Raw genomic sequence first — 115,343 nt, 5'->3', positions numbered from 1 at the left:
TTGGGCCTGGCATGGGACAATCAGATTGGGGTAAAATGCTTTTTGATACACTTTTTTGTCATCAAGATAAAATTAAAGTGATCGATGCCGATGCGCTCACGATTTTAGCTGAAAAGGAGCTAGAGTTACTTAACTGTGTTTTAACTCCGCATGCAGGCGAGGCTGCACGATTGTTGCAATCTACTAACATTGAAATAGAATCAAACCGCTTTGATACAGTAAATAAAATAGCCAAAAAATACAAAACGACTACCGTACTTAAAGGTCCTGGAACCCTCGTTTGTCAGGGGGATAGATTAAATATCAATACTTCTGGTTCGCCATCTATGGCAAGTGCTGGGATGGGAGATGTTTTATCTGGTATAATCGGTGCGCTTATTGCGCAAAAAGTAAAAATGCTCAAAAGTGAAAATTCAGAAAATACTAAACAAGCCGTATTTGATATGACATGTTTATCAGTGTTTATTCATGGGAAAGCAGCGCAATTAGCTGAAAAAGATGGCATAAATGGTTTGTTAGCAAGTGATTTATTTCCATATATTAGACGTTTAGTTGGTTAACATAGGTGTAAAATGAGCAAGGTATTTAGCTGTTTATTAGAAGACGAGCAAGCAACGGTCGCTATGGGCGGTGTTTTAGCGCAAAATATTACACAAGGCGCAATTATATATTTACATGGTGATTTAGGTGCTGGAAAAACAACTTTCACACGAGGTGTTGTTCAAGGCTTTGGTCATACCGGTAAAGTTAAAAGTCCAACTTATACTTTAGTTGAACCGTATGAGCTAGAAAACCAAAGCATTTATCATTTTGATTTATATCGTTTAGCTGATCCTGAAGAGCTTGAATTTATGGGGATCCGAGACTATTTTAATGAAAAATCAATTTGCATGATCGAATGGCCTGAAAAAGGCGCTGAATTTTTAGCTGCAGCAGATTTAGAGCTGACGCTTGAGTATGTTGCACAAAAACGTAAAGTTAGTATTATGGCTAAAACTCAAAAAGGCGAAGAAATAGTCGATAGACTATCAAATACAAATAATGCATAGTCTTAAAAATATAATAATAAAGCTATTTATCAGTTTCATTTTTTTCAGCATATTTGCTGTTACAGATGCTTATGCGCAAAATAAAATAACCAGCGTACGTGTTTGGCCATCTCCAGAAAGCACGCGTGTTGTTTTTGATTTAAAAGAAAAGCCTGATTACAGTTATTTTGTGCTAAAAAAACCACTGCGTTTAGTAGTTGATTTAAAAAATACCAGTCAAAAAGTATCTTTACCAAAAGTAACAAAAGAACATCAATTAATAAAAAAGGTACGCTTTAGTAAGCCAAAGAAAAAAGGCTGGACAAGACTGGTGTTTGAAATTTTAGAGCCGGTTAAACCTGTTATTTTTTCACTGGCACCTACTGGGCCTAAAAAGGACCGATTAGTAGTTGATTTATTTGCCATAAATAAAAAACCTAAAAAAACAATTGTCGCTAAAAATAGAGATATGAGCGGTAACCGAGATATTGTTATTGCTGTTGATGCTGGGCATGGTGGTGAAGATCCTGGTTCTATTGGGCCTGCTGGCACTTATGAAAAAAATATTACATTACAAATATCAAAACGATTAACCAAACTTATTAATGCTGAAAAAGGCATGCGTGCTGTGATGCCTCGTACCGGTGATTACTATGTAAAAGTAGATACCCGAACGCTTAGAGCGAGAAATAAAAAAGTAGATTTTTTAGTTTCAATTCATGCTGATGCATTTTCTTCTCCTCAACCTAGAGGGGCGTCTGTTTGGGTATTATCATTACGAAGAGCTAACTCTGAAACGGGTAAATGGATTGAAGACAGTGAAAAACACTCTGATCTATTAGGTGGTGCGGCAAGCGTGCTTAAAGATACTCAAAATGAAAAATATTTAGTGCAAGCTGTTTTAGATATGAAGATGGATCATTCTATGAAAACAGGTTTGGCAGTTGCGTATACGATTCAGAAAGAACTAAAAAAAGTCACTAAAATGCATAAAAAAACACCTCAATATGCCAGTTTAGGTGTTTTGAAATCTCCCGATATTCCGTCTATTTTAGTTGAAACTGGTTTTATATCTAATCCAGCAGAAGAAAAGTTATTAAAAACTACTGCTCATCAAAATAAACTAGCTAAAGCTGTATTTACTTCTATTAAAGCGCATTTTAGAAATAACCCACCTGAGGATTCGTATTTTGCTAAAATAAAGCTGGCTACCCCAGAATCTCATAGAGTAAAATCAGGAGACTCTTTAAGTGTATTGGCACAGCGTTATGGCATAACAGTTTATAAGCTTAAGCAAGCGAATAAACTGAAATCAAATACCTTATTTATTGGTCAAAATTTAACAATCCCTCGCAGTTAACAAGTGAAATAACATGAGTATAGAAATCTTACCAGCTCGTTTAGCTAACCAAATCGCAGCTGGTGAGGTAGTTGAACGTCCGGCTTCAGTGGTTAAAGAATTAGTTGAAAACAGCTTAGATGCTGGCGCAACACGTATTCAAATTGATATTGACCGTGGCGGACATAAATTGATCCGAATTCGTGATAATGGCTTTGGTATTGAGAAAGATGAGTTGGCACTTGCTTTATCTCGTCATGCAACCAGTAAGTTAAAAACCTTAGATGATTTAGAGTGCATTAACTCCTTAGGGTTTCGTGGTGAAGCACTCGCATCTATTAGCTCAGTTTCTCGATTAACACTTAGCTCAAAACCAAAAGAACAAAATGAAGCGTGGCAAGCTTATGCTGAAGGTCGTGATATGGCAGTTAAAGTACAGCCAACAGCACATCCTGATGGTACAACAATTGAAGTTGTTGATTTATTTTTTAATACGCCAGCAAGACGTAAGTTTTTAAGAACTGAAAAAACTGAATTTAATCATATTGATGAGCTAATAAAACGCATTGCATTAAGTCGTTTTGATGTGGGGATTACATTAAAACACAATGGTAAAGTGGTACGTCAATATCGTGCACAATCTAGCACAGAGCAAAGAGTTAAACGTGTTGCTCAAGTGGCAGGGCGTAATTTTTTAGATCATGCTTTATATTTAGAGTCAGGTGAAGATAAACTTAAAATGTATGGTTGGGCGTTACCTTCAGGCTTAAATAAAGACCCGCAATATACTTATGTAAATGGTCGTATGATGCGAGATAAATTAATTTTGCATGCAATCCGCCAAGCTTTTGAGGAAATTCAGCCGGATTATGATGTACCTGCGTTTGTTTTATATTTAGAAATCGATCCACTTCAAGTTGATGTTAATGTGCATCCAGCTAAACACGAGGTGCGTTTTCATCAAGCACGTTTAATTCATGATTTTATTTTACAGGCAGTAAAACAGTTAGCAAAACAAACTGTTTTAATGAGTGAGCCTGCAATACCAATGCACCAAGATGAAGATGATGTACCTTTCTCTTTATCTGATTATTTACCTGCTGAACCAACTACAAACTCAAGTTATTCATCAGGTAGCGGCTCACAACAAGCACGTGCACCGCAAGCACCTAGAGAAAATGTAAGCTATCAGCAGCAACAAAAAGTAAATGCGTTTTATCAAGGCATTGGCGAGCAAGCTGCACAACACTTTGATAATGTGAGTGAACTATCAACTTCAGATCATGATGACTTTCAAAAAAATCACGTCGCGATAAAGCAAAAAGAAATCATCGGACTTAATGGTGGTGCTTGTATTATTAAACAAGGTGATGATATTTATTTAGGTCATTTAAAATCGATATTAGCTAATTTTTGGCAAGCAGAAATTGAAAAGTCAGGAGGGTTAACTGGGCGTCCGTTATTATTGCCTGTGCGGATAAATGTCACTGAAGCAGACTTAGCCATCATTAAAGAGAGTTTATCTTGGTTAAATATTTTAGGTTATGACCTTCAGCTTTCGACTAGTTTTATTATGATTAAAAAGTTACCAGCGTGTATTTATTCAGGAGACGTTAACTTAGTTGTTGATAAATTGATTGAAGTATCTAAAATGAATTGTTCCGATATTAGTTCTTGGTTGGATTGGCAATCGAATTGGACTGCAAAAAATTACTTTTCAACGGATGTTAATAATGGTTTGATTGATTTTATTCAAAGAAAACCAGAATTAATGCGCTTAATTTCACAAAATGCGGTTAAAATAGATTTAACCGAATATTTAAGCCAATTATAGCGGAAAATAAGCAATTGAGTTTACCAGTTATTTTTTTGATGGGCCCGACAGCTGCGGGTAAAACAGATTTAGCGATACAGCTATGTCAAACCTTAAACACTGAAGTGATTAGTGTTGATTCAGCTCTAGTATATCGAGATATGGATATTGGCACGGCTAAGCCGAGTGCTGATGAGCTTGCTCAGGCTCCGCATCATTTAATTGATATGTTAGATCCATCAGAGGTTTATTCAACGGCAAACTTTTGCACTGATGCTTTAAATAAAATAGAAGCATTACATGCACAAGGGAAAATTCCATTGCTTGTTGGCGGTACTATGATGTACTTCAAAAGTTTATTAGAGGGGATTTCACCCTTACCTGAAGCTGATGTTGAAATTCGTAAACACCTTGAAATAGAAGCAAATGAAAAAGGCTGGCCTGCACTACATGAAGAGTTAACCTCTGTAGACCCTGTGGCAGCTAGCAGAATTAGTGAAAATGACTCTCAGCGCATTAACCGCGCTTTGGAAGTATATCGCATTACAGGTAAACCTATGTCTGAACTGCAAAATGTGAAGACTGGGGCTTTACCTTATAAAGTATTGCAATTTGCAATAGCACCTGAAGATCGCAGCGTTTTACATCAGAGAATAGAACAACGATTTAAAATAATGTTAGACCAGGGGTTTGAAAAAGAAGTTAAGGCCTTATATAACAGAGAGGACCTTAATGTAAAGTTACCTTCTATCAGATGTGTTGGTTATCGCCAAATGTGGGATTATTTAGAGGGTGGTATTGATTACGACGAAATGGTTTTTCGTGGCATAGTTGCGACAAGACAATTAGCAAAAAGACAATTAACTTGGTTAAGAGGCTGGGAAAATGTAACTTGGCTTGAGTCAGGTGCAGAAGAAAACTTGCATCGTGTGATATCTTCGCTAAGCTAGTAACATTAACAAAAAAATTATGAAATCTTATACTTAAAGATTTTTTATTACTTAATAATAACACCTAAAGCTAAGGAAAATAATAATGGCAAAGGGGCAATCATTGCAAGACCCATTTTTGAATGCATTACGTCGTGAGCGCATTCCAGTATCAATTTATTTAGTTAATGGCATTAAATTACAAGGTAAGGTTCAATCTTTTGACCAATTTGTAATTCTTCTGGAAAATACAGTAAACCAAATGGTTTACAAACATGCTATTTCTACAGTTGTTCCTGCAAGAGCAATTAACTTCCAAGCGACTCCTACTGGTTCTGAAACACCTGAGAACACAGAGGAAGGCGATACATTTTAATTAGGAGTTTAATGTTTGTTTGACCGTTATGAAGCCGGTGAGCAGGCAGTCTTAGTTCATATAGAATTTCCAAAAGAGCATGATCGTGAAGATCTGAATGAATTGGAAATGTTAGTTTCTTCTGCGGGTGTTAATTCTTTGGCGGTAGTGCAAGGCTCCCGTCAAAAACCGCATGCCAAATTTTTTGTTGGTACTGGTAAAGCAGAAGAGATAGCTGAGATTGTTCAAATGCATCAAGCCGATGTGGTTATATTTAATCATGTATTAACCCCATCTCAAGAAAGAAACCTCGAAGTTGTTTGTCAATGTAGGGTGCTAGATCGTACTACCTTAATTTTAGATATTTTTGCGCAACGTGCACGAACCCATGAAGGTAAGTTACAAGTAGAACTAGCACAATTACGTCACATTTCTACTCGTTTGATCCGAGGCTGGACTCACCTAGAGAGACAAAAAGGGGGGATTGGTTTACGCGGACCAGGTGAAACGCAGTTAGAAACAGATAGACGTTTGATCCGTGGTAAAATTAAAAATATTCAAAAGCGTTTAGAAAAAGTAGCCAAGCAACGAGATCAAGGTCGCAGAGCGCGTAGTCGTAATGAAATTCCTACTTTATCTTTAGTGGGTTATACCAATGCAGGTAAGTCCTCATTGTTTAATCAGATGACTAATGCTGATGTATATGCTGCAGACCAATTGTTCGCAACACTCGATCCTACACTACGTAAAATAGAGATCGCAGATGTTGGCAGTACTATTTTAGCCGATACCGTAGGTTTTATTCGCCATTTACCGCATGATTTAGTTTCGGCTTTTAAAGCGACCTTAACTGAAACACGTGAAGCTGATTTACAGCTCCATGTAATTGATGTAGCGGATGAAAGGCGACAAGAAAATATTGAACAAGTAAATGCTGTTTTAAAAGAAATTGAGGCTGATGAAGTACCTCAATTATTAATTTATAACAAAATTGATTTGGTTGAAGAATTATCACCCCGTATAGATCGTGATGATGAAGGTAACCCTATTCGAGTATGGTTATCAGCTCAAACTGGTGCTGGCTGCGAGTTATTACTTGAAGCAATTAGTGAGAGATTATCGGATCAAGTTTTAGCTTGTACTCTTGAATTATCAGGGAAATATGGTGCTTTAAGAGGTGCTTTGTATCGTTTGAGTTGCATTACAGACGAGCAATTTGATGATTTAGGCAATTGGTTACTTGATATCAGATTACCTATGATTGATTGGAATCGATTAAAAAAAGAGTATGGTAACGAAATTGATGAATTAATCAAATTAGATCAGCTAAGCTGATTTATTATGAAAACGGTCAGAAATTTGTTAACTTATTCAAAGGTGTAAAAAAGCGTTGTATTATTTTTAGACTTTTAAAACGCAAATAGATCAATTCTATTAAGTTAATGATTATATATTTATCGGAATTGGTATTAACCTAACTTATTTATTTTATATAACATTGGAGTAGTGCTATGGCCTGGAATGAGCCGGGTAACAATGGTAATAAAAACAACGATCCTTGGAAAAATAAAGGCGGACGCGATCAAGGTCCACCTGATTTAGATGAGGTATTTCGTAAATATAGCGACAAACTAGGTGGTATGTTTGGCGGTAATGGTGGTGGCAATAATAAAGGCGGTAGCAACCTAAGTGGTATGGCTATTGGTTTTGTTTTAGTGATTGCACTTGTTGTTTGGGCTTTAAGTGGTATTTACACTATTAAAGAGGCTGAGCGCGGTATTATTTTACGATTTGGCCAATTCCATTCAATCGCAGATCCGGGTCTTCGTTGGAAAATGACTTTTATTGATAGAGTTATTCCAGTTGAAATCGAAGCTGTTCGTTCGTTATCTGCTTCAGGCTTTATGCTGACTGAAGATGAAAATGTTGTAAGTGTTGAATTTGTTGTGCAATATCGTGTAACAGATCCACGCGCTTATCTTTTCAGCGTGACAGATGCCGATCATAGTTTACAGCAAGCTTTAGATAGTGCGCTTCGCTATGTTGTTGGCCATTCATCAATGGATGATATTCTGACAAAAGGTCGTGAAGAAATACGCCAAAAAACTTGGGATGAACTAACAAAAATTATTGAACCTTATAACTTAGGTTTAATTTTAACTGACGTTAACTTTAAAGATGCACGTCCTCCTGGTGAAGTAAAAGATGCATTTGATGATGCAATTGCTGCACAAGAAGATGAAGTACGTTTTGTACGTGAAGCAGAAGCTTATGAGCGTGAAATTGAACCTCAAGCTCGTGGTCAAGTAACACGTATGACACAAGAAGCTGAAGGTTACAAAGAACGTGTAACGTTAGAAGCGGAAGGTGAAGTTGCACGTTTTAATAAGTTACTTCCTGAATATCAAATGGCTAAAGATGTAACACGTCAGCGTTTATATATTGAAGCGATGGAAGATGTTTTAGGTAGCACTTCAAAAGTATTAGTTGATGTCAAAGGTGGTAATAATATGATGTACTTACCACTGGATAAAATTATGCAAAATAGCCAAGGCGGTACAGTTACTTTACCTAAAGTAAGTGACCTACAAAACTTAAGACAAAAAATGGGTAACTCTCGAGGCAATAACAGCCAAGTAAATAGCTCATCTGATCGTTTTGCAACTGATAGATTTGGTAATGGGAGATAAGAATGAAGAACTTTATTTTAGCTAGTATTGTTGTTGTATTATTTTTATCTTTTTCTTCAGTGTTTGTTGTTTTTGAAGGACAGAACGCCATCGCTCTTCAATTTTCAAAAGTGAAAAAAGACACTGATGATCAAGCCGTTGTATACCCACCAGGTTTACATTTTAAAGTACCATTTATTACACAGGTACGTAAACTTGATGCACGTATTCAAACTTTAGATGGTGCACCAGACCGCTTTGTAACAAGTGAGAAAAAAGACTTAATTGTTGACTCATATGTTAAATGGCGAATTAAAGATTTCAGTGCATATTACCTGCGTGCACGTGGTGATAAACAATATGCTGAAACTTTATTGAAACAAAAAGTAAATAATGGTTTAAGAACTAATTTCGGTTCAAGAACGATTAAAGAAATTGTGTCAGGAAAGCGAAGTGAATTAATGCGTGATGCGCTAACTCAAGTTTCTGAAAGTGCCAATGAACTAGGAATAGAAGTACTTGATGTACGTGTTAAACAGATTAACTTACCTACTGAAGTAAGTAACTCTATTTTCCAACGTATGCGTGCTGAGCGTACTGCTGTTGCTAAAGAGCATAGATCGGAAGGTCGTGAAAAATCAGAAACAATTAGAGCGGGTGTTGATCGTCGTGTAACAGTGATGCTTGCAGAAGCAGAGCGTAACGCAAGAACAGTTCGTGGTGAAGGTGATGCAGATGCTGCTAAAATTTATGCTGAGTCATATTCTAAAGATGCTGAATTTTATACTTTCTTACGTAGCTTAGACGCATATAAGTCTACATTTAATTCTAAGAGTGATCTAATGGTGCTTGCACCTGATAGCGACTTCTTTAAATTTATGAAAGGTGTTGGAGGTAAGTAGCTTAAGCTAAGCAATTACTTTTAATATTTAGATTATAAAAAACCTCACTTAATAGTGAGGTTTTTTTGTTTTGAATAAATAGTGGAAATTTAGCTGTTTGCTTTTTTCGGCTCTAAGCTAATCAACCATTGAGTAAACTCAGTGTCGTACTGTGTGCCCCATTCTTTTACTAAAGCTTGATAGCGTGTATAAAAGCCTTTGCGTGTTAGTGTAAGCATTTTATCAATCTGATCTCTGTGATTTTCCATCATAAAACGTACTGCTAAATAGCCCCAATCATAAACACGCTCACTGCCGCCATTGGTTTCATAACTGGTATTAAAAAGCTCACTTAATTTATATGATTTTTTAATACCGTTCTCAATTGCACGTGAATTATCATTACCTTGGGCTATATATTCTGCAATACCTTCACTCCACCATACTAAGTGAGGTAACAAAGGGGCTGGTTTAGGGCAATACTCAGGTGCTGAATGTGAATCGTGTAATGATGAGCAAAAATCGCCATACATATTAAAGCGACCATCTAAATAATGAATATATTCATGACGTAAATTCCAAATTTGTCCTTTCTTTTGGTAAGCCACAAATTCGGCGTGATTACCTTTCACATGAGGTAGGCCTTCTAAATACATACCGCCATTATCAGATGGTACATCAAAGTGTTTGGTAACGTGTTTTACGTAAGAATCTCTATCTGCATATATATTAGCGCGCATACTATGATTGTTATCGTTTGCTACAGGTTTATTTTTACTATTAAAAGTTTTGTGAAAATCAGACTCTCTTTCACTAAGCATAATACACGCTTGTTTTATTAATTCAGGCGTTAATGCTTCAGATCGAATTGTGATAGTTGGGCTACAGTCATGTACTTGAGATAATACAGAGTCTAAAGACGGGGTGTTTTTTTGCATTGCATAGCAATTAGCGCTAGCTAAAACAGCAATAGATAAGGCTGTAAGAATTGTTTTCATAGTTATTGTATATTTTATATCATGTGACTTTATTTAATCATCATTAAAAAAAAATGCAAACTATAGTAATTATTGACTACTAAGATCTTATATGACTTTAGATACCGTTTTCTTAGCATTAGCGTTATTACTTATGATTGAAGGTTTAATGCCGGCTTTATTTCCAAATAAATGGAGGCAGTATTTAGCTGAGCTATCAAATCAATCAAGTAAAAGTATACGAATGATAGGTATTTCACTTATACTGATTGGCTGGCTTTTGTTTCTGTTTGTTAGACATTAGACCTGAATTTGATAAAATTGAGTAATTTATATTTGTCTTAAGAATCAGTCAATTAAAGATTTTTGTGTTTTTATTTTTACTTTTTGTTGTAAAAACATGCAAAATTAGGTGATCTTCACCTATATTTTTTGTTAAAATCCTCGCCTAATTTTTCAAAGTGAATCTACAATGGGTAAAAACGTTGTTGTATTGGGCACCCAATGGGGTGACGAAGGCAAAGGTAAGATAGTTGATCTACTTACTGATAAAGCATCTTTAGTTGTTCGTTATCAAGGTGGCCACAATGCTGGTCATACTTTAGTAATAGATGGCGAAAAAACTGTATTACATTTAATCCCTTCAGGCGTATTACGTGATAACGTAAAATGTGTGATTGGTAACGGTGTTGTACTAGCTCCTGATGCGTTAATGAAAGAAATGGGTATGCTTGAGAAGCGAGGCGTTCCAGTTCGTGATCGTTTGCTTATCAGTGAAGCTTGTCCACTAATTTTACCATACCATGTTGCATTAGATATAGCGCGCGAAGAAGCTCGTGGCTCTAAAGCAATCGGTACAACCGGTCGTGGTATCGGTCCAGCATATGAAGATAAAGTAGCTCGTCGCGGTTTACGTGTGGGTGATTTATTCAACCCAGAGTTATTTGCTGAGAAATTAAAAGAAATTCTTGAGTATCATAACTTTACATTGGTTAATTATTATAAAGTTGAAGCAGTAGACTTCCAAAAAACTTATGATGATGCAATGGCTGTTGCTGATATCCTTAAAGAGATGGTTGTTGATGTTACTGAGCTGCTTGATCAAACGCGTTTAGCGGGTGATAGCATCTTATTTGAAGGTGCTCAAGGCACACTTCTAGATATTGACCACGGTACTTACCCGTATGTTACATCTTCTAATACTACTGCTGGCGGCGTTGCTACTGGTGCTGGTTTTGGTCCATTAAACCTAGATTATGTACTTGGTATTGTTAAAGCCTACACAACACGTGTTGGCTCAGGTCCTTTCCCAACTGAATTATATGATGGTGAAGACAAGCAAGATCCAATTGGTAAGCATTTAGGTGATGTTGGTCATGAGTTTGGTGCAACTACTGGACGTTTACGTCGTACAGGTTGGTTTGATGCCGTAGCTATGCGTCGTGCAGTTCAAATCAATAGCATCACAGGTTTTTGTTTAACAAAACTTGACGTATTAGATGGTTTAGAAACTATCAGCATTTGTACTGGTTACAAGCAAGAAGATGGCTCGATTTCAAATATTACGCCTCTTGCAGCTGAAGGTTACGAGAAAGTGACACCAGTATACGAAACTATGCCTGGTTGGACTGAAAATACAGTAGGTGCTACTTCTGTTGATCAATTACCTAAAGCGGCAATTGATTACATTAAGCGCATTGAAGAAATCACAGGTGTTCCTGTTGATATTATTTCTACAGGTCCAGATCGTGTAGAAACGATGATCGTTCGCAGCCCATTTGGCGAATAAAGCTGCATAGCAGTTTTGTTTTAGCCAATATTTGGTGAATGATAAAGAAAAGCTACCTTAGGGTAGCTTTTTTTATAGCTAAACTTTAAGGTTCTTATAAAATTGGTTTGATTCTTGTATGTTTTTTAGGTGTCGCTCAAGTTTTGTCATCTGTAACTGGTGTTATTTACGACAGTCGCGTTATTATTAAGTTGAGTTAAAATTAACTATTATGATGAAAGTTATATCTATGAAAAAATTATCAGTATATTTGTTTATATTATGTATTAGCCCTTTTTTTGCTAAGGCCGCAGCACCGCTTGAGGCTGTGCAAATATATACTCAAGATGAATTATTAGATTTAATTAAAAAAAATAGTCATTTAACACGAGTCAAATTAGACAATTGCCAGCTTGTTCAAGATATTGAAGCACGCGCTATGAAAATGAAAATCCCAGCTTATCAGTTTTTATTTGGTGATATGCTCGCTTATGCTGTGTGTGTTGACCGTGATGTAGAGCAAGGCATGTATTATATGCGCTTGGCGGCAGAACAAGGTTTACCGGAGGCATTAGAGCAAATGGGGCGTTATTATCATTTAGCTAAGTTTGTGCAAAAAGATTTAGATCAGGCCGTTATATATTTACGTGAAGCTGCTTCTTTAGGTAACTTAAATGCACAAATGCGTTTGGTATCATTATTTAACCAAGGTGTTGGTAGTCCTAGAGATTATGAAGATGCTTATCGTTGGTTATTTAATTCAGTTACCGCAGATAAAAAAACACATAAAAAGATCACAAGTTTATTAAGCCAGCTGGCAGAAAAAATGCCGCCAAGTGTTATTAAACGCGCCAAGCGTGCTCTATAATAAAGTTTTAAATTACAAAATAAATTTTTAGTGTCTTATATTTTTCAATAAATTGACGCTAAATAGCGCTAATCTTAACTTCTCCTGTCTCATTGTTCGCTTTTGGTTTAAAATAACAACATATTCAATTCAAAAAGTCCTTTAATGTCTGATCAGGATCCATTTCTAACTCGAGAACAAGAAAAATACGATAACCCAGTTCCTAGCCGGGAGTTTATTTTAGCACACATGCAAAACCGTACTAAACCTGCGCGTTTTAATGAATTGTGTGAAGAACTCGCTGTGCAAGACGAAGAACGAGAAATCGGTTTAAAACGTCGTTTACGTGCGATGGAACGCGATGGGCAAATTTTCTTTAACAAACATAAATGTTATTGCATTATTGATGAATCAGAGCTGGTTAAAGGCAAAGTGATAGGCCATAGAGATGGTTTTGGCTTTTTGGAATTAGAAGCCGGTGGTAAAGACTGGTTTATTCCTAAACATCAAATGAAAACAGTGCTACATGGCGATGTTGTGCTTGCTAAACCGGCATCAAAAGGTCGTGGTGGTAAATGTGATGCGCGTATAGTACGTGTAATTGATGGTCAAAGAGCACCGATTGTAGGTCGTTATTTTGTTGATCATGGCATGGCATTAGTGATCCCAGAAGATCCTCGCATCACACAAAATATTATGATTTTGCCAGGTAGTGAAAAAGGCGCACGCCATAATCAAATGGTGCAAGTTGAGATAACACAAAGACCAAATCCACGTATGGATGCGGTAGCTAAAGTAATTGAAGTCATCGGCGATCATATGGCGCCAGGTATGGAAATTGAAGTGGCGCTTCGTAACCATGATATTCCTTATGTGTGGCCTAAAGAAGTTGAAGCACAAGTTGCACCTCTAGCTGATGAAGTCGAAGAGTCAGCAAAGCTAGGGCGTGTTGATTTACGCGACTTACCATTATTAACAATTGATGGTGAAGATGCGCGAGATTTTGATGATGCGGTTTATTGTGAACCTAAAAAGTCAGGTGGTTGGCGTTTATGGGTAGCCATTGCAGATGTATCGCATTATGTGCCTAAAGACTCCGCATTAGATGAGGAAGCGATTAATCGAGGAAACTCGGTTTATTTTCCTGAGCAAGTGGTACCTATGTTACCGCGTGTATTATCAAATGGCTTATGTTCACTAAATCCTAAAGTCGACCGCTTATGTTTAGTTGCGGAAATGACCATTTCAGAAGCGGGTCGTTTATCGGGTTATAAGTTTTATGAAGCCGTGATGAATTCACATGCACGTATGACTTATACTCAAGTATCTGTAATTTTGAAAGGCGATGAACAACAAATTTCAGCAAGTCAAAATGTTGTGCCGCATTTACAAAATCTATATCAAATGTATTTTGCGCTGAAATCAGCCCGCCAAAATCGGGGTGCAATTGAGTTTGAAACAGTAGAGCCTAAGTTCGTATTTAATGCCCATCGTAAAATTGAAGCTGTGACGACAATTGAGCGTAATGATGCTCATAAATTAATTGAAGAATGCATGATTTTAGCAAATGTGTCTGCGGCACGTTTACTTGAAAAACATGAAGCAAGTGCGTTATATCGTGTTCATGATGAACCAGATCCAGAAAAGCTATCTAACTTTAGAAAGTTCTTAGGTGAGTTAGGCATTGAAAATCCATTGCCTGAAGAGCCAAGCCCTAAAGAAATAACACAATGCATCGAAAAACTAGGTAAAAGACCAGAAGTTGAATTGATCCAAGTAATGTTATTACGTTCAATGAAGCAAGCTGTTTATCAATCAGGGAATATTGGTCACTTTGGTTTGTCATTACCTGCTTATGCCCATTTTACATCACCGATACGTCGTTACCCTGATTTAGTGGTGCATCGTGCAATTAAAGGTGTGATAAAAGCACAAGGTCAGCAAACTTCAGGTGATTATGTTTATAATCCAGATGAAGTCAATCAACTTGGTGAACTGTGTTCTAAAACAGAGCGCCGTGCTGATGATGCAACAAGAGAAGTCGCTGATTGGTTAAAATGTGAGTTTATGCAAGACCATGTTGGTGATGAGTTTACTGGCGTGATTTCGTCTGTCACTAGCTTTGGTTTATTTATTCGTTTAGATGAATTGTATATTGATGGTTTAATTCATATTACCTCGCTGACCAATGATTTTTTCCAGTTTGATGGTGCTAAGCACTTATTAGTGGGTGAAAACTCTAAAAAAGTATATCGCTTAGGCGATAAAGTGCGCGTGAGCGTTGTATCTGTTAGTTTAGAGCAAAGGCGAATTAATCTTATCTTAGCTGAAGATGCTGTTGTAGATAGATATGCACGTCGTCGTAAACAAAGTGGCAACGCTTCTCCTGTATCACCTCGTAGATATACACCGGCTAATAAAAGTGTCAGAGAGCAATTAAAATCTGGGAAAATCCCTAAAATTTCATCTCATAAAAATGATGAAGAAAATCCAGATGAGCAACAGAAAGATAATAGAGATCATAAAAAGTCGCCGAGTAAAAATAAAAAGCGCAAACCAAATAAACGCAAAACCGCTCATACTGATTCAAAGGCAGGCAATAAGCAGGCTAAAAAATCGAAAAACAAGTCTAAAGCAAAGAAAAAACGCCCAGGTAAAAATGCACGTAAGCGTACTAGTGAATAGGGTAGAGGAGAGAGAAGCAAGTGAGTAATGAATTAATTTTTGGTTTTCATTCAGTAGAAGCGATTTTAAATACTGAACCTGAGCGTTTTATTGAAATCTATGCACTTAAAGGTCGTGATGATAAGCGCTTAATGCCTGTTTTAGAAAATGCGGCGCAATTTGGTGTATCAATACAGTATATGCACCGAAAAACATTAGATGAAAAATCTAAAGGCGAGCAACACCAAGGCATAATCGCTAAGGTAAAAGCAGGTAAAAAATATAGCGAGAAAGACCTAGATGTCATTTTAGCTGATAAAGCTGCAAAAAATGAAGACGCATTTTTCTTGATTTTAGATGGTGTTACCGATCCGCATAATTTAGGTGCGTGTTTACGTAATGCAGATGCTGCGGGTGTTGATGCGATTATAGTACCAAAAGATAACTCAGCAAGGTTAAATGGTGTCGCACGTAAAGTGGCATGTGGTGCAGCTGAAACCATACCGCTTATTCAAGTAACAAACTTAGCGCGTACTTTAAGAGAAATTAAAGATCAGGGTGTTTGGGTTGTAGGGACTGCTGGCGAAACTGATACCCATGTATTTGATGCCAAATTAACAGGGGCAGTTGCTATTGTTATGGGTGCTGAAGGCACGGGTATGCGACGTTTAACCCGTGAGCATTGTGACTCATTGGTTAAAATTCCTATGGTTGGCACGGTTTCAAGCTTAAATGTATCAGTCGCAACAGGTATTTGTTTGTTTGAAGTCTTAAGACAAAGAGGTCTGTAGCCTTAAAATATAAACGGGACTTTGGTCCCGTTTATCTGTTCAGTAATAGCGCTATTAAGCAGAAACTAAACATAAAGTAGATCGTTTAATTATTTTATACTCTCATTAAATACAGTATTTACAAACTCTTCCTTTTTATAAAGTTGTGTGACGTCATCCATATTTTGCATCATGGTTTCAGTGATCACTTGAATAACCCTTGGCACATATCTTCCCTTTCTTTTTACCGTAAAACGAGACTGATAAAATGTCCATTGATCATTAACATCACTTAATGCGGTTATTATTTCAGCTGGATTTTCCTGAATATCAATTAAGTAACGTAGTGCATCTGAAAATTCGTTCGCAGTATCTCGCATTTGTTGATGGTAACTTTCTTCGTTAAAACCCGAAAAACCAGCTAAGTAAAACATTGCTAATCTTTGCGACAACATACGCTGTCTTCCTGAAATATTAATCAATACAGCACTTTTTTTTGCAGAACTAAGCTCTAGGGCTGTTACTAAGTCATTTGCTAAATTGAGTAAGTTGGTACTTCTATTGACAATTTGAGGGGTATTTTCTCGTTTAGGCTCCGTTAAAGCGTATTCTCTAAAATGCGTCCATTCGATATTTAGTCTTTTAAGAGCTATTTTTGATTGTTCGTTATTAGTGATAGCTTTTAATTGATGCAGGTTCATTTCAAATTGAGCTGCACTTTCATCAAGTTCGATAGTCGCTTTATCTTGATTAATTCGACTTGCAATAAGAATGTAGTTTTTAGCAATTCTTTGACTGAGCATCCGCTGTAAACCTGCTTTATCAATAGCTTGCTCAAGTGTCAGTTTAGAAGCATTAGCTTGAAAGCTTGTTATTGCAAAGCAGGAAATTAAAATAATTAAGAATTTTTTCATGTGTGAGTGGTTTTATAGTCCCTATAATGTGACACACCATAAAGTAAATTAACTTATTCACTTTGATATATATCAAGAGTTCTTATAACTTATTATTTCATAGAGGTAATTTCATAATTAAGAATAAAATATAAACATTGTTTGCAGTGTTTTTATAATCTGTGTAAAATACGCGCTCTTTCGACCAACTTAATATTAGTTCCTTGCCTTAAATCGACCGGTCGAACGATAAAAGGCTAATTAACCGTAAGGAATACCCATGCGTCATTACGAAATCGTATTCATGGTTCATCCAGATCAAAGTGAACAAGTTTCAGGTATGATCGAACGTTACACTGGTTCAATCACTGAAGCTGGCGGTACTATCCACCGTCTAGAAGATTGGGGTCGTCGTCAACTGGCTTACCCAATAAACAAACTTCATAAAGCACACTATGTTCTTATGAATGTTGAAACAACATCTGAAGTAGTAAGCGAGCTTGAAACTACTTTCCGTTACAACGATGCAGTTATTCGTAACTTAGTTATCCGTACTAAGAACGTAGTAACAGAAGCTTCTCCTCTTGCAAGAGAAGAGAAGAAAGAAGCAGCAGCTCCAGCAGCAGCAGTTTAATCGTTGTTGAGTAATGTATCTGTATGAATGAGCTGAATATATCAGGTGTTTTATGTAAAACGCCAAAATTTAGCCAAAGCCCGGCGGGTATTCCGCACTGTATATTAGTGTTGGAGCACAAGTCACAACAAGTCGAAGCTGGATTTAACCGTAATAGTTATGTTCGAATTCAAGTTGTTGCCAGTGGTCATTCAATAATGGAACATACTCAAAATTTAGAAGTTGGGCAAGAGTTGGCTATCACGGGATTTTTAAATCGCCATGAAGGTCGCAATGGACTAAGTCAATTAGTGCTACATGCTCAACAAATAAACAGAATTAGTTTAGGAGATTTATCTCATGGCACGTTATTTCAGACGTCGTAAGTTCTGCCGCTTTAAAGCGGAAGGCGTACAACAAATAGATTACAAAGATCTAGCTACTCTTAGAAACTATGTTACAGAAAGTGGCAAAATCGTACCAAGCCGTATCACTGGTACAAGCGCAAAATATCAGCGTCAACTAGCTACCGCTATCAAGCGCGCTCGTTACTTAGCCCTTCTTCCATACACTGACTTACATAAGTAAGCAGCGGATCAACATTTTTTAAGGTGTGGATAAATGCAAATTATTTTATTAGACAAGATCGCTAACCTAGGTACTCTAGGCGATCAAGTTGCAGTTAAATCGGGCTATGCTCGTAACTTCCTTTTCCCACAAGGTAAAGCAGTTCCTGCAACTAAAGCAAACATTGAAACTTTTGATGCACGTCGTGCAGAATTAGAAACTAAGATTGCTGAACAACACGCAGCTGCGGAAACGCGCGCTGAAACTCTTGCTGCATTAGCTGAAGTTACATTAGTATCTAAAGCTGGTGATGAAGGTAAGTTATTCGGTTCAATCGGTACTCGCGATATCGCTGATGCTATCTCTGCTGTTGGTGTTACAGTTGCTAAATCTGAAGTTCGTCTTCCTCTAGGTACTATCCGTGAGTTAGGTGAATTTGACGTAGCAATTCAAGTACACTCAGACGTAACTGCAACTATTAAAGTTGTTGTTATCGCTGAAGCTTAATTATTAGCTCACTTTGGTGAGATGATAATTTTGATAAAAGCCGTGTTCTTACACGGCTTTTTTATTGCCTGTATAAACCTAAACTCCAACCTATAAACTGTAATGTCATGCTCCTCGACTTTGTAGATGAGGCTTTAGCCTTATATTCAACCTAAAATTTCACAATCTCTATTTAATCAGTTGTTTAACTTATTGTGCATATTTGTTTACACTACCTTAAAGTGGATTCTATTTAAACTTCTTTAAAATCAATGGTTAATATAATATTAATACTTGACCAATGCTAATTATGAATTTTGTACCTGTTATTTTTACATATTATATAGCGATAAGTTTCAATTAGAATGCTAATTTTAATTGTAATGACATCGCTGTCATTGTATTTTACTTGCCCTTGCTTGATTGATAAATATACAGGTGGTGATTGAGTGAAAGCTAATAGTGATGGTTTTACATTAATTGAAATGATGATAGCTGTAGCGATTATGGGCATTTTATATTCAGTAGCTTTACCTGCTTATAGCCAATATGTGCAGGATGGTCGTCGTGCTGATATTCAACAAGAAATGCTACAACAGGTCGCACATCTAGAACGACAATATACGCGTTTGGGTGGCTACCCAGATGATAGAAATATACCTGGAACAGATTATTATAGTTTTAGTTATGCACCTTCTGCAGCTGCAGCTGCAACACCTGGTATTAAGAATGACTCTAGAACATTTTTATTAACAGCTATTCCTAAGACTAATAGTTCTCAGTCTAATGATATATGTGGTTCTATGAGTATTAATCATCAGGGGCTTACACTTCCCAATACAAGCCAGTGTTGGAAATAGTTGTGAGTATATTAACTAAAGGTTTTTCGTTGATTGAATTGCTTGTTGTGATCAGCATTGTTGGTATTTTAGCTGCCGTTGCTTTGCCTTCTTATAGTCAGCAAATAAAACAAGATAGATTGGTATCAAATACGAATCAACTACATAGCATTTATAAATTTGCACGCAGTGAAGCCGTTAAGCGTGAAAAGCAAATCACTTTGGTCGTTTCACGTAATAAATGGTTGGTAAAAGTAAATGCTGGCGCTGAGGATGAAGAAACATTATTAGAATTTAAACCAACCCATAATTCCATTAGCGTAACCGGTTTAGCTGATATGACTATTTCAGATACAGGCTCTATCGGAGCAGGACGTGAGTTCGATATAACAGATAATGATAATTCAACTCAAGATTACCGCTTATCTATTTATGTAAGTGGGCAAAGTTTTGCTGAGAAAAAGACGGGTTATTTATGAAGATTGTAGATTCTCAGAGTAAAGGTTTTACTTTAATTGAAGTATTAATTGCGCTAATTATATCAAGTATTGCTTTATTAGGCTTGGCTTCAGGGCAGTTAAAATCATTACAGTACGCTACAAATAGTTTTAATTATACAGTCTCTTTAATCCAAGCCAATAATGCAATAGAAAGAATGTGGGTGGATATATGTGCTTTGCAAAGAGGTGATATCGCATTTGATCAGGCATATATATCCAGCTTAGATCCTGAGTTTGATAGATATAATTTAGATCTAGAGGGTGTAGATGTAGCAGCAGGTACATTCGATAATGACTTTATTATTAAAGTTAACTGGGAGAATGACAGAATAAAAAATGAAGATAAAATAATGCAGGGAAATATAAACCTAGATAACCAGATAGCTATAAATGCCACTTTTCCTCAATTACCGGTAAACTGTAATGTTTAATCTCAAAAAACAAAAAGGTTACACCTTAGTTGAATTAATGATTGCTTTGTTAGTCGGTTGTATTTTGATTATGGGTGTTTCTCTTGCATATTCATCGATAAAAAGCCTCATTTTATCAAGTAAAAATATAGAAAATGCACAGGAAGTATTACGTTTCACAGCTCAAACATTTACCCGCAGCCTAAAGCAAACACCTGGTGGCATTACGGTCATTGCAGATCAAATTACAATCCCTCAAGAACCTAATTCAATTTCATGTAATGGCACAAGGCCGATAGCTGTTTATGACGAAATATATTCTTTGAATGGCAATAAACTCGAATGTGATATAGGTAATGGTGCAGAGCCTATATTAACAGGCGTAGAGAATATCGCGTTTGCAGTTAATGATAGATTAGTTTCAATTACTGTTACGCCAAAGGCACAGCAAGGAGAGCCGGGTGGCGTTGGTGCCGCGAGATCAATGACAATAAATGTCGCACTAACACGTGTTATTTTAGAAAGTACTGTAGGTGTGTAATGAGCTACTTTAAAAGTGCAGACCAAAAAGGTTTTACTTTAGTCACTGTGTTGATTTTAAGCATGATGGCTGGCGTTGTAGTATTAAATTCATTAAAAGATAACGTAGTGCAAGAGCGTTTGAGTGGTAATTTTCAAAAGAAAATAAATGCACGGTTGATCTCAGAAAAAGGTGTGTTTAACACTTATAATTTACTAAATGAAAAACTCAATGAACCAGGGAATGAAAACAAATCCTTAGAAGAGTTGATAAACCTGTTTTCTAATGAGGAAAAAAAAGGAGTTGCCAGAGGTATTTCAAATATGTCTTATGAAGTTGCGCTCAATAGTGTCAGTAATGAGCTGACTTTAACGAGTGATGGGACGCGTTTTAAAGGTGAAGCACAGCTTGAAGCTAAGTTTGAAATTATAGCGGGCACTTCTGCTTCTCCATCTCCTTTTGCCAAAGGTATTACCGGCTGTGAAGGTGTATTAGTACAAGGCAGTGGTGTAATTGATAGTTATGACTCTAACTTGAGTGACTATGATGAAGCACTTACAGCTTCTACTCGCAATAAAAGTGACAATGTAACAGTAAGAACCCTAAAAGACAGTGGTGAAATAAAACTAACAGGCGGGGCCGATATTGATGGTGATGTGATTGCAACGAACAGTATTGTGTTTAATGGCTCGGCTAATGTGTCTGGTGATGTGAAAAGTAATGGCTACTTAGAGTTGCCTGGTAATAGTGCTATTGGCGGTAATGCCTCAGCATTTAAATATTATAAACAATCAAGTGGTAGTGTTGGTGGCAATATTCATGCAAATGGCAAGGTGACGACATCTCAAACAGCAACATTAGGTAATATTATATCACGTGATCAAGTTTCGGTTACTGGTGGTAGTGTCCAGGGATACGTTTTAGCATTAAGTGATGTGACGTTGAAGAATACCACTATTAATTCAGGTGTAAAAACGCATGCAAATTACAAACAAACAGGCGATATAACTAAAGGAGGAGTGCGAGCAAAAGGCAATGTAACTTTAGCGCAGTGGGGAAGTGCTATTGATAGTGATGATTTAAGGTATGGAGGTCAAGGGAGCTTCACTGGAGAAACGCCTGAATTTAACAGAGCACCATATAAAGTAAATCCAGCGCCTACTATTGTTGCAGTACCAGAAGTTGAATTTATACCAATAGATGATGGCATTCTAGATCCGAATGAACCCGATGATATCACCTGCGACCCTCTGAATATTGAAAATGAAGTATTAACTGTAGATGCTGATGCCGCGGATGCCAAAGACTTATTAATTAGTGGCTCTGGTACCGGAGATGTTTATTTATTAAGTCAAAATAAAGCTGAGTTCACGACTAATAATGGTAGCGGTTCGAGTGCATCAAAAAACACTACAGCTGTTGTATCATCATTTTTAAATAAGTCATCTTATATTTTGATGTACGATAATGTCGAGATTAAAGGCCATTTAAATATAAAGTCGGGTGAGAACGTGACTATGTATGTAAAAGGTAATTTTAAAATGAGTGGGGCGAGTAGTTTAACAATACCCAATAATAGTAGCCTCACTTTAATAATTAAAGGTGCATTAGACATAGGTGCGGGCTCACAAGTGTACACGCCAGATAAAGGTTTAACTTCGCAGGGACTGCCTGTTTTTTCAATTTATAGTAGTTATAGTGGTACTGGCATTAACTTAACTGGCGGTACTGAAGAGATTTATGCTGCGATTTATGCGCCTTTAACTGATATTAAAATCGCTTCCGCAGTAGGATTTAAAGGCTCTTTATTAGGTAAGTCGGTAAGTGTGACAGGTGCGGGTGGTGTGCATTATGATGAGGCACTCGGTCAGGCTAATTCTGGTAATAATGGTGGTTCAGCAACAAAACCAAGATTGGTATTTAAAGGTTGGCAATATCTTTAAACATTATAAACATGAGCCTCTTCTGAGGCTCATATTGTTAAGTCTAAAATAGTTCTTCTTCTTCAATCACTTTGCCTTCACCATCATCTTCAAATATATCCTGTTCTTCAATTTGCGCATATTGTATCGGGGCTGTGCCTTTAACAAAGAATTCAAAGCGGCTTGTATGATCTGTTTTTTGGCTTAAAAGGCCTGTTTTTAAGTCAATTCTGACAGAAACTAGGTCTTCCGGTTGTTCAATTGGCGCTAAAGGCTGATCTTTTAAAGCGTATTGCATAAACTCAACCCAAGCTGGTTGCGCCGTTTTAGCACCAGATTCAGTGCCATAAATTTGATTTTTACCTAAGTTATTATTATAGCTGGCTTTACCTAAAGACTTCCCTGAGTTATCAAACCCAACCCAAGTTGTGGTTAACACCTTACTATTAAAGCCTGTAAACCAAGTGTCAACTTGATCATTTGTTGTGCCTGTTTTTCCAGATAAATCTTTTCGAGGGCGATTATCTAATTTTATTCTTTGTGCTCGCCAGCCTGTACCATTCCAACCTGTTTTGTACTTCCAGCTACCGCCGCCCATAATTGTACTTGTCATGGCGTTGGCTATTAAAAATGCATTTTGTTTATTGATGACTCTAGGTGCGTAATCAAAGCTATCTTTGATCTCTTGTTCGTTACAAGACACACACGCAATGAGTGGTTTCGCTTTATATAGCTCATTATCAAAAGCATCATCTATTTTACTAATAAAGTAAGGTTCAATTAAATGGCCGCCATTAGCAAAAGTCGCCATACCAGTTGCTAACTCTAAAGGTGTTAATGACGCACTGCCTAATGCAAGGGTTTCATTTCTATGGATATCTTGTGGTTTAAAACCAAAGTTTAATAAATAGTCTGCGGTTTTATTTAAACCCACGCCACGTAATAACCTAACAGAAATTACATTTTTAGATTGTGCTAAAGCGCGGCGAACACGGATAGGACCATCATATACATCGGGACTGTTTTTAGGTCGCCATGCAATACCTTGGCTTTTATCCCATTGATGAATAGCGGCATCATTCATAATGCTCGCTAATGTATAGTTGTTATTAATTGCCGCAGAATATATAAATGGTTTTATGTTTGAGCCAACTTGGCGTTTAGCTTGAACGGCACGATTATATTGACTTAGCTGAAAGCTATACCCTCCCATAATCGCTAAAATAGCACCATCTTGAGGGTTTAAAGAGACTAAAGCACCTGATGCTTCCGGTATCTGACTTAACATATATTGATTATTATCATTACTTTTAAGCCATATTTGGGCGCCAACGTTTAAAATATCTAAAGCGACTTTTGGTGGTTTTCCTTGTCTATTATTATTGATATAGGGTCTGGCCCACTTTAAACCATCCCACTCAACAGTAATAAATTGACCATCTTTAAGTAATACTTTAATACTAGTTTCAAAAACATTAGTAACAATACCTACTTTTAAATCGGCTATTTCTTTTACTGATTTTAAATGCAATAAAATATCAGAAGGGTGCCACGATTCTTCTTCATCAGAATTCCATAGGTGAATTTTTGGTCCTCTATAGCCATGTCTTAAATCATATCCTTCTAAATTCTTAGTGACAGCATTTTGCGCAGCTAGCTGCATATCTGACGTTATACTTGTATATACATGGTAACCGTTGTTGTAAGCTTCTTCTAAACCATAACGATTTACCATTTCAGCACGCACCATTTCAGAAATATAAGGTGCTGATACTTCAATTTCAGCTCCATGAAAACGTGCTGTAATAGGTTGTTTTACTGCTGTGTCATATTGGGTTTGAGTGATATAACTTTCTGTTAACAACCTGCCGAGTACTACATTTCTACGTGCTTTAGCGCGTTTAGGGTTTCTGATTGGGTTAAGGGCTGATGGTGCTTTAGGTAAACCTGCTAACATTGCCATTTGCGGTAATGTTAATTCACTTAATTCTTTACCGTAATAAACTTGTGCAGCGGCACCTATGCCAAATGCACGATTACCTAATTCAATTTTATTTAAATATAATGCCAATATCTCATCTTTGGATAATAATCGTTCTATATGCATTGCTATAAAGATTTCTTTTACCTTACGAATATATGCTTTTTCGCGGGTTAAAAAGAAGTTACGTGCTAATTGCATTGTTATTGTACTTGCACCTTGCTTTTTTTGTCCTGTGGTAATTAATACAATAGCCGAACGTACTATGCCTATAGGATCTATGCCAAAATGGTCATAAAAACGATTATCCTCGGTTGCTAAAAATGCATCAATAAGAGGTTGGGGGATTTGGTCAATTGATACGGGAATTCGACGCTTTTCACCAAATTGATTAATAAGCTTGCCATCTTTTGTGTATACAAGCATAGGTGTCTGTAATTGAACGTCTTTTAAAACTGAAACGCTCGGAATGTCGGACTTCACATAAAAATAGAGTCCAACTAGGGTTAAAAGACCTAATATGCTCGATATGATAATGAAACGTAAAATATTTTTTAACAAAGTCACTTAATTTTCCCTAAATAAACTCCCATTTTGGGGGTAAGGCTGCTAGTATATATTGATTAATAAATGAATAAAATTTTTTCGCTATATTTTATAAGCTTATTATAATTATAAAAAAAGGATTAGCGTTGGGTTATGTTAAGTCAACTTTTTAAAAAACCAGTTACCTGGATGGTCGGGATAGATATTGGTTCACATTCGGTTAAAGCCGTATTGCTCAGTAAAAAAGATGAGCTCTATAGACTTGAGGCATTTGCTGTTGAAGCTATGCCGAAGGGTGCTATGGTTGAACGTTCAATACAAGATATTGAATCTGTCGGACGAGTGATCCATAAAATAAGAAAAAAAATGCCTAAAGCAGTAACTCAGGCAGCAGTAGCTGTGTCTGGGCAAACTGTGATCACTAAAGTTATCTTTATGGACGTTTCCTTATCAGATACCGAGCTCGAATCACAAATTGAAATTGAAGCTGACAGTTTAATCCCATATCCACTTGATGAAGTAAGTCTTGATTTTGAAAAACTAGATATCAATGAAGCTGATCCTTCCAAAGTAAATGTATTATTATCAGCTGCAAGAACTGAAAGTGTTGAAGCAAGAGCTGGTGCACTCGATGCCGGTGGCTTTGAACCAAAAGTGGTTGATGTTGAATCTTATGCATTAAGTAGAACAATGACATTGTGTACCAATGCATTACCGGAAGATGCTGAAGATAAAATAGTGGCATTCATTGATGTCGGCGCATCCACAACTTTATTTAGTGTGGTTCAAAAAGGTAAAACAATTTATACCAGAGACCAAGTTTTTGGTGGTGAGCAATACACCAAAACAATTGTGTCTTATTATAACAAAAGTTTTGATGAAGCCGAGCAAGCTAAAATTACTGGTGATTTACCACCGAATTATACCTTTGAGGTATTAGCGCCATTTCAAACTACTTTCCTTCAGCAAGTTCGCAGAGCAGTGCAAATGTTTTTGACTACGAGTGGCAATGATCAACTCGATTATATTGTTTTATCAGGTGGTACATCATTAATTCAAGGCATTGATAGGCTTTTAATTGATGAGTTAGGCATTCACTCAATTATTATCGACCCTTTTGCTGATATGGAATTATCCCCAGAGATGGATCGCGAACTGCTAGATAAACATCGCGCTCAATTAGCTGTAGCGTCTGGTTTAGCATTAAGGAGCTTTTCTTCATGCCACATATAAATCTACTATCCTGGAGAGAGGCTTCAAGAAAAGAAGCGCAAAAACAATTCTTATCTATACTTTTTCTAGTAACTTTAATTTCATTTGGTTCGGTTTTTGCCATTAGTATGATTTACGGGGCAATGAAAGACGGTCAAGTAAAGAGAAATCAATTTTTGACATCAGAAATTTCAGTATTAGATAAAAGAATTGCTCAAATAAAAGAACTTGATAAAAAGAAAGAAAATTTACACCAAAGAATGCGTTTAATTGAAGAGTTACAAAGCAATCGTAACTTAGGTACGCAAATTATGGATGAAATAGCGACAGTTGTATCGTCTGGAGTGTATTTAACGAAATTAGAACGTCGTGATAATGCGATACAAATCATAGGTAAAAGTGAATCTAATAACCGCCTTTCTAGGATGTTACGCCAATTAGAGGGCTCTTATTTGTTTCAAGGGGCGACGCTGCAAGATATTATCGCCGGTGAGCAACAAGCAAGGTTATTAAGTGATTTTAATATGCAATTTACAGTGAAACCTTATGAACAAATTGGTGAGGTTAAGCAATGAACATTGATTTAAAAGCATTAAATGAAATTGATTTTAATGAATTAGACCTTGAAAATATTGGTGCTTGGCCTTTAGCTGTCAAAGTAATCGCTGGCGTTATTGTTGCTGCGGCTGTGAGTTTGCTTACATATAATTTATTTGTTGCTGATGAAGTCTCTGGTTATGAAAATGCGCTAAATAAAGAAACTGAGCTACGTAGTACATTTAAAGCTAAATATGCAGTGGCATCAAATTTAGAAATTTATAAACAGCAAATGATTGAAATGGAAGATAAGTTTTCCAAATTATTAAAAAGGCTTCCTACCTCAAGTGAAATACCAGGTACATTAGATGATTTATCTTACGTTGGTACAACAAGCGGTTTGATTTTTAATAAAATTGGTTGGTTACCTGAAATTGAAAATGAATTTTATACCGAGCTGCCTATAAAAATTGAAGTAGTAGGCCAATATCATGAGTTTGGTGAGTTTGTAAGTAAGGTTGCATTATTACCTAGAATCGTAAGTTTACATGATTTCAGTATCAAGCCTGATGGTACTGGGCGCTTAATGTTTAGTGTAATCGCAAAAACTTATCGTTATAAAGAGGTGCAATAATGAAAAAAATTGCTTATATTGCGCTTCCTTTAGTTTTAAGTGGCTGTTTTGACGACACAACGGAACAGCAAGAATTTATTAATAGAGTTCAAGCGAGTACTGTTGCAAAAATAGAACCGATCCCTGAAATTAAAAAGTTTGAACATTTTGCTTATAGTACAGCAGATTTAAGAAGTCCGTTTGTAGCACCTAAACCGGAAGTAATACAAGACAAGTTGTTGCAAATTCAAAATTGTCTTCATCCGGATCCTCGTCGTAAGAAGGAGCCTCTAGAAAGGTATCCTTTAGATAATATTATGATGAAAGGAACATTAGGCGCAGGAGAAGAAACTTGGGCCTTAATTACTGCGTCAGATGATACTTTACATCGTGTAACTCGTGAAAACTATATGGGTTTATATCATGGTAAAGTACTTCAGGTTCATAGCAGTTTTATCGAATTATTAGAATTAATACCAGATGGTGCAGGATGTTGGAAGGAACGCCTGACGAAAGTTGAGATCGTGGAGGCTACTGATGCATCTGAATAACAAAAAAGGGTCTTGTATGTACAAGAGAACAAGTATGTTCAATGGTAATTTACTGAATAAATTTACGTCAGTATTTTTTGCTATGGTAGCATTATTATTTATGACATCTGCTAATGCTGTGCCTTTGTTATACGATGTGCGCTATAACCCATTATTAGAAGGTGAAACTGAAATTGAATTTGTGTTTGATGAAGAGATTTACATCGAACCTAAGATTCAGGTTTTTAGTGAGCCCGCGCGAATTGAATTGTTTTTTGATGAAGCTGATTACGAAGAAAATTTAGGCGAAGTTTTAATTAACAAAGCCGGTGTAAAAAAAGTAGTGAGTGAATTTAAAAATGATGGCTTTAAAGTCACAGTATTTTTAGATTATTTAAAAATCTACCAAACACGTACAGATAAAAATTTATTTTATTTACACGTATCAGATAACCCTACCCAAGACGTTGCAGAAGCATCTATTGTAGATGATGCGCAAACTTACATAAATAAGATACAAGCAGTTGACTTTAGACGTGGTGAAAAAGGTGAAGCACGTGTTTTAATTTTCATGCAAGAAAATATGGCTGCAATTGATGTACGCGAAGAAGCAGGCAAGGTTGTTGTAGAATTTCATAATACCGATATTCTAGATGATTTATTGTATCAGTTAGATGTTTTAGATTACGGCACTATTGTAAGTACTATTGAAACCTTTAAAGATGGTGCTAATAGCCGAATTGTAATAGATACAACTAATGCGTTTGATTATAACTATCAACAACTTGATAATATTTTTACATTAACAGTAGAAAAAGATGAATCTAAAAAAAGCTTTTTAGGTGATGGTAAGGATTATCAAGGTAAACCTATGTCGCTTAACTTCCAAGATATTGCGATACGCTCAGTATTACAAATCATCGCGGATTATAATGGTTTTAACTTAGTAACTAGTGACTCAGTTGGCGGTAATATTACTTTACGATTAGATGGAGTCCCTTGGGATCAGGCTTTAGATATCGTATTAAAGGTTAAAGGCTTAGATAAACGTATGGATGGCAGCATTTTAATGGTGGCACCAACTGAAGAGCTTGCAGCACGTGAAGCCAAAGAATTAAAAGCGAAACAGCAAGTTGAAGACTTAGAACCACTATATAGTGAATATATTCAACTTAATTATGCAAAAGCGGAAGACTTTGTAGACTTACTTAAAACTGATAGCAATACCATATTATCTTCACGTGGTAGTGTCGCTGTAGATCAAAGAACCAATACTTTGTTGCTAAAAGATACAGCTAAAAGTATTGAAAGTGTGCGTCGTATGATAGAAGTACTCGATATTCCTGTTAAACAAGTATTAATAGAATCTCGTATGGTAACAGTGACAGATAACGTGCAAGAAGACTTAGGTATTCGCTGGGGTTTTAGTGATCAGCAAGGGTCTGATGGCGTTGCAGGAACAATTTCAGGGGCAGAGAAAATAGCTAACGGTACTATTCCATCATTAACAGAACGTTTGAATGTTAACTTACCGGTAGCAAATCCTGCCGGCAGTATTGGCATGCACGTTGCTAAACTTGCTGATGGTACTTTAATTGATTTAGAGCTTTCGGCATTAGAGCAAGAAAATAAAGCTGAAATTATCGCAAGTCCTCGCATAACAACCGCTAATCAAAAACAAGCGCGAATTGAGCAAGGTACTGAAATACCATATGTACAAGCAGCATCAAGTGGTGCCACAACAGTAACATTTAAAAAGGCAGTATTAAGCTTAGAAGTGACGCCGCATATTACGCCAGATAATAAAGTAATTTTAGACTTAGTTATCACGCAAGATACACGTGGTGATACGGTATCAACACCAACAGGTCCAGCGACGGCGATTAATACTCAACGTATTGAAACCCAAGTTTTAGTCAATAATGGTCAAACAGTTGTATTAGGCGGCATTTTTCAACAACAAATAGTAAACTCAGTTAAAAAAGTGCCTTTATTGGGAGATATTCCATATTTAGGTTATATGTTTAGAAGTACAAGTGAGTTTAATGAGAAAAAAGAGTTACTCATTTTTGTTACACCTAAAATTATAAATAGTTCTTTATAGTGATTTATCGATTAAAATCACAGTCTTAAAAGAAAAAAGACCTTAACGGGTCTTTTTTTTGTTTTTTTTCTTGATATACCTATTCAATTACTGAGATAATCACCCCCTTAATTTTGGGGCCATGTCGTAGGACGGGGTTATTTTTATTTAAATTAGAGTTCGTTTGTACAAACAATATGGCTGAAAAACGTAATATATTTCTAGTGGGCCCTATGGGCGCAGGTAAAAGCACAATTGGTCGTCATTTAGCTGACCAGTTACACCTTGAATTTTTCGATTCTGATCAAGAAATCGAACGTAGAACCGGTGCTGAAATAGCATGGGTATTCGACATCGAAGGTGAAGACGGCTTTAGAGTTCGTGAAGAAGGTGTTATTTCTGACTTAACAGAAATGCAGGGTATTGTTCTTGCTACTGGCGGTGGTTCAGTTATAAGCAAAGACGTACGTAATAAACTTTCTGCACGTGGCATTGTCGTTTACCTTGAAACGCCAATCGAGAAACAAGTAGCACGTACTCAGCGTGATAAAAAACGTCCTCTACTTCAAACTAAAGAAGATCCGAGAGAAGTTTTAGAGCGTTTAGCTGAAGAACGTAACCCGCTTTATGAAGAAGTGTCTGATTTTGTTGTTCGTACTGACGAACAAAGTGCAAAAGTTGTAGCAAATCAAATAATTGCAAAACTTGATTTTTAGCCTTAAAAATTAAGTAAAATAAAAATAGCAGGAGCTATGTTATGCTTGAGTTGAATGTTAATTTAGGTGAGCGTAGCTACCCTATTTTTATCGCATCTGGTGTTCTTAACGACAAAGTAAGACTTAAAAACTATATTGGTGATTGTCGACCAGTAATAGTAACCAATGAAACCATAGCTCCCCTATATTTAGAATCTTTTATATCTCAATTTGAAGATCTATCACCATTGACATACATTCTTCCTGATGGTGAACAATATAAAACCCTGACTTCATTTGAAAAAGTAAATGCCTTCTTACTGCAAAATAATTGTGGTAGAGATACCTGTCTAATTGCTTTAGGTGGTGGTGTGATAGGTGACTTAACCGGATTTGTTGCTGCTTGTTATCAGCGAGGTGTGCCATTTATTCAGGTACCTACAACTGTTTTATCTCAGGTAGATTCTTCAGTAGGAGGTAAAACAGCAGTAAATCATCCTTTAGGTAAAAATATGATAGGTGCTTTTTACCAACCTGAAGCTGTATTTATTGATACCTTGAGTTTATCTACACTAGATGCAAGAGAGTTCTCTGCTGGCATGGCTGAAGTCATAAAATATGGTTTGATTTATGATACTGAATTGTTTTCATATATCGAAAGCAATGTTGACCTGCTTAAATCATTAAACGAAAGCGCAATGCAGCATATAATCCAGCGTTGCTGTCAAATCAAGGCTGATATAGTGGCCCAAGATGAGAAAGAATCAGGCCTAAGAGCGTTGTTAAACTTAGGTCATACTTTTGGCCATGCTATTGAAGCTCAGATGGGTTATGGCGTATGGCTTCATGGAGAGGCTGTTTCTGCGGGTATGGTAATGGCATGTGAATTATCACAAGTGAGAGGTTCACTCAGTGATTCAGAAGTTAAACGCGTTATTAATTTATTGATAGCGTTTGATTTGCCTGTTAAAGCACCAAAAGAAATGACATGTGAAGACTTTATAGGTCATATGTCTAAAGACAAAAAGAACCTTAAAGGCACTATTCGGTTTATCTTACCAACAGAGTTTGGTCGTTGTGCGCTTGTATCAGATGTGACTGAACAGCAATTGAAGTCTTTATTTTAGGCTAACTGATGCAAGTCAAAATATTACCGAGCAGACAGAAATTAGTTGATCGTATTGAATTGCAATATGAATACGGTCAATCAACTGTGGCATTGCTTGGTGGTCCAGGGCTTGGTAAAAGTTATATTTTAGAATCATTTGTAACTGACAAATATCCTGAATTTAATAAAATTTATTTGCAGTTAACGGTTAAAACAACAGATCAACAAGTTATATCTCAACTGTTAGAGCAAACATTTAGCCAACCATTAATTGATTTTACCCAATCATTAAGTGAAAACTACTTAAACTTAAATCAACAACAAGCCAGTAAGAATACCGTAATTGTTATTGATAATGCACAATTTTTAAGTGAAGAAGTAATTCAAGAAATTGAGTATTTAACACAAATATCAGAATCAACTTTTTATGTTTTAACGGCATCAACCTCCAAAATACAATTTAAAAATTCAGCTAATATCTTCTTTGAAGCATTGTCATTTGATGAAAGCATTGAATTGATGTCTATGTACTTTTCTCAATTACCCAATAAACATGAACCTGTATTTAAGGCTTTTGTTCAAAGCGCACAGGGCAACCCATCATTATTATTAAGTTGGGATTCAAGTAACTTAGTTGTAGAAGCTAAGAAGAGTAAACATGGCTTTATGTTGCTTTGTTTAGCATTTGTTTTTTTTATGACGCTCGCATTAACATATTTATTTGAGCATTTATCGCAAACTAATCAAATTGAAAGTTTAAGGGAGTTGAGCGAGCAAAATAAAGATCAAAGCATTGTGGTAGACAAGCAAGAAAAAAATGGCGTTAAAGGTTCAGCCCTGAATATTGAAAATAGCAGGTTAGATAACCTGCCAACTCAAGTATTAGAGTCAAATAGGCAAATTGCTAAACAAGACAAAAATTATGTTAAAGGAGCAAACCAGGATATTGATGATATTAAGTTGGATAACCTAACTATTGAAGCGTTAGAGAAAAGTAATCAACCTGATAAGTTAAGTGCTATCACTAAAGAAGAAAAACAAAATACAGATGCTATAAAATTTGTAAAAGACAAAACGGCAGTGGTCTCAACTATCTCAAAGTCAGAGCAATTTGATGACTTAAAAGTAAATTCAAAAACTAATTTAAAAACCAGTTCGGCGACGCCAAATAAAATAGCGGAATCCTTAAATAATACACAACACACACCTTCTGCTGAAACAGTTAGAGTTGAAGAGGCTAAAGTAGAATCGCAGCCGTTAGCAAGTTCAATCATAAAAGAGACCGCATTAACACCTTTGGTTATCTATAAAGATTACGATAATACTTGGTTTATGCAACAAAGTGATTCTTTAGTGATGTTGCAGTTAATCGGCATTAGCCAAGAAAACCTAATCAATAACTTTATCGCTTCTCATGACTTAGATAATATTAAAGTGTATAAAAGCACGCGTTATGGCGGTGACTGGTGGGTTGTGACTGTAGGCCCGTTTAGAGATGTTGCACAAAGTCAGACTTATAAAAATGCATTGTCAGCTCAGTTAAAGCAACTACAACCATTCAGTAAAACAATCAAAGCGATTAAAACAGAGATTGCATTACTCAAATCCATTTGATTAGTGTAAAATCACTCGCTTGTTTGCAATTTAGTAATCACTCACTTAGCTATTTTAAAAGGCACATAAATAATAAATGAAAAAAACACGAGCTTTTTTAAAATGGGCAGGTGGTAAGTATGGTTTAGTTGAAGAGATCAATAGGCGATTACCTGATGCAGATACTTTAGTTGAACCATTTATGGGCGCAGGTTCTGTATTTTTAAATTCTGATTTTAAGCATTATGTATTAAATGATATTAATGCTGACTTAATTAATCTATATAAAGAACTCAAAGCATCACCAGATGAATTTATTCTAGATGCTAGAAAACTATTTGTAGAACTAAATAATGATGCTGATGCGTATTATGCTTACCGTAAGCAGTTTAATGAGTGTCAGGATATCTACGAAAGGGCGATATTATTTTTATATATGAATCGTCATGGTTATAATGGCTTATGTCGCTATAATTTAAAAGGCATTTTTAATGTGCCTTTTGGTAAGTATAAAAAACCATACTTTCCGGAGGCAGAATTAAACTTCTTTGCCGAAAAGTCACAAAAAGCCACGTTTACCTGTAAAAGCTATACAGATGTTTTTGCTAATTTACCGAAAAACTCAGTTGTTTATTGTGATCCGCCATATGTGCCATTAAGCAAAACGGCATCTTTTACCTCATACGCTAAAGGCGGCTTTAACTTTGATGATCAGGCTCAGCTTGCAAATCTGGCTGAATGCAGTGCTTTTGATAAAGGCATTCCTGTATTGATTTCAAATCACGATACTATCATTACTCGTAAAATTTATGAGCAAGCAACGCTAGATACCATTCAAGTGAAAAGAACGATTAGCCCTAAGGGTGGTTCAAGAAATAAAGTGGATGAGATTATGGCACTTTATAAAGCGAAGTAGGTAATATCAAAATTGCGGATTATAGAGAAGGTATTACTAAGCTTACAGTAAGTAATACTAAAGAGATAAAAATCACTAAAAACATAATGCCAACAATAATTAAATGTATTGGCGAGGCCTGTTGAAAGTCTAGCTTACGTTTACTCTCACTTTGCACGCCAAATGCAGCCGCGAGCACACTTTGAATTAAAGAGAAAAAATGGCTCATTTAAAATGATTAGTTATAGTTGCAGTTTCTTGTGTTTTCTTTTCTGAATCACTGAGTAATTCAAGTAAATCTAGATAATGAAATTGTGCACTTCTGCTGTTACCTGTTAACCAAGAAAACCAACTTTTATTAGATGCTTGGCACTGAGATAGTGATATTTGAGTTTTATATACGGAAGGACAGCACTCGTTATCAAGCTGCTGAGCGTATGCTACTAATGAAAATGTAGACGCAAAAAATATAGCACTTGTAGATGCTAAAAATATCCCTTTTGACTTATTGAACTTCATAACAATACCCTCTGTCTAAGCAATGGTTAAAGCTTAACCAAAGTTAAATCAGAATACAATGGTTATTAGTCCCATATTTATAGGTATTCATCTACAAATATACATCAGCTGTTAATCAATTGTAAAGTTTAAATGTATATTAAGTTTATTTTTGTGTTTTTGAGAAATTAACGTAATAAATCGCGTTTTTATACTCTCGCTATCAACTTGCTTTAAAGGTCCATTCCTGCAATGATCTGTTTGTCCTTTAGCTTCTTTTACCGTCATTTAAAGAGTGTAAATTTATTATGTCAAAATTTTTAATTGCCCCTTCAATTTTATCTGCAGATTTTGCGCGTTTAGGTGAAGATGTTGATGCTGTTTTACAAGCCGGCGCTGATGTTGTTCATTTTGATGTAATGGATAATCACTATGTACCAAATTTAACGATTGGTCCTATGGTATGTAAAGCATTAAGGGATTACGGTATTACGGCACCAATTGATGTGCATTTAATGGTAAAGCCGGTTGATACTATGATCACGCAATTTGCACAAGCAGGTGCAAGCATTATAACTTTTCATCCAGAAGCAAGTGAGCATATCGACCGTAGTTTGCAATTAATCAAAGAGCAAGGGTGTAAGGCGGGCTTAGTATTAAACCCTGCAACGCCATTAACATGTTTAGAATTTGTGATGGATAAGCTAGATGTTATTTTACTTATGTCTGTAAACCCTGGTTTTGGTGGTCAATCATTTATTCCTCAAACACTTGAAAAGCTAAAACAAGTGCGCAAACTCATCGATGAATCTGGTTTTGATATCCGTCTACAAGTAGATGGTGGTGTTAAAGTTGATAATATAAAAGAAATTGCACAAGCAGGCGCAGATATGTTTGTTGCTGGCTCTGCAATATTCAATCAGCCTGACTACAAAGCAGTAATAGATAATATGAGAACTGAATTAGCGCAATTGTCGTTATAAATATACGCCATGGTAAGTTTTCTAATAGATGTTAGTGTAATAGCTGAAAATTTACCTTGCTTCAAAATCTGAAACAATTAAAATTACCGATTAAATCCCGCCACAGTGTGGCTTCAATAGAGATGTTTTGGTTTTTGTTTATGACATTACCTGCCTAATTATAAATAGGTAAAACAACGCTATTAATCAAATAAGAGTGAAGAAATAACATGAGCAAGCCTGTAGTATTAAGTGGTATTCAGCCAACTGGTGGTATGACAATCGGTAACTATATTGGCGCTATAAACCAATGGCTTACGCTACAAGAAAGCAGTGAGTGTTATTTCATGTTGGTAGATTTACATGCCATTACCACTCGCCAAGATCCTGCGTTATTACAGCAACGTGTATTAGATGGCATCGCACTTTATACTGCATGTGGTATCGATCCTAAAAAATCATCTCTATTTGTACAATCTCAGGTTCCTGAGCATGCACAATTAAGTTGGGTATTAAACTGTTATGCGCAAATGGGCGAACTTAACCGCATGACACAGTTTAAAGATAAATCAGCTAAAAATACCAATAACATCAATGTGGGTCTTTACAGCTACCCAGTGCTACAAGCTGCTGATATTTTATTGTATCAAGCAACTCAAGTGCCAGTAGGTGAAGATCAAAAGCAACATTTAGAACTAACACGTGATATTGCGAATCGTTTTAACAACCTTTATGGCGATGTGTTTACAGTACCAGAACCTTATATTCCAGAGTTTGGTGCACGTGTAATGAGCTTGCAAGATCCAACAAAAAAGATGTCAAAATCGGATGAAAATCCAAATGGCTACATTATGTTATTAGATGAGCCTAAAAAGATTGAAAAGAAACTGAAAAAAGCAGTCACAGACTCTGATGAGCAAGCACGTATTTACTTTGATAATAAAGAAAAGCCAGGTGTTTCAAATTTACTAACTTTAATGTCGGTTGCGACTAAACGTTCAATTGAAGATTTAGTACCAGAATACGAAGATAAAATGTATGGTCATCTTAAAAAAGATACGGCAGCTGCTGTAGTATCAATGTTAGAGCCAATTCAAGCGCGTTTTAAAGAGATCCGCGAAGATCAAACTTTATTAAATGAAATAATGCGTGATGGTGCTGAAAAAGCAGGAGCACGTGCAGAGCAAACACTTAAAGATGTTTACAATGCTGTTGGTTTTATTCCACGCCCGTAATTGCACTTTTAAGTTAGAGAAATAACAATTAGCGAGTGAAGTAACCATACAAACTCGCTAATTCATTCCTAAACTCATATCTAATTTATTAATAACTTCTTTTAGGCAATTCGGTTTTAATATGCTATTGATGATCGATAACTATGATTCTTTCACTTATAACCTAGTCCAATATTTTCAAAGGTTAGACGTTGAAGTATTAGTTAAGCGCAATGATGAAATATCCTGTGCTCAAGTAAAAGCACTCAATCCTAAATATTTAGTTGTCTCTCCAGGTCCTTGCACGCCTAATGAAGCTGGCATATCTTTAGAACTTATTAATCAATTTAAAGGTCATACACCCATTTTAGGCGTTTGCTTAGGCCATCAAACAATCGCGCAATCGTTAGGTGCTAAAATTATACGCGCTAACAAGGTGATGCATGGCAAAACATCCAAGATCATGCATAATAATAAAGGTGTTTTTAAAGGGTTAGCATCACCTTTAACGGTATGTCGTTACCATTCGTTAGTTGTTGATCCTAAAACATTGCCTAAAGAATTAGAAGTAACATCATGGCTAAATAATGAGGCTAATGCATTATCAGAAATTATGGGGTTTAAACATCGCTCTTTAGCGCTAGAAGGTGTGCAATTTCATCCTGAAGCCATTTTAACTGAGTCAGGTTTAGAGCTGTTAGATAACTTTATAAAACAATATCGCTAGGTTAGAGTCTGTAGCGTCATTCCCGAGTTATTTTATCGGGAATCTACAGCGGTTTTAAGCAATTTAGAGTGAGTTTAAAGCAGTTAGGGTAAAGCTTAACCTACAAGAATACCTGTTAGGTTGGGAAACTTAAACTGTAACGCGATTTTGTAGGGCTTTAGCCTTACTAAGTATCTAAAGTAGTGTCATTCCCGAGTTATTTTATTGGGGATGACGGGTTTTAAGGTTATAGGCTGTAGGTTCGGAACTATAAAAGTGCGTTTATTCAGGTGAAATTAATACATATTGGTTTAAGATTAATTTGAAACTGTAAAAATAATTAAAGGAATAAAAAATTTTATGAGCGAGTCTTTACAAAAAAATGAAACAGCTGAAGTATTATATGAGCGGTTTCATGACTTATTGTTAGGACATAATTTTGCTCAGCAGCAGCTTGGTTATATTCATTCTTTAGACTTAGATTATGGCGAAAAAATGCCTTCTCGTACTTTATTAGAAGTAGAAGAAAAAGCACAAAAAAACAGAAGTAAAGAAGATAGCAAAAAGCTTAAGTACGTTGCACATGTGAATGCGTTATTACATCAAGATGTAGAAGCACAAATCCAAACTTATTTAACAGATATCGATTACATTTATACCGATATTATTCATATTCAAGATAATATTCCTGCAATCCTAGATATTTTATCAGTCAACTCAGCATCTGTTGGTCGAATCGATCCCTTAGTTAAAGATTTACTCTGGCTTGGTGATGACATTGTTAAGCTTATTAACTTACCTCAGTATCGAAATGATAAAGATCCTAAAAAAGCAGTGAAAGTAGATGATCCTTCCCTTGCGATCAGATATTTAGGTTTGGATAACTTAAAGCTCATCATACCAACTTTCTCTTTAAAGCATTGGGCACCTTTTAGCACTATGCCATTTCGCTTATTAAAGCGTAAGTTATGGGAGTCAGGTATGACAACTGCCATTGCAGCTAAAACATTAGCTGAACTCAATGATGTAGACCCTTATCAAGCATTTGTATTAGGTATGTTCCATGATGTCGGTAAAATTGCATTAGTGCGCTTATATTTGAGGACATTCGATACACTCTGGGAGCAGCAAACCAAAGATAGCCGCGATAATAAAGAAAAAGATTTACACGATGCATTATTAGTACTTAAACCGGACGCATTATGTTTACGCAACTTAATGGTAGAGCACTCAGCTGAACTCTCACATCAATTGATCACTAAAATGGGCTTTAAATATTTACCAATACAAAGCGCAATGGCGCAATTAGCCAATAATACTGAATTTTCAGAAATGGATGACTTGGCTAAAGTAGTTGCTAAAGCGCAATGTTATAGTCAGTATAAAAAATTAAAAGAACATAATTTAGTAGAAGCAGACGAAGTGAAAGCTTGGTTTAGTAGTTATCAATTTAAAATGATCGAACTTAAAACATTAGCGAGCACCAGTTTGCACAACCTGCAGTTAAGAATTGAGCATTAAGAATTACTTTTTTAATATAAGCAGGTAAAAACGGTGTAATCCTTCATTTTTTAGTTATTTATTTTCGACTATTCATTCAATCTCCCTTTTATTATTAAAATTAACCATTAATAGCGTTTACAAGCGTGATCCTCTTATTAAGTTAGATACTTATTCACTATCAATGAAATTATACCCGCTTTCCTTATAAACCAAGGCCTTGAGCTAAATTACAAAGGAGACAAAAGCGTTTTTTTTTGAAATAATACGTCTCCTTATCCAATAGTATTCAAAGTGAAACGCTATTATTTAGCGGTGTTTTACTTGTTAACAGAGGAAATAAAATGACTATAAATCGTGCACTTTTTGATGAAGTAATGGTACCAAACTACGCGCCTTCGGCTGTGATCCCAGTAAAGGGTGAAGGCTCTCGTGTATGGGATCAGGAAGGTCGTGAATATATCGATTTTGCTGGCGGCATTGCAGTAAACTGTTTAGGTCATTGTCATCCAGCATTAGTTAATGCATTAAAAGAGCAAGGTGAAAAAATTTGGCATTTATCAAATGTAATGGCAAATGAACCTGCATTACGTTTAGCTAAAAAATTAGTTGATGCTACTTTTGCTGATAAAGTTTATTTCGCTAACTCTGGCGCAGAAGCAAATGAAGCAGCATTAAAACTAGCACGTCGTTGGGCATTAGATACTGCAGGCGAGCAAAAATCACAAATCATCGCATTTAATAAAGGTTTCCACGGTCGTACATTCTTTACCGTAACTGTTGGTGGTCAAGCTGCTTATTCTGACGGTTTTGGTCCAAAACCTGCTGATATCGTGCATACAGACTACAATGATTTAGAAAGCTTTAAAGCACTTATCTCAGATGATACATGTGCAGTAATGATTGAACCATTACAAGGCGAAGGTGGTATCGTTTCTCCTACAGCTGATTTCATTAAAGGTGTGCGTGCTTTATGTGACCAACATAATGCACTATTAATTTTTGATGAAGTACAAACAGGTGTAGGCCGTACTGGTGATTTATACGCATATGAAGGTTTAGGTGTTACGCCAGATATCTTAACAACAGCTAAAGCATTAGGTGGCGGTTTCCCAATTGGTGCAATGATCACTAAAACTGAATTCGCAAAGCATTTAAAAGTAGGTACTCATGGTTCTACTTATGGTGGTAACCCACTAGCATGTGCTGTAGCAGAAGCAGCATTTGATACTGTAAATACTGAAGAAGTATTAAACGGTGTTAAACAAAAAGAAGTCTTATTCCGTGAGTTATTAACCGCAATAAACGATAAATACAATGTATTTTCAGAAGTTCGCGGTAAAGGTTTATTGATTGGTGCTGTAGTGACTGAGCAATACAAAGGTAAAGCTAAAGAGTTTTTAGTTGCATCAACTGCACATGGCTTAATGTCATTAGTTGCTGGCGCTGACGTAGTACGTTTCACACCGTCATTAGTAATTTCTGATGATGATATCCGTGAAGGTATGGCACGTTTTGAAAAAGCAGTAGCTGACGTAGTAAAAGCAAACGCTTAATTTAAAGCTTTGTAGAGTTACTTATTGAGTAACGTATTTAAAGGTGGTTTTTAACCACCTTTTATTTTCATTATAAACATAAGGGAGTAAGCGGCACTATGATGGTTATTCGCCCAATCCGAAAAAGTGATTTTGCTGAATTAGTTAAAATAGCAGACGAATCTGGTCATGGCTTTACTTCATTACCTAATAATGAAGAATTGTTAGCTGCTAAAATAGCACGCTCAGAAGCTTCATTTATAAAAACAGTTGATTGCCCACAAGATGAAGGCTATTTATTTGTTTTAGAAAATACTGAAACAGGTGAAGTTGTTGGTACATCAGCAATCGAAGCGGCTGTTGGTTTAGATGATGCTTTTTATCATTATCATTTGAGCAAGGTGATCCATTCATCTCGCACTTTAAATGTTTATAACCCAGTTGAAATTCTTACTTTATGTAATGATTACACTGGCGCAACCGAATTATGTACTTTATTTTTACGCGAACAAGCCCGTAAAAATGGCAATGGTAAATTATTATCAAAAGTACGCTTTATGTTTATTAAAGAACATGAAGACAGATTTGCAGATACATTATTAGCAGAAATGCGTGGTGTTTCTGATGAGAATGGTAAAAGTCCATTCTGGAAATGGTTAGAAGAGCACTTCTTTTCTATGGATTTCCCAACAGCCGATTATTTAACGGGCATAGGCCAGAAAGTATTTATCGCAGAGTTAATGCCTAAATACCCAATTTATGTCAACTTGCTAAGCAAAGAAGCACAAGAGGTTGTAGGTCAAGTGCACGAAAAAACTAAGCCAGCAATTCAATTGCTTAAAAATGAAGGTTTCACCTTTAATGGCTATGTAGATATTTTTGATGCCGGCCCAACCGTTGAAGCAAAATTAAATAATGTTCGTACAGTAAGATCATCAAGTCATAAAAAAGTCATTATTGGTGATAACGCTGGCGGTCAACAAGTTATGATTGCAAATACAGAGCTTGAAAACTTTAGAGCGACATTAGCTGATTTATCATTTGATAAAGACGGCGACGATATTGTGATCACAGCAAAAATGGCTGAAGCATTACAAATAAGCGAAGGCGATACAATTCGCATTGCAACTGTTTAATTAAGTAAGTTATTCCCGGTACTTGCTACCGGGGATCTAAATATATGTCATTCCCACAGCCTTATATCGGGGATCTAAGTTGCGTCATTCCCGAAGTATTTTATCGGGAATCTTAAAAGTAATAGAACTGTGACAAAAAAACTCACAGGTGACACTCCAAATAATAGCCAAACAAATATAAGAGAGATTGAAATGACTCATGCAGCTCAATTTATCAATGACCTATGGTCAGCAGGCGAAGGCGCCGAATTTAATTCAGTAAACCCAGCAAAAAATGAAGTTATCTGGACAGCGAATAGCGCGTCAGAACAACAAGTAGATACAGCTGTAAAATCAGCGCGTAATGCTTTTTTCTCTTGGAGTGATTTAAGCTTCGAAGAAAGACTAAACATAGTTAAAAAGTTTGGTGAAGTTTTAGGTGAAAATAAAGAACAAATGGCTGATGCAATCGCAAAAGAAACAGGCAAGCCAATTTGGGAAACACGTACTGAAGTCGGCGCTATGATGGGCAAAATTGCTATATCTGAAAAAGCATACCAAGAACGTACTGGTACAGTAGAAAACGCGATGCCAGTAGGTAAAGCGGTAATTCGTCATAAAGCACATGGTGTAGTGGCTGTATTTGGTCCTTATAATTTCCCTGGTCATTTACCAAACGGTCATATTGTTCCTGCATTATTAGCAGGTAATACCGTGGTATTTAAACCATCTGAATTAACCCCTATGGTAGCTGAGCTAACTCTTAAGTTATGGCAACAAGCAGGTTTACCAGCTGGCGTAATTAACTTAGTGCAAGGTGAGGTTGAAACAGGTAAAGCATTAGCATCACATCGTGGAATTGATGGTTTATTCTTTACTGGTTCTTCTCGTACTGGTCATTTTATACATGAGCAATTTGCAGGTCAGCCGGGCAAAATTTTAGCAATTGAAATGGGTGGTAATAACCCATTAATCGTAAAAGATGTTGCTGATACTAAAGCTGTGGTTCACGATATTATTCAATCTGCATTTATCTCAAGCGGTCAGCGTTGTACATGTGCACGTAAACTGTTTTTACCACAAGGTGAGCAGGGCGATTTAATATTAAGCCAATTAATCGCAGCAACTAAAGCGATTAAAGTCGGTTTTTATGATGATCAAGAACAACCATTTATGGGTTCTATGATTTCAATCGGTGCAGCTAAATCTATGGTTGCAGCACAAAGCCAGTTAATTGAATTAGGCGCTACGAGCTTAGTTGAATTAGTACATACAGAAAATACAGGTTTTGTATCACCAGGTATTTTAGAGTGTACTAACGTAAGTGACTTCCCTGATGATGAGCATTTTGGCCCATTATTAAAAGTATTCCGCTACACAGACTTCGATCAAGCAATTGAGCTAGGTAATGATACGGCTTACGGTTTATCTGCTGGCCTACTAAGTGATAACAGTGAAGATTATGATTACTTCTTACGTCGTGTACGCGCAGGTATCGTAAACTGGAACCGTCCAATTACAGGTGCATCAAGTGCAGCACCATTTGGTGGTATTGGCGCATCAGGCAACCACAGAGCAAGTGCATATTATGCTGCTGATTACTGTGCATACCCAGTAGCATCAGTTGAGCTAGATAAAGTAGTATTACCAGCGACATTAAGCCCAGGTTTAAGCTTGTAGAAAACTAATTCTAATAAAGAACAACAATGCAAAAGGCCTTAGATTGAAACATCAAAGGCCTTTTTTCTATTCTCTCTAGTATTTCCGATTTATATCTGCTTAAATCAAATTAATAAAAAATAAAAACGACAAAGGTATTTTATGGTTACCGACCAGCAAGGTTATGATGATCTCATCATGTATTTAACACAGCATTTATCTATCTTTGAAAAACCTGGTGAAGTAGCACCTAACGCACCTACCGTGATCACTTTAATCGAAGACGATATTGCTGAGCAGATCATTGCATTATGTCAACAACATACTGAACTAGATACAGATCAACGTGGTGAAATAGTCAGAGAAGTCGATGGCATCGTTTATGATTTACAAGAAGTATTATCTGGTGTGATCCATCAACCAGTAACCATTGAGCAGCATGCATTTATTGATGAGTTTTCGACTTTAGTTAAAAACTTATTTGACTCTGCAATTGCAAATCTTTAAATAACAAACAGATCTGACGATCCCAGGAAAGTTATTTGGGATCAATTTACATTTTCCTCAGTTTTAAATAAAAATTTATCTCATTTTGTTGCACTAAATCCTCATATAATTAATATGCATTAATATACTTATATATATCAAATAGGAATTAAAATGCAGGCAAATGTAAAGTGGGTTGAAGGTGATACATTTATAGGTAAATCTGACTCAGGTCATAACGTAGTATTTGATACAGGTTCTGACGGTGCGGCACCAAGCCCAATGGAAATGGTTTTAATGTCTGTAGGGTGTTGTTCATCAGTAGATGTTGTCAGCATATTAAAAAAATCACGTCAAGACGTAACAGCAGCACGTGTAGAGTTAAGTAGTGAAAGAGCAGAAACTGCACCACGCGTATTTAAAAAAATAAACCTACATTTTGTTGTTACAGGCAATGATGTTTCTGAAAAACACGTAGAACGCGCAGTAAAACTATCAGCTGAAAAGTACTGTTCAGTTGCTTTAATGCTAGAAGCATCAGTAGAAATTACCCATAGCTTTGAAGTATTAGCAGCATAAAGCTTTTTTGCAGAGCTTTTTTCGTATAAGATTTTAACAATTAAGCTCTGCAAGCGCAGATATACTCAACAAGGAATGTTTTTTTAGTGCACAGACCATTTGAAAAACTCAAACTGCACGGCTTCAATAATTTAACCAAAAGTTTAAGCTTTAGCATTTATGATATTCGCTACGCTAAAACACAGCTACAACGTAAAGAATACTTAGATTATATTAGTCAGCGTTATAGTGCAGAGCGCTTAACGAATATTCTAGAAGAAGTGGTTGATATTATTGGTGCAAATATACTTAATGTTGCACGCCAAGATTATGATCCACAAGGTGCCAGTGTCACCCTGCTTATTTCAGATGAATCACAATTAGAAAGTGAAGCGCAAAGCTCAGTTCAAAAAGCACAACCAGGACCTTTACCTGATTCAGTTGTGGCGCATTTAGATAAAAGCCATATTTGTGTTCATACTTATCCCGAAACGCATCCCGTAGAAGGCATTTGTACATTTCGCGTTGATATAGAAGTTTCGACCTGTGGTGTGATCTCGCCACTAAAAGCCGTTAATTATTTAATTCACACGTTGGAATCTGACATCGTCACTTTAGATTACCGGGTAAGAGGTTTTACCAGAGACGAATCAGGTAAAAAGCATTACATAGATCATGCTATCAATTCTATTCAAAACTTCATGACGCAAGATACCCTCTCAGCTTATCAAATGCTTGATGTAAACATTTATCAAGAAAACCTTTTCCATACCAAAATGATGCTCAAAGAATTTAATTTAAACCAATATTTATTTGGTATCACAAAGCGTGATTTATCAGAACAAGAACAAAAAGATATTACCCATAAATTACAAAGTGAAATGAAAGAGATATTTTACGGCAGAAACTTGTCAGAGTAGGGCTTTAAGCTAAGGTTTTTAGGTCTTACTTTGTAGATCTGATTGTGTAGTTGAGGCTTTGCCTACATGGATGTAGATACAAGAATAACGCAGGAGCAGTTATCGGTAGCTTTTCATTTAAAACCGTCAGCCTAAGGGCCAACCTACAAAATCCAAATGTGATATCACCTGTAAAAACTGAATCTGTAGGTAAGACTTTAGCCTTATGTTAATCCTAGAACCTAAAACTAAACCGGCAATCCTGAAGGTGCTAAATTCATCGAAGCGCGTTTTTTCACTATAATATCTTCAATTAAAGGTCTTAATATTAACTCCATTGCTAAACCCATTTTACCACCAGGTACCACCATAGTATTAATACGTGACATAAAGCTGCCTTCTATCATCTGTAAATAATAAGGGAAATTAACATCAGCAATATCTCTAAAACGAATTACAACAAAGCTTTCATCTAGTGATGGAATATCTTTGGCGCTAAATGGATTTGAAGTATCAACGGTTGGTACTCGTTGAAAGTTAATGTGCGTACGCGAAAACTGCGGTGTAATATGGTTTATATAATCATCCATACTACGAACAATAGAGTCTCTTACGGCTTCATGCGAGTGTCCACGTTCGCGCGTATCGCGAATAAGCTTTTGGATCCACTCTAAGTTAATAATAGGCACCATGCCAATCAATAGGTCGACATGTTTGGCAACATTGTGTTCGTCATCAACTACGCCACCATGTAAACCTTCATAAAACAGGACATCAGTTGTCGCCTCTAAATCTTGCCAAGGAGTAAAAGTGCCTGGTAATTGATTATATGGCACAGCAGCATCAAAGGTATGTAAATAGCGGCGGGTTTTACCTTGGCCTGATTCGGCATAACTAGTAAATAAATTTTCCAGTGCTGAAAAATCATTAGCCTCGGTACCAAAGTAGCTAATATGTTTACCATCTTGTTGGGCTTCACGGACACGTTTATCCATTTCAGGGCGGGTATAACGATGAAAACTATCGCCTTCAATGGTCGCTGCATTAATGTTTAAGCTACGAAAAATATGCTGAATAGCGTTAGTAGTTGTTGTAGTACCTGCGCCTGATGAACCTGTAATCGCAATTATAGGGTGCTTAACTGACATTTTTTATTCTTATTATTATTTAGATGACATATATAAAGTAAAGCGACAGTGCAAATTGGTCAAGTTTGTGATGAAAATATAATTTTCAGCTAAACTAAAATCAACGGAATTTTATTCAAGGAACTGAATATGCAGTTGACTGCTATGCCCAAAGAAAGTCGCCCAAGAGAAAAACTATTAGATAAAGGTGCTACGGCATTACTAGATAGTGAATTGCTGGCGATATTTTTACGAACCGGCACTCATGGCATGAATGCAATAGAGCTGGCGCAGCATTTATTAGATGAGTCGGGATCATTACAAAACTTCTTTAATGCGCCTTTATCTGAGTTTGTAAAGTTTAAGGGGCTAGGTAATGCTAAATATGTGCAGCTACAAGCCGTGTTAGAATTAAATAAGCGTTACTTAGCTGAGCAGTGCCAACAAGAAACCTTATTTGATTCACCAAAAGCAGTGCGCGACTTTTTATCGTTAAAATTAAAAGCACAGCAACAAGAAGTTTTTATGTTGCTTTATCTTGATAGCCAAAATCGCTTATTAACAGATGAAGTATTATTTTATGGCACAATTAATTCGGCAAGTGTTTATCCAAGAGAGGTGGTAAAGTCGGTTTTAAGACATAATGCAGCTTCTGTTATTTTGGCGCATAACCATCCATCAGGAATTGCAGAGCCAAGTGAAGCCGATCGACTTATTACCAATAAACTAAAAGATGCTTTGCAATTAATTGATGTTCAAATTTTAGACCATTTAATAGTGGCGAGTAATAAAACGGTCTCTTTTGCCGAGCAAGGCTGGCTTTAAATAAAAATAAATAGGTGGTTTGGACCCAAAATAGCCAAAAAATCGTTTTTTATGCAAATTAGTTTAAATTAACTGCACTTTTTACTTTCACTTAGTCGAGAGGATCTCTATAATTAGCCGCTATCAAATTTACACATGAGCTGAAGTGGTCAGATAGTCCACTTTACAAGATCTTTGCCTGTAGTTGCTGTACTTATGGCTTGGGGAAATTAGCTCGAGCAAGATATTGGAGATATATATAATGTCTAAAGTCTGTCAAGTTACAGGTAAGCGTCCAGCGGTAGGTAATCACCGTTCGCACGCAAGAAATGCAACTAAGCGTCGCTTTTTACCAAACCTACAAACTCACCGTTTTTGGGTTGAGAGCGAAAAACGCTTTGTTAAACTACGTACTACTGCTAAAGGTATGCGTATCATCGACAAAAATGGCATCGACGCGGTTCTTACAGATATCCGTGCTCGCGGCGAAAAAGTTTAAGGAGCTGAATAATGCGTGATAAAATCCGTTTAGTTTCATCTGCTGGTACTGGTTATTTCTACACTACCGACAAGAACAAGCGTAACATGCCTGAAAAAATGGAAATCAAAAAGTTCGATCCTAAGGTTCGTAAACATGTGATTTTCAAAGAAGCAAAAATCAAGTAATTTTGCTTTTTAAAGAAAAACCCGATTTATCGGGTTTTTTTATGTCTAAAATTCAACAATTTTGCTCTGACCTGCCATTTTTAGCGCTAATTAGTTACACTTCCTATAAATATAATAAAATTCAATTATTATGATCCGATTAAGTAAAAAAGGCTGGAATAACGTATTAATATTTTCCATGCTAATAATGATCTTTTTGTTCAATGGCCTACATCATAAATTAATAGATGCAGGAGTCGATGACGTAATACAACCACTGTTAAAAGAGCAGAGTTATATTTTAACAATTGAATACCCTTTGTTTAAAATTGAACGCATAGGCACAGGTTGGCGCAGTAATTCAACATTATCACAAATACAAATATCTGATCTGTTAACTAATTGGCAGCAAGCAACAGGTTTACAGCTTGCGGATATTAATACCATCAAGTCAGAGTTTAAAAATAAATCACCAGAAAATATAGTTACGATTTGGTTTGCAGGCGACGAGCTGCCCCAATTATTTGCATTCTTTAAATTGAGCGATGATTATTTTATTCATATGCCAAAATCTGCAAATATAAATTGGTTGAAATTAGACCGTGAACAATACCAGTTACTATTCCCACAAGTTAAGGATTAAAAGATCGCTATGCCTGAGTTACCAGAAGTTGAAGTAAGTCGTATGGGGATTTCACCTTATCTTGAAGGTGAGGTAATAAAGAAAATTCATGTTTATCAGTCAAGTTTACGTTGGGCAGTACCTGAGGAAGTTAAGCTTACTGAAGGCTTAGTCATAAATAAAGTGATCAGGCGTGCAAAATATCTATTGCTAGAAACAGTTATGGGCAGTTTAATTTTACATTTAGGCATGTCGGGTAAATTAAGAGTGATCGATAGTTCTGTACCTAGGATCAAACATGATCATATAGACATTGAAATGGAAACAGGTAAAACATTACGCTTTAACGATACAAGACGTTTTGGCTGTTTTTTATTTCAGCCTCCAGGACAAGTGCATAAACTATTAACTAAGTTAGGACCCGAACCACTGACCTTAGCTTTTAACCATAATGATTTATATAAAAAGTCTCGTGATAAAAAAACAGTCATTAAACAATTTATAATGAAAAATGAAGTGGTGGTAGGTGTTGGTAATATTTATGCTAATGAAGCTTTGTTTAAAGCAGGTATACACCCACAAACTCCTGCGGGAAAAATTAGCAAAAAACGCTACGAAAAACTCGTAGTATTAATTAAAGAAACCTTAAAGCAAGCAATCTTGCAAGGTGGTACAACCTTAAAAGATTTTGCCCAAACCGATGGCAGTCCAGGATATTTTGCGCAAGAGCTATTAGTGTATGGTCGAGCAGGATTACCTTGTAAAAAATGTACCAAGCCACTAACTGAAATAAAAATAGGCCAACGTAGTTCTGTATTTTGTGACGAGTGTCAAAAGTAAATAGTTTGTCATTCAACAAAAGCATTTAGAACATTCATCCCCGAGTTGTTTCATCGGAGATCTCATGTTCATAAATTAAACCCAAACAAGATTTCCGATAAAAGACTTCGGAAATGACGGGGTTGAGTTTGTAGTTAGATATTAATACAATTTATAAGACTTGAGCTAAATTTAAACTTTATTAATAAATAAAAGCAATTGTATTAAGAACAGTTATCCCCGAGTTGTTTTATCGAGGATCTCATGCTCATAAGTTTAAGTCTAAACAAGATTTCCGATAAAAGACTTCGGAAATGACTAGTTGATAGATTTCCGATAAAAGACTTCACAAATGACGTAGAGGTAAGTATCGAGTCGTTTAAAAAACTGAAATCAAAATATAAGGTATTAAGTTTGATGTAGCAGCTTACTCATCTAACATTTTAATATACGTATTTATCAAGGAAGATAATATGAAAGCACCTGCAATCTATATTTTGACCAATAAACCCAACGGTTCTCTTTATATAGGTGTTACTAGTAATTTAGTTAAGCGAGTTTGGCAGCACAGACAAGAAAGTTCGACTGGTTTCACTAGCAAGTACAATATTAAATTATTAGTTTACTATGAAGTATTTGATGATATGTATAATGCAATATCGAGAGAAAAGCAGTTAAAGAAATGGAATAGGCAGTGGAAAATACATTTAATTGAATCTAAGGATCCAAAGTGGCAAGATTTGTATTCTAGTATTATTTGAAGCTTAGTAACAAGATTTCCGATTAGACACTTCGGAAATGAAGGGTTGAGTTTATAGCTGGGTCTTTAATACAGCTTATAAGACTTGAGCTAAATTTAAACTTTATTAATAAATAAAAGCTATAGTATTCAGAGCTGTCACCCCCGAGCTCTTTTATCGGGTATCTTATACTCATGAATTAAAGCTAAAAGAAGACTTCCAATACAAAACTTCAAAATTGAAAGTGTTTTAGCATTATGTCAGCTTAATTAATATATTGAAAAATAAGGATGCTTGAAAAATTCAACTTATAAATCTTAAAGAGATATTTTAAGGAAAAAATATTTAAATTAATACGACATACTGAAATTTAAAGTAAATGGGATATTAAGATAAGTTAAAGAGTGGGGCGATTGACGGGGCTCGAACCCGCGACCACCGGAATCACAATCCAGGGCTCTACCAACTGAGCTACAACCGCCACTTCTTTAAACACCGTGTTGGTGTTGGCGCGCATAATACATAAAAATAAACGTCATGGGAAGAGCTATGTTACTATTTATTTCGAAAAATTTAAAAAAAAGGAAAATAGATGATAAAACGTACGTTTTGGCTGCTTTTTGGTTTGCTAAGTTTATTATTAGGAATAGTAGGTGTGTTTTTACCTTTGCTACCAACTACACCTTTTGTTTTGCTCAGTGCCTATTGTTTTTCTAAGTCGTCAAAACGATTACATTTGTGGTTATTAAATCATAAATTATTTGGTTCATTGATTTCTGATTGGGAAAAGCATGGGGTGATCCGCACTAAAACAAAATGCATTGCAACGGCAAGCATGCTGATTTTAGTATCTTACCCGCTTTTTTTCCTACCTATTATTATATGGGTGAAATTAACTGTAATAATTACTATATTAAGTGTGCTTATCTTCATATGGACTAGGCCCTCTAGCCCGATTGATGTGTAATTAAATGTAACCTTTTATAGAAACATCATATATAATACTTTCTAGTCACTTTTGCTAAATTATTGATAGAAGTAATAATAGGCATATATTTCTTAATTAATACAAAGGAACATAAAATGGATCAGGCAGTTGATTGGTTGAACAATAATTCAGATTTAATCATTCATTACGGTATAAATGCAATTTTAGCCATAGTGATATTTCTTGTTGGTAATAAAGTAGCCAAATTTTTTGCTAAAATTACCGAAAAAGCATTTACTAAAAAGAATGTAGATAAAGCCGTAGGTTCATTTGTTTCTAGTATTGTTTATGCATTAGTATTTGCAGTCGCTATTTTAATGGCGTTATCGCAAGTTGGTATCGAAACAACGTCTTTCATTGCAATTTTAGGTGCGGCTGGTTTAGCAATCGGTTTAGCATTACAAGGTTCTTTATCAAACTTTGCATCTGGCGTATTAATTATAATGCTTCGCCCGTTTAAATCAGGTGATTATATTGAAGCTGCTGGTAAATCGGGTTCAGTAGAAAAAATCGAAATATTCGCAACTGAATTACGTACGCCTGATAACAAAGTAGTTATCGTGCCTAACTCTTCAATTATGTCTGGTGCTATTACTAATTACTCAAGAGAAGCAACTCGCCGTATTGATTTAGTCATCGGTGTGGGTTATGACGCAGACTTAAAACAAGCAAAACAAGTTTTACAATCAGTATTAGATGCTGATGATCGCATATTAAAAGATCCTGCTTATACAGTTGCGGTATCTGAGTTAGCTGATTCAAGTGTTAACTTTGTAGTACGTCCGTGGGTTAAAACACCAGAGTATTGGGCTGTATACTTTGATTTGATGGAAAATATTAAACTTGCGCTAGATGAAGCAAATATTAATATCCCATATCCACAAATGGATGTGCACGTTCAAAAAGAAGCTTAACTCTAGACGACAATATTCCCGATAAAAGACTTCGGGAATGACGGAGTGAGGGTTTTGTTGTAGGTAGCCTAATTGAATTGTTTGAAGTTAACCTAAAGTGCATACTTACTAACGTCATCTCCGAGGTTTTTTTATCGGAGATCTGGTTTTGCTTTTGTCACAGACTTAAATCTAGATGACAAGGTTCCCGATAAAAAACTTAGGGAATGGCGAGCTAAACCCCAAATTATTAGTAAACAGCCTTAATGGCATACATAAAGTATTTATTAAATAGTTATAAAATAAAGGTTTTAATTGAAATGAAAAAAGCATACTTATCACTTGTAGTTGCCGCACTAGCTGCAACTAATGTTGTTGCACAAGAAGCAAAAAAAGATTGGGAAGTTACTAGTGAACTAGGCTTAATTTTAACAAGTGGTAATACAGAAACTACTACGCTTAAAGGTGCAATTAAAGCCAAGCATGAAATGGAAAACTGGACAAACGAATATAAGCTAGATGGTTTGTTCAAAGAAGATGAAATTGAAAAAGATGATGGTACAAAAGAAACACAACGTACTAATGAGAAGTATTTTGCTTCTGCGCAAGGTAACTATAAATTAAATGAAGAAAATTCTCATTTTTTCTTATTTGGTTCTCATACATCTGATTACTTTGGTTCATTTAGAAATGAAAGCGTATTTTCTGTTGGTTACGGTAAACGTTTTTTAGATAAACCAAATATGTATTTTGATGCGGAAATTGGTCCGGGTTATAAGTACTTTGAAGAGTCAAAAAAAGACGATGGTACCAAAGGTGATACTGATGGTGAAGCTATCGCATTAGGTAAAGTTAACTTTAACTGGGATATCACAGAATACGCTAAGTTCACACAAACTGTAGGCATGGAATACGGTTCAACGAATACTAAAACTAAGTCAGAGTCTGCATTGCAAACTAAAATTAACGGTTCAATGCAAATGAAGGTAGGTTTTAACGTAACGCATAATAGTGATGTGGATTCAGATAAAGAAAATACAGACACAGAAACAACGTTAACATTAGTCTACAATTTCTAACATTTTAAATGCACATTTCAGAAAAAAGGAAGCTTAGCTTCCTTTTTTTTTATTTAAACTAAGGTAGAATACTGCACTTTATTGCTCATTTTAGTTAGAAGGGATTTTTGTGAAGTTTTTAAATATTGTTTTATTAAGCATGATCATGCTGATGTCTACATCGGTAAATGCTGCTACACCCACTAAAAAGCAAATGGAACAATTCAAAAGCTTGCCAAAAGCACAGCAACAAGCCCTCGCAAAACAAATGGGTGTCGATATATCCGCTTTTACAAATAAAGGCTCTTCATCAGAGCTAACTGAATTAGAGCCAACAATCTTCCCTCGAGAAGAAAAAGAAGCGTTATTATCTGAGGAAGAAAAATACAAACCTGTTGAAAATGAAATAAAACCTTTTGGTTATGAGCTTTTTGCAGGCGACCCAACGTCATTTATGCCTAGTGAAATATCGGCAGTGCCAGAGTCATATACAGTAGGTCGTGGTGATGAATTTAAAATTAACTTATACGGTAAAGAAAATCTAACACATACAGTTGTTGTCGATCGTGAAGGGCGTTTATCTATTCCCGATTTAACACCTGTTTTTGTAGCCGGTCTAAGTTTCTTAGAAGTAAAAGAGTTAGTTAAAAGTAAAATATCTCAAGAAGTAATCGGTGTAAAAGCATTTGTTTCTTTAGGTCAGTTACGCTCAATGCGTATTATGGTATTAGGTGAATCATTTAAACCTGGTAGCTATACGGTTTCATCTTTAACAACAGTATCCCATGCATTATTTGTAAGTGGTGGCGTATCTGATATTGGATCATTACGTAATATTCAAGTTAAACGTGCTGGTAAAATGGTGCAGTCTTTTGATTTATATAACTTACTTATAAATGGTGATAGCTCAGACGATATCATGCTAAAACCAGGTGATGTTGTATTCATTCCTACGGTTAATAAACAAGTTACTATTTCTGGTTTAGTTAAGCGCCCAGCTATTTTTGAATTAAAAAATGATGAAACGGCTCAGCAATTAATTAGCATGGCGGGTGGTTTTAAAGCCGAAGCATTTCCTCAAAAAACTTTGGTTGAGCGTTATAGCACGAATAGCTTTAAAACAGTATTAACATTAGACTTTTCTCAAAAAAATATAAATTACCAGCCTAAAGATGGTGATGTAATTAAAGTTCAAGCGTCTTCTACTGAGCTTGAAAATGCAGTGACATTAATAGGTGCAGTAGCTCATCCGGGTAATTATCAATGGGTTAAAGGCGATACCGTTTCTGATTTAATTAGTTCATTAAAAACAGATGTATTACCTATTGCTGATTTTGACTATTCATTGATCGTACGTGAAAAAAATATAAAAGGTGATGTAGAAGTAATCCAGTTTTCACTACTTAATGCATTAAATAAACAGGCTCAAGACGATGTGAAGTTAGCACCAAGAGATATTGTTATGGTCTTTAGCCGTTTTGAAGTACAAGAAGATGAAAAGCGCACTTTATCAAATATGTTACTTACAGAAGATGAGTACCTCCAAAAACAAAAAATGCAACAATGGCAAGACTTTGAGAATCAAAAATATAAAGAATATATCGGTATGGAACTTGACCCTGAAATAACAGATAAAGTTGAAGATTCAAGTTTAACAGCACTATTAAAAGGTAAAGTTGAAGATATAAAAGAAGAAGAGTTATCTATTTTTGGTCGTACTTTATTTTTAAAGCCATTGATCCTTAAACTCCAAAAACAGTCATCGTACGGTAATGAAGCTGAATTAATCGCAGTTAATGGCAAGGTTAGGTATCCAGGAGTATATCCTTTAGTTAAAAATGCCAGTATGAATAAAGCTATGCAGGCAGCCGGTGGTTTATTAGAATCTGCTTATATCGAAAATGCTGAAGTAACACGAGTTACTAACGATAATGGTAGTGAAATAGAACATGTGACGCTTAATTTATCAACTGAACCAGGCAAGCAATACACACTAAAAAGTAAAGATACTATTAATATATTTACCATGCCTAACTGGCAAGAAGAGCGTTATATTCAACTGGTAGGTGAAGTAAAGTTCCCAGGTAAATATACAATTAAACGTGGTGAAAAACTAAGCTCTATTTTAGAGCGTGCAGGTGGTTTTACTGATTTAGCTGCAACAGAAGCCGCAATATTTACTCGTGAATCTATCCGTTTAAAAGAGCGTACGCAATTAGCTAAGTTAGCAAATGATTTACGTAGAGAAATAGCAACACGTAGTTTCCAAAGCTCAGTAACCGATTCAAGCCTCAATTATGATGATACTAATAAGCTACTAAATGACTTATCAAAAGTAGAAGCGTTAGGCCGTTTAGTTATTGACTTACCTAGTGTATATAAAGGTTCATTAGATGTTGAATTACAAAATAACGATACGTTATACGTACCTATCGCACAAAGCACAATTAATGTAATTGGTGAGGTTAACTTAGCTGTATCGCATTTGTATCAAGAAAACATTTCTTTAGAACAATATATTTCACGAAGTGGTGGCTTAAAACAAAGAGGTGATAGAGATCGTATTTATATCATAAAAGCCAATGGTTCAGTTCAGTTACCAAAAGCAAGCAGTTGGTTTGCTGTAACTGATGCAACTTATTTATCGCCAGGAGATACCATAGTGGTGCCACTTGATACTGAACACATGGATAAACTCACGTTATGGAGTACAGCTTCAAGAATGATTTTTGAAATCGGCTCTACGCTTGCTGTGATTAATAGCTTATAATAAAATTAATTGAAAATTATGACCGTTTTATTATAATGAACGGTCTGATTTTTTAAGTTTTGTTTATTTTATTCTTAAATTGTTGAAAAATTCTTTTATTTTAGTAAGTTAGATTGGTCGTGTTTAATGGATTTTAAAATTGGTGATGCGGAACTGTTAGATGGTTCTGAATTAAATATCAAAAAGGTAAGATATAATGTTAAGCGATTTAAATCTAAAAAACAGGTGTTAAAACAAAAGAAAATTTATGTTTATTGTCCTGAAGATAAAATTGATGATATCCATAAAATAAAACATGACTACTCATTTGATATGGTAATTAATGATTACTCTATTGAAGACTTTAGCTATAAAGTTGTTTGTCATTATGAAAGCTCTCGCTTAGATAAAGATAAAAGGCAATTCTTAGTAAGAGCGACAGAGTCTGGCGCTTGGGTAGAGCCGTTAGTCAGTTACTTAGACTCAAGACTAGGTTATACCGAAATAAAACTTCTACACAGTGGTTACTTCCTACATCAAAAGTCATTTTCTATTTTATCAACAAGACGTACTCAATTAGCCAAGCGTAGCATCGATATTTTCACTGCAATTTTATTATCATTATTTGCTCTACCGATCGGAATTTTAGCTGCATTAGCCATAAAAATCGAAAGTAAAGGACCAATATTTTATCGACAGCAACGAACTGGTCAATATAACGACGTATTTGAAGTAATTAAATTTCGCTCGATGAGTAATGATGCCGAAAAGTCAGGTGCACAATGGGCAAGTGAAAACGACTCAAGAATCACACGTGTTGGTAGTTTTATACGTAAAACGCGTATCGATGAATTACCTCAAGTGATAAATATCCTTAAAGGCGAAATGTCAATTATCGGACCGAGACCTGAGCGCGAAATTTTTATAACGGGTTTAGAAAAAGAAATACCATATTACCGCTTTAGACATGCTGTAAAACCTGGAGTTACAGGGTTAGCTCAGGTAAGTTACCCTTATGGCGCGTCAGTTGAAGATGCAGTATGGAAGCATAAGTATGATATTCATTACATAAAACATCATTCAACTTGGGCGGATATTAAGATCTTATTTAAAACAATTAAAGTTGTATTATTTGGCATGGGTCGATAATGAATAATTTAGTTTCGGTGATTATGCCTACATATAATTCATCTAAAACTTTATTTGCGAGCGTGCAAAGTGTTTTAAGTCAAATCTATACTGATTGGGAATTATTAATAGTTGATGATTGCTCGTCAGATAATACTTGGAATCTAATTCAAGAGCTAGCTGACTCAGATAGCCGAATTAAAGTATTTCAAAATGAATCTAACTTAGGTGCTGGAGGTTCCAGAAATAAAGCGATAGAGCAAGCAAAAGGTCGCTATATAGCTTTTTTAGATTCTGATGATAAATGGTGTGAGCATAAATTAGAAAAACAAATTACTTTTATGAAAGAAAACAAAGTTGCTTTTTCTTATACTGGCTATCAAAAATTTAATTCAGAAGGTTTACAAGGTAAAGTTATCCCACCTGAATTTGCGACATATAAAAAACTGCTCGTTTCTAACTATATCGGGTGTTTGACCGTAATATATGATAAATTTATATTAGGTAAGCACTACATGCCTTTGATCCGAAAGCGCCAAGACTTTGGTTTATGGCTTAAACTACTTAAGCAATGTGGAAACGCACAAGGTATTCCTGAAATACTAGCTTATTACTCAGTAGATACCGGAATGACACAAAATAAATTTAATATATTGAAATGGCAGTGGATATTTTATAGAAATGAATTAAATTTAAGTTTCATAAAAACAGCCTATATATTTCCTATCTACGCCTACAAAGGTATTTTCAAAAGCCTCAAATAGGAGGTTGTAGTAAACGTAGGCTAAAATTTGCTTACATCCATATAGGCAAGCATCTCCTACAGTTAAATCCTACATTCGGTTTTTGTAGGTTGGCCTTTAGGCTAACGATTTTAAATGAAAAGCTTAAGCTGATGTGGTCTAGTAGGCAGGGCTTCTGCCGCGAAAAAATTGAAATAAAACCAAAGCGCAGATAAATCTGCGCTTACATGTTCGGACAGAATATTTTAATATTAACTAACAATTTTAAAACTAAGCAATTAGGTTTATTTAATCGACACCTGTAATCATTATTGATAATATCTTTGCCACTGTTATTTCTTCTAAAAAAATTATGACTAAACAAAACATTAAAAAGCAAAATGGTTTTACAATGATTGAATTACTTATTGTAATTGTTATTTTAGGCTTGTTAGCATCATTAGTAGCTCCAAAATTTTTCAATCAATTAGGTACCGCCGAGCGTGGCATTGCAAGTGCTCAAATGAACGCATTTGAAACTGCATTAGATACATACAGATTAGATATGGGTAGCTACCCAGAAAAACTAGAAGATTTACGAAAAAGTGATAAACCTCGTTGGGATGGTCCGTATTTACCAAAAGATTTACCACTAGATCCTTGGGGAAACCCATATGTTTACACTATTCCTGGTGAAGATGGTAATCCATATAAAATAATGTCTTTTGGTGCTGATGGTCAGCCAGGTGGCGCAGACGCAAATGAAGATATAGTTCATAAATAATGCAATTAAATCAACTTCTAATTAAAGATTTTTCAGTTTCACCTGATGATGTAACAAAAGCTGAAAACTTTCAAAAAAAATACGGTGGTCGTTTAGAGCAAATTCTTGTAAATATGGGAAGTTTGCCAGACGATCAAATATCACAAGTATATGCTCAGCTATTTGATTTACCACTGGTAGATATAAGCGACTGGCTAGATACAGTAACACCTGAAGTTGATGAGAATGTAATTAGTTTTTTATCAGAAAACCAATGGGTACCATTATCAAAAGATGGTGATGATTGGTCTTTTGCTTGTCGGTTTCCGCTTGAGTTAGCCGTTAACGAGTGGTTAAGCCAAAATAATATAAATGCAAAAATATATTTGGCGAACGAATCAGATATAAATGCGCTTAGTGCCAAGTTTTCAATAGATAATAATATTGAAAATGAAAACGAGTTCTTAGGTGATGAAGAAGAAAAACTTAGAGAATTAGCAACAGAAGCACCAACAGTAAATCTACTCAACTCTTTGATTACCCGAGCTTTAAGGCAGGGCGCATCAGATATGCATTTAGAGCCATTTAATGGTCGTTATAGGGCGCGATTTAGGGTTGATGGTGTATTGCACGAAGCTGAAACGTTAGCGCCAAGAATGCAATTGCCTATAGTGACACGCCTAAAAATATTATCAGGCATGGATATTGCTGAAAAACGCCGTCCTCAAGATGGCAAAATTGAAATGAAAATAGCTAATCAAGAATTAGATATTCGTGTTTCAGCGCTGCCATTAAATGATGGCGAATCTATGGTTATGCGTTTCTTACGTAAAGATAATGTGCAATATGATATGTCGGTATTAGGGCTTTCTACCGATATTGAAACCATGATCCGCGAAGATATAAAAACAACTGCGGGTGTGGTATTGCTAACAGGGCCAACAGGCTCAGGTAAAACAACAACGCTATATACTTTTTTAAATGCACTGAATAATGATGATGTAAAAATAATTACACTCGAAGATCCAGTGGAATACCAATTGCCAGGCATAAACCAAGTTCAAGTAAACTCTGATATTGGATTTGATTTCTCTGCAGGTTTGAGAAGTATAGTTCGGCAAGATCCCGACATTATAATGTTAGGTGAAATACGAGATAAAGAAACTGCACAAATTGCATTACAATCGGCATTAACAGGGCATTTAGTATTTTCAACGGTACATACAAATGATGCTGCAAGTGCGTATACGCGTTTATTAGATCTAGGTGTAGAAGAGTTTTTACTTAATGCCGCATTAGTTTCAATAGTCGCGCAAAGGCTTGCACGTAAAATATGTTCTGGATGTTCAAAACCTCATCCTGAAGCAGCACAATTAATCGAAAAATATCAATTAAAAGCATTGGCCGATAAATTTAATCTTGCAGAAATTAACTTAATGCAAGGTCAAGGATGTGAGCAGTGTAGTGGTTCTGGCTATAAAGGTCGTATGGCAGTGACAGAGTACTTACGTTGTGATGATGAAATAAAAGCAATGCCAAAAGATTCAGACTTTATTCCAAAAGCCAAGCAACATAATGCTGACATGCAAAGGCGAACATTACTCGAAGATGGTTTTTATAAAGCGATATTAGGGTTAACAACCGTTGAAGAAGTCGTGCGAGTAGCGGGTTAATGGCATTATTTTCATATAAAGCATACGATAATTCAGGCGCTAAAGTAGAAGGTCAGATAGAGGCTAAAGATAAACTAGTTGCGCTTTCTGATTTGAAAAAACAAAACTTGTTGCCTTCAGAAGTAAAAGTATTGGCTGATGCAAAACAGTCAATTTTAAACTTTAATAATAAAGTTACCTTGTCTGATTTAGAGTTTTTAACATCTGAGCTGAGTCTATTACTGGAATCAGGCGTTAGAATTGATCGCGGCATAGATATTATTAAACGCACTAAAGCTAAGCCCGCTTTAGCTAAATTGTTAAATAGTATTAGTGCTAATCTTAAAAAAGGTAAAAGCCTATCTGAGTCAGTAAGAGAGCACAGTGATATTTTTGATCCTCTTTACTGTAACTTAATAGAATTAGGTGAAGCATCTGGTAATTTGAGTGAAATATTCGCAGGTTTAGCAACAGACTTAAAATTTAGACGTGATTTACAAAGAAAAATAATCAGCTCACTGGCTTATCCTCTTGTGATATTTTTTGTATGTTTGCTGAGTATCTTTTTTATATTTAACTTTATCATTCCTAAAATGTCGGCCATGTTTACCGATGTAGAAGCACTTCCTTGGTATACAAGCATGATGCTATCTACCAGTGAATGGATGATTAAATACCAAGGTTTTTTAGTCATAGGTACTATCGCCAGTGTATTTGGATTAATAGCAGCCACCAAACAACCTAAATTTATAAAATGGTGGCAAGGGCTAAGCCTTAAGCTACCAATAGTAAAAACAGCAGTAGTAACAGTAGAGCGAATTCGTTTTAATAGCGGTTTAGCCATGATGGTTAAAGCCGGAGTACAAATAGATAAAGCTATAGGGTTATCTGCAGGTAATATAAAAAATCAAATATTACAGCGTGAAATAGTAATCGCTAAAAATAAAATAAAAGGCGGCAGCGCATTAACGCCAGCCCTAAAGCAAACATCACTTTACCCCGACTTTTTTATATCTTTACTTGAAGTAGGTGAAGAATCAGGAAATCTAGCCCGCGTTTTTGAAGAAATAGCAAATAGATCCCGCCAAGAGTTCGAAAGTTGGACAGAAAGAATGACAACGCTGCTAGAGCCTCTAATGATATTATTTATGGGCGGCTTTGTAGGCGGCGTAGTAGTAGTTATGTTATTAAGCATGGTTTCAATAAACGAGTTAGGAATTTAAAAAGTAGTTTGTAGATTTAGTTTAAACCACATTTTTGTAGGCTCGAATTTATTCGCGCATGTTTTAAGAACAATGCAGGGAGTAATTGTCGATAAGTCGCGTTTAAGTATTTTGTGCTTTAGTAGGTTGGCCTTTAGGCTAACGGTTTTAAATGATTTAGCCCGAAGCCTTAGCTACAACTCAAAGCTATCGATAACTGCTCCTGCGTTACTCTTGTACCTACAGCCATGTAGGCAAGGGCTGAGATCCAGCGTAGGCTCGAATTTATTCGCGCTAATATTACACAAGTTTAGCCTCCGTCATTCCCTAAGTGTTTAATAGGGAATCTTGTTTTTTGGTTTAAGATGAAAACTAGATCTCCGATAAAACACCTCGGAGATGACGAAAAAAAAGGCTTATCTATCTTTGCAGGCTCGAATTTATTCGAGCATGCTTTAATCGTAATGATTTAAAAACCACTCAAAAATAACTCTTAAACCATAAACCTAATTGTTATTTACATCCATTAATGTAAAATACTTAGGTTGTTTTTTTAAGGGACTGTAAACAACGTCCCCATAAAGTGATTTATTTTGAATAATGTATTTCCAGTAATATTATCAGGTGGTTCAGGAACTAGGCTTTGGCCTCTTTCTCGTAAACATTACCCAAAGCAGTTTTTAAAACTAACTAGCAATTATACAATGCTACAAGAAACGGCATTACGCCTTTCAGGTTTTAATAACCCAATCGCTGTTTGTAATGAAAACCACCGTTTTATATTAGCAGAACAATTACACGAAATAGGTCAAGAGCCAACCTCTATAATATTAGAACCAGTCGCACGCAATACTGCGCCAGCAATTGCATTAGCAGCTTTTAGAGCATTAGAAGAAAACGAAAATTCAATTTTAGTAATTTTAGCTGCAGATCATGTAATAGAAGATACATCTGGATTTCAATCAGCTGTAGAGCAAGCTGTAGAAGCAGCACAAAATGATGCGCTAGTAACATTTGGTATTGTACCTACAGGCCCTGAAACAGGTTTCGGCTATATCCAAGGCGTAGGCGTGAATACTAAAGATTCAAATTCAAAAAATTCACTTGAAATTTGCCAAATTGAAAAATTCGTCGAAAAACCAGATCTAGAAACAGCAAAGTCGTACGTTGAAAGCGGAAACTACTATTGGAACAGCGGTATGTTTGTATTCAAAGCACAAGCATACTTGAATGAGCTAAAACAGCATAACCCTGAAATGTACAATTCATCTCAAGCGGCATATAACAATGCACAAATAGACTTAGACTTTGTACGTGTAAATAAAGCCGACTTTGAAAAATGCCCAGATGATTCCATTGATTATGCTGTAATGGAACAGACATCTAAAGGATTGCTATTACCGATAGATGTAAATTGGAATGACATAGGTTCATTTTCAGCATTATGGCAAGTTTTAGATAAAGACGATCAAGGCAATGTTAATTTAGGTGACATAAAAAATATCGACTCAAAAAATTGCTTAGTGCAATCCGAAAACCAATTTGTAGCAACAATAGGTGTTGAAGACTTAGTTGTAATTGGCACTAAAGATTCAATATTAGTAGCTCATAAAAATAAAGTGCAAAATGTAAAAAAAGTAGTCGCATACTTAAATAAAACCAACCGTACAGAGCATTTATTACATAGGGAAGTACATCGCCCTTGGGGTAAATATGATTCAGTTGATAATGGTCATAGATACCAAGTTAAGCGTATTACGGTAAAACCAGGTGCATCGCTTTCTAAGCAAATGCACTACCATAGGGCTGAGCATTGGGTTGTAGTTTCAGGTACGGCAGTTGTAGAAGTTAATGGAAAAAAATCAATTCTCAGCGAAAATCAGTCGATTTATATTTCAATAGGATCTAAACATCAGCTATTAAACCCTGGGAAGTTACCATTAGAAATAATTGAGGTTCAAAGTGGTTCATATTTAGGTGAAGATGATATTGTGCGTTTTGATGATAAATATAATAGATAGAGGAGTTATAATATTATGCTAGAGAGTTTTAATAAAAAAATGACTATTGGTATTATAGGGTTGGGGTATGTAGGTTTACCACTTGCAGTTGAATTCTCTAAGGAATATTCAGTAATTGGTTTTGATATCAATAAAAAAAGAGTTCAAGAATTAAGAGATGGATTAGATTTAACTAAAGAAGTTAATAATGAAGAGTTAACAAATAACGAAAAGTTAAATTTTTCTTACGAAGAAAAAGACTTAACTGTCTGTAATATTTATATAGTAACAGTACCCACACCTATAGATGACAATAATACTCCTGATTTAACTCCTTTAATCAAAGCCTCTGAGTTATTAGGAAAGTATATTACCAAGGGTGATATCGTAATTTATGAATCTACAGTATACCCAGGCGCCACCGAAGAAGTGTGCTTACCTATTATTGAAAAGGTATCAGGGTTGGTATTTAACCAGGACTTCTTTGCAGGTTATTCACCAGAGCGTATTAACCCAGGTGATAAAGTTAATACTTTAACAAAAATAATGAAAATTACATCTGGTTCGACTCCTGAAATCGCAACTTATGTAGATAACTTATACAACTCAATCATTACAGCTGGCACGCATAAAGCGAGCTCAATAAAAGTAGCTGAAGCCGCAAAAGTCATTGAAAATACGCAAAGAGATCTTAATATTGCGATCATTAATGAATTCGCAAAAATATTTAATCGCTTGGACATAGATACAGAAGAAGTATTGAATGCAGCTGGCACTAAATGGAATTTTTTGAAATTTAAACCAGGTTTAGTGGGTGGACACTGTATCAGTGTGGATCCATATTATTTAACCCATAAAGCGCAAGAAGTTGGGTATAGACCTGAAGTGATATTAGCTGGACGCCGCATAAATGACGGTATGGGTGAATATGTAGCAACCCAGTTAGTTAAAAAAATATCAAGCAACAAAATTCATATCGATGAAGCTAAAGTTCTAGTCTTAGGTTTCACTTTTAAAGGTGATTGTCCTGATGTTAGAAATACAAAAATTATTGATATTATAAAAGAATTAAAAGACTTTAATATGGATGTTGATGTATATGATTCATGGGCTAATCCTGATGAAGTAAAACATGAATACGGAATTTCATTAGTTAATCAACTAAACAAAGGGCATTATGATGGTATTGTATTAGCCGTAGATCATGATGAATTTAAAGCCATGGGCGTTGAAAAAATTAGAGCATTAGGTAAAGAAAAACACGTTCTTTACGATGTTAAACATGTTTTTGGTTCAACTGATTCAGATATTAGATTATAAAAGGAATTCCAATGAAAAATTTTGCATTAATTGGTGCCTCAGGGTACATCGCACCACGCCACATGAAAGCGATAAAAGAAACCGAAAATCATTTAAGTGTGTGTTATGACATAAATGACTCTGTTGGCATTATTGATAGCATCTCTCCACAAAGTGAGTTTTTCACTCAATTTGAACGCTTTTATGATCATGCTTATAAGCTAAAAAGAAACGACAATACACGACTAGACTACGTTTCTATCTGTTCACCTAATTACTTACATCATTCTCATATTACAGCTGGTTTACGTTTAGGTTGTGATGTTATATGTGAGAAGCCATTAGTGCCAACAATCGAAGAGCTAGATGATTTAGCGCTAGTTGAAAAAGAAACAGGCAAAAAAGTTTATAACATTCTTCAATTACGCCATCATCAAGCTATTTTAGATTTAAAAAAGAAAGTTGAATCTAGTACATCAGATGAAAAGCACGAAGTAGACCTAACCTATATCACTTCACGTGGTAAATGGTACATGGAAAGCTGGAAAGGCGACCCTCGTAAATCATTTGGTGTAGCTACAAACATTGGCGTTCACTTTTTTGATATGCTTCATTTTATATTTGGTAAATTACAGCGTAATGATCTTCATTTTATGAATGATGATAAAGCGTCTGGATATTTAGAATATGAGAATGCTAGAGTTAAATGGTTTCTGTCAATCGACGCAAATGACCTACCGCAAAGCGTAGTGGGTAAGCAGCCAACATTCAGATCTATCACGTGTGATAATGAAGAGTTAGAGTTTTCTGGTGGCTTTACAGACCTGCATACAATCAGTTATCAAGAGATCTTAGCTGGTCGAGGTTATGGAATTGAGGATGCGCGTCATTGTGTTGAAACTGTTCATAAAATTCGCCAAGGCAAAACGCATATCGAAACACAAGATGAAGTACACCCATTTGTAAAGAGCCAGCTATAATGGCTCTTTTTACACAACACGAAAGTGCAATTGTTGACGATGGTGCACAAATAGGCGATAACTCTCGCGTATGGCATTTTGTTCATATTTGCGGTGGTGCAGTAATTGGCCAAGAATGTTCGTTAGGTCAAAATGTTTTTATTGGTAACAAAGTAACAATCGGCAATAACGTAAAAATTCAAAATAACGTCTCTGTTTACGATAATGTACATATTGAAGATGATGTTTTTTGTGGCCCGAGTATGGTATTCACAAATGTTTATAACCCGCGCTCATTCATAGAGCGTAAAACAGAGTATCGTGATACTTTAGTAAAAAAAGGAGCGACACTTGGCGCTAATTGCACAATTGTTTGTGGAATTACTGTCGGTGAATATTCACTTGTTGGAGCCGGTGCAGTTATAAATAAAAATGTTCCAGCTTTTGCACTTATGGTTGGCGTACCTGCTAGACAAATTGCTTGGATCAGTAAGTATGGCGAGCAGCTTTCCCTACCTTTAACGGGTGAAGGCTTAGAAACGTGCGCTCATACAGGTGATACTTACCAACTTTCAGGTTCAGAGCTCACTTTGCTCATAAAGGAATAGAAATGCAATTTATTGATTTAGCGGCCCAATACAAACATTTACAAACCAAGATCGATGCTCGAATTAAAACGGTATTAGAACATGGTAAATATATCATGGGACCTGAAGTACAAGAGTTAGAGCAAAAACTAGCAGATTATGTAGGTGTAAAACATGCGATAACATGTGCTAATGGTACTGACGCATTACAACTCGCAATGATGGTCTTAGATATAAAACCCGGAGATGCTGTTTTTTGTCCAACATTTACTTTTTTCGCGACTGCAGAAGTAATTGCTTTAGCTGGAGCGACGCCTGTTTTTGTTGATTCCGATGAAGCAACTTTTAATATTTGTCCTAAAGATCTAGAAAGTAAAATTCAGCAAACAATTACTGAAGGTAAGCTAAAACCTAAAGCGATCATTTCAGTTGATTTATTTGGCCTTCCAGCTAATTATCCTGAGCTTGAACGCATAACGAAGCTGTTTGACCTTAAATTGGTCGAAGATGCTGCTCAAGGCTTTGGTGGTTCGATTACGGATAATCAAGGTAATCGTAAAAAATCAGGTAGCTTTGGTGATATCGCTACTACAAGTTTTTTCCCTGCTAAACCACTAGGTTGTTATGGTGATGGTGGTGCTATTTTTACGAATAATGATGATTATGCTGAACTCGTAAAATCATACCGTGTTCACGGTAAAGGTAAAGATAAGTACGATAATGTGCGAATAGGCATAAATAGCCGTTTAGATACTATTCAAGCAGCAATTTTGTTAGAAAAGTTAGCTGAATTTCCGCAAGAGCTAATTAATAGAAACAAATCTGCAGCTAAATATGAAAGTGAACTATGTAACAAATACAATACACCTAAAGTTCCAGTTGGTTATACTAGCTCATGGGCTCAATACACCTTATTAGATGCTAAGCGAGATGAGATTATGGCTGAGTATAAGGCAAAAGGTATTCCAACCATGATTTATTACGCTACTTGTATGCATCAACAAACAGCCTTCAAAGAGCTTGGTTATCAAGAAGGTGATTTCCCTGTTGCTGAGCGCTTAGCTAAACAAGTATTTAGCTTACCTATGCACCCTTATTTAAATCATATTGTTTAGCAAAAATGAATAGCACTTTATTTTTTTTAAAAAAGTCAATTTACTACAAAACAAAATTTTATGCATTGCTTTGTTATATAGTTTTATCTTTACTTTCTACTTTTTTATTGATTAGCACTATCACAGGTTACGATAGTGTTAATCAATGGTTAGGTGATAGTGAGGTGACAGAGGTTATGAAAAACGTGATCTGGGCGTGTGCTGTGATGTTGTTTTTTATATTACAAGAAATTATGCAGTTTCAAGGAAAGAAAACGATATTAAAATTTTCTGTCATGTATGAAGTTAAACTCTATAACATAATAATTGCCAAGAAGGATATGCTGAATGCGGAAACTAGCACTAGCCTTTTAAAGGCGTTGAAAACTGATGTACCTTGTATGTTAAGGGGTTTTAGAGCTCTGCTGACATGTTTATCACCCTTATTGATGATAATTGCAGTAATCATCTATTTATATATTCTGATACCGGTATTTGTTCTCATTTTATGTGTTGCTTTTATCGTTTTTATTAGTTTGCAAATTATCATGCTGAAAAAAGGTGAGGAATTAGGTCGAGAGTTTAATCGGGTAAATCTTAAGCGAGCACGAGTATTCACGTTCCATGTAAATAATACTGGTAATGATTTAAACTGTATTAATGATGCAATATCTGACTATAAATCGGGCTTCCTCAATAGAATGTTATCGATTGAGTTTAATCGGTTATTCTCAACCGCATCTGTGTTTTTTGTCATTATAGTGTTTTCTATTTTTTCAGTTGTGGTTATTGGCCCTAATGATTTCTTTCAAATTTTGAAAGAGAATATAATTATATTATTTTTATCTCTTATAACAGTTACACAAATATCAACTATCGGGAGCTCTCTTTCGACATACTTTTTAATGAGAGAGAATTTTGAAGATCTATATCAAGTATTTATTAGTCTGAAATTGACTGAAGGAATGAATAAAAGTGGATGAAAATTTCGTAAATAAATTAAAAAAACATCAAGAATGGTTGAAAACAGATCATAAATCAGGTGAACCTGCAGAATTTGTAAATGATGATCTTTCTGATATGACTTTTGAAAAAGTAGACTTTTCAGGGGTTGTTTTTAGAAATGTGACTCTTAGGAGAGCTTACTTTAAAGATTGTTTATTCGATTATGCAATGTTCAGTAATTCTTTTTTTCAATATGCGAAGATAATAAACTGCAGTTTTAAAAGCTCGAAGCTAATTAATTGTAGATTTGAAGGTGGAGTGTTAGAAAACATTGATTATTCTACTGCTTCCATTATAAAGTGTGAATATGATTTTTTTAATATGAAGCATATTAGTTTTGTTAGTACAGAGTTGAAAGATCTGGCATTCACTAAATGCAGACTGACTGATGTTACATTCTCAAATTCAAATATGCAGAGATTAACGTTTTTAGAGAGTATTTTTCGGAATGTAATACTAACTGATTGCAGTAGTGAAATGGTTTACAGTAATGAATGTGAATTTACTTTTATGGAAAATGAAACTCGCAAGATGTTTCCTGAAAAGGTTTGTAGTGAAGACACTGAGTTATTTATTAATCATAATAGAACTTTACTGTCTGAATTAACCCTGAAGGTCAGTATTTCCAATACATTAGATAAATTTATTCTGATGGTTAAAGGTGTGGGTGCTTGTGTTTTTCTGGGTTTAATAATTTCTTTATTTATCACTTTAGATCTTGCAGCAGTTAATGATTTTATGTCTCTTGTAGCATCAAAACCTTACCTTGTAGAAAATATCCCGTTAATAGTATTAGCATTGGTTTTATTAATGATAGTACTATTTATTTTGAGAATAATAAAAGCAAAAACAATAATTAAAATCGCAGGTTTGCAAATGGAAAAAGATAAAGCATTAACGGTGTTTGAAAATGAATAAGAAAATAGCTGTGTTAGTATCTAATCCTTGTAATTCAGATGCTAGAGTCCTTAAAATGGCGTATGCTGCCCGTGAACTAGGATATGAAGTTAGAGTGTTTGGTATTACGGGGCTAAATATTCCCGCATTTGAAGTTTTAAACGGTATTTCCTTTAAAAGAAATGAATGGAAACCAGTAGATCTGGCATTAAACTCATGGCCACTAAAGGGTTGTACTTTTTTTAGTATGTTTTTAGCCAAAGTTATTGCAGTTAAACTAATGCCTTTTATAAAATACAAATTATTTTCAAAAATTTTTATTGATGACTTAATCGCTTACGGACCGGATTTGATACATTCACATGACTTTTTATGTCTACCGACTGCAGTTAAAGTAAAAAAGGCATTGCCTGATGTTAAAGTTATTTATGATGCACATGAATTGGAAGTTCACCGAAACCCTCCTTTGCCCTTTATTAAGAAAAATTTTGTAAGATGGTTAGAAAAAAAATGTGCAAAACAGGCTGATGGTATTATTACTGTTGGCAATGAAATAGCAAACATACTTTCAAAATCGTTTAAAAAGAATGTCACGGTCTTATATAATAGCCCTGTCATTTCTTCCTACATACATAATATAAGAGAAGATTTAAACTTAGCGGCTGATGTGCGACTTATCATATACGTCGGCAAGGTAACTGTTGGACGTGGCGTTGAAGATATTATTCGACTCATGCCTCAGTTAGAAGATGTGTTCTTTGCAACAATCGGACCATGTTCAGAGAAAGACAGAAAAAATATGTACAAGGTCGCAGCTATGCATAATGTTCAGCATAAAATGCGAATACTGCCTCCGGTTCCATATGAAAAAGTTGTAGAGTATATTAAAGGGGCTGATCTTGGCATTATTTCTGTCGAGCCAGTCACTCTTTCTTATGAGCTTTGTATGCCTAATAAGTTATTTGAACTGAGTTTTGCCGATATACCAATACTGGCAAATGATTTACCGGAACTTAAGAAATATATCGAATCCATTGGAAATGGCAGGTTGATGGAGTTTGAAAATAAAGAGGTTATGGCTAGCACAATATGCGAAATGCTGTATGATAAAAAAGATTATCTGTTTGCCGGTAACGCTGAGAAAGCAAGTAGGCTTGTAGAGTATTCATGGACAGAACAAAAAGTTAAATTAGAAAAAATGTATTTAAATTTGCTAAATATTAACGCTAACAACTAAATTATTAACCAATAAATTGCAAAAGTATAATGTAAACGGGTATATTGACAGTAGATAATATTATGAATGAAAAAATGAAAAAAGGTGCAAGTGTGTTGGTAAATACTTGTGCTGAAGTGAAACAAGGCGAACAAGCATTAATTATTGTTTCACCGGCAACAATGAATGTGGGACTTGTGGTTTTAGACGAGCTAAAACATAAAACTAATAGCATCATATTCGAATGTATGCCTGAACCAAAAATTCATGGAGAAGAACCTCCTGAAACTGTTGCTAAGAATATGATGGCCGCAGACATAGTTTTTTGTTTGACACCTATGTCTCTTGCGCATACAAAAGCTAGGAAAGATGCAACATCAGCAAAAACCCGTTATTTAAGCCTGCCTGATTATTCATTAAATGTATTGAAATCGCCAGCTTTACACACTGATTTTACCGAAATAGAGCCAGTATGCTATGAGTTGGCTGATAAACTGGATATCGCAACTCGCGTCCGGGTCACCAATCCTGCCGGCACAGATATAACCTTTTCAATTGAAAAGCGTACGGCAAACAGATGCCCCGGTATTGTAAGAAAACCGGGTGATCTCGGTTCTCCTCCAGATGCTGAAGTGAATATTGCACCACTGGAAGGGTTTGGTGAAGGCATTATAGCCGTAGATGGTAGTGTACCCTGTCCCAATATAGGGGTGGTTGATAAACCAATCTTTCTGACTATTGAAAAAAGTACAGTTGTAAAAGTTAATTGCGAAAATAAAGAAGTTGAAGCCGAAGTTAATCGTTTATTTGAAGACGCTGGTCCTAAAAGCAGAATTATCGGTGAATTTGGCATAGGTCTAAATCCAAATGCTGTTTTGTGTGGTGTCATGCTGGAAGATGAAGGCTGCGCTGGTACAATCCATTTTGGAATTGGCTCGAATGCGACCATAGGTGGAACCAATGATGTTGCATTTCACCTGGACTTTATTTTAAGGGAACCGACCGTTTGGATTGGACAAGAAAAACTGTTAGAAGACGGTAGTATTAGGTTATAAAAATGAAAAATGCAGTAATTAGTAACGTAGCTGAAGAGTTACGCGGGATATTTAAACGCTTTGCAAACCGCACTTTAATGATTGACAGATATTCTGGTAGAGAATACAGCTATGCCGAATTTCAATCTATCAGTTTGAAAGGTGCTGTTTACCTGAAAAAATTACAACTTTGCAAAGGTGATACAATTGTTGTCATCTGTGAAAACTGTTTTGAGTTACCCTTGTTATTTGTTGCAGCCTGGACTGTTGGAGTTAAGGTTGTACCTATAAATGCAGACCTCAGTGCAGCTCAAATTACAGACATTATTGCTTCAGCAGATCCTAAAGCATGTTTTGTAAGCCAGAATGCTTTTGCATCACTCGATACCATCCATGATCTATTTCAAACTTTATCTACAATAGTTTTTTCTCCTGAGTATATGGAAGCTGATGAAAAATCATCTGTATCTTTAACGTCAATTTGGCATGAGCATCAAGAAAGTTTGGATCTGTTTGAGTATTTGGAAGATGATTTTTCGTTTCTACGTATATATACCTCAGGCTCTACTGCTGCCCCTAAAGGGATCGACGTATCTGCATCTAGGCTAATTGGCAATGAGCAGTTGTTTTGTAAGGCAATGAAAATAGATAAAGATAATCGCTTTTATAATTTATTGCCTATGTCCTATCTTGGAGGAGTCCATAACCTATTTTTGTTACCTATGTCAGTTGGCGGTTCATTTGTAATAGATCAGCCTTTGGGGCCGTCAAATGTATTCGGTTTTTGGGATTACGTTAAAAATTTCGATATTAATACGCTCTGGTTTTCCCCTACTATGTTGACCATGCTGATGGCATTGCGTGATGAAGATGATATCCTTGAAATTACCCAGAAGATTAAGTTAGCCCTGGTGGGTATGGCACCATTATCGCAAACAACAAAGTCTGAATTTGAGCAACGATTTCAATTCGAATTAAGAGAGAATTTTGCTTTATCTGAAACCACTTTTATCACCAGCCAGTTACCTGGGGTAATGTATGATGAAAATTGTAAAGGCGATGTATTAGCCGGGGTTCAAATTGAGATAATAGATCCAAATGGTCAATCTCTTGATGAAAAACAAGAGGGTGAAGTTTTTGTTAATACCCCTTTTTTGATGAAAGGCTACATAAACGCAAAACAAACAGATTTAGATGCTATCACGCCTACCGGTTTTAAAACGGGAGATCTGGGTTATTTAGATGGCGGTAAATTGTACATTGTTGGACGTGCAAAAGATTTAATCATTCGCGGTGGTTTGAATATTTCACCGGCACTGGTTGAATCTGAAGTTGCAAAGCTTCCTTATATACAGGCAGCCTCGGTTGTTGGAATTGAAAATAAATACTACGGAGAAGAAGTCGCAGCAGCGATAATCTTACGCCAGGGGCAGAACGTCACCGTTGAACAGATAGAAGATGATTTAGGCAAGATACTTCCTGTGTTCCAGGTACCTAAATCGATATTACTGGTTTCTGAATTTCCACAGGGTTTAACTGGAAAGATAGATAAAAAGCAAATACGCAAAATGTTCGATACCTGATAGTTCCTCTGAGCATTTTTTTAATTTAGCAAGCATAGATAATAGGAAATCCCATTGGAAAATTTAATGGTTGAACTCCAGGACATTTTTAGAGATGTATTGGAGAATAAAGAATTAGTATTAACTAATGAAATGAGCGCTAAAGATCACAATAAATGGGACTCTCTAGCACATATAAAATTGATCCTCGAAGTTGAAAATCATTTCAAAATCAGATTTAGAAATGCACAGATCGCATCACTCAATAATGTAGGTGATCTTGTTAACTTAATTGAGAAAAAGGTAGCTTAATGCTTGCAGATAGTAATGTGGCGCTAGTAGATCCGAACGCGCCGATTTTTTCAGCCTTTCGTGCTCGAAAATCAGCTGCTATAGCGTCATTTTTATTTTTAGCTATATTATTCTCTCCGGTCTGGCTCTGGTATTTTATTGAGCCAGAAGACGCATATAAATCAATTCAAGCTCGAATGGGGAATTATAATTATCAGGCAGAGGAAATCTTTGCTAAAAATGACCCGGTAGATATTCTTTTCCTGGGCTCATCGACTATGTGGACCAGTATTGACCATAAGGTATTTCAAAAGAGTTGGCTCGACGCTACCGGGAATAAAATTAACTCACTCACGCTCGGTGGAAATTGGCGCGGAGAAGATGCCCTTTATCTCCAGTTAAGAGATATGCTGAAAAACAGACCTGTTAAACAGGTTGTGTTTTCAATACCAAATAGTGCCAGTAAACGACCTCATCCAGCCGCCAAGTACATTTGGAATATTAAGGACGACTTTCATACCTTCTGGTCTCTCCCATTCAAAATGAAGTTGCAGGTTTATTCAGAGAATTTACTGATCGCACCGAGGTTATTATGGACCTTAGCGTCTAAACCCAAAGATAAAATGAATGATCGTAATCTTAATCAAAATAATGGTTCTTTAGTTTACAAACGTGGCTTTAAAGCGCCTGGAAAGAAAAAACATGAAAAATTTGAGTCGCTTATAAACTCTACAGCGAATATCAACATCAAAGCAGCAGTATTTTCAGGTGTTGATACCGATTATTTCAAGGTAATAAAGAGTCGTAAGTATAACGACTTTGAAGCTTATTTCATGAACAAAATAAAAATGCTGTGTGCAGAGTTTAATGTAGAACTTGTATATTTAAAATTACCACGGCCTGATAAAGAAAAGCAAATTCTATATGTAAGAAAGCCACTTTTCTCTCCCGCTATCGATGTGATTGGTATTCCAATCGAAGCGATGTTACCGAATAAAGAGCAGTCGTATATTAATGCGCACTTCTATAATGTCACACACCCAAATCAAAATGGTGCAAAGTTGATTTCACAAAGTTTAGCACCCGTGCTGGCAAATTATGTGGAAAAAAAGAAAAAGGTATAACCTATGAAAAAGGCATCAAAAATTTTGGCTGTGGTGATCTCAGTCATGCTAATTGTTTTATTCCAGTACATAGGACCTTTGTCACTGGATGTTAGCGCTGTGTATAAGGATTTTTAAGTGATTTCAGATAATTATCTATTAATTGGTTTAGCCTATATCATTATTGGTTGGGGAATAGTCTCTTTTTTACCCGAATTAGCCAAAAAACTATTATTTGCAGTATTAAATATTGTAGTCACTTATTTAATCTTTTTTGGGTATAGTATTGATTCACTGATCACCTATGGTGTTTATCTTGCTCTTGTAATTGCCTTTTGGGTCGCTCTATATTTTGCAAAAGATGAATCTAAACGTTGGTTGCATTGGCTTGCTTTTGCATTGCCTTTGATCTGGTTAGTGACTTTTAAAATAGAGCATTGGCTACCCCTGATCGGTGTATCATATATGGCCTTCCGACTGAGTTACCTTCTATATGAAATAGATTCAGGACGTGTAGATACACCGAATTTACAAAGTTATCTCGGGTTTGCTTTTTTTACGCCTACGTTTTTAGTTGGTCCGATCAATCCCTATAATTTTTATGAAACTTCTCTAAATGAGCCAAATAGAGACAGAACACCATTGTTTAGGTCATTTACCCGATTGATCATTGGTACATTGAAGCTGGTTGTCATCGGAAGTTTATTTAAGCAGCTTGGTTTCTTTGATCTGCTGTCAGACGGTGCATACCATAATTTACTAGATTTTTTTGCAGCTGCATTATTCTTCTTCTTTTATTTATATTTTAATTTTTCTGGTTTAAACGATATTGGTATTGGTGCCGCTGGGATCATGAAAATAAAAGTAAAAGAGAATTTTGATTCACCATTTACAGCGAGAAATTTGTCCGAGTTTTGGAATCGCTGGCACATTACCTTAGGTCATTACATGAGGGATGTTTTTTTCAACCCACTTTCAATGACTCTGGTACGAAACATTCGTTTCATTTCTCCTCGTCACTTATTACCTATAGCCACAATGATAACTTTTGCACTTATTGGGGTTTGGCATGGAAACGGGTGGGAATTTTTAGCTTTAGGTCTGTTACACGGTATTGGTATTGTCATTGTTCAATATTATGGTCTATTGGTAGGTAAAACGCCGGTTTCGATACAAAAAATTGTAGAAACTAATCTCATCTATAGGTGGATAGCGACAGGATTAACGATAACTTACGTTTCTTTGGTAAGCACTTTAATGGTGCTTAAGTTTGAAGATATTTCTCGAATATTTGAAAGGCAAATAAAATCTGAATCTAATGTTTTAATTTCAGCGGTTCCTGTAAATACCACATCAGTGCTAAAAAATACAAGTAAAACAACTAAATCAAACAAGGAAACAGTGGAAGCATTGTTTGATCCTATGGGCTTTGCTGAGGGCTTGCAGCGAGGTAGCGGGCTTTATTTCCCTAAGGGAGAAGTTCAAAAGGATAATGATATTGGAGTTACCAAGGAACTTTCAAAATCGTATAGCTCCTGGTCACGAAAGATTCATGGTTATCCAGTAAAAATATCAATTGGTCAGAAACAAGATGTGCAGTTTTTATTGTCCAGTAAAAAATCCAAAGCCAATCAATTTGATGGTTATGTGATATTTGACGCAACAACTGAAAACTTGGTCGCTGATGTGGATTTAAAGAAACCTTCAACTGTTGAATATAAAAAATGCTTATCGAATCGGGGTGATAAAGGCTGTGATTTTCAACACAGTTTGAGTCTTCCTGCCGATAAATTAAAAGATGGTGCTTATGTAGTTTTATTAAAATATAAAGGTGATTTTGTTTCTGATGAACTCTTTTTTATCAAACAACCAGATTTGGGGATGGTTAAAAAAGGTACGATTGCTGTAGTGCATCCTACCTATACATGGCAAGCCTATAACTCTATCGGTGGCGCGTCTTTTTATACATTAGGTGTAAAGCACGGACAACATGAAGTGAGTTTATTACGGCCTTTAAAAGCGACGATTCAGAATGATTATCACAGCTATCGGGGAACCGTTCCATTTGCACGAAAAATACAGGAATTGGGGATGACTCCCCTGCATTTGACTAATGCAGATTTACATAATCATCCTGAGCTTAAAAATAAACTTGATTTATTGATCTTAACATCTCATGACGAGTATATGTCATCAGAAATGCGGGACTTTATTGATGGTGTTTTATCTCGAGATAAAAGTATAGCTGTATTTTCAGGCAATGTATCCTGGTGGAAAATCAATGTGATCGGTGATCGTCTATTGGTTAAAAAAGGCAATGCGCCAGTTTCCAATAAAGAATTTAACAACTCAGGTTATTGGTTTAATAAAAAAATAGATCGCGAGTCCCAGAATGAATTAGGACTCACGTATTATGTGGGTGGTATGCCTGTTGGACGAGTACTGTCCATTGAAGAGGCTTTGTCTAGAGGATTAACTAAAACAGAGTATCGACAAAATAGGCAAATAAAAGTTGCTTCAGCACATCCTATTTTTGATGGCACAGGGCTGACTAAAGGAGATTGGTTTGGAAAAAATACTTTACTATTAGATATTGAAATGGATACTGCTCCTTTAAGGGGTGATGGTGAAGTCGATCGTACATGGTGGCACGGATTTCCTGAAGATATGAAAGTGCTTGGTACGGGGTTTGTTGTTGATAAGTACTTCCCTGCTTTTCGAGGGCGTAAAAAGTGGCGAATTCTGCACTCAGCGATGATCGCGGAAACTAAACCAGAAATAGGTGGTAAGGTTATCCACTTTGGTTCTATAGGATGGTTTGGTGCGATTGATGCCCAGGAACCGAGAGCGTCAAAAATTGTGGAAAATACGATTAAGTATTTAATTAAATAAATGTTTAACTTGGTTATTAAAATGTTTGATTTTTCTTTAAAATTATCAGTAAAGTATACGAGCGTTATATTATTTTTTTTTATGGGGTTGTGTTCAGCTAATATCCTTGCTGCCAGCAAATATGAAGCTCGTTTGCAGCGGTATGTAGATTTAGAAGCTAAGGTCTCTCAGGGCAATGTTGCTGCTATGACGGATTTAGCCCTTGGGCTTTATTATAATGAATTTCCTAATTCTGGATCCATTTCTAGAGTGCTATGGCTTTTAGAGCAGGCAGCTGAACAAGATGAAGTTCAGGCTATTATGTTTTTAGAAGATGTCTATAGGAAAGGAAATCGATTTGACAAGGATAAACTTAGAGCTCAAGAATTAAGGGAGAAACTGAGTACTTTAGATCTGAGTGGAAAAGAGCGATTTAAGTGGTTAGTTTTAGGTTGTTCTCAAATTGAGAAAGAATCAGTTCGGATCGGAACAAATGAGCTGATCTCATCGGCTTCTTCGGAATCGCAGTTAAAAATTGCTCACTGTTGGCTTAATTTTAAAGTAAGAGATCAGAAGTTATTCGATGCTTTATTACCCAGCCTGACAAGTTCCGCTGAGAAAGGGCACTGGTTAGCCAGTTATGTGATAGCTAAAGCACATGATGATAAACTATTAAATTCACCTGATGTAAACAAAGCGATATTACATTATAAGAATGCCTATGAAAGGACAAAAGATATTGATATTGGTTACCGCTACATTTATTTGCTTAGATCACAAAGATCGAATAAGAAAAGGTTTGATTCGGTCTTTTCTGTCGCTAAGCAATTAGCAGAGAAAGGTCATATTAAAAGCATGTTGATAGCAACACAATTAGCACTGTCAGGTATAAAGTACCATCTCCCGGTCGATAAGTTAAAGACTTGGTTGGATGTAGGTATAGAGAAAGGATTTGGTAATGCTATTTTGTATAAAGCAATTGCAATTGAGTTGGGTCGATTAGGTGAGCCTTCATTAGAAAAAGCACTGCCATATTATGAAAAGGCTGCAAAGCGTGGCCTTAGAAATGCCAGTGCTTATTTAGGGTATATTTATGAAAGTGGCAAACTGGGTTCGGTTAATATCACTAAAGCGATCAGTTACTATAAAATGGCAGCTAAAAAGTCTCATAAAAAGGCAAAGCAGAGACTTGAAGTATTGATGTAATATAATAACCGTTTGGTGTTCTAATATAGCATTATGTGTAGTAGCTCAGACTTGATCTGACAGTTACCCATTTTAATATGGTGTCTGTCAGATTAAATTTGAGCTAAGTTTTTTCAGCCAAAATCGATTTACCATCAAGTAAAGTTTCTAACGGAGTTCGTCCGCAGCACACTTTTCCTTGATGCGTTCTATCATTGTTGTAGTAATTCGTCCAGATCTTGCTGTAATTCCTCCATTGTTGAGTATAGTTTCTTTCTAAATGTGATTTGTGTAACGGTGCAATTTAACTAGAGACTTCGTTAGAGGTATTATTATCTAAAATATCGAGGTCAAAAATGCCAAAGAAAATATTATCAGCAGAATTTAAACGTGAATGTACGGAACTAGTAATTGTTCATGGTTATAAACATAAAGATGCCGCAGTAGCTATGGGCGTAGGATTATCATCCATTCAGCGTTGGATCAGTCAGTATAAAAAAGAACAACAAGGTATCACACCAAAAGCGAGTGCTTTATCTCCTGAACAAATACGTATTCAGGAATTAGAAAAGCAAGTTAAGCAGTTAAAAATTGATAATCAACTATTAAAAAAAGCGTCAGCCTTTTTCGCTATTCAAATGAACAACGGCAGCAAGTAGCAGTTATGTTGAAAAAGGCTGGAAATAAAGTTCAGCAAATTTGTCGGTGCTTATCGATTTCGGTAAGTACATTTTACTATCGCTCAAAACCTAAAGTTATAAACGCTGAACAAGTAAAACTTGAAGCGGCCATGAAGCAAGTTCATGTTGATATGGATGCAACTTATGGCAAACGCAGAATGCTAATAGAGCTTCAGGCTATGGGTTTTAGACTAGGTATTCATAAAGTTAGAACAGCAATGAAGCGATTAGACCTTGTAGCTAAACGACCTAAGAAACATCGTTATCCATCAGGTGGTAAAGCATCAGTTATCGCACCAAATCACTTGAATAGTCAATTTAACCCAGAGCAACTAAATACGCTTTGGTCAGGTGATATTACCTATATCCGAACTCAACAAGGCTGGCTGTATTTAGCTGTGATTATGGATTTATGCTCGCGTAAAGTAATTAGTTGGGCGTTTTCAGATAAACCAAATAGTGAGTTAACAACAAGAGCAATACGCTTAGCAGTAAATAAACGACAACCAGATGATGACGTTATATTCCATAGTGATCAAGGAGTTCAATATACGAGTGAAGCATTTCAAGAAACACTAAATGAATATGGTATCAAAGCGAGTATGAGCCGCCGAGGAAATTGTTTGGATAATGCTGTTACAGAAAGGTTTTTCCGCAGTTTAAAATCTGAGCGAGTTAAATATCGTCGTTATCAAACGAGGAGTGAAGCAATAGCTGATATTATTGATTATATAGAACCATTTTATAATCAAAAGCGCCGCCATTATAAGTTAGGAAATATCTCACCAGCAGAATATGAAATGAAATTACTAAAAAGTGCCTAAAGAAGTCTCCAAGTTGAGTTGACCATTACAAAAATATTTAGCTGGTGGTTTAATTGAAAACTAATAAACTCCTGAACAAGAAGTCAGGAGTATGCTAGTTTGCTTTATTGCTCAATCGTTTTTTTTGGTTCTGTGGCAAAGTTTGTTTGTAGTAGCTCCAATTTATCTTGATATTTTTGTGGTAAAAGTTCAGGGTGTTTTAGGTATTCTTTATTACAGATTGTTTGAACAGTATCCCACTTTAGTTCATCGAGGCAATAGTTCCAGACTTCTTCCTGAGCTTTCATAGCCGTTAACCGATATAACATTTCCTGGTTATGATATTCTTTAGGGATAGCCACAACGCCACAATCATCACAAACTAAAATACAGCCATCATATTTATGTAGTAAAGTATTTTTCTCTTCATAAGGGTAAGGCATGGTAGGTTTATTAATACAACCTATAGGAGTTTGTCCTATACTCCAAATTGGATATTTTCTGTCTCTAATTTCGTCTATATCCCGCATGGCTCCTTGGGTAACTATCCCCGCCGCTTTTTTTATTTCAAGGATGTATTTTGCAACTATATCACCAAAAATGGCCATGCCTTCACAATGTTTGGTAAAGACGAGTGCAATTTCACCTTCCTCTATGTTGGGAATTTGTTCATGTAAATAATAATTTGTTCCATTTGCAGTAAACAGGCAACGCGCCTTGCCAACTATATATTGATCACCTGTGATAGATAACAGACTAGGTATTTCTCCTGTTTTACCTAGACTATCAGCAATCTCTGTAGTTGAGAATTTGTGTTTTTGTAAATAAGAAATGAGTTTAGATGTATAGTCCATAAGTACTCTAAATGTTAATTTAATTTAATTAGTATGATAATACATAACAGCCGAACTCTCAAAAGTAATAAATTTATGTTTGATACTTGTCAAATAATGTAAATATTAAAGAGTTGTGTTTAAATAGGTTAGCTTAAAAATAATAGAGCATAAAATATATTAAGGGTTACGAATGTCAGATTTAGCAGCGTTAGTTAATAGAAATTTAAAGTCAGCTCCTTTTTCACCAATTAGAAGTATTTTTGAAGAGGTTTTAAAACTTGAAAACTCTGGTGAAAGTGTTATTAGACTTGATATCGGTAGCCCTAATTTTAAAGCACCTAAAGAAATTATTAAGAATGTAAATAAGTATCTTTCTGAAGGTAAATATAATTACTCTTCAAATTGGGGGGTAGCTAGGTTACGCAATGAATTAGTCGATTCTGTAAAAAGTAAATCTAATTTAGACTTTAACCCTTCAAATGAAATAATTATCACAAATGGGGCAAGTGAAGCTGTTGCAACGGCAATATACTCATTACTGAATGATGGAGAAGAATTTATTATTCCAACTCCAGCATGGCCTCATTATATCGCTTGTTTTAAGTTATTTGATAAGTCCTATGTAGAAGTTGAAACTACTAGTAATGAGAATTTTAAGCTTACACCAGAAAAGCTTAAAAAAAATATTACAGATAAAACTAAAATCCTTATTTTGAACTCTCCCTGTAACCCAACTGGTTCAGTATATAGTCATGAAGAGTTTGAGCTACTATATCAGATCTGTGTAGAAAATAATATTTTAATTATTTTAGATGAAATATATGAAAATTTAAATTTCAAACATAAAAAATCATTATTAAGTTCTTGTTATGATAAGGGCAGGGTTTTGTATATAAACGGTTTTTCTAAAAACTTTGGTATGACAGGCTTTCGTTTAGGGTATTTAATGGCTTCAAGTGAGCTGATGAAAGAAATGATTAAATACCATCAATATACTAATGTTTGTGGCCAGGAGTTTGCTCAAGAAGCATGTGCTGATTTTTTGAGTAACCCAGATGATGTTTTAAAGTTTAATATAGCAGTGAAGGATAATTTGGAGAAGCAAAGTCGATTATTGACTCAATTTAAAGGGCAATATGATATATGTATGACTGAACCTGAAGGTGCTTTTTATACATTTATTAAAATTCCTGAAGGGTATAGTTCAGCACAAGCCTTTTGTATGGATGTGTTAAAAAATGATAAAATTTCATTAATACCAGGAGATGCATTTGGTACTTATTACAGTAGTTTCTATAGGTTATCATACGGTTCAGTAACCGAATCAGAGCTCGGGTTAGCATTAGAGTTATTATCAAAATATTATATAAAGTAATTACTTCTATTTAAAAGTTTAGATAATCACCTTATGAGAATTGCTAATCTAATGTTATTATCATAAGGTGGGCTCATTCGTTTAATTAATACCTTTTACTGATCAAGTTAATAATGGATTCTAGTAATGTGTCCTTATATAAACTCACCCACCAAATATTATATTTAGATGTTTCTTTTTGTGTTGATAGCCCTAAAGGAACAATATCGGCGATAGCTGAATTTTTAATGTACCTCTTGGATACTGTTCCGAATATATAATCCATAAGAGAAAAAATATTGCCATAATTTTTATCAAAGTCTTTAGGATCACTAGAGTGGTGCAATCTGTGAAACCGAGGGCTTGCAATGATATAGCCTAACCAGCCATAATCCCAAGGTAAGTCTGAATGTTGTAATAAGTCAATAAACTGCCTGATAAATAGCACTGTAAATATGACTTTAGGGTTTGGTAATCCAAGTAATAAAGTGCTTATACCTATGGTAATTAAATAATAAAATGCACGCTCAGCTATTGAAAGACGAATCCCTGTGATAATGTTCATATTAACTGCGGAATGATGTACTTTGTGAAAGTGCCATAGTGCAGGTACTTTATGCATTAACCAATGATGAAGGTATGAATTAATATCAATTAATACTAGCCATACAATTACAGAAAGTGAGTAGTTGCTGATTACTAGCCCACCAAATATGCCATCAAAGTCGATGAGTTTATTCGCTTCCTTAATCGCTAAATAAGCAATGCCGGGTAAGGTAAATAATAAAGTTACATTTTTAATAACCCCTTTCCACAGAAAGTAATAAAAAATAAAATACACTAAATCAGTTTTTTCTGTATTAGTGGGTTTAGATAAAAATCGTTTCAATGAAGAGTCTTTTTTGTATACATTAGTAAGTAGTACGTGCTCTAGTAAGATGGCAATAATTAGTCCGCCCCAGAGCAACATAAATCTTCTATCAAAAGTGAACATTTCTTAAAACCTATATAGAGAGTGAAAAAGCTGTTTGCCACTTTGCGACATTGTAATACTTCCAGAGTGTTTTTAAATTGTCAAAATTAGGATTGTGTTGTTTTACTAGTTCTGCAAGATAATCATTATTATTAATCTCGTTGATAATCAGGTTTCTATTAGGTTCAAGCCAATTTTTTTCGGGGGCTTCAAAACCAAACTTATTTGTTCGCCATACAATACTATTAGGAAGTTTACCGACTAAGTTTTTCCGCAAGTGATATTTTAAGTAGCCATGCTTTATACGTTGATCAACTGGTAAGCTTATTCCATGTTCAACTACTCTATGATCAAGAAATGGCAGTCTAACTTCTATAGAGTTTGCCATGCTATTTCTGTCTGCATATTTTAGTAACTTTGGGATATTATTCGCTATTAAGTTATTTCTGATATATTTATTTATATCAAAATTAGATATTTGTTTGTCATTGTAAGTTTTTAATCGGTTATATAGCGCTTTACGTTTTACTTTGTGGTTTTTAAGTCTTAGGAACTCATATGCAATTTTGGCTGAACGCTTTTGTTTCATTAAGTTCATAAAATAAACTATGAATGTATTTTCATATCCAAGAAACACTTCGTCAGCACCTTGCCCATCTAGCATAACTTTACACCCTTGTTCAGCTGCTTTTCTCATAACATTATTTTGCATTAAAATAGACGCCGAACCAAATGGCTCATCAAGCTGATAAATAGTACTCTCAACTAGATCATGAAAATCATTCTCTGTTGGTGCTGTTTCAAATAATGGTATGTCACATTTGTTAGCTACAATATTTGCGTATTTACTCTCATCCCACTCCTTTTGAATTGAACGACCATGTATCGCTTTTAAAGATTGATGGCTTCTTTTTGATGCATAAAATGCGATTAGGGAACTATCTATTCCACCACTTAAAAATAGTCCTAAGGGGACATCAGAGGTGAGTTGCAAATCAATTGATGAAGTGAATACCGTATCAAAGTTACTATTAGATTCCGCAGATTCTAAATCATAATATTTAGCTACAGAATATTGCAGTGTATTGGTGTCAAGAGTCAGGTTATGGCCTGCAGGGAGTTTTTTTATTCCTTCGAAGAATGTTTCTTCAGTTGTTTCTTCCTTATTATTTAACAGGTACAAATTTAAAGTGTCAGTATTTACTTTTTTTAGGCTATTTGTATATAATTGTTTAGGTTCTGAAGCAAAAAAGAATTCATTACTGCTATTAATCATAAAGTATAAAGGTTTTATCCCAAACCGATCTCGACTGATAAAAACTTTATTTGTTTCTCTATTATGAATTGCAAATGCCCACATTCCATTTAATTTCGATATACATTCATCACCCCATTCAACATAGGCTGTTAATAGCACTTCTGTGTCGGAATTAGTTTGAAAACAGTATCCGAGGAGTTTTAGTTCTTGCCTAAGTTGTTTAAAATTATAGATCTCACCATTAAATATAATTGTATGAGAGTTATAGTGCATGGGCTGGTTGCTTTGTGTTCCTAGATCTATGATAGATAAACGTCGGTGTCCAAAGCCAATATTCTGATTATAGTAAACACCCTGTCCATCAGGCCCCCTATGCTCAATTTTATTATTCATCTCTTCGATATATTGAGTTATACGTATTCTATCTGGAACTTTTAAAATGACGCCGCTTAATCCGCACATTATTTTTCCTTGTTGTGTTTTAGGCTGTAGACTTTTGCTATTCTATCTGAATAGCTTTTATATTTTTTTAAGTCATTGTGGTTAATGCTTTTTATTGTATGTGAAATGTCACTAGCTACAAAGCTTGAACTGCATTTTCCGCAATTTTGGGAGAGAACAAAATTAGAACATTCCTTTAAAGGTGTAACAACAATGGCTATCCTGGCTTGAATAAATTCAAATAATTTATTGGGCATCGCATAATTTAAATTTTCAGTTGTTTTTTCTGGGCAAAAAAGCCCTATATCATATTTATTTAGAGTAGGAATTATCTCTTCAAAAGTTAAAGGCGCTTTTAGGATTATATTGTCATGATCTTTGATGATGCTTTTTAAAAAACCATAGTATTTCTCATTATTATTAACTATATAGAGAGTTAATGAATAATATTTTGGTAAAAGCTTTGTAGCCTCAATCATTAACTCTAATTTTCTATTTGGGTTACTGACTCCATGATGAACTAATTTTATATGGTTTATATTGGGGGTACTTGGATTGAGGTCGTGATAAATTGGCAAGCTATATCTTACTTTAGGCTTAACACCATAGCCATTAGTATATAACGTAGATAACCCTTCTGAAACAGTTGTAAGCTCATCTATACTTTGTAGTTGGCTTTTGCATAAGTAATTAAATAATCGTCCAAACGTCAGTTTCCACACAATGCTATTTTCAAACTGTTTAGGGTAATATTCTCTTAGATCTACACTCCATTGTTTGGTATCTATTTGACTAATCAAGATTGGTAATAAAATTAAGTCATAACAAATGACTTTATCAAATTTCTCACCTTTTAATTCATCAGGTAATGTAAATGCTAAATTTAAGTACTTTGAATATTGTTTTAAAAACAATAAAAAAAATTTAATAAATTTATGTTTACCTAAAGATGATTGAAGTTGGTAATGACTTGTTGCCCCATTTAAATTCAAATCAGTTGAAAGTACGCAAACTTCATGTTTAGTTTTTAAAATGTCCAATTGACGAGATGCTCTGGGGCAATATTTTAGTAGACTATTTACTACGAGGAGAGTTTTCATTTTTTGTGTTCTTATTTAAATTAGATATTAAATCAACTAAATCAATGTTTTGATAATCTCTAAAGTATTGCATGTTTTTGGTGGTTAATGAGGAAGTTTGGTATAGTCTATTTAATGCACGTGTAAGATCTCTTGTATTGTATGGGGTTGTTTCTTTGTTATTGTATTTTTCTAACATGCTGGCAGCATCAGAATCTATATGCTCATAACAAAATAAGATGTTTTTATTATGTGCCATATATTCAATTAATTTTACAGGTATTATACCGGGAAAGCTTTGATTGTTGAGATCGAAACTTAAGCAAATATCTGCTATTTCTATTAAGTGTCGGCAGTTACTTTTATTTAAAAACCCTAAGTGATAAACATGATTCTCTAACTGGTATTTAGAAATTAAACTTTGTATATGCTCCTTTTCATTACCTGCAAAGCAAACTTTAAAAGTGTGAGTTGCCTTAAGGTCCTTGAGTGCTGTAAAGAAGGGGTCAATCGATTGCATATGAGTATAAATAGACCCTGTATGAATAATTAGTAGTTCATCACTTGGTAAAGAGAAAGGTAAGGAAGGGGCGCTACTTTTTAATACTACAGCACCATTTAAAATGGTAATACAGTGCTGTCCACTTTGTTTATTTATTAGCTTCGATAAAGTAGGTGTGGCAGTTGTAATGTGATCTGTATTATTACAGATTTTTTTAAAAAGCCTTAGTTCCATCATTGATATCAGCGGTAAGCCAGAAAATAAATGATGATCAATCCAAGGGTCTCTAAAGTCAGCAATAAAGTAATTTGCTAAGTTTTGTTTTTTGGTTTTTAATGCTAATAATAAATTGCTATAGGGCGCATAACTTGCCATAACAACGTCCCACTTTGGTTGTTGCTTTATCCAATTAAAAGCAGATAAATACCAAAAATCAGCTAAATCAGGCATTCGACCTAAAAATAAAATACCTTTAGACTTTCTAAATTGGTTAAACCTATTAATAATACCACTAAAAAAGCTGGTAGTTTGAGATTTTGTTGTACCTTTATTAGTTTGTACTTCTTCTGAAAAAAATGAGAAGAATTTTTTAATTAAGACAAAAAACTTATTAGGGATATTTACTACATTAAAATCGGCTGAAAAGTTACTTTCAGGAGCCGAAGTTAAAACAGTGACTTGGTGTCCGGCTGATGCTAAACTTTGCGCAAAACCATATGCTCGATCTGCTGCTACAGTGGTATCAGGAGAGAAATAATAACTAATAATAAGTATGCGCATTAAATGAACCTAACAGTATATTATGATTTTTTGATGGTTAATGGCGGAGCTGAAAAAGTGTTTTTTGAATCTTTAGAGCTATCTAATAGCACTAAAGGTGTTGTAGACCACTGTAATTTAGAGCTTACAGAAGAACTATCGAATAATATCTCTTTAATATCCAAAAAATCACCACCTAGAATGTTTGCCCATTTCTTAACACCTTGGCGATTTTATCATTATAAAAAAGATAATGCGCCTAAAACCACTGGTGACATAGTAAATTTATATAGCGGCTTGTATTCTTTACTTGCTATAAAGCATCTTAAGGCTGATAAAAATATTTATTATTGTCATACGCCTCCAAGACATTTTTATGACTTAGCAGATTACTACAAGAGTAATAGTTCAAAAGTTCAGCGATGCGGAATGGCTTTACAAAAATTTTTTTACTTAAAGTTATATGAAAAATCAATAAAAAAAATGGATGTTGTTATTGCAAATTCAGTTAATGTACAGAAACGCTTGAAGCAATATTTAAATATTGATTCTATAGTTGTATACCCTCCATGTGCTGTAGATGAATACTACTTCAATGAAAATGAAGGTTATTATTTATCAACGGCCAGATTAGAAAATTATAAACGAATCGATTTAATAATTGATGCCTTTATAAAAATGCCTGACAAAAAATTGAAAATCACCTCTGGTGGTAGTTTAGCTTCAAGTTTGAAGTTAAAGGTACAAAAAAGTAAAGCAAAAAATATAGAGTTTACAGGTTGGCTAAACGAGAATCAGATTAAGGAGCTTGTGAGTAAGTGTATAGCCACTATTTATATACCTTATAATGAAGATTTTGGCATGTCTCCGGTGGAGTCAATGGCTGCTGGCAAACCTGTGATAGGAGTAAATGAAGGTGGAATTAAGGAAACTATAATAGATGGTGTCACTGGCTTTTTGTGCCCCGAAAATCCCACAGTCAAAGATGTTATAGAAAAAGTAAATATACTTAATGATAACATGTGTTTATCTATGAAAATGCAATGTATTTTAAGGGCGAAAAAGTTTTCAACTTCTGAGTTTAAAAAAAATATATCGGTAATACTCTAGCTTAAATTACTGACTACTGTATTAATCTTCTAACAAAGCAAAACAAAATATATTTTAATAATGAGAATAATATTAAAGAGAGTCAATAAAAATAAATGAAAAAAGTAATATTTGTTACAGGGGGCTCAGGTTTTATTGGCTCTACTTTAATTCGGTTTCTGCTTGAATCAGAAAATTATTTAGTTGTAAATATAGATAAATTAACATATGCAGCTAAGGGGAATAAACTCTCAAGTGTCGAAGAAGATCCTAATTACTTTTTTGAAAAATGTGACATCTGTAATAAAAATGTAGTGCGTGAACTTTTTAATAAATATAAGCCGCAACTTGTTTTTCATTTAGCAGCTGAATCGCATGTGGATAGATCAATACTAACTCCTAGTGAGTTTATTAAAACTAACGTGTTAGGAACAGCTGTACTTCTGGAATGCGCAACAGAGTTTTATCATACATTACCTGAGTTAGCCAAAAAACTATGGCGCTTTCATCATGTCTCTACCGATGAGGTATATGGAGACTTAACTCCAGAGGAACCAGCCTTTACTGAACAAACTGCTTATGCTCCAAGTTCCCCCTATTCAGCCTCTAAAGCAAGCTCAGATCATTTTGTTCGGGCGTGGAATCGTACTTATGGGTTGCCAATTTTGATTACTAATTGTTCAAATAATTATGGGCCATATCAATTACCAGATAAATTAATTCCGTTAGTAATCTCTAATGCACTACAGGGTCACCCAATACCACTTTACGGAAATGGTCAACAAATACGTGATTGGTTATATGTTGAGGATCATGTTAGAGCGCTTTATGTTGTGGCTTGTAAAGGGCAGACTGGAGAAACCTATAATATAGGTGGGGAAAGTGAAATGAGTAATATATCTATTGTTAATCAAATTTGTGAGATTTTAGACAATTTAAAGCCAATAAACAATGGTGAATTATCAAGTTATAAAGAGCTTATTACATTTGTTAAAGATAGGCCTGGACATGATAAACGCTATGCTGTTGATAATGGTAAATTGAGAAGAAGGCTTGGTTGGCAAGCTGAAAATACTTTAGATGTAGGGCTAGAAAAAACAGTAGATTGGTATTTAAAAAACCTACAGTGGTGCGAAAGTGTTAAAACCTAGAGGAATAATATGAAATATAAAGGAATAGTACTTGCCGGTGGTAAAGGCTCGCGATTGTACCCTATAACAAAGGGGGTTTCTAAGCAATTACTACCTGTTTACGATAAGCCGATGATCTTTTACCCTTTATCAGTGTTAATGTTATCTGGTATTAGAGAGATATTAATTATTACTACATCATGCTCATTAAGTAGTTTTAAAAGTTTATTGGGAAATGGAAGTCGTTACGGAATTAATTTGAGTTATGAAGTACAAAATGAGCCTAATGGAATAGCTGAAGCATTTATTATTGGCGAGCATTTTATTGGACAAGATCATGTTGCATTAGTTCTAGGCGATAATTTGTTTTATGGGCAGGGTTTTTTAGCGAAACTTAAATCTGTAATGAAAAATAAAGTTGGGGCAACCATATTTGGATACCAAGTAAAAGATCCTGAACGCTTTGGTGTCGTAGAGTTTAATGACGATAAAAAAGTTATTTCTATTGAAGAAAAACCATTAAATGCAAAAAGTTCTTATGCTGTTACAGGGTTATACTTTTATGACAACAAAGTAATAAATATCGCTAAAAACTTAACTCCATCTGAAAGAGGCGAATTAGAAATCACAGATATTAATAAATCATATCTTGCAAGAGGGGAGCTTAATGTTGAAATATTTGGACGTGGTTTTACTTGGCTTGATACAGGTACCCATGACAGTTTATTAGAAGCAGGGCAATTTGTACATACGATAGAACAAAGGCAGGGACTTAAAATAGCTTGCTTAGAAGAGATTGCTTATAGGCAAGGCTGGCTTAATAGAGATGAATTATTAAATGTTGTGCAAGAGTTAGGTAGTTCAAGTTATAGTGAATATTTAAAATCTTTAGACTTGTAATTATGGAGAATACAAATAATAAAACCATTAATAAAATGCATCTTTTTTTCCTTTATTTACCGACTTTAACATTAGGGGTAAGCTGTTTCTTAATGGTATTAATGCACTTAGATAAAGGGATTGATTTAACTGATGAAGGTTTTTATATAGTAAGCATTGCAAATAGCTACGAGCATTATATTTCTACAACTCAATTTAATCATTATGCGGCACTTCTCTGGAAATTGTCTTTTAATAATTTGATTGCGTTTAGAATAGTAAGTTTAGCCATTTTAATTATTTTAAGTTTTTTTCTAGTCGAAGCTGTATTGAATTTCTATTATAACAAAGAAGCTTCTTTCATGAAGAAGTTTAATGGTTACGTTATAGCACTTGGCTCTTTACTTGTATTCTATTGGTGGTGGATTCCTACTCCATCATATAATTGGTTAAATTTATTAGGGTGTTTACTAGTTGCCAATGGTTTAATCCGGATCCTAATTCATACTGAATATTTAAAAATAACAAGAATATGGAAATTAAAAATTTGGTTATATCTAATTTGTATTGCAGTTGGGGGGGGATTATCAGGGCTATCAAAACCTACGACGGGTTTAATGCTAGGCCTGATTGTTTTTGGATGTATAACTTTTAGCGAGTTAAGATATAAATGGGGGCAGATAAATGTGACCCTTATATTTTTTTCTTTCATGTTTTTTTATTTGCATTTAACTTTTTTTGAGTTGAGTTTGATTCAGTTTATAGAGCGAATAAAAGAAGCTAGAGAGTATGCTAGTACGCTTAGAGGAGTTGAAACTGTCTTTATTGATGTTTTTGGTAAAAGTATAAATGAATTCATTAATATTCCTAGCTACTTAGTGGGGAAAACTCCTTTCTCATTAACTTTATTAATATCTCTGGTCTTATTTCATTCATGCGGTAAGTTTTTTAGTACTTCATCATCACTGGTTACTCGTAATGTTAATCATTATTTTTTGGCTATGATTATTGTAATTGCATGGTTTGAGCTATTGCTCGAGGGTAGCTGGTATGGTATCTCTACACCGAGAGTTAACCTTGGATTAGACATTACCATTTTTGTTTTAATTATAATCTTTTGTCAAATAGCAAATTCTTTTCTATTTCAAAGTGTTTCCATACACCGAGAGTTGCCTCATTTATTACTACCTCTATTATTTTTATGCTTTGCATTTGCGTATGGTTTTGGGTCGTCAAATGGAGTATTGAAAAGCTCTACTCAAGCATTTGTTTTTTTTGGTTTATCTGCATATATAAGTAGCTTAAATTCCGACTTAAAAAATAATAATAAGGTAATCACTTGGTTAGTAACTTTCATTATATTAATAACTAGTACGTTAATACTAAAAAGCGCCATTAGTAAACCTTACCGAATAATCAGCCCTTTAGCTGAAAATAATTATGAAGTGACCTTTTTAGGTAACCCAACTACATTAAAAGTCGATAAAATTACAGCCGATTATATTACTAAATTGCAGTATTTAGCGTTAAAATCTGGTTGGGTTGAGGGGGCGAATATTATTGATATGACAGGTGGAACACCTTTAATATCATTTATTTTAAATGGGAAGCCTATAAGAAAAGCTTGGTTACTCGGTTGGTATAAAGGGTCTGATGAAGCAGCTTTAAACGTATTGAGTCAAGAAAAAACACATGTTTTAAAAGACGCTTGGGTTTTAATTGCTCCTCAAGGGCGGGGAGCATTAGACATGCTCATTTTTGAAAAGTTAGGCATCGATTTTTATAAAAACTATCAAAAAGTAGGTGAAGTCATAACTGGATATAGAAATGAAAAACAAGAGCTTTGGAGACCTGTAAATTGAGTCTAAATGAATGCAATACTATTCCTTTTAATAAACCATATTTAACTGGTAATGAATCAAAGTATATCACTCAGAGCTTGCTAAGCTTAAAGCTTTCAGGTGATGGGTCATTTACTGATAAGTGCCATGAATGGTTAGAGGAACAAACTAAAACAAATAAAGCACTATTGACACATTCTTGCACCGCAGCGCTTGAAATGGCAGCAATATTACTAGATGTTAAAGAGGATGATGAAATTATTATGCCCTCCTATACATTTGTTTCTACAGCAAATGCATTTGTACTTCGTGGTGGAGTACCTATTTTCGTTGATGTAAGAAGTGATACATTAAATATTGATGAAAATTTAATTGAGAGTGCGATAACAAGTAAAACGAAAGCAATTGTTGTGGTTCATTATGCCGGAGTGGCATGTGAAATGGACTTTATAATGACACTGGCCAGAAAATATAACATAAGAGTAATAGAAGATGCAGCCCAAGGTGTTTTATCAAGTTATAAAGGGAAGGCTTTAGGCTCTATCGGAGACTTAGGTTGTTATAGCTTTCATGATACAAAAAATATAATTAGTGGTGAAGGTGGGTGTTTATTAGTTAATGACCCCTTATTAATAGCTAAAGCAGAAATGATTAGGGAAAAAGGAACAGATCGCAGTCAGTTCATTCGCGGTGAAGTTGATAAATATACTTGGAGAAATATAGGATCATCTTATTTACCCAGTGAATCAATTGCAGCTTTTTTATGGGCTCAACTTGAACACGCTCAAGAGATAGTGAAAAATAGATTAACTTTATGGCAAAATTACCATCAGTTATTTGAGCCGTTAGAGTTGTTAGGTATTGTGCAACGCCCCTATGTGCCTGATGGTTGCCAACATAATGGGCACATTTATTATCTTAATTTAGATGAATCCATAAGCCGTTCGTTTGTATTGGAGCAATTAAAAAAAATGGGTATAACATGCACTTTTCATTATGTACCTTTGCATCAATCTCCTGCTGGAACTAAATACACTAAGGTTTGTGGTTCAATGGCCGTGACTGAAAAATTTGGTGTGCGGCTTATTCGATTACCTTTATGGGTTGAAATGACTGAGGATATGCAAGAATATATCTTCCAGTCAATTCAATCAATTTTAACAGTTAAAAACGTCCCCTTTAAAGAGGTGTAAATTGAGAGAAAGGCTAGAGATTTTTATAAATAAGATCCCACTTGAGAAGTTAGTTGCTAGATTAGTTGAGCAATCAGATATGACTGCAAGTGAAAGTATTTATTACTTGAATACCTATATTAATGAAACTCGTGTTGCTCTAACACTTATTGAAAGACATTTGGATAAGAACAAAGTTATTTTGGAAGTTGGTGCAGGTTTGTGTTTTTTTAGCTTATTTTTACGTTCTGAAGGGTATATCGTGACAGCTTTGGAGCCATTTTCTGGGGGGTTCGATCTTTTCTCTACAGCGCAGAAAATAGTTTTAGAACACTATAGTTATCTTAAGTTATCCGTTATAAACATTGAGGCCGATAAGTTAACTAAAGAGCATAATGGCACTTTTGATTTAATATTTAGTAATAATGTTATTGAGCATATGAAGCCTTTAACTGCTAATTTACTAGGGATGAAAACAGTTTTAGATGAAAAAGGCTTAATGGTTCATGGTTGCCCTAATTATGTTATACCTTATGAGCCCCATTTACAGCTCCCTGTTATTAAGAGGTTTCCTGCACTGACTAGTTATTTTTTTTCTAAAAAGGTGAATCAGAAAAAAAATATATGGGAATCTTTAAATTTTATTACTTATTTTGATTTATGTAGATTCGCTAAAGACAATCAGCTTAATATGAGTGGCAGGAAAGGGGTTTTGTATGATGCCTTTTGCCGTTTAGAGAAAGATAGTTATTATCGAAATCGGCAGTCCAGCAAAGTGTTTTGGTATACTTATTTGTTTTTAAAAAAAACATTTTTAATTTATGTTTTAAAGTATTGGCCTGTAGCCATTTCAACCCCAATGATTGTGGAAATGCGATCCTTTGATAATTAAATTATAGGTTTAATTACCCATACTGATATGATGGTTATAAAGTCCTTCTTTTTTCTGTATGTCCACAATACTCCTTTTTTTTCAATATAAAGATGGCGGCGCCAAAGCAACCGATAAGTATAATACTCAATCTGTTCAAGATGGAAAACACTAGAGCTTCATCGGTGCTTATATTTAATAAGCTGAGGCTGAAAATTAATATGCCTTCGAGAACACCTAAACTGCCTGAAACTGAAGGAATAAAAATACTCATTTGTGTTAAAGCAACTAGTACAAAGCATCCATAAATATTTAATTCAATATTAAGTGATAATGCAAGTAAATAAAAGCGTGCAGCTCTTAATATAGCTGAAGCTAATGTCATTAATACTAACCCCCTCCATTTTACTTTTTTTAACCATGTTCTCAGGTTTAGCTTATTTGTTATTTTTTGATAATGTTTCTTGCAAGCAGGTATAAAAGGGATAAATATTATAACAAAGAATAAATATAAGAAATTAAATTGAAGCGGGTAAAGCTGAGGGAAAAGTATATTGCCGAAGTATATACAACCAATTCCAAACCCTATTGATGCTGTAAAGCCAAGTGCCTTATCTATAACTAGGGTAAAAGCAGTCAACTCTTTTGATTTAGAGAGCTTATTAAGCTTTATAAACTTATAGATTTCTGATGATATTTGCCCTGGCAAAACTAAATTCAAAGACTGTGATGCTAAATTCAATTGAAATAAGCCTATTGAAGAGATTTTGTAGGGAAACAGATAAGTGAATCTTAAGGTCTGTGCATAAAAAATAAATATAAACACTAATATTGATGAGAATAAAATTGGTTTATTAGTCTCTTCAATATTACTTATTATTTTAGATGCATCTATATCTACAAAATTAAATATTAAACAAATAAAAACAAAGGGTAACAACAGCTTGATTTTATTGTTTGAACGCACGGCCATTACCATCAATTATTGGGCTATTTTTAAATATTTCATTATAAAATTGGTGGTCAGCATTGAACATGTCTTTTACTTTATTATGTTCAATATCGGTATATTCTTTTTGTATTTTTTTTATTTTTTTAGTAGCTCTACGCTCAATAAATCTTCTTGTTTCTACAACTAATGGTTTGGGTAGTATCGTTGTAATTAACTTACTTAAACCAGATTTATTTAACATCTTATATAACATTGATAAATTACTAGCTCCCCTAACATTTACTTTCTCAGTAATAATATTTTCAGAATTAAAATGTGGTTTTAGGTTAAGGAATTTTTCAAGAGCCTGTACTACAGCTAATGGATTTGATTGAAAGTAGTTAAAATCATAGATAAACAGACGATCACCAAATTCAGCTTGATATTTTCTGATTTTTTCAGATATCTGATTGTTATTAAAGTTAAGTTGAAACGATGTGTTTTCACGATTAATTACACAACCATCAAGAAAGTTTGAAAATCTCGGTATTTTAAATTGTTTGTCGTAATGTTCGTAAAGTGAAAAAATCCATTCATATGGGTCTCTTAAGCATAAGATGAATTTTGTGTTTTTATCTGTATTTATGAGCCTATCTAAGGATGCATCTACGCTAAAGTATACACCGCATATATCAATAGTTTTCTCTTTATGTTTTGCTTGTTTAAAAAAGCCTTCATACCATTGCAGACCATTCTGATAGTGATGGGAATAAAATCCAATTTCTTTTTTTATTGGGACGAAAGATTCTGGATGTTGACTAAATATATGATACATATAGGTTGTGCCTGCACGAGACATACCCAGCATTATTGCATGATTATTTAATGCCATTTCAAAGTTTATTTAATAAATAATATAATTCGATTATAAACTAACTAAACCTGTATTTTTAGCTATAATCGAATTTTTTCATACATTTATTAAATATTTCATTTGAAAAAAAAGCTTTTGAAGTAGGTTGTTCAAGTCTTTGAATCTCTAAATTAAGGTTTATTGATCTAAAGTTATAGTCTTGCAGCTTATCGAAGCCCATAATGCCATCTTCATTAAATGACTCTATGGCGTGTAAATTTGGCTTCTGTTTAATCTCATAGCTCAGCAGAGCCATTTCCCAATAACATATAGCCTCTATATATTCAATTTCTTGTTGACTTAGGTGTGTTTTGTATCTGCCAAGAGGCTCTGTTGATAGGCCTTTAAATGGATTGAAGGAAGAGTTTGCTTGTATTTTGAATAAATCTAAGTAAGTTTGTATATTTTTTATATCTACTTCGTTGTCTAATACATTAAGTATTCTAGATAAAGCTTTCACAGGTTCTAAAAGTAGGTCTTCAAACTTTACAACAACAACATTTGGGTTGTTTTCATATACCAGGGCAAAACTGACACTCTTACGCCAATTGTGAAGCTCATAGAGTAGTGGCAACTTTTTTCCTGTATAATTAAGGCCATTACCACTTCGTGCAGAACAGATCATATCTCGGGGATCTCTTAAAATATGAATCACTTTAAAACCTTTTTTTATAAAATAAGGAGTGAATTCTTCACATAGAACTTGCTTAAACCCCTGTGTAATTACTTTATCATTGCTATTTATGTGAGTAATTAGACTGGATATGATTTCTTCAAGAGTTCCTTGAATATTGTATTTATGGATGATATCTAATGAAAAGGGACTGAGTTGACCTCTATTATGATTAGAGAACCATTGTATTAGTTCTTCACTTGTAAAGTGAGTTTGATTCAAATAAGAGGTGAAATCTTCAGGGGTATAAGCTGTTTCATTAACATAGTTATTAAAAAGTAATTGGGGTCCATTATAGTTTATTGTTTGATGAAACTGCTCTTTTACACCATAAAATAACTGCGTAAAAGGTTGGTTTAAAAGGGTTATACCTTTGAATTCAGATAATAACTCTGTAATTAAAGTTGTACCAGTTCTTAAGTTTCCGACTATAAAAAAATTATTCATTTTCTATGATGTCCCTAATAATGAAGCAAGGTGTTCTCTCAGTACTTTTTACTATTCTTAATAAATATTCACCGATAATACCTAAACCAAATAGATTAAGCCCACCAAGAAAACTTATGACAACAATAGTTGAGGTCCAACCAGCTATAATACTGCTATTAAAAAAATGTTGGTAAATAACATATAAAGCAAAAAATATACTTACTAAGGAGGCGGTTAAACCTATCCTTGCTAGAGCAACCAACATGAAAACTGAATTATTTATGAGTAGGTTTGAAAATAGCTTGAATAATTTAAAAAAGTTATAATTGCTTTGGCCAACTTCTCTAACATGATGTTGTAGTTCAATATTTGAAATATCCCTAGTTATGAAAAGCATTTGTGCAGGAATAAAAGGGTAGCTTGTTTGTATTCTATCCATATTATTTACTGTAAAACGATTAAATAATCTAAAGGAAGTAAGCTCTAATTTTAGTGGTTTATTTATAATAATAAAATCAAAATAGCTTTTTATTTTGCTAAAAAACCTACGCTTGAGTGATTGCTTAACATTAGGGAATTTCGCAATAGTTATGTCATGTAAGGGAGCTTGCAGTAGTTTAGGGATATCCTCTGGTGCGTGCTGTAGATCATCATCCATAGTAATGACATACTCTCCCTTTGACTGCTGTAAACCACATAAAGTAGCAGCATGTTGGCCAAAGTTTCTACTTAATATAATAATTTTGGCTGAGTATGTTTGTTGAATATATTCTAATGCGCTATCTGTTTTTTTATTTTGAGAACCATCGTCAACAAATATCATTTCATAAGGCTGATTAATTTTTTTTAAAGTTAAATCTACCCTTGAAGCCAACTCTATGATGGTGTTAGATGATCTATATACAGGTATAACTATTGATAGTAATGATTTCATTGAGATAAAGCTATTTAGTAAAAAGACAACTTCCCGTATTAAACAAAGTATCAAAAATACTTAAGTTTGGAATAAAGGCGCTTGTCTTAAGTTGATTGTAGTGTTGATAATTTGGGTAATCGAACCAATCAACTGTGATTTTATTTGAATTGAACTTAAATGTATCAAGATAGTTTTTTGCACTTGGTCCTGTTAAATAATTGGTTGCTTCAAATTCATGGCAGGTATTAATTAACCGCTCGTTAGGATTATCAGTTTTAATTGGTGTGTAATTCCAAACTATTTTTGTGTTAATCTCAAGTATAGAGCATATATAAGTTATAAATAGCTTATTAATTTCTGATAAGTAAACTAGTTCATTTGCTTGAATATATAACTTCTCAATATCCTTTTCGAACAAATGAAAAAACGGTGCTTTTTGGTAAAACTGCCTTATAGACTTATAATGTTTCTGGGCCCAATTACTGGAAGGTACTTGAGTTTCATTTATTAACTGGTGTTTGTTTGAAAAGTTGACAGGAATTGTCAACCAATTTTTTTTTCCATTCATCAGTATTTGATTTCGATTGCGCCAGTCACTTTTAGTGTACTGAACGCAATCATAAATAATAAAAGTGTCAACACTGCGTATAATGTCAAAATATCCCATCCATGGAATATAATTAGACTGTAATATCGCAATTTTATGTTTTGATTTAGTTGACATTCATTGTCCTAAAATACCAATTATTGATTTGCAAGCAACTTATTTAATTTTTTCTCGATATTACTTAGTTTAACAGTTAACTCTTCAATTTCCGAGTCTTTTTCTGTAAGGGAGTTATTCAGTGCTTGGATTGCGGCAAGGGCAACCCCTGCAGTATCTAAAGATGCAATATGTTTTTCATCCTTACCTAAATTGAATAAACTGTAAAACTCTTCAGCAATCGGTCCTATATGCTTAACCTTATCTTCATCATTGATATAATTCCATTTTGCTAGGGTTAACTTGCTTAATGTATTAAGAATTTTTTGAGGGTTAACTGCTGTTATATTTTCTTTTACAGTTCGACTAGATGATGAAACAAAAGTACCATTACTTGTAAGGGTCGTAGAGTTTGCTTTTAAAATTTCCACTTCATTAATATCTTTAATACTCAAAGTTCCATCGCCATGTATCTTCAGGTTATAATCATTATCAGTGTTACCGTCTGCATCGACAAAGTCAGATCGACGAATTAAAAAAGAATTACCACTTATTGAGCTTCCAGCACTCCAGTTTACATTTGTATCCCGATTAAGAAACGACATATTTGTACCACCATTATTACTAAGGGTTAACAAAGTAGAAAAATCTGCAGTGCCAGACGAAGTGTCAGTAATCACTACTGACGGTGCATCATCTTGAATATCCAATAATGAGCTTGGTGCATCAGTACCAATACCCACCAGCCCGGTTGAGCTCACAATAAAGTCTGTCGAATTAGCTGTACCATCAGTGTTGATTAATAAACTTGTTTTATTTAATTCTTTATTAATATGCAATTTTGAGTCTGGTGTGCTTGTGTTTATACCAACATCACCATCGCTTTGAACTAAAAACTTAGAGTTACCTGCACTTTGAACATCAAATAAGCCATTTACCGCTCGCCCATTATCAATGTTAATCCCAACATTACTTATTGAGTCAATTAAAAATGCATGGTTATTGGCATTACTATAATGAGCTACATCAAATTGGCCATCGGGTGATGCTGTTTCTAAACCTACATCACCATCAGCAGCAATATATAGTGCGTTATTACTTGCGCCAGGTGTTATTTTTAATGGAATCTTTGAGCTATTTGTTACATCTCTAATAAAGAAGTTAGTTTCGTTTCCTGCAACATCCCATGTTTGTGAAGCAAAGCCAGAGCTACCATCTTGCTCTAAGCGTAAAGCTGGAGAGTTACCATATTTTAAGTGTAAATTAACAACAGGTGTTGAAGTGTTAAAACCTATAAAGCCATTTTCTCGGACATATAAACTATTATTCGGTGCGGTTTGTATTATTGTGAATGGGGTTGTACCTGAGTCAATATCATCAATGCTAAATTTGTTAATCCCACCATTACCACTCTCATTTGCTGTTAATTGCCAATCAGCTGTAGGGAAAGAGCTGCTTGAGCTAGTATCTACAAAACGAATTCTAAGATTATTTTCTTTTAGCCTTATGGTATCAAAGCCAAAAGATTCTCCGTTTGCGCAATCAACTCCTATACAAGAACTTCCTATTACAATGTGGTCATCTTGAATCACTTGATCTGCAATGTTGTTGAAACTTGCTAAAATTGCCAGAGAAACTGCACTCATTTGTGCTATTTTATTTAATGCTTTCATGAGTGCACCTTATTTAAATGGGTTGACTGGTTTTACAGGTTTTACAGGTTTAATTGGTAATGTAATCTTACGAGGTTCTTTTTTGTCTTCAAACACTTGAAATTCACCACTTTGTGCAACAAATTGGCCATTTACTGTATTTTTAATGCTGATAAATCCGCGAGCATCTTCGCTACGGCCATTATTCATGGTGTCTTTTATTTCAACAACATGTCTTACAGCATTAATCTCGTAGCTATAGCTGCCATCGTAAGGTAGTTCTGGCATATCATATAAACTAATTGTGGGTACTTCAGATTCAAATTGATGGCTAAAACCACCATCACCCGTTACGGTGATTAGATATTTGTCGTAATGCTCCATAGGAGTAACATCTATGTGGCTTCGTGATTTTACGGGAAATAACTTTTCCATTTTCACTTGCTTTAACGCATATAAATTTTCTTCTGCGATGCTTGGCATTGCAATACTTGCAACAACTCCTGCTGTAACTAGTGAAATAATGACGGTACGACGCATAATCTTAGTTCCTCATCCGAGTTATAATTATTTTTGGGCAGATTTTTACAGTCTGTCTTTTATAATTTGTCGAGTATATAAATACAATTGTAACAAAAATTAACATTTTTGGTAGTTGAAATGGTTGTTTTATTGGTCTGAGGAGTTTTGGGTTGAGATGAATTGTTGGTGGTGTTTGGCTCGAGTGGTTTATGACTAGTACTAGCTGCATTGTTTTTATGGCAAGCGCGAATAAATTCGAGCCTACAAGTTTAGCACTTAACCCTAACCTGTAGGCGCTGATTTATCTGCGCTTTGGGTTTTATGGTGTATGGGTTGTTAATTGGAGGCTTGGTGATGAGATTCTCTATAAAACACTTATGGAATGACGATGATTTAAATTTGTATTGCTCTTCAAAAAGCGCGAATAAATTTGAGCCTACAAGTTCAATACTTAAGCCTAACCCGTAGGTGCTGATTTATCAGTGCTTTTTCATACAATAAGTTTATTTATGTTATTATTAGATGTATTGCATTTTCTCTGTTCTAACACGTAGGTATTTATGACGTATTATGAGTTACGTTGGCAGCAACGCTTTCAAAACTTTAGTCGCTCTTTTTTATTACTAGAGCAAAGTGCTGTACTTGATAGTCCAAGTGTAATTGAGCGTGCTGGAATGGTTCAGTTTTTTGAAGTTACATTTGAGTTATCTTGGAAAGTTTTAAAAGACTTTTTAGAAGAGGAGGGTTTTACTGTAAAAAGCCCTAGGGATGCTATTAAAACTGCTTTTCAGTATGGGTATATTGAAGATGCCGGTGTTTGGTTAGAAGCGCTTAAAGATCGCAATTTAAGTACTCACACCTATGATGAAGCCACAGCACAAAAGATAGAAAGTAATATTAAGCAGCGCTACTACCCGTTATTAAAAGTCTTTTATGTTGAATTCACAAATAAGTTGCTAGTGAATGAATAATAAAATGGGCCTATCAAAAGCTGAAGTTGATGAAATACGAATGTTTGTTATGCAATTTTCTGATGTTGAAAGCGTAGTGTTGTTTGGCTCTAGAGCAAAAGGTACACATAAGCCCGGATCTGATGTTGATCTGGCTATATTAGGTGATGCGGTAAGCTATTCAACTATCAATGAATTGTCTTACTTACTTAATGAAGAATCAGTGCTACCATATTATTTTGATGTTATTAATGTTGCTGATATTAGCTCTTCAGCATTGCTGTCCCATATAAAAGAGTATGGGGTGGAGTTTAACTTGTAAGCACAGATTTATCTGTGCTTTGGGTTTTATGGTGTGATCTGGGTTGTTAATTGGAAGCTTGGTGAGAGATTCCCTATAAAACACCTAGGAAATGACGATGATTTAAATTTGTATTGCTCTTCAAAAAACGCGAATAAATTCGAGCCTACGGGGTTAACATCTAAGCCTAACCCAAAGCACTGATTTATCTGTGCTTTGGGTTAAGTATTTAATTTATAAATAAATACAATTCCAATATGGGTAATTGCCTATGTTATTTACCAACCCTACTCGTAGTGGGTTTGCAACTATGTATCTTGCTTGTTTTATTAAATCATTTTCATTTCTAATATTGTGGTCATAATATCCTTTTTGCCATACATTTTTTATATTGAGGTTTTGTTAAGTAAATATGCTGTACTGCCTTTAAATTGTTTAACTATTTGAGGTAAGGAAAAATGATTTAATAGCTGAAATTGGCAATGAAGGTGGTCAGGCATTAAAGCATAGCAGATTATTTTTATAGCTTCTTTTTGTTCCAAATTATATAAAGCTTGAATGGCTATTTGTGCTGCTAAATGGTTTTTTAATATATTTTTTCGTTCAAATGTGACCGCTGTAATTACATAGTAATGAAATGGTATTGAAACACGGCCTTTACGTACTAAATGAGATTGATTCATATACCCGTCCTTGGTATTTTTGAGTGTTAATTATAGTTGATATTTTAAAATAGGGACGGATTGTTTAACAAGTGCGACCTATTGACAATTGCTCCATGCATTTTTTAAAACATGCGCGAATAAATTCTAGCCTACAAGTTCAAGACTTAAGCTTAACCCGCAGGCACTGATTTATCTTCGCTTTGGTTTTATGCTGTAATTTGGCTTGTTAATTGGAAGCTTGGTGATGAGAACCCTATAAAACACCTAGGAAATGACGTCGATTTAAATTTGTATTGCTCTTCAAAAGCGGGATTTATAGACAATAGCTCCCTGCATTGTTTTTAAGGCAAGCGCGAATAAATTCGACCCTACAAAAGCACGGTTAAAACCGAGCCTACTGGTGTAATCAAATTAGGGCATACAGATGTGATTTAAACTCTGTATAACAATTTTATAAAATATGAATTTGGAAATACTTTGTATTTGAGAGACAATGTATTTGATTTGATTTTTTTAGGGTGTTGTTGTGCTAAGTTTTAAAAGTATTTGTTTTGTTAGCTTATTGAGTTCATTTATTAGTTTTAATGTTGTTGCTACTGATAATTCCCTTAATGATATTTTAAATGCGATTAATAAGCTTGAGTCTAAATCTGAACCGAAATGTTATGCCACTGCTTCGCGTCTTGAAGATTTTATGTTTGGAACACCGCTTGCCGATGATGCGCGTTTTGCTAAAAATATTTTGCAAAAGCAGCTTATTAAAAATATTTGGATTAAAGCGTCGGAATTAGCGAAAGCGGATAATGAAGATATCATTTTAAAATCTCATATTTCTCAAGTCGTAAAACAATTCTTAAATATTGCCAAAGATGAGAATCAGCATTGGCAGTTGTCATTTAAAAATGACTTACTGCTGACTATTCATAAAGAAGATAAACGCCAATATGCCAGTATCGCTTATTCATTACGTGCTGTTTTAGCGGTACAGCAAGAGGCTTTATTAGATTTTGAATTAGATTTACTACCGCTAACCGAAAATGCGATTGCTGTTGTTAAAGGATATTTAGACTTTTATACTTTGGCTGTTTTAAAGGTGACTGATAATAAAGCGAAAGTACAAAATGAAAAGCTTGTTACTGTAAAAAATATGAATACAGTTTGGCAGTCATTAGCGAGTTTTAATTTAAGTTCACCACAACAAAATTCAATCAATAAACCGCAATACCAAATTATAAATCCTGTTTTGCTTAAAAAAATGGCAGATAAAAAGCTTAACGCTTATGCGGCTTATAACAAGATTAACAATCAGTTGTTTTTGCGTAATTTACAGGTTTATTTTGCCAGAGTAAGTTGGCCTAAAAATGAAGGTGAATCATCTAAAATTATTTCGGATTTTGGTGTATTGCTTACTGAGTTTGCAGCGAGTTTATATTCAGGCGCACAAAAAAATGCGATGTCACACAATCAACTTAGTATTTCAGAAAAGTCAGTGCATGAATTTGCTAAAACATTTATACCTCATGAAGTGAATGAATATGAAGATGTATTGTTTTTTCCTAATTTAAATAAGCAACAGCAAGTTTATTTAGAATCTTATGATATGGATGCTTTTAGAGATTCTGGCGTTCATTGGCAATATTTAATGCAAGCTGTATTGGCTAAAAACTTTAAAACTTATATTGAGCCAGACCCATTCTCAGCTGAACTTATGGTTGAAAATATAGCGCAATACGGTGTGTTACTACTGAGAGTGGCAGGTGAGCAAGCTAAGCTTAGAGGTCAAGAATATTTAAAACCAGTGCATTTAAAACTAGCCAGTGAGTTATTAGCTAAAAAAGTGGCTTTGCATAAAGAGGCTAAAATAAAAAATGTTGAGTCAATTCAAATAGCATCTTCAAGTGCCAAGCAAAATATAAAATCAAATTTTAGTGATGTTACAGCGAGTGCCGGCATTGAGTTTGAGCATAAATCTTCAGATTGGTTAAATCGTCAATTGCGCTCTTTTATTAAAAAAGATGATTCGACAGGCATTATTACTATTCCACCTGCATTTGGTGGTTCTGGCGTGGCTACTGAAGATATTAATAATGATGGTTTTATTGATGTGTTGATATTAGGTGGTAGAGGTAATAAGTTATTTATTAATGATGGCAAAGGTGTTTTTGAAGATAAAACGCAAGCGTTTGGCCTTAATTGGTTAAGAGCGCAAGATTCACATCCAGGCGAAGTTCGCCAACCTTTAATTACCGATATTAATAATGATGGCTGGCAAGATATTATTATCACTTATGTAAATGATACTCACAGGGTTTATAAAAATATCAAAGGTGAAAGCTTTGAAGATGTCACACAAATTGCAAACTTGGGTGGTGAAAACTTAGTTGGTGGTCCTGCAACTTTGTTTGATTTTGATAACGATGGTGATTTAGATTTATATATCACTTATTTTGGTAATTTTATAAAGGGTGATTTACCTACTTTAAAACGCCGTAATAGTAATGGTTCTCCAAATCAATTATTTGAAAATATTGGTGGGTTTAAGTTTAAAAATGTAACTAAAAGCTCTGGTTTAGGGCACTCTGGTTGGGCGCAAGCTGTTGCACATACAGATTTAAATAATGATGGTTGGCAAGATGTAATTGTTGGTAATGACTTTGGTGTTAATGCTTATTATATCAATCAAAAGAATGGCACGTTTTTAGAGGTGTCAGAGCAATTAGGCACAGATAAGCCTTCTTATACTATGGGTATTGGCATTAGTGATTTAAATGCTGATTTAATGCCTGATGTGTATATTTCAAATATTGTTACTATGAATAAAGACGAAACCTATGTACTGCCGAATGAAGATACCAAGTTAAAGTTTAATGCCGATAAATTAGCTCATATGAAAGTGATTGAAGCGAATGATTTGTTTATATCTCAACATCAAAATGGCAAGTTAACCTATCAATTAAGTGACAATGTGGGTCGTGGTTATTCATCTACAGGTTGGTCTTGGGATGCAGATTTTTTTGATTATGATTTAGATGGAGACGACGATTTATATGTTTTAAATGGCATGAATGAATTTAATTTATATAGTAGTAAAAACCCATATTACCGAGATCCACTTACAGGTGAAGCAAAAACTTCTTTAATGCCAGTCAGTGCCCAAGAAGAAAATATATTCTTTGAAAATAGTAATGGTAAATTGAATAATGTAAGTAAAAAATCAGGCTTAAACCTATTGAGCAATTCTCGTAGTGCGAGCTATTTTGATAGAGATAACGATGGTGATTTAGATATTATAATTAATAACTATCACGAACCAGCTGTATTGTTTGATAATAATTTAAAGGATGAAGGTCGTAATTGGTTAAAGGTTAAATTAGTGGGTAACCTCTCATTTAAAGTAACAAAAGACGCCATAGGCGCCAAAGTGATAGCTACCTTGCCTAATGGTAATACTATATGGCGTGAAATACGTAGCACTGATGGTTATATGTCGGTTCACCCCAAAGAGCAGCATTTTGGTTTAGCGGATTTTGAATTGGTTGATTTAAAAATAATTTGGCCAAATGGCGATGTTAAGCAGTTAAAGCAAGTTAAAGCGAATCAAAGATTAGTTGTTGAAATGTAGGATGTGTAATTAAAGGATTGTGTAAAATCATTTAAAACCGTTAGCCTAAAGGCCAACCTATAAAATCGAATATAAGATTTAACTTGTAGGAGATGTTTTGCTTACAGGGATGTAAGTAGTAGAACAATGCAGGGAGCTATTGTCGATAAGTCGCGCTAGGTATATATTTTAAAAGTAATTTTGTAGGAGAGGCTTTAGCCTTTCGATAGAAAGCACACATAGAAAACCAAAGCGCAGATAAATCAGCGCCTTCAGGTTGGATTTATTACACTAACCTTAATCGACGTCATTCCCTAAGTGTTTTATAGGGAATCTATATTTTTGATTTAGAACTTAAAAAAGATCTCCGATAAAACACTTTGGAGATGACGAATGATAGCATTGTTAGCAATTTGTAGGCTCGAATTTGCTTACACGGATATAAGTAGTAGAACAATGCAGGGAGCAATTGTCGATAAGTCGTGCTTGTAATTAAATAGTTTTTTATTAATGGATTTATATTTTGCGTTATTTATGTTTTTTTATTCTTTTTTTATTTACTTCAATTAGCACCGTTGCCTCTTTGGTATTACCTCCTATTGCTACGGATATTAAAAAATCTGAATTTATAAAGTGGCAGCATGAATTTATATCTCAAGAAAAGGTGATTAATTCTTTGCTTGAAAATGCGAATTTACCTTTAGGTGAATCTCATTATTTAAACCGTTTAATTTTTGAAGCGTCGCCTTATTTATTACGCCATTCTGTAAACCCTATTAATTGGCAGCCTTGGCGTGATGAGGCTTTTACTGAAGCGAAAAACAATAAACAGTTAATCTTTTTATCTATCGGATATTCAACTTGCCATTGGTGTCACGTGATGGAAAAAGAAAGCTTTATTGATTCAGATATTGCAGCGATTTTAAATTCATCATTTATATCGATTAAAGTTGATAGAGAGCTTAACCCTGAAATAGATCAATACTTTACTAATGCATTAGAGTTAATAAAAGGCAGTGCTGGCTGGCCTATCACTGCTGTATTAACACCTAAAGGTGATCCAATTTGGCTTGAGTCGTATGTAGGTAAAAATAAATTAAATAAAACACTTAAAAGATTAAATACCATTTGGACTAAAAGGCCCCAATCACTTGAGCAAGTAGCTAAAAATATCACTTCACAGTTAAATGCTAATAATACCACTGAAGAAAAGCAATGGGATAAAAAAACACCTATTTTAAAACTCAATGAACTCATTAACAGTATAGATAATATTAATGGTGGTTTAATTGGCGGTCCTAAATTTCCAAGTGCTTCGTTAATTGAACTGATGCTTTATCAATACCAAAGCTCACCTAATCAAGCCTTAAAAGCTAAAATTGAATTATTACTAAATAGCTTGATGAATAAAGGTATTAGAGATCATATAAATGGAGGCTTTTATCGATATGCTACCGATGGCATTTGGATGAAACCACATTTTGAAAAAATGCTTTATAACCAAGCTTTATTGATTTCAACTTTTAGTAAAGCGTATTTGGTTTTTAATGATGAAAGATATAAAGCGGTGGTGGTTGATACTATTAATTTCGTTAATAACTTTTTAAAAAGTCATGCTGGTGGCTATTACAGTGCCATTGACGCTGATTATACAGGTTTAGAGGGGCGTTATTATTTATATTCAGATCAAGAACTGTCTAGCATCGCTCAAGGGCAGCTAAATTTATTTGAGTGGTATGTCTTTAATGATGCTGGGTTGAAGTTTCCTTATGTTAAGAGTCAATCGAATAAAACTATTGAGGTAAAAAAATCGCTTTTAGCTTTAAAGTCAAAACTCAGTTTTCCTCATATAGATAAAAAGGTTTTAACTTCATGGAATGCACTGATGGTAAGTGCGTATCTAGATGCTTATAAGAGCTTTGGTAAAGCTGAACACTTAAAATCAGCCATTGGCTTATCAAAGTATTTATTAACGCAGCATTACGGCTCAGGCGCATTATCTAGAGCGCGATTTATGGGAAAACTAGCAGGAAAAGCCATGTTAGATGATTATGCTTATTTGTCTTCTGCAATGCTCAAATTATATTTAGTGACTAATGATGTGCAATGGTTAAATGTCGCAAAAAACCTTTATCGTAGTGGTAGTGATTTATTTGCTAAAGATCACACTGGAAATAGTGTTCAACTAAATAACCAAATAGATGATGGCGAGCTTGTATCTGCCCATGCAGTATTAACTGATGTTGGTATTAAATTGAATGGTTTAGGCGTGAAAGTTAATTATAAAAAACAGGTGTCTCAGCTTAAACAAGGTTTTATAAATAGCTCTAAAAATCACTTTTTTAGTAATGAAATACTATTAAATGAGTTGAATGGTAATTTTGATTCGATGCAATTTTTCGCAAGAGGTAAGGGCAAGGTTACTTTTAAATTAGTCGGTAAAAAAGCACATTTTAAATTTGAAATGAAACCTGGTTGGCATGTTAATTCAAATATGCCAAATCAAAAGTTTTTGATAGCCACCAAAGTTAATGCTTCAACAGGCTTAATTAAAAGTATTGATTATCCCAAAGGGTTAAGTAAAAAATTAGGGTTTAGCCAGTCGGTTTTAAGTTTATTTGAAGATCAGTTTGCGATTGAAGTTGATTTAGAAGATGTGAACCCGTTAGGTGAATCGATAGAAGTTAGTTTGCAGGCCTGTAGTGATAAAGTATGTTTATTGCCTGAAAAGTTAAAGTTTTTTATTTCAGGGCGGCTGTGAAATTTAATTATTAATCGACGTCATTCCTTAAGTGTTTTATAGGGAATCTATATTTTTGATTTAGAACTTAAAAAAGATCTCCGATACAACACTTCGGAGATGACGAATGAGAGGGTTGTTAGTAATTTATAGGCTTGAATTTATTCGGGCTAGGGTTGGATATTATTTTGTAGGAGAGGCTTTACTTTCAATGTAAAAAAGTACAACTGAAGTCGAACCTACAATGTATTTCATGCAGGATTGGCACAGAATAAAAAACCAAAGCGCAGATAAATCAGCGCCTATGGGTCGGGTTTATTACACGAATCTTAATCGACGTCATTCCCTAAGTGTTTTATAGGGAATCTATGTTTTTGATTTAGATCTTAAAAAAGGTCTTAGATACAACACCTCGAAGATGACGAATGAGATGGTTGTTAGCAATTTGCAGGTTCGAATTTATTCGCGCTTGTATTAATACAAATACAGACGAAATTGTCGATAAGACTTTCAATGCTAAAAAATACGACTGAAGTCGAACCTACAATGTGTTTTATGTAGGGTTGGCACATAATTAAAATACCAAAGCGCTGATAAACCAGCGCCTACAGCATGTTATTTAAATTTAAAATGTTTTAATAGTTCATCAATTTTATTTTTAAACTGGGTTTTATTTTCTTTAGGAGTTTGGCCTTGCAGTAATAAAAACTTTTCTTTTTGGTATGAGGTTACTTGGTATACAAAGCTTGGTTTTTCGTTCAAATCTACATAGGCGGTGGTTAATAATGCAGAGATCTCATTAATTTTAATCATTTCGTTTTTCAAAATTTCTACATTTTTATAATGCTTGCCTTTCTTTAAAAAGTGATCTGATAACTGTTTTATATTTTCAATTGGTTGCTTGGTTACACCGTGACTTACTACGATTGACTCTTGGCTGTCTGTTTTCTCTAACGGTAAAAGCACAATAGAGTTTGCATAGCGTTGTTTTACTTTGTATTCAGGCGTATTAGTAAACATAAAAGGTAAACCAGTATATAAACGGTTAGTTTGCTCAGTTGCTACAGATAAAGATAATAAGCTATTTTTAATCGCTTGTTTAAGTTGCGAATTAGCTCCTTCTGGGTAGCTGGCTTCTACTTGTATACTTGATAAATTATCTCCTGCAATTAACCATAATTTTTCAAAGTAGGTGCCAGCAATATTTTGTCTTAAAGTCATTAATGTGCAAAGTGCACCACTTACATTTATTTGTTCACTATTGGTTAGCTGTAATTTATTTTTTAATAAGTTTTCTTTGGTTAAGCTAGGTAAATAGTTAGCTAGAGGGGATTCTACTTCTGATATTTTGATCCGAGAAAAACTCTCGGCTTGTGCAAAGCCATAATGTTCTTGTGTGATGTTAAAGCCTATCGGCGCAATCAAAGCTACCTCTATACCGTCACTAATACGAAATATTTGTGGTGAATTAATTTCTTTTAGCTCATCGGATGTGCTTGAGCAGGCACTTAATAAAATTAATGAACTGGCTAGAGCCAGTGTGTTTAGGCGTTTTATCATTTTAATTAATCAAATAATTTATGGTTGAACAAATGGTAACAAAAATTCATGGTTGTTAATAGATTGTATTAGTAGGTGCCCATGTACTAAAATGTAAACAGTCAAGTTGCCGCACGTGTTTAATAATTATAAGAAGTAATGGATATGAAATTCTTTAATGTTTTGCCAATATTTAAACTATTGATGTTATCAGTATTTTTTGGTTTTTGTAGTAATGTTTTTGCTGCTACATTTTCAGCCGTTTTTACACCAGATACAATAGGTTCAGGAAACCGTTCTATTTTAGTTCATACTATTACCAATAGCACAGGTACACCAATAACCGATATGGCATTTACGGGAACTTTACCTGTCAATACTAGTTTAGCTACTCCAGTTATTGCTTCTTCAACCTGTACGGACGGTACTTTAACAGCAGTTGATGGTGGTAGTGCCATAACAATATCTGATATGAAATTAGCTGGTAACTCTAGTTGTACTATCACAGTAACAATTGTTTCTTCAACAGTAGGAACACACACATATACAACGGGTGATTTAACTTCAAGTGAAGGTAATTCAGGTACAGCTACTGATGATTTAACTGTTGATGCAAGTAAGTTAGGTGCGAGTCTTAGCGTTGATAAAGTATCTGCAACGGTAGGGGAAAATATAAGGTTAACACTCGCATTTGATAACACTTTAAATGTTTCTAGAGTAGGTAATGTAGATGCCAATTTTTCTTTGCCAAATGGTTTGGAAGTATCTGATTTTGCAAATGTAGAGTCTGATTGTGGTTCTGCAAACACGACTACCGACATTACATCTACTGAAGGGAGTACTTCTGTAAAATTTGATCTGAGCGGGAATAATTTCTCGGATGCTTTTGCAATTTTAAGCGCAGGAGCGAGTTGTAGTGCTTCATTGAACCTTAAAGTGGTTTCAGCTGGTGTTAAAAATATTATAACTGGGGATGTACTAAGTGATTTTACAAGCGTAGGTAGTACTAGTACAACTTTGACGGCTTCTTTACCATTTTTAAATATGTGGGTTGAAGATGCTGTGACAGCTGGTTCTACAGGTAAATTAAATTTTACTATTAATAATTTTGATCGTACTTTTTCTGCAACTGATATGTCATTTTCTTTAGACTTAGATTCTGTGTTATCGGGACTAATATGGAATAACTCTACTTTAGTCAATCAGTGTGGTTCAGGTTTGCTGTCAGGGAGTGGTACAGGTAGTTTGTCTTTTTCAGGAGGCAATTTAGAAGTAGGGTCTTCATGTACTTTTAGCCTAGATTTAATTGTTCCTGCATCAGCTACTCCTGGGTCTAAAACTTTAATAGCATCTCCAATTTCTGTTACACAAAATGGTACAAATGCTAATAAAAACACTGCATCATCTGACTTAATTATTACCGGCGCACCTTCTATAGCTTTAACTTTTTTAAATAATCCTATTGCAGCAGGAGATACAACTTCGTTACAAGTTGTAATAACAGATACTGCTGCTTCAGCGGTAACAGATACAACTTTTACATTACCCCTTAATCCAGTATTGCCATTTCCAACATCAGTTGCATTACCTCCTTCACCAAACCCACCGTGCGGCGTTGGTTCATCTTTAGCGTTAAATACATTGGATACTGATGTTCAGGGAATTGTATTAACAGGTGGTAGTTTAGCTGCAAATGGTTCTTGTACTTTTACTGTTGACATACCAACACCACAAGAATTGCCTAGCGGTGATTACACTTTAAGCTTAAGTGAGGCATCATCTACGGTTTCGGCTGCGACAGTACAATCTCCAATAACTTCAGCAAGTTTTAATGTAGTGAGCGGACCAAGATTATTGCTTGAAATGCCTGTAGGGGTGAAACCAGCAGAAGTTGGAAACGCAACGTTTACATTAACACACAGTGATTATAGTGGTATAGCTGATGCTACAAATATTAGCTTTACTTTAGATTTAGATAATACGCTTTCTGGATTAACCGCAACAAATTTACCATTAAATGATGTTTGTGGTTCAGGCTCTACTTTAGCAGGAAGTGCTGGGGACAGTTTTATAACTTTATCTGGTGGTACATTAAGTGAAGGGCAATCATGTAGTTTTACTACGGCATTACTTATTCCTGATCCTGCTGCAATAGGTAGTCATACGGGAACAACTTCCTCGATTACCGCAACTGTTGGTGGATTGTCAGTGACAACTGCTGCTATATCTGATGATTTAATTGTATCTGGCTTGGAGGCAAGTTTAGAGTTACTATCTTCTGGTATTCCTGGAGGGACAGTAATAGCTAGGTATACTTTTAATAACACTTCTCCAATTGATGTTACTGGGCTGTGGTTTACACATAGCTTAACGTCAAGCGTGACAGGTATGTCATATGGAGGTGGTGACTTGTCTAATTTGTGTGGAACAGGTTCGAATCTAACAGGTACAACTTCGTTGGTATTTACAGGTGGGAATTTAGTTTCAGGAGATTCTTGTACTTTTGATTTAGAGGTTTTAATTCCTGGAAGTGCTACTTATGGTGATTATGGCACAAGCACAAGTAATTTATCTTATACAGCTGGTGCCGCAATTATAGATGAACCACTCGTAAGTACTCTAAAGTTAGAAACTCCCTTACAAGTTACTAAAACTTTTGTTGATAATTTTGTTGCTGGTGGCACTAGTTCAGATGTAACTTATGAACTTACAAATATTGGTTCTGATGCATTAACTTCCATTGCTTTTACCGATGATTTTGATAGTGCTCTATCTGGTTCAATGGCTAGCATATCAACTAGCAGTCAATGTGGAGGCACATTATCTGGAAATGGTTTTTCTACTTTAACTTATTCAGCTGGAGCATTAGCAATTGGTGAAACATGTACTATTACAAGCAGTGTGCTTTTTGGTAGCGTAACGAGCCAGCAAATAATTCAAAGCACATCTTCATCTATTACAGGTCTAAGTAACGGCTTGGCTATTAGCGCAGACGCGGGTACCGATTCTATTATCGTAATAAATTCGGTAGATGAAATTGTAATATCAATAGGCTCTCCAACAGTTACAGATGCAAATACAGGGCCTGTAAGTTATGTTGTGACGTATACAAATGCCGATTCAGTTAATTTAATAGATAGTAAGGTTAATCTTATAACTACTGGTACGGCAGCAGCATCGATTAGCGTTACTTCTGGCTCGACTACTACACCAACTGTTACTTTATCAAACATTACTGGTGATGGTACTTTAGCCATTTCAATAGATGCGGGCACGGCGCTAAATAATGCGGGTAGCTCTATAGAATCAGAGCAAAGTACATCATTTAATGTTGATAATACACAGCCTCAAGTTGCTATATCAGCCACAGAAAATGGTAACACTCAAAATACGGGCTTTACTATGGTGGTTAACTTCACTGCTGAAACAGAGTCTATGAGTTTAACTCAAAGTGACTTTTCTGCTATTAATGCCAGCTTATCTAGTTTTTCAGTTACTAATGGTAATAGCGTTAATGTTACGGTAACTCCATTAGCCGATGGTCCTGTTACTGTTACTTTAGCTGAAAATACAATAGCGGATGTAGCTGGTAATGGGAATGCAGAGCAATCTGTTGGTATTACTTTTGATAATACCAAACCTCCGCTGTCTATGACGTCCGTATCAAATACAAATGCAGCTTTCACAGTAAGTTTTGACTTTAATGAAGCTGTTACAGGCTTTGATTTAACAGATATATCTGTCATTAATGGTAGTGCAAACACATTTGATGATAGCGCAGCGCCCATTTATACTGCGTTGATTACGCCTAGTGCAGAAGGTGATGTTACCGTAAGTGTCGCGAGTGATATTGCTGTTGATACTGCTGCTAATGGTAATACTAATGATTCAATAATTGTTAACTATGATACAACTGAACCCGATGTAACCATATCTGGCCCTCCAGGTATTGAGAACTCAGCTTTTACAGTAACCATTACGTTTACTGAAGATGTAACAGGTTTTGATGTATCAGATATCGTAGCCACAAATGCATCTTTAAGTGATTTTAGCGCCACAAGCGCGAAAGTTTATACTGTATTAGTAACACCTAGCTCAAGTGGTACAGTTGCTTTAAATATTGCAGCAGATGTTGCAGTTGATAGCGCATCAAATGGTAATGCGGTTGCAGCGCAATATTCAGTTGAGTTTGATGGTGAAAGTCCAAGTGTTGAAATTTCAGGTGACTCAGGTCCAGTTAATTCCGCATTTACAGCAACAATTACGTTTACTGAAGATGTAACAGGTTTTGAACTATCAGATATTTCAGCAACAAATGCAGTTTTAAGTGACTTTAATACCACAAGTGCACAAGTTTATACTGCATTAGTTACACCTAGCTCAAATGGGTCTGTGTTGTTAGATATTGCAG

Annotated in this window: 105 protein-coding genes, 1 tRNA gene and 1 pseudogene (1 of these 107 running past the window's edge); 85 read left to right on the top strand and 22 right to left on the bottom strand. The window is 35.0% G+C overall.

Annotation, left to right across the window (positions count from 1 at the left end; all coding sequences use genetic code 11):
• The 9 genes from KO527_RS20940 to hflC all read left to right on the top strand — a co-directional run.
• On the top strand, positions 1-560 hold the end of the coding sequence (locus tag KO527_RS20940) for an NAD(P)H-hydrate dehydratase (RefSeq protein WP_216042196.1). It extends 964 nt beyond the left edge of the window; only the last 560 of its 1,524 coding nucleotides appear in the window; the start codon falls outside the window, past its left edge; the stop codon is at positions 558-560.
• Between the two features lie 12 nt (positions 561-572).
• A complete protein-coding gene (tsaE, locus tag KO527_RS20935) occupies positions 573-1,049 on the top strand; it encodes a tRNA (adenosine(37)-N6)-threonylcarbamoyltransferase complex ATPase subunit type 1 TsaE (RefSeq protein WP_216042195.1) in 477 nt (158 codons plus the stop codon).
• Positions 1,042-2,388: an N-acetylmuramoyl-L-alanine amidase gene (locus KO527_RS20930; protein ID WP_216042194.1), complete on the top strand. Its 1,347-nt coding sequence runs from the start codon at positions 1,042-1,044 to the stop codon at positions 2,386-2,388. Before tsaE ends, KO527_RS20930 begins: the two co-directional genes overlap by 8 nt.
• 13 nt (positions 2,389-2,401) lie before the next feature.
• Complete coding sequence (mutL, locus tag KO527_RS20925) at positions 2,402-4,201, top strand: DNA mismatch repair endonuclease MutL (protein WP_216042193.1); 1,800 nt, start codon at positions 2,402-2,404, stop codon at positions 4,199-4,201.
• 38 nt (positions 4,202-4,239) lie between these two features.
• Positions 4,240-5,130: a tRNA (adenosine(37)-N6)-dimethylallyltransferase MiaA gene (gene miaA, locus KO527_RS20920; RefSeq protein ID WP_216042205.1), complete on the top strand. Its 891-nt coding sequence runs from the start codon at positions 4,240-4,242 to the stop codon at positions 5,128-5,130.
• 85 nt (positions 5,131-5,215) lie between these two features.
• The gene (gene hfq, locus KO527_RS20915) at positions 5,216-5,485 is read left to right on the top strand and encodes an RNA chaperone Hfq (protein WP_216042192.1); all 270 of its coding nucleotides are present in this window, start codon (positions 5,216-5,218) and stop codon (positions 5,483-5,485) included.
• Positions 5,486-5,500: 15 nt separating this feature from the next.
• The gene (gene hflX, locus KO527_RS20910) at positions 5,501-6,799 is read left to right on the top strand and encodes a ribosome rescue GTPase HflX (RefSeq protein ID WP_216042191.1); all 1,299 of its coding nucleotides are present in this window, start codon (positions 5,501-5,503) and stop codon (positions 6,797-6,799) included.
• A 176-nt stretch (positions 6,800-6,975) separates the two neighbouring features.
• Entirely contained in the window at positions 6,976-8,154 is a 1,179-nt protein-coding gene (gene hflK / locus KO527_RS20905; protein WP_216042190.1) for an FtsH protease activity modulator HflK, read from the top strand.
• 2 nt (positions 8,155-8,156) lie between these two features.
• The gene (gene hflC, locus KO527_RS20900; RefSeq protein WP_216042189.1) at positions 8,157-9,035 is read left to right on the top strand and encodes a protease modulator HflC; all 879 of its coding nucleotides are present in this window, start codon (positions 8,157-8,159) and stop codon (positions 9,033-9,035) included.
• An 89-nt stretch (positions 9,036-9,124) separates the two neighbouring features.
• Here the strand turns inward: hflC and KO527_RS20895 are convergent, their stop codons facing one another.
• The gene (locus KO527_RS20895) at positions 9,125-9,952 is read right to left on the bottom strand and encodes a collagenase (protein WP_252733948.1); all 828 of its coding nucleotides are present in this window, start codon (positions 9,950-9,952) and stop codon (positions 9,125-9,127) included.
• 151 nt (positions 9,953-10,103) lie between these two features.
• On the opposite strand from KO527_RS20895, the gene KO527_RS20890 reads away from it, so the two are divergent.
• The 5 genes from KO527_RS20890 (at position 10,104) to rlmB (ending at position 16,061) form a co-directional block, all read left to right on the top strand.
• Positions 10,104-10,295, top strand: coding sequence for a DUF2065 domain-containing protein (locus tag KO527_RS20890; protein ID WP_216042187.1), 192 nt, complete (start codon positions 10,104-10,106; stop codon positions 10,293-10,295).
• Positions 10,296-10,463: 168 nt separating this feature from the next.
• Entirely contained in the window at positions 10,464-11,780 is a 1,317-nt protein-coding gene (locus KO527_RS20885) for an adenylosuccinate synthase (protein ID WP_042151321.1), read from the top strand.
• A gap of 229 nt (positions 11,781-12,009) precedes the next feature.
• A complete protein-coding gene (locus KO527_RS20880; protein WP_252733938.1) occupies positions 12,010-12,627 on the top strand; it encodes a tetratricopeptide repeat protein in 618 nt (205 codons plus the stop codon).
• Between the two features lie 144 nt (positions 12,628-12,771).
• Complete coding sequence (rnr, locus tag KO527_RS20875; RefSeq protein ID WP_216042186.1) at positions 12,772-15,291, top strand: ribonuclease R; 2,520 nt, start codon at positions 12,772-12,774, stop codon at positions 15,289-15,291.
• A 20-nt stretch (positions 15,292-15,311) separates the two neighbouring features.
• Positions 15,312-16,061 carry a 23S rRNA (guanosine(2251)-2'-O)-methyltransferase RlmB gene (gene rlmB / locus KO527_RS20870; protein ID WP_216042185.1) on the top strand — a complete coding sequence of 250 codons (750 nt, stop codon included), beginning with the start codon at positions 15,312-15,314 and terminating at the stop codon, positions 16,059-16,061.
• Between the two features lie 89 nt (positions 16,062-16,150).
• Here rlmB and KO527_RS20865 read toward each other — a convergent pair whose 3' ends face one another.
• Entirely contained in the window at positions 16,151-16,954 is an 804-nt protein-coding gene (locus KO527_RS20865; RefSeq protein ID WP_216042184.1) for a type IV pili methyl-accepting chemotaxis transducer N-terminal domain-containing protein, read from the bottom strand.
• A 259-nt stretch (positions 16,955-17,213) separates the two neighbouring features.
• Here KO527_RS20865 and rpsF point away from each other — a divergent pair, with 259 nt between their 5' ends.
• The 9 genes from rpsF (at position 17,214) to KO527_RS20820 (ending at position 22,811) form a co-directional block, all read left to right on the top strand.
• Entirely contained in the window at positions 17,214-17,567 is a 354-nt protein-coding gene (rpsF, locus tag KO527_RS20860; RefSeq protein WP_042151312.1) for a 30S ribosomal protein S6, read from the top strand.
• 23 nt (positions 17,568-17,590) lie between these two features.
• Positions 17,591-17,932: a primosomal replication protein N gene (gene priB / locus KO527_RS20855; protein WP_216042183.1), complete on the top strand. Its 342-nt coding sequence runs from the start codon at positions 17,591-17,593 to the stop codon at positions 17,930-17,932.
• A complete protein-coding gene (gene rpsR / locus KO527_RS20850) occupies positions 17,907-18,134 on the top strand; it encodes a 30S ribosomal protein S18 (RefSeq protein ID WP_002962753.1) in 228 nt (75 codons plus the stop codon). Before priB ends, rpsR begins: the two co-directional genes overlap by 26 nt.
• Before the next feature lie 33 nt (positions 18,135-18,167).
• Positions 18,168-18,620, top strand: coding sequence for a 50S ribosomal protein L9 (gene rplI / locus KO527_RS20845; RefSeq protein ID WP_042151292.1), 453 nt, complete (start codon positions 18,168-18,170; stop codon positions 18,618-18,620).
• Between the two features lie 428 nt (positions 18,621-19,048).
• Positions 19,049-19,459 (top strand): type IV pilin protein, encoded by a 411-nt coding sequence (locus KO527_RS20840; RefSeq protein ID WP_216042182.1) that lies wholly within the window; start codon positions 19,049-19,051, stop codon positions 19,457-19,459.
• Between the two features lie 2 nt (positions 19,460-19,461).
• Complete coding sequence (locus tag KO527_RS20835) at positions 19,462-19,917, top strand: GspH/FimT family pseudopilin (RefSeq protein WP_216042181.1); 456 nt, start codon at positions 19,462-19,464, stop codon at positions 19,915-19,917.
• Positions 19,914-20,369, top strand: coding sequence for a prepilin-type N-terminal cleavage/methylation domain-containing protein (locus tag KO527_RS20830; RefSeq protein WP_216042180.1), 456 nt, complete (start codon positions 19,914-19,916; stop codon positions 20,367-20,369). The genes KO527_RS20835 and KO527_RS20830 overlap by 4 nt, the downstream gene beginning before the upstream one ends.
• Positions 20,362-20,889, top strand: coding sequence for a prepilin-type N-terminal cleavage/methylation domain-containing protein (locus tag KO527_RS20825; RefSeq protein ID WP_216042179.1), 528 nt, complete (start codon positions 20,362-20,364; stop codon positions 20,887-20,889). The genes KO527_RS20830 and KO527_RS20825 overlap by 8 nt, the downstream gene beginning before the upstream one ends.
• Complete coding sequence (locus KO527_RS20820) at positions 20,889-22,811, top strand: FapA family protein (protein ID WP_216042178.1); 1,923 nt, start codon at positions 20,889-20,891, stop codon at positions 22,809-22,811. The genes KO527_RS20825 and KO527_RS20820 overlap by 1 nt, the downstream gene beginning before the upstream one ends.
• A gap of 43 nt (positions 22,812-22,854) precedes the next feature.
• Here KO527_RS20820 and KO527_RS20815 read toward each other — a convergent pair whose 3' ends face one another.
• Complete coding sequence (locus KO527_RS20815) at positions 22,855-25,338, bottom strand: penicillin-binding protein 1A (protein WP_216042177.1); 2,484 nt, start codon at positions 25,336-25,338, stop codon at positions 22,855-22,857.
• 132 nt (positions 25,339-25,470) lie between these two features.
• Between KO527_RS20815 and KO527_RS20810 the strand changes: the two genes are divergently transcribed.
• The 9 genes from KO527_RS20810 to KO527_RS20770 all read left to right on the top strand — a co-directional run bounded on the left by KO527_RS20810 (position 25,471) and on the right by KO527_RS20770 (position 34,604).
• Positions 25,471-26,550: a pilus assembly protein PilM gene (locus tag KO527_RS20810; protein WP_216042176.1), complete on the top strand. Its 1,080-nt coding sequence runs from the start codon at positions 25,471-25,473 to the stop codon at positions 26,548-26,550.
• Positions 26,538-27,104, top strand: coding sequence for a PilN domain-containing protein (locus KO527_RS20805; protein WP_216042175.1), 567 nt, complete (start codon positions 26,538-26,540; stop codon positions 27,102-27,104). Before KO527_RS20810 ends, KO527_RS20805 begins: the two co-directional genes overlap by 13 nt.
• Complete coding sequence (pilO, locus tag KO527_RS20800; RefSeq protein ID WP_216042174.1) at positions 27,101-27,700, top strand: type 4a pilus biogenesis protein PilO; 600 nt, start codon at positions 27,101-27,103, stop codon at positions 27,698-27,700. The genes KO527_RS20805 and pilO overlap by 4 nt, the downstream gene beginning before the upstream one ends.
• Complete coding sequence (locus KO527_RS20795; RefSeq protein ID WP_216042173.1) at positions 27,700-28,230, top strand: pilus assembly protein PilP; 531 nt, start codon at positions 27,700-27,702, stop codon at positions 28,228-28,230. Before pilO ends, KO527_RS20795 begins: the two co-directional genes overlap by 1 nt.
• A gap of 82 nt (positions 28,231-28,312) precedes the next feature.
• A complete protein-coding gene (locus KO527_RS20790; RefSeq protein WP_252733943.1) occupies positions 28,313-30,313 on the top strand; it encodes a type IV pilus secretin PilQ family protein in 2,001 nt (666 codons plus the stop codon).
• Between the two features lie 176 nt (positions 30,314-30,489).
• On the top strand, positions 30,490-31,008 hold the full coding sequence (gene aroK / locus KO527_RS20785) for a shikimate kinase AroK (protein WP_042151275.1): 519 nt from the start codon (positions 30,490-30,492) through the stop codon (positions 31,006-31,008).
• Positions 31,009-31,049: 41 nt separating this feature from the next.
• A complete protein-coding gene (aroB, locus tag KO527_RS20780; RefSeq protein WP_216042171.1) occupies positions 31,050-32,114 on the top strand; it encodes a 3-dehydroquinate synthase in 1,065 nt (354 codons plus the stop codon).
• Positions 32,115-32,122: 8 nt separating this feature from the next.
• On the top strand, positions 32,123-33,709 hold the full coding sequence (locus tag KO527_RS20775) for an AAA family ATPase (RefSeq protein WP_216042170.1): 1,587 nt from the start codon (positions 32,123-32,125) through the stop codon (positions 33,707-33,709).
• Between the two features lie 76 nt (positions 33,710-33,785).
• A complete protein-coding gene (locus tag KO527_RS20770) occupies positions 33,786-34,604 on the top strand; it encodes a Dam family site-specific DNA-(adenine-N6)-methyltransferase (protein WP_216042169.1) in 819 nt (272 codons plus the stop codon).
• A 19-nt stretch (positions 34,605-34,623) separates the two neighbouring features.
• On the opposite strand, the gene KO527_RS20765 is transcribed toward KO527_RS20770, so the two are convergent.
• Positions 34,624-34,812, bottom strand: a complete 189-nt coding sequence (locus KO527_RS20765; protein WP_216042168.1) for a DUF2970 domain-containing protein — start codon at positions 34,810-34,812, stop codon at positions 34,624-34,626.
• A complete protein-coding gene (locus KO527_RS20760; protein WP_216042167.1) occupies positions 34,809-35,102 on the bottom strand; it encodes a hypothetical protein in 294 nt (97 codons plus the stop codon). The genes KO527_RS20765 and KO527_RS20760 overlap by 4 nt, the downstream gene beginning before the upstream one ends.
• Before the next feature lie 287 nt (positions 35,103-35,389).
• Between KO527_RS20760 and rpe the strand changes: the two genes are divergently transcribed.
• The 10 genes from rpe to speD all read left to right on the top strand — a co-directional run bounded on the left by rpe (position 35,390) and on the right by speD (position 45,736).
• On the top strand, positions 35,390-36,064 hold the full coding sequence (rpe, locus tag KO527_RS20755) for a ribulose-phosphate 3-epimerase (RefSeq protein ID WP_216042166.1): 675 nt from the start codon (positions 35,390-35,392) through the stop codon (positions 36,062-36,064).
• A 209-nt stretch (positions 36,065-36,273) separates the two neighbouring features.
• Positions 36,274-37,278, top strand: coding sequence for a tryptophan--tRNA ligase (trpS, locus tag KO527_RS20750; protein ID WP_216042165.1), 1,005 nt, complete (start codon positions 36,274-36,276; stop codon positions 37,276-37,278).
• Positions 37,279-37,399: 121 nt separating this feature from the next.
• The gene (locus KO527_RS20745; RefSeq protein WP_216042164.1) at positions 37,400-37,984 is read left to right on the top strand and encodes an aminodeoxychorismate/anthranilate synthase component II; all 585 of its coding nucleotides are present in this window, start codon (positions 37,400-37,402) and stop codon (positions 37,982-37,984) included.
• 339 nt (positions 37,985-38,323) lie between these two features.
• Complete coding sequence (locus KO527_RS20740; protein WP_216042163.1) at positions 38,324-39,484, top strand: HDOD domain-containing protein; 1,161 nt, start codon at positions 38,324-38,326, stop codon at positions 39,482-39,484.
• Positions 39,485-39,807: 323 nt separating this feature from the next.
• The gene (locus KO527_RS20735) at positions 39,808-41,019 is read left to right on the top strand and encodes an aspartate aminotransferase family protein (RefSeq protein WP_216042162.1); all 1,212 of its coding nucleotides are present in this window, start codon (positions 39,808-39,810) and stop codon (positions 41,017-41,019) included.
• Between the two features lie 98 nt (positions 41,020-41,117).
• The gene (astA, locus tag KO527_RS20730) at positions 41,118-42,134 is read left to right on the top strand and encodes an arginine N-succinyltransferase (RefSeq protein WP_216042161.1); all 1,017 of its coding nucleotides are present in this window, start codon (positions 41,118-41,120) and stop codon (positions 42,132-42,134) included.
• A gap of 192 nt (positions 42,135-42,326) precedes the next feature.
• The gene (gene astD, locus KO527_RS20725; RefSeq protein ID WP_216042203.1) at positions 42,327-43,793 is read left to right on the top strand and encodes a succinylglutamate-semialdehyde dehydrogenase; all 1,467 of its coding nucleotides are present in this window, start codon (positions 42,327-42,329) and stop codon (positions 43,791-43,793) included.
• Between the two features lie 141 nt (positions 43,794-43,934).
• Positions 43,935-44,279, top strand: coding sequence for a DUF3802 family protein (locus KO527_RS20720; RefSeq protein ID WP_042151242.1), 345 nt, complete (start codon positions 43,935-43,937; stop codon positions 44,277-44,279).
• Between the two features lie 153 nt (positions 44,280-44,432).
• Positions 44,433-44,837, top strand: a complete 405-nt coding sequence (locus KO527_RS20715) for an OsmC family protein (protein WP_216042160.1) — start codon at positions 44,433-44,435, stop codon at positions 44,835-44,837.
• Between the two features lie 86 nt (positions 44,838-44,923).
• Entirely contained in the window at positions 44,924-45,736 is an 813-nt protein-coding gene (gene speD, locus KO527_RS20710) for an adenosylmethionine decarboxylase (RefSeq protein WP_216042159.1), read from the top strand.
• 227 nt (positions 45,737-45,963) lie between these two features.
• Here speD and KO527_RS20705 read toward each other — a convergent pair whose 3' ends face one another.
• The gene (locus KO527_RS20705) at positions 45,964-46,863 is read right to left on the bottom strand and encodes a phosphoribulokinase (RefSeq protein WP_216042158.1); all 900 of its coding nucleotides are present in this window, start codon (positions 46,861-46,863) and stop codon (positions 45,964-45,966) included.
• A 129-nt stretch (positions 46,864-46,992) separates the two neighbouring features.
• On the opposite strand from KO527_RS20705, the gene radC reads away from it, so the two are divergent.
• The 6 genes from radC to KO527_RS20675 all read left to right on the top strand — a co-directional run bounded on the left by radC (position 46,993) and on the right by KO527_RS20675 (position 50,493).
• A complete protein-coding gene (gene radC / locus KO527_RS20700) occupies positions 46,993-47,667 on the top strand; it encodes a DNA repair protein RadC (protein WP_216042157.1) in 675 nt (224 codons plus the stop codon).
• Positions 47,668-47,908: 241 nt separating this feature from the next.
• Positions 47,909-48,145: a 50S ribosomal protein L28 gene (rpmB, locus tag KO527_RS20695; RefSeq protein ID WP_042150648.1), complete on the top strand. Its 237-nt coding sequence runs from the start codon at positions 47,909-47,911 to the stop codon at positions 48,143-48,145.
• 11 nt (positions 48,146-48,156) lie between these two features.
• The gene (rpmG, locus tag KO527_RS20690; protein WP_042150650.1) at positions 48,157-48,312 is read left to right on the top strand and encodes a 50S ribosomal protein L33; all 156 of its coding nucleotides are present in this window, start codon (positions 48,157-48,159) and stop codon (positions 48,310-48,312) included.
• A gap of 187 nt (positions 48,313-48,499) precedes the next feature.
• The gene (locus KO527_RS20685; protein WP_216042156.1) at positions 48,500-48,934 is read left to right on the top strand and encodes a hypothetical protein; all 435 of its coding nucleotides are present in this window, start codon (positions 48,500-48,502) and stop codon (positions 48,932-48,934) included.
• Between the two features lie 9 nt (positions 48,935-48,943).
• Positions 48,944-49,753, top strand: coding sequence for a bifunctional DNA-formamidopyrimidine glycosylase/DNA-(apurinic or apyrimidinic site) lyase (gene mutM, locus KO527_RS20680; protein ID WP_216042155.1), 810 nt, complete (start codon positions 48,944-48,946; stop codon positions 49,751-49,753).
• Positions 49,754-50,205: 452 nt separating this feature from the next.
• A complete protein-coding gene (locus KO527_RS20675) occupies positions 50,206-50,493 on the top strand; it encodes a GIY-YIG nuclease family protein (RefSeq protein WP_216042154.1) in 288 nt (95 codons plus the stop codon).
• 384 nt (positions 50,494-50,877) lie between these two features.
• Here KO527_RS20675 and KO527_RS20670 read toward each other — a convergent pair.
• Positions 50,878-50,953, bottom strand: a tRNA-His gene (locus KO527_RS20670).
• A gap of 111 nt (positions 50,954-51,064) precedes the next feature.
• On the opposite strand from KO527_RS20670, the gene KO527_RS20665 reads away from it, so the two are divergent.
• The 23 genes from KO527_RS20665 (at position 51,065) to KO527_RS20555 (ending at position 78,751) form a co-directional block, all read left to right on the top strand.
• A complete protein-coding gene (locus tag KO527_RS20665; RefSeq protein ID WP_216042153.1) occupies positions 51,065-51,439 on the top strand; it encodes a YbaN family protein in 375 nt (124 codons plus the stop codon).
• A gap of 116 nt (positions 51,440-51,555) precedes the next feature.
• Entirely contained in the window at positions 51,556-52,374 is an 819-nt protein-coding gene (locus KO527_RS20660; protein ID WP_216042152.1) for a mechanosensitive ion channel domain-containing protein, read from the top strand.
• Between the two features lie 299 nt (positions 52,375-52,673).
• Positions 52,674-53,432 carry a DUF481 domain-containing protein gene (locus KO527_RS20655; RefSeq protein ID WP_216042151.1) on the top strand — a complete coding sequence of 253 codons (759 nt, stop codon included), beginning with the start codon at positions 52,674-52,676 and terminating at the stop codon, positions 53,430-53,432.
• 139 nt (positions 53,433-53,571) lie between these two features.
• Entirely contained in the window at positions 53,572-56,181 is a 2,610-nt protein-coding gene (locus tag KO527_RS20650; RefSeq protein WP_216042202.1) for an SLBB domain-containing protein, read from the top strand.
• A 126-nt stretch (positions 56,182-56,307) separates the two neighbouring features.
• Positions 56,308-57,309 (top strand): exopolysaccharide biosynthesis polyprenyl glycosylphosphotransferase, encoded by a 1,002-nt coding sequence (locus KO527_RS20645; protein ID WP_216042150.1) that lies wholly within the window; start codon positions 56,308-56,310, stop codon positions 57,307-57,309.
• Positions 57,309-58,052 (top strand): glycosyltransferase family 2 protein, encoded by a 744-nt coding sequence (locus KO527_RS20640; RefSeq protein ID WP_216042149.1) that lies wholly within the window; start codon positions 57,309-57,311, stop codon positions 58,050-58,052. Before KO527_RS20645 ends, KO527_RS20640 begins: the two co-directional genes overlap by 1 nt.
• A gap of 331 nt (positions 58,053-58,383) precedes the next feature.
• On the top strand, positions 58,384-58,794 hold the full coding sequence (gspG, locus tag KO527_RS20635; protein ID WP_252733936.1) for a type II secretion system major pseudopilin GspG: 411 nt from the start codon (positions 58,384-58,386) through the stop codon (positions 58,792-58,794).
• Positions 58,794-60,446 (top strand): GspE/PulE family protein, encoded by a 1,653-nt coding sequence (locus tag KO527_RS20630; RefSeq protein WP_216042148.1) that lies wholly within the window; start codon positions 58,794-58,796, stop codon positions 60,444-60,446. Before gspG ends, KO527_RS20630 begins: the two co-directional genes overlap by 1 nt.
• Positions 60,446-61,648 carry a type II secretion system F family protein gene (locus tag KO527_RS20625; RefSeq protein ID WP_216042147.1) on the top strand — a complete coding sequence of 401 codons (1,203 nt, stop codon included), beginning with the start codon at positions 60,446-60,448 and terminating at the stop codon, positions 61,646-61,648. Before KO527_RS20630 ends, KO527_RS20625 begins: the two co-directional genes overlap by 1 nt.
• A gap of 572 nt (positions 61,649-62,220) precedes the next feature.
• Entirely contained in the window at positions 62,221-63,648 is a 1,428-nt protein-coding gene (locus KO527_RS20620) for a mannose-1-phosphate guanylyltransferase/mannose-6-phosphate isomerase (protein WP_216042146.1), read from the top strand.
• A 15-nt stretch (positions 63,649-63,663) separates the two neighbouring features.
• Positions 63,664-64,947: a Vi polysaccharide biosynthesis UDP-N-acetylglucosamine C-6 dehydrogenase TviB gene (gene tviB / locus KO527_RS20615; RefSeq protein ID WP_216042145.1), complete on the top strand. Its 1,284-nt coding sequence runs from the start codon at positions 63,664-63,666 to the stop codon at positions 64,945-64,947.
• A gap of 11 nt (positions 64,948-64,958) precedes the next feature.
• Positions 64,959-65,906, top strand: coding sequence for a Gfo/Idh/MocA family oxidoreductase (locus KO527_RS20610; protein WP_216042144.1), 948 nt, complete (start codon positions 64,959-64,961; stop codon positions 65,904-65,906).
• Entirely contained in the window at positions 65,906-66,493 is a 588-nt protein-coding gene (locus KO527_RS20605) for an acyltransferase (protein WP_216042143.1), read from the top strand. The genes KO527_RS20610 and KO527_RS20605 overlap by 1 nt, the downstream gene beginning before the upstream one ends.
• Positions 66,494-66,495: 2 nt before the next feature.
• Positions 66,496-67,587, top strand: a complete 1,092-nt coding sequence (locus tag KO527_RS20600) for a DegT/DnrJ/EryC1/StrS family aminotransferase (protein ID WP_216042142.1) — start codon at positions 66,496-66,498, stop codon at positions 67,585-67,587.
• Positions 67,588-67,592: 5 nt separating this feature from the next.
• Positions 67,593-68,549, top strand: a complete 957-nt coding sequence (locus KO527_RS20595) for a hypothetical protein (protein ID WP_216042141.1) — start codon at positions 67,593-67,595, stop codon at positions 68,547-68,549.
• Complete coding sequence (locus tag KO527_RS20590; protein WP_216042140.1) at positions 68,542-69,489, top strand: pentapeptide repeat-containing protein; 948 nt, start codon at positions 68,542-68,544, stop codon at positions 69,487-69,489. Before KO527_RS20595 ends, KO527_RS20590 begins: the two co-directional genes overlap by 8 nt.
• Entirely contained in the window at positions 69,482-70,705 is a 1,224-nt protein-coding gene (locus KO527_RS20585) for a glycosyltransferase (protein ID WP_216042139.1), read from the top strand. Before KO527_RS20590 ends, KO527_RS20585 begins: the two co-directional genes overlap by 8 nt.
• A gap of 62 nt (positions 70,706-70,767) precedes the next feature.
• Positions 70,768-71,739: a hypothetical protein gene (locus tag KO527_RS20580; protein ID WP_216042138.1), complete on the top strand. Its 972-nt coding sequence runs from the start codon at positions 70,768-70,770 to the stop codon at positions 71,737-71,739.
• A 2-nt stretch (positions 71,740-71,741) separates the two neighbouring features.
• On the top strand, positions 71,742-73,301 hold the full coding sequence (locus tag KO527_RS20575) for a class I adenylate-forming enzyme family protein (RefSeq protein WP_216042137.1): 1,560 nt from the start codon (positions 71,742-71,744) through the stop codon (positions 73,299-73,301).
• 66 nt (positions 73,302-73,367) lie between these two features.
• Positions 73,368-73,592 (top strand): acyl carrier protein, encoded by a 225-nt coding sequence (locus tag KO527_RS20570; protein ID WP_216042136.1) that lies wholly within the window; start codon positions 73,368-73,370, stop codon positions 73,590-73,592.
• Positions 73,592-74,695, top strand: coding sequence for a hypothetical protein (locus KO527_RS20565; protein ID WP_216042135.1), 1,104 nt, complete (start codon positions 73,592-73,594; stop codon positions 74,693-74,695). Before KO527_RS20570 ends, KO527_RS20565 begins: the two co-directional genes overlap by 1 nt.
• Before the next feature lie 117 nt (positions 74,696-74,812).
• A complete protein-coding gene (locus KO527_RS20560) occupies positions 74,813-77,566 on the top strand; it encodes a N,N-dimethylformamidase beta subunit family domain-containing protein (RefSeq protein WP_216042134.1) in 2,754 nt (917 codons plus the stop codon).
• Between the two features lie 21 nt (positions 77,567-77,587).
• On the top strand, positions 77,588-78,751 hold the full coding sequence (locus tag KO527_RS20555) for an SEL1-like repeat protein (RefSeq protein WP_216042133.1): 1,164 nt from the start codon (positions 77,588-77,590) through the stop codon (positions 78,749-78,751).
• Positions 78,752-78,854: 103 nt separating this feature from the next.
• Here the strand turns inward: KO527_RS20555 and KO527_RS20550 are convergent.
• Positions 78,855-79,020, bottom strand: a pseudogene (locus tag KO527_RS20550) (IS481 family transposase); the annotation flags it as partial.
• A 66-nt stretch (positions 79,021-79,086) separates the two neighbouring features.
• Between KO527_RS20550 and KO527_RS20545 the strand changes: the two are divergent.
• Positions 79,087-79,389 carry a transposase gene (locus KO527_RS20545; protein ID WP_216042132.1) on the top strand — a complete coding sequence of 101 codons (303 nt, stop codon included), beginning with the start codon at positions 79,087-79,089 and terminating at the stop codon, positions 79,387-79,389.
• A gap of 5 nt (positions 79,390-79,394) precedes the next feature.
• Positions 79,395-80,234 carry an IS3 family transposase gene (locus KO527_RS20540; RefSeq protein ID WP_252733934.1) on the top strand — a complete coding sequence of 280 codons (840 nt, stop codon included), beginning with the start codon at positions 79,395-79,397 and terminating at the stop codon, positions 80,232-80,234.
• Between the two features lie 104 nt (positions 80,235-80,338).
• On the opposite strand, the gene KO527_RS20535 is transcribed toward KO527_RS20540, so the two are convergent.
• The gene (locus tag KO527_RS20535; RefSeq protein ID WP_216042131.1) at positions 80,339-81,067 is read right to left on the bottom strand and encodes an RraA family protein; all 729 of its coding nucleotides are present in this window, start codon (positions 81,065-81,067) and stop codon (positions 80,339-80,341) included.
• 172 nt (positions 81,068-81,239) lie between these two features.
• Between KO527_RS20535 and KO527_RS20530 the strand changes: the two genes are divergently transcribed.
• Entirely contained in the window at positions 81,240-82,424 is a 1,185-nt protein-coding gene (locus KO527_RS20530; RefSeq protein ID WP_216042130.1) for a pyridoxal phosphate-dependent aminotransferase, read from the top strand.
• A gap of 85 nt (positions 82,425-82,509) precedes the next feature.
• Here KO527_RS20530 and KO527_RS20525 read toward each other — a convergent pair whose 3' ends face one another.
• The 4 genes from KO527_RS20525 to KO527_RS20510 are packed head-to-tail and all read right to left on the bottom strand — an operon-like array spanning position 82,510 to position 87,436.
• A complete protein-coding gene (locus tag KO527_RS20525) occupies positions 82,510-83,397 on the bottom strand; it encodes a sterol desaturase family protein (RefSeq protein WP_216042129.1) in 888 nt (295 codons plus the stop codon).
• 10 nt (positions 83,398-83,407) lie between these two features.
• Positions 83,408-85,096: an asparagine synthase (glutamine-hydrolyzing) gene (gene asnB / locus KO527_RS20520; protein ID WP_216042128.1), complete on the bottom strand. Its 1,689-nt coding sequence runs from the start codon at positions 85,094-85,096 to the stop codon at positions 83,408-83,410.
• On the bottom strand, positions 85,096-86,175 hold the full coding sequence (locus KO527_RS20515) for a hypothetical protein (protein WP_216042127.1): 1,080 nt from the start codon (positions 86,173-86,175) through the stop codon (positions 85,096-85,098). Before KO527_RS20515 ends, asnB begins: the two co-directional genes overlap by 1 nt.
• Positions 86,150-87,436, bottom strand: coding sequence for a glycosyltransferase (locus KO527_RS20510; protein WP_216042126.1), 1,287 nt, complete (start codon positions 87,434-87,436; stop codon positions 86,150-86,152). Before KO527_RS20510 ends, KO527_RS20515 begins: the two co-directional genes overlap by 26 nt.
• Before the next feature lie 3 nt (positions 87,437-87,439).
• On the opposite strand from KO527_RS20510, the gene KO527_RS20505 reads away from it, so the two are divergent.
• The 6 genes from KO527_RS20505 to KO527_RS20480 all read left to right on the top strand — a co-directional run bounded on the left by KO527_RS20505 (position 87,440) and on the right by KO527_RS20480 (position 94,418).
• Positions 87,440-88,525, top strand: coding sequence for a glycosyltransferase (locus KO527_RS20505; RefSeq protein WP_216042125.1), 1,086 nt, complete (start codon positions 87,440-87,442; stop codon positions 88,523-88,525).
• A gap of 95 nt (positions 88,526-88,620) precedes the next feature.
• A complete protein-coding gene (rfbB, locus tag KO527_RS20500; protein ID WP_216042124.1) occupies positions 88,621-89,655 on the top strand; it encodes a dTDP-glucose 4,6-dehydratase in 1,035 nt (344 codons plus the stop codon).
• 9 nt (positions 89,656-89,664) lie between these two features.
• Positions 89,665-90,534, top strand: coding sequence for a glucose-1-phosphate thymidylyltransferase RfbA (gene rfbA / locus KO527_RS20495; protein WP_216042123.1), 870 nt, complete (start codon positions 89,665-89,667; stop codon positions 90,532-90,534).
• A gap of 2 nt (positions 90,535-90,536) precedes the next feature.
• The gene (locus KO527_RS20490) at positions 90,537-92,375 is read left to right on the top strand and encodes a hypothetical protein (protein ID WP_216042122.1); all 1,839 of its coding nucleotides are present in this window, start codon (positions 90,537-90,539) and stop codon (positions 92,373-92,375) included.
• Complete coding sequence (gene rffA / locus KO527_RS20485) at positions 92,372-93,547, top strand: dTDP-4-amino-4,6-dideoxygalactose transaminase (protein ID WP_252733932.1); 1,176 nt, start codon at positions 92,372-92,374, stop codon at positions 93,545-93,547. Before KO527_RS20490 ends, rffA begins: the two co-directional genes overlap by 4 nt.
• 1 nt (position 93,548) lies before the next feature.
• The gene (locus KO527_RS20480; protein WP_216042121.1) at positions 93,549-94,418 is read left to right on the top strand and encodes a methyltransferase domain-containing protein; all 870 of its coding nucleotides are present in this window, start codon (positions 93,549-93,551) and stop codon (positions 94,416-94,418) included.
• A gap of 34 nt (positions 94,419-94,452) precedes the next feature.
• Here the strand turns inward: KO527_RS20480 and KO527_RS20475 are convergent, their stop codons facing one another.
• From KO527_RS20475 to KO527_RS20445, 7 genes are read right to left on the bottom strand one after another with little or no spacing between them, the layout of a single operon-like run.
• Positions 94,453-95,364 (bottom strand): lysylphosphatidylglycerol synthase transmembrane domain-containing protein, encoded by a 912-nt coding sequence (locus tag KO527_RS20475; protein WP_216042120.1) that lies wholly within the window; start codon positions 95,362-95,364, stop codon positions 94,453-94,455.
• A complete protein-coding gene (locus KO527_RS20470; protein WP_216042119.1) occupies positions 95,348-96,220 on the bottom strand; it encodes a sulfotransferase domain-containing protein in 873 nt (290 codons plus the stop codon). Before KO527_RS20470 ends, KO527_RS20475 begins: the two co-directional genes overlap by 17 nt.
• Positions 96,221-96,278: 58 nt before the next feature.
• Entirely contained in the window at positions 96,279-97,361 is a 1,083-nt protein-coding gene (locus tag KO527_RS20465; protein WP_216042118.1) for a sulfotransferase domain-containing protein, read from the bottom strand.
• Positions 97,354-98,277 (bottom strand): glycosyltransferase family 2 protein, encoded by a 924-nt coding sequence (locus KO527_RS20460; protein ID WP_216042117.1) that lies wholly within the window; start codon positions 98,275-98,277, stop codon positions 97,354-97,356. Before KO527_RS20460 ends, KO527_RS20465 begins: the two co-directional genes overlap by 8 nt.
• A 10-nt stretch (positions 98,278-98,287) precedes the next feature.
• Positions 98,288-98,983, bottom strand: coding sequence for a WbqC family protein (locus tag KO527_RS20455; protein ID WP_216042116.1), 696 nt, complete (start codon positions 98,981-98,983; stop codon positions 98,288-98,290).
• A gap of 20 nt (positions 98,984-99,003) precedes the next feature.
• Positions 99,004-100,635 carry a tail fiber domain-containing protein gene (locus KO527_RS20450; protein ID WP_216042115.1) on the bottom strand — a complete coding sequence of 544 codons (1,632 nt, stop codon included), beginning with the start codon at positions 100,633-100,635 and terminating at the stop codon, positions 99,004-99,006.
• 9 nt (positions 100,636-100,644) lie between these two features.
• Positions 100,645-101,154, bottom strand: a complete 510-nt coding sequence (locus KO527_RS20445; RefSeq protein ID WP_216042114.1) for a hypothetical protein — start codon at positions 101,152-101,154, stop codon at positions 100,645-100,647.
• A gap of 542 nt (positions 101,155-101,696) precedes the next feature.
• On the opposite strand from KO527_RS20445, the gene KO527_RS20440 reads away from it, so the two are divergent.
• Together KO527_RS20440 and KO527_RS20435 are read left to right on the top strand one after the other, a co-directional pair.
• Positions 101,697-102,107: a nucleotidyltransferase substrate binding protein gene (locus KO527_RS20440; RefSeq protein WP_216042113.1), complete on the top strand. Its 411-nt coding sequence runs from the start codon at positions 101,697-101,699 to the stop codon at positions 102,105-102,107.
• Positions 102,100-102,408, top strand: a complete 309-nt coding sequence (locus KO527_RS20435) for a nucleotidyltransferase domain-containing protein (protein WP_252733928.1) — start codon at positions 102,100-102,102, stop codon at positions 102,406-102,408. The genes KO527_RS20440 and KO527_RS20435 overlap by 8 nt, the downstream gene beginning before the upstream one ends.
• A 365-nt stretch (positions 102,409-102,773) precedes the next feature.
• Here KO527_RS20435 and KO527_RS20430 read toward each other — a convergent pair whose 3' ends face one another.
• On the bottom strand, positions 102,774-103,070 hold the full coding sequence (locus KO527_RS20430; protein ID WP_216042112.1) for a transposase: 297 nt from the start codon (positions 103,068-103,070) through the stop codon (positions 102,774-102,776).
• 508 nt (positions 103,071-103,578) lie between these two features.
• Between KO527_RS20430 and KO527_RS26470 the strand changes: the two genes are divergently transcribed.
• Positions 103,579-106,674, top strand: coding sequence for a CRTAC1 family protein (locus tag KO527_RS26470; RefSeq protein ID WP_216042111.1), 3,096 nt, complete (start codon positions 103,579-103,581; stop codon positions 106,672-106,674).
• A 502-nt stretch (positions 106,675-107,176) separates the two neighbouring features.
• Positions 107,177-109,414: a DUF255 domain-containing protein gene (locus tag KO527_RS20420; protein WP_216042110.1), complete on the top strand. Its 2,238-nt coding sequence runs from the start codon at positions 107,177-107,179 to the stop codon at positions 109,412-109,414.
• 594 nt (positions 109,415-110,008) lie between these two features.
• Here the strand turns inward: KO527_RS20420 and KO527_RS20415 are convergent.
• Positions 110,009-110,953, bottom strand: coding sequence for a hypothetical protein (locus KO527_RS20415; RefSeq protein WP_216042109.1), 945 nt, complete (start codon positions 110,951-110,953; stop codon positions 110,009-110,011).
• A 144-nt stretch (positions 110,954-111,097) separates the two neighbouring features.
• On the opposite strand from KO527_RS20415, the gene KO527_RS20410 reads away from it, so the two are divergent.
• A partial coding sequence (locus tag KO527_RS20410) for an Ig-like domain-containing protein (RefSeq protein ID WP_216042108.1) occupies positions 111,098-115,343 on the top strand: 4,246 nt, incomplete at its 3' end.

Source organism: Pseudoalteromonas sp. C2R02, from assembly GCF_018860845.1.
Taxonomy (GTDB): Bacteria; Pseudomonadota; Gammaproteobacteria; order Enterobacterales; family Alteromonadaceae; genus Pseudoalteromonas.
The sequence above is the reverse complement of the archived record's forward strand: the minus strand, read 5'-3'. Positions and strand labels throughout refer to the sequence as shown.

What these genes read in the sequence shown, in the direction of transcription:
- tsaE (WP_216042195.1), top strand. Translation starts at nt 573, where the DNA reads ATGAGCAAGGTATTTAGCTGTTTATTAGAAGACGAGCAAGCAACGGTC.
- KO527_RS20930 (WP_216042194.1), top strand. Translation starts at nt 1,042, where the DNA reads ATGCATAGTCTTAAAAATATAATAATAAAGCTATTTATCAGTTTCATT.
- mutL (WP_216042193.1), top strand. Translation starts at nt 2,402, where the DNA reads ATGAGTATAGAAATCTTACCAGCTCGTTTAGCTAACCAAATCGCAGCT.
- miaA (WP_216042205.1), top strand. Translation starts at nt 4,240, where the DNA reads ATGGGCCCGACAGCTGCGGGTAAAACAGATTTAGCGATACAGCTATGT.
- hfq (WP_216042192.1), top strand. Translation starts at nt 5,216, where the DNA reads ATGGCAAAGGGGCAATCATTGCAAGACCCATTTTTGAATGCATTACGT.
- hflK (WP_216042190.1), top strand. Translation starts at nt 6,976, where the DNA reads ATGGCCTGGAATGAGCCGGGTAACAATGGTAATAAAAACAACGATCCT.
- hflC (WP_216042189.1), top strand. Translation starts at nt 8,157, where the DNA reads ATGAAGAACTTTATTTTAGCTAGTATTGTTGTTGTATTATTTTTATCT.
- KO527_RS20895 (WP_252733948.1), bottom strand. Translation starts at nt 9,952, where the DNA reads ATGCAAAAAAACACCCCGTCTTTAGACTCTGTATTATCTCAAGTACAT.
- KO527_RS20890 (WP_216042187.1), top strand. Translation starts at nt 10,104, where the DNA reads ATGACTTTAGATACCGTTTTCTTAGCATTAGCGTTATTACTTATGATT.
- KO527_RS20885 (WP_042151321.1), top strand. Translation starts at nt 10,464, where the DNA reads ATGGGTAAAAACGTTGTTGTATTGGGCACCCAATGGGGTGACGAAGGC.
- KO527_RS20880 (WP_252733938.1), top strand. Translation starts at nt 12,010, where the DNA reads ATGAAAAAATTATCAGTATATTTGTTTATATTATGTATTAGCCCTTTT.
- rnr (WP_216042186.1), top strand. Translation starts at nt 12,772, where the DNA reads ATGTCTGATCAGGATCCATTTCTAACTCGAGAACAAGAAAAATACGAT.
- KO527_RS20865 (WP_216042184.1), bottom strand. Translation starts at nt 16,954, where the DNA reads ATGAAAAAATTCTTAATTATTTTAATTTCCTGCTTTGCAATAACAAGC.
- rpsF (WP_042151312.1), top strand. Translation starts at nt 17,214, where the DNA reads ATGCGTCATTACGAAATCGTATTCATGGTTCATCCAGATCAAAGTGAA.
- priB (WP_216042183.1), top strand. Translation starts at nt 17,591, where the DNA reads ATGAATGAGCTGAATATATCAGGTGTTTTATGTAAAACGCCAAAATTT.
- rpsR (WP_002962753.1), top strand. Translation starts at nt 17,907, where the DNA reads ATGGCACGTTATTTCAGACGTCGTAAGTTCTGCCGCTTTAAAGCGGAA.
- rplI (WP_042151292.1), top strand. Translation starts at nt 18,168, where the DNA reads ATGCAAATTATTTTATTAGACAAGATCGCTAACCTAGGTACTCTAGGC.
- KO527_RS20830 (WP_216042180.1), top strand. Translation starts at nt 19,914, where the DNA reads ATGAAGATTGTAGATTCTCAGAGTAAAGGTTTTACTTTAATTGAAGTA.
- KO527_RS20825 (WP_216042179.1), top strand. Translation starts at nt 20,362, where the DNA reads ATGTTTAATCTCAAAAAACAAAAAGGTTACACCTTAGTTGAATTAATG.
- KO527_RS20820 (WP_216042178.1), top strand. Translation starts at nt 20,889, where the DNA reads ATGAGCTACTTTAAAAGTGCAGACCAAAAAGGTTTTACTTTAGTCACT.
- KO527_RS20810 (WP_216042176.1), top strand. Translation starts at nt 25,471, where the DNA reads ATGTTAAGTCAACTTTTTAAAAAACCAGTTACCTGGATGGTCGGGATA.
- KO527_RS20805 (WP_216042175.1), top strand. Translation starts at nt 26,538, where the DNA reads ATGCCACATATAAATCTACTATCCTGGAGAGAGGCTTCAAGAAAAGAA.
- pilO (WP_216042174.1), top strand. Translation starts at nt 27,101, where the DNA reads ATGAACATTGATTTAAAAGCATTAAATGAAATTGATTTTAATGAATTA.
- KO527_RS20795 (WP_216042173.1), top strand. Translation starts at nt 27,700, where the DNA reads ATGAAAAAAATTGCTTATATTGCGCTTCCTTTAGTTTTAAGTGGCTGT.
- KO527_RS20790 (WP_252733943.1), top strand. Translation starts at nt 28,313, where the DNA reads ATGGTAGCATTATTATTTATGACATCTGCTAATGCTGTGCCTTTGTTA.
- aroK (WP_042151275.1), top strand. Translation starts at nt 30,490, where the DNA reads ATGGCTGAAAAACGTAATATATTTCTAGTGGGCCCTATGGGCGCAGGT.
- aroB (WP_216042171.1), top strand. Translation starts at nt 31,050, where the DNA reads ATGCTTGAGTTGAATGTTAATTTAGGTGAGCGTAGCTACCCTATTTTT.
- KO527_RS20775 (WP_216042170.1), top strand. Translation starts at nt 32,123, where the DNA reads ATGCAAGTCAAAATATTACCGAGCAGACAGAAATTAGTTGATCGTATT.
- KO527_RS20770 (WP_216042169.1), top strand. Translation starts at nt 33,786, where the DNA reads ATGAAAAAAACACGAGCTTTTTTAAAATGGGCAGGTGGTAAGTATGGT.
- KO527_RS20765 (WP_216042168.1), bottom strand. Translation starts at nt 34,812, where the DNA reads ATGAGCCATTTTTTCTCTTTAATTCAAAGTGTGCTCGCGGCTGCATTT.
- KO527_RS20760 (WP_216042167.1), bottom strand. Translation starts at nt 35,102, where the DNA reads ATGAAGTTCAATAAGTCAAAAGGGATATTTTTAGCATCTACAAGTGCT.
- rpe (WP_216042166.1), top strand. Translation starts at nt 35,390, where the DNA reads ATGTCAAAATTTTTAATTGCCCCTTCAATTTTATCTGCAGATTTTGCG.
- trpS (WP_216042165.1), top strand. Translation starts at nt 36,274, where the DNA reads ATGAGCAAGCCTGTAGTATTAAGTGGTATTCAGCCAACTGGTGGTATG.
- KO527_RS20745 (WP_216042164.1), top strand. Translation starts at nt 37,400, where the DNA reads ATGCTATTGATGATCGATAACTATGATTCTTTCACTTATAACCTAGTC.
- KO527_RS20740 (WP_216042163.1), top strand. Translation starts at nt 38,324, where the DNA reads ATGAGCGAGTCTTTACAAAAAAATGAAACAGCTGAAGTATTATATGAG.
- KO527_RS20735 (WP_216042162.1), top strand. Translation starts at nt 39,808, where the DNA reads ATGACTATAAATCGTGCACTTTTTGATGAAGTAATGGTACCAAACTAC.
- astA (WP_216042161.1), top strand. Translation starts at nt 41,118, where the DNA reads ATGATGGTTATTCGCCCAATCCGAAAAAGTGATTTTGCTGAATTAGTT.
- astD (WP_216042203.1), top strand. Translation starts at nt 42,327, where the DNA reads ATGACTCATGCAGCTCAATTTATCAATGACCTATGGTCAGCAGGCGAA.
- KO527_RS20720 (WP_042151242.1), top strand. Translation starts at nt 43,935, where the DNA reads ATGGTTACCGACCAGCAAGGTTATGATGATCTCATCATGTATTTAACA.
- KO527_RS20715 (WP_216042160.1), top strand. Translation starts at nt 44,433, where the DNA reads ATGCAGGCAAATGTAAAGTGGGTTGAAGGTGATACATTTATAGGTAAA.
- KO527_RS20705 (WP_216042158.1), bottom strand. Translation starts at nt 46,863, where the DNA reads ATGTCAGTTAAGCACCCTATAATTGCGATTACAGGTTCATCAGGCGCA.
- radC (WP_216042157.1), top strand. Translation starts at nt 46,993, where the DNA reads ATGCAGTTGACTGCTATGCCCAAAGAAAGTCGCCCAAGAGAAAAACTA.
- rpmB (WP_042150648.1), top strand. Translation starts at nt 47,909, where the DNA reads ATGTCTAAAGTCTGTCAAGTTACAGGTAAGCGTCCAGCGGTAGGTAAT.
- rpmG (WP_042150650.1), top strand. Translation starts at nt 48,157, where the DNA reads ATGCGTGATAAAATCCGTTTAGTTTCATCTGCTGGTACTGGTTATTTC.
- KO527_RS20685 (WP_216042156.1), top strand. Translation starts at nt 48,500, where the DNA reads ATGATCTTTTTGTTCAATGGCCTACATCATAAATTAATAGATGCAGGA.
- mutM (WP_216042155.1), top strand. Translation starts at nt 48,944, where the DNA reads ATGCCTGAGTTACCAGAAGTTGAAGTAAGTCGTATGGGGATTTCACCT.
- KO527_RS20675 (WP_216042154.1), top strand. Translation starts at nt 50,206, where the DNA reads ATGAAAGCACCTGCAATCTATATTTTGACCAATAAACCCAACGGTTCT.
- KO527_RS20665 (WP_216042153.1), top strand. Translation starts at nt 51,065, where the DNA reads ATGATAAAACGTACGTTTTGGCTGCTTTTTGGTTTGCTAAGTTTATTA.
- KO527_RS20660 (WP_216042152.1), top strand. Translation starts at nt 51,556, where the DNA reads ATGGATCAGGCAGTTGATTGGTTGAACAATAATTCAGATTTAATCATT.
- KO527_RS20655 (WP_216042151.1), top strand. Translation starts at nt 52,674, where the DNA reads ATGAAAAAAGCATACTTATCACTTGTAGTTGCCGCACTAGCTGCAACT.
- KO527_RS20650 (WP_216042202.1), top strand. Translation starts at nt 53,572, where the DNA reads ATGATCATGCTGATGTCTACATCGGTAAATGCTGCTACACCCACTAAA.
- KO527_RS20645 (WP_216042150.1), top strand. Translation starts at nt 56,308, where the DNA reads ATGGATTTTAAAATTGGTGATGCGGAACTGTTAGATGGTTCTGAATTA.
- KO527_RS20640 (WP_216042149.1), top strand. Translation starts at nt 57,309, where the DNA reads ATGAATAATTTAGTTTCGGTGATTATGCCTACATATAATTCATCTAAA.
- gspG (WP_252733936.1), top strand. Translation starts at nt 58,384, where the DNA reads ATGACTAAACAAAACATTAAAAAGCAAAATGGTTTTACAATGATTGAA.
- KO527_RS20630 (WP_216042148.1), top strand. Translation starts at nt 58,794, where the DNA reads ATGCAATTAAATCAACTTCTAATTAAAGATTTTTCAGTTTCACCTGAT.
- KO527_RS20625 (WP_216042147.1), top strand. Translation starts at nt 60,446, where the DNA reads ATGGCATTATTTTCATATAAAGCATACGATAATTCAGGCGCTAAAGTA.
- tviB (WP_216042145.1), top strand. Translation starts at nt 63,664, where the DNA reads ATGCTAGAGAGTTTTAATAAAAAAATGACTATTGGTATTATAGGGTTG.
- KO527_RS20610 (WP_216042144.1), top strand. Translation starts at nt 64,959, where the DNA reads ATGAAAAATTTTGCATTAATTGGTGCCTCAGGGTACATCGCACCACGC.
- KO527_RS20605 (WP_216042143.1), top strand. Translation starts at nt 65,906, where the DNA reads ATGGCTCTTTTTACACAACACGAAAGTGCAATTGTTGACGATGGTGCA.
- KO527_RS20600 (WP_216042142.1), top strand. Translation starts at nt 66,496, where the DNA reads ATGCAATTTATTGATTTAGCGGCCCAATACAAACATTTACAAACCAAG.
- KO527_RS20595 (WP_216042141.1), top strand. Translation starts at nt 67,593, where the DNA reads ATGAATAGCACTTTATTTTTTTTAAAAAAGTCAATTTACTACAAAACA.
- KO527_RS20585 (WP_216042139.1), top strand. Translation starts at nt 69,482, where the DNA reads ATGAATAAGAAAATAGCTGTGTTAGTATCTAATCCTTGTAATTCAGAT.
- KO527_RS20580 (WP_216042138.1), top strand. Translation starts at nt 70,768, where the DNA reads ATGAATGAAAAAATGAAAAAAGGTGCAAGTGTGTTGGTAAATACTTGT.
- KO527_RS20575 (WP_216042137.1), top strand. Translation starts at nt 71,742, where the DNA reads ATGAAAAATGCAGTAATTAGTAACGTAGCTGAAGAGTTACGCGGGATA.
- KO527_RS20570 (WP_216042136.1), top strand. Translation starts at nt 73,368, where the DNA reads ATGGTTGAACTCCAGGACATTTTTAGAGATGTATTGGAGAATAAAGAA.
- KO527_RS20565 (WP_216042135.1), top strand. Translation starts at nt 73,592, where the DNA reads ATGCTTGCAGATAGTAATGTGGCGCTAGTAGATCCGAACGCGCCGATT.
- KO527_RS20555 (WP_216042133.1), top strand. Translation starts at nt 77,588, where the DNA reads ATGTTTGATTTTTCTTTAAAATTATCAGTAAAGTATACGAGCGTTATA.
- KO527_RS20545 (WP_216042132.1), top strand. Translation starts at nt 79,087, where the DNA reads ATGCCAAAGAAAATATTATCAGCAGAATTTAAACGTGAATGTACGGAA.
- KO527_RS20540 (WP_252733934.1), top strand. Translation starts at nt 79,395, where the DNA reads ATGTTGAAAAAGGCTGGAAATAAAGTTCAGCAAATTTGTCGGTGCTTA.
- KO527_RS20535 (WP_216042131.1), bottom strand. Translation starts at nt 81,067, where the DNA reads ATGGACTATACATCTAAACTCATTTCTTATTTACAAAAACACAAATTC.
- KO527_RS20530 (WP_216042130.1), top strand. Translation starts at nt 81,240, where the DNA reads ATGTCAGATTTAGCAGCGTTAGTTAATAGAAATTTAAAGTCAGCTCCT.
- KO527_RS20525 (WP_216042129.1), bottom strand. Translation starts at nt 83,397, where the DNA reads ATGTTCACTTTTGATAGAAGATTTATGTTGCTCTGGGGCGGACTAATT.
- asnB (WP_216042128.1), bottom strand. Translation starts at nt 85,096, where the DNA reads ATGTGCGGATTAAGCGGCGTCATTTTAAAAGTTCCAGATAGAATACGT.
- KO527_RS20515 (WP_216042127.1), bottom strand. Translation starts at nt 86,175, where the DNA reads ATGAAAACTCTCCTCGTAGTAAATAGTCTACTAAAATATTGCCCCAGA.
- KO527_RS20510 (WP_216042126.1), bottom strand. Translation starts at nt 87,436, where the DNA reads ATGCGCATACTTATTATTAGTTATTATTTCTCTCCTGATACCACTGTA.
- KO527_RS20505 (WP_216042125.1), top strand. Translation starts at nt 87,440, where the DNA reads ATGAACCTAACAGTATATTATGATTTTTTGATGGTTAATGGCGGAGCT.
- rfbB (WP_216042124.1), top strand. Translation starts at nt 88,621, where the DNA reads ATGAAAAAAGTAATATTTGTTACAGGGGGCTCAGGTTTTATTGGCTCT.
- rfbA (WP_216042123.1), top strand. Translation starts at nt 89,665, where the DNA reads ATGAAATATAAAGGAATAGTACTTGCCGGTGGTAAAGGCTCGCGATTG.
- KO527_RS20490 (WP_216042122.1), top strand. Translation starts at nt 90,537, where the DNA reads ATGGAGAATACAAATAATAAAACCATTAATAAAATGCATCTTTTTTTC.
- KO527_RS20470 (WP_216042119.1), bottom strand. Translation starts at nt 96,220, where the DNA reads ATGGCATTAAATAATCATGCAATAATGCTGGGTATGTCTCGTGCAGGC.
- KO527_RS20465 (WP_216042118.1), bottom strand. Translation starts at nt 97,361, where the DNA reads ATGAATAATTTTTTTATAGTCGGAAACTTAAGAACTGGTACAACTTTA.
- KO527_RS20460 (WP_216042117.1), bottom strand. Translation starts at nt 98,277, where the DNA reads ATGAAATCATTACTATCAATAGTTATACCTGTATATAGATCATCTAAC.
- KO527_RS20455 (WP_216042116.1), bottom strand. Translation starts at nt 98,983, where the DNA reads ATGTCAACTAAATCAAAACATAAAATTGCGATATTACAGTCTAATTAT.
- KO527_RS20450 (WP_216042115.1), bottom strand. Translation starts at nt 100,635, where the DNA reads ATGAAAGCATTAAATAAAATAGCACAAATGAGTGCAGTTTCTCTGGCA.
- KO527_RS20445 (WP_216042114.1), bottom strand. Translation starts at nt 101,154, where the DNA reads ATGCGTCGTACCGTCATTATTTCACTAGTTACAGCAGGAGTTGTTGCA.
- KO527_RS20440 (WP_216042113.1), top strand. Translation starts at nt 101,697, where the DNA reads ATGACGTATTATGAGTTACGTTGGCAGCAACGCTTTCAAAACTTTAGT.
- KO527_RS20435 (WP_252733928.1), top strand. Translation starts at nt 102,100, where the DNA reads ATGAATAATAAAATGGGCCTATCAAAAGCTGAAGTTGATGAAATACGA.
- KO527_RS20430 (WP_216042112.1), bottom strand. Translation starts at nt 103,070, where the DNA reads ATGAATCAATCTCATTTAGTACGTAAAGGCCGTGTTTCAATACCATTT.
- KO527_RS20415 (WP_216042109.1), bottom strand. Translation starts at nt 110,953, where the DNA reads ATGATAAAACGCCTAAACACACTGGCTCTAGCCAGTTCATTAATTTTA.